The 114765-nt window shown below is 44.0% G+C and carries 112 protein-coding genes, 1 tRNA gene, 1 pseudogene and 1 riboswitch (2 of these 115 only partly in view); of the genes and pseudogenes, 61 read left to right on the forward strand and 53 right to left on the reverse strand.

Translation table 11 applies throughout. The features are described from left to right. From AC04MM_RS03130 to AC04MM_RS03165, 8 genes and pseudogenes are all read left to right on the forward strand, one after another. Positions 1 to 274: the final stretch of a hypothetical protein gene (locus tag AC04MM_RS03130; RefSeq protein ID WP_475378854.1), read on the forward strand. Its footprint begins 1499 nt before the window's first position; the window shows 274 of its 1773 coding nt (coding positions 1500-1773); its start codon lies beyond the left edge, outside the window; its stop codon occupies positions 272 to 274. Further along, positions 255 to 1943 carry a hypothetical protein gene (locus AC04MM_RS03135; RefSeq protein WP_475378855.1) on the forward strand — a complete coding sequence of 563 codons (1689 nt, stop codon included), beginning with the start codon at positions 255 to 257 and terminating at the stop codon, positions 1941 to 1943. The genes AC04MM_RS03130 and AC04MM_RS03135 overlap by 20 nt, the downstream gene beginning before the upstream one ends. After that, on the forward strand, positions 1940 to 3607 hold the full coding sequence (locus tag AC04MM_RS03140; protein ID WP_475378856.1) for a hypothetical protein: 1668 nt from the start codon (positions 1940 to 1942) through the stop codon (positions 3605 to 3607). Before AC04MM_RS03135 ends, AC04MM_RS03140 begins: the two co-directional genes overlap by 4 nt. 15 nt (positions 3608 to 3622) lie before the next feature. Then, complete coding sequence (locus tag AC04MM_RS03145) at positions 3623 to 4480, forward strand: motility protein A (RefSeq protein WP_475378857.1); 858 nt, start codon at positions 3623 to 3625, stop codon at positions 4478 to 4480. Continuing rightward, positions 4470 to 4580 (forward strand): annotated as a pseudogene (locus AC04MM_RS03150) (flagellar motor protein MotB); the annotation flags it as partial. The gene AC04MM_RS03145 and the pseudogene AC04MM_RS03150, both read left to right, overlap by 11 nt. 15 nt (positions 4581 to 4595) lie before the next feature. Then, positions 4596 to 5291 carry a hypothetical protein gene (locus AC04MM_RS03155; RefSeq protein WP_475379036.1) on the forward strand — a complete coding sequence of 232 codons (696 nt, stop codon included), beginning with the start codon at positions 4596 to 4598 and terminating at the stop codon, positions 5289 to 5291. Next, positions 5291 to 5965 carry a hypothetical protein gene (locus tag AC04MM_RS03160; protein ID WP_475378858.1) on the forward strand — a complete coding sequence of 225 codons (675 nt, stop codon included), beginning with the start codon at positions 5291 to 5293 and terminating at the stop codon, positions 5963 to 5965. The genes AC04MM_RS03155 and AC04MM_RS03160 overlap by 1 nt, the downstream gene beginning before the upstream one ends. A gap of 71 nt (positions 5966 to 6036) precedes the next feature. Beyond that, a complete protein-coding gene (locus tag AC04MM_RS03165; protein ID WP_475378859.1) occupies positions 6037 to 7386 on the forward strand; it encodes a hypothetical protein in 1350 nt (449 codons plus the stop codon). On the opposite strand, the gene AC04MM_RS03170 is transcribed toward AC04MM_RS03165, so the two are convergent. From AC04MM_RS03170 to AC04MM_RS03185, 4 genes are read right to left on the reverse strand one after another with little or no spacing between them, the layout of a single operon-like run. Next, entirely contained in the window at positions 7383 to 9623 is a 2241-nt protein-coding gene (locus AC04MM_RS03170) for a hypothetical protein (RefSeq protein WP_475378860.1), read from the reverse strand. The two genes, AC04MM_RS03165 and AC04MM_RS03170, sit on opposite strands and share 4 nt — an antisense overlap. Beyond that, positions 9604 to 13500, reverse strand: coding sequence for a hypothetical protein (locus AC04MM_RS03175; RefSeq protein ID WP_475378861.1), 3897 nt, complete (start codon positions 13498 to 13500; stop codon positions 9604 to 9606). The genes AC04MM_RS03170 and AC04MM_RS03175 overlap by 20 nt, the downstream gene beginning before the upstream one ends. Before the next feature lie 5 nt (positions 13501 to 13505). Next, a complete protein-coding gene (locus AC04MM_RS03180) occupies positions 13506 to 15632 on the reverse strand; it encodes an Lcl C-terminal domain-containing protein (protein WP_475378862.1) in 2127 nt (708 codons plus the stop codon). Beyond that, on the reverse strand, positions 15617 to 18145 hold the full coding sequence (locus AC04MM_RS03185) for a hypothetical protein (protein WP_475378863.1): 2529 nt from the start codon (positions 18143 to 18145) through the stop codon (positions 15617 to 15619). Before AC04MM_RS03185 ends, AC04MM_RS03180 begins: the two co-directional genes overlap by 16 nt. Before the next feature lie 327 nt (positions 18146 to 18472). Between AC04MM_RS03185 and AC04MM_RS03190 the strand changes: the two genes are divergently transcribed. Then, positions 18473 to 19771 carry a metallophosphoesterase family protein gene (locus AC04MM_RS03190; RefSeq protein ID WP_475378864.1) on the forward strand — a complete coding sequence of 433 codons (1299 nt, stop codon included), beginning with the start codon at positions 18473 to 18475 and terminating at the stop codon, positions 19769 to 19771. Positions 19772 to 19907: 136 nt separating this feature from the next. Further along, positions 19908 to 21212 carry a metallophosphoesterase family protein gene (locus AC04MM_RS03195; protein WP_475378865.1) on the forward strand — a complete coding sequence of 435 codons (1305 nt, stop codon included), beginning with the start codon at positions 19908 to 19910 and terminating at the stop codon, positions 21210 to 21212. A 13-nt stretch (positions 21213 to 21225) separates the two neighbouring features. Here AC04MM_RS03195 and AC04MM_RS03200 read toward each other — a convergent pair whose 3' ends face one another. The 4 genes from AC04MM_RS03200 to AC04MM_RS03215 form a co-directional block, all read right to left on the reverse strand. Next, on the reverse strand, positions 21226 to 21858 hold the full coding sequence (locus AC04MM_RS03200; RefSeq protein WP_475378866.1) for a YiiX/YebB-like N1pC/P60 family cysteine hydrolase: 633 nt from the start codon (positions 21856 to 21858) through the stop codon (positions 21226 to 21228). Between the two features lie 142 nt (positions 21859 to 22000). Beyond that, the gene (locus AC04MM_RS03205; protein ID WP_475378867.1) at positions 22001 to 22510 is read right to left on the reverse strand and encodes a hypothetical protein; all 510 of its coding nucleotides are present in this window, start codon (positions 22508 to 22510) and stop codon (positions 22001 to 22003) included. A 23-nt stretch (positions 22511 to 22533) separates the two neighbouring features. After that, positions 22534 to 23973, reverse strand: a complete 1440-nt coding sequence (locus AC04MM_RS03210; RefSeq protein WP_475378868.1) for a hypothetical protein — start codon at positions 23971 to 23973, stop codon at positions 22534 to 22536. Positions 23974 to 24192: 219 nt separating this feature from the next. Further along, complete coding sequence (locus tag AC04MM_RS03215; protein WP_475378869.1) at positions 24193 to 26370, reverse strand: monovalent cation:proton antiporter family protein; 2178 nt, start codon at positions 26368 to 26370, stop codon at positions 24193 to 24195. 190 nt (positions 26371 to 26560) lie between these two features. On the opposite strand from AC04MM_RS03215, the gene AC04MM_RS03220 reads away from it, so the two are divergent. Together AC04MM_RS03220 and AC04MM_RS03225 are read left to right on the forward strand one after the other, a co-directional pair. Next, the gene (locus AC04MM_RS03220; RefSeq protein ID WP_475378870.1) at positions 26561 to 27730 is read left to right on the forward strand and encodes a COG3014 family protein; all 1170 of its coding nucleotides are present in this window, start codon (positions 26561 to 26563) and stop codon (positions 27728 to 27730) included. Positions 27731 to 27820: 90 nt separating this feature from the next. Then, entirely contained in the window at positions 27821 to 28213 is a 393-nt protein-coding gene (locus AC04MM_RS03225) for a hypothetical protein (protein ID WP_475378871.1), read from the forward strand. Here AC04MM_RS03225 and AC04MM_RS03230 read toward each other — a convergent pair. Then, entirely contained in the window at positions 28210 to 29463 is a 1254-nt protein-coding gene (locus AC04MM_RS03230) for a hypothetical protein (protein WP_475378872.1), read from the reverse strand. The two genes, AC04MM_RS03225 and AC04MM_RS03230, sit on opposite strands and share 4 nt — an antisense overlap. Beyond that, positions 29463 to 30095 carry a chalcone isomerase family protein gene (locus AC04MM_RS03235; protein ID WP_475378873.1) on the reverse strand — a complete coding sequence of 211 codons (633 nt, stop codon included), beginning with the start codon at positions 30093 to 30095 and terminating at the stop codon, positions 29463 to 29465. The genes AC04MM_RS03230 and AC04MM_RS03235 overlap by 1 nt, the downstream gene beginning before the upstream one ends. Before the next feature lie 73 nt (positions 30096 to 30168). Here AC04MM_RS03235 and AC04MM_RS03240 point away from each other — a divergent pair, with 73 nt between their 5' ends. The 5 genes from AC04MM_RS03240 to AC04MM_RS03260 are packed head-to-tail and all read left to right on the forward strand — an operon-like array spanning position 30169 to position 33642. After that, a complete protein-coding gene (locus tag AC04MM_RS03240; protein ID WP_475378874.1) occupies positions 30169 to 30660 on the forward strand; it encodes an organic solvent tolerance protein in 492 nt (163 codons plus the stop codon). 36 nt (positions 30661 to 30696) lie between these two features. Further along, positions 30697 to 31083 carry a RidA family protein gene (locus AC04MM_RS03245; RefSeq protein ID WP_475378875.1) on the forward strand — a complete coding sequence of 129 codons (387 nt, stop codon included), beginning with the start codon at positions 30697 to 30699 and terminating at the stop codon, positions 31081 to 31083. Next, positions 31083 to 31658: a YdcF family protein gene (locus AC04MM_RS03250; protein WP_475378876.1), complete on the forward strand. Its 576-nt coding sequence runs from the start codon at positions 31083 to 31085 to the stop codon at positions 31656 to 31658. Before AC04MM_RS03245 ends, AC04MM_RS03250 begins: the two co-directional genes overlap by 1 nt. 15 nt (positions 31659 to 31673) lie before the next feature. Continuing rightward, positions 31674 to 32360: an ATP-binding cassette domain-containing protein gene (locus AC04MM_RS03255; protein ID WP_475378877.1), complete on the forward strand. Its 687-nt coding sequence runs from the start codon at positions 31674 to 31676 to the stop codon at positions 32358 to 32360. Positions 32361 to 32400: 40 nt separating this feature from the next. Further along, positions 32401 to 33642: an FtsX-like permease family protein gene (locus AC04MM_RS03260; protein ID WP_475378878.1), complete on the forward strand. Its 1242-nt coding sequence runs from the start codon at positions 32401 to 32403 to the stop codon at positions 33640 to 33642. Positions 33643 to 33658: 16 nt separating this feature from the next. Here AC04MM_RS03260 and AC04MM_RS03265 read toward each other — a convergent pair whose 3' ends face one another. The 3 genes from AC04MM_RS03265 to AC04MM_RS03275 all read right to left on the reverse strand — a co-directional run bounded on the left by AC04MM_RS03265 (position 33659) and on the right by AC04MM_RS03275 (position 35587). Beyond that, on the reverse strand, positions 33659 to 33964 hold the full coding sequence (locus tag AC04MM_RS03265; RefSeq protein WP_475378879.1) for a hypothetical protein: 306 nt from the start codon (positions 33962 to 33964) through the stop codon (positions 33659 to 33661). Positions 33965 to 34098: 134 nt separating this feature from the next. Then, entirely contained in the window at positions 34099 to 34914 is an 816-nt protein-coding gene (locus AC04MM_RS03270) for a 2,3,4,5-tetrahydropyridine-2,6-dicarboxylate N-succinyltransferase (RefSeq protein ID WP_475378880.1), read from the reverse strand. A gap of 10 nt (positions 34915 to 34924) precedes the next feature. After that, positions 34925 to 35587: a DUF2817 domain-containing protein gene (locus tag AC04MM_RS03275; protein WP_475378881.1), complete on the reverse strand. Its 663-nt coding sequence runs from the start codon at positions 35585 to 35587 to the stop codon at positions 34925 to 34927. A 29-nt stretch (positions 35588 to 35616) separates the two neighbouring features. On the opposite strand from AC04MM_RS03275, the gene lysA reads away from it, so the two are divergent. Next, the gene (lysA, locus tag AC04MM_RS03280) at positions 35617 to 36801 is read left to right on the forward strand and encodes a diaminopimelate decarboxylase (protein WP_475378882.1); all 1185 of its coding nucleotides are present in this window, start codon (positions 35617 to 35619) and stop codon (positions 36799 to 36801) included. Here the strand turns inward: lysA and AC04MM_RS03285 are convergent. The 5 genes from AC04MM_RS03285 to AC04MM_RS03305 form a co-directional block, all read right to left on the reverse strand. Further along, positions 36798 to 38519, reverse strand: a complete 1722-nt coding sequence (locus tag AC04MM_RS03285; RefSeq protein ID WP_475378883.1) for a penicillin-insensitive murein endopeptidase — start codon at positions 38517 to 38519, stop codon at positions 36798 to 36800. The two genes, lysA and AC04MM_RS03285, sit on opposite strands and share 4 nt — an antisense overlap. 154 nt (positions 38520 to 38673) lie before the next feature. Then, positions 38674 to 39378: a YiiX/YebB-like N1pC/P60 family cysteine hydrolase gene (locus AC04MM_RS03290; protein ID WP_475378884.1), complete on the reverse strand. Its 705-nt coding sequence runs from the start codon at positions 39376 to 39378 to the stop codon at positions 38674 to 38676. 84 nt (positions 39379 to 39462) lie between these two features. Continuing rightward, on the reverse strand, positions 39463 to 40272 hold the full coding sequence (gene murI, locus AC04MM_RS03295; protein ID WP_475378885.1) for a glutamate racemase: 810 nt from the start codon (positions 40270 to 40272) through the stop codon (positions 39463 to 39465). 2 nt (positions 40273 to 40274) lie between these two features. Then, positions 40275 to 41324: a guanosine monophosphate reductase gene (locus AC04MM_RS03300; RefSeq protein ID WP_475378886.1), complete on the reverse strand. Its 1050-nt coding sequence runs from the start codon at positions 41322 to 41324 to the stop codon at positions 40275 to 40277. Positions 41325 to 41344: 20 nt separating this feature from the next. Then, positions 41345 to 42070, reverse strand: coding sequence for a hypothetical protein (locus AC04MM_RS03305; RefSeq protein WP_475378887.1), 726 nt, complete (start codon positions 42068 to 42070; stop codon positions 41345 to 41347). A gap of 133 nt (positions 42071 to 42203) precedes the next feature. On the opposite strand from AC04MM_RS03305, the gene AC04MM_RS03310 reads away from it, so the two are divergent. From AC04MM_RS03310 to AC04MM_RS03320, 3 genes are all read left to right on the forward strand, one after another. Continuing rightward, positions 42204 to 42295 (forward strand) — tRNA-Leu (locus AC04MM_RS03310). A 167-nt stretch (positions 42296 to 42462) separates the two neighbouring features. Beyond that, positions 42463 to 42744 (forward strand): helix-turn-helix domain-containing protein, encoded by a 282-nt coding sequence (locus AC04MM_RS03315; protein ID WP_475378888.1) that lies wholly within the window; start codon positions 42463 to 42465, stop codon positions 42742 to 42744. Then, positions 42741 to 43469, forward strand: a complete 729-nt coding sequence (locus AC04MM_RS03320; protein WP_475378889.1) for a hypothetical protein — start codon at positions 42741 to 42743, stop codon at positions 43467 to 43469. Before AC04MM_RS03315 ends, AC04MM_RS03320 begins: the two co-directional genes overlap by 4 nt. 9 nt (positions 43470 to 43478) lie before the next feature. Here the strand turns inward: AC04MM_RS03320 and AC04MM_RS03325 are convergent, their stop codons facing one another. Together AC04MM_RS03325 and AC04MM_RS03330 are read right to left on the reverse strand one after the other, a co-directional pair. Further along, the gene (locus AC04MM_RS03325) at positions 43479 to 44414 is read right to left on the reverse strand and encodes a fatty acid desaturase family protein (RefSeq protein WP_475378890.1); all 936 of its coding nucleotides are present in this window, start codon (positions 44412 to 44414) and stop codon (positions 43479 to 43481) included. A gap of 1 nt (position 44415) precedes the next feature. After that, complete coding sequence (locus AC04MM_RS03330) at positions 44416 to 45168, reverse strand: hypothetical protein (protein ID WP_475378891.1); 753 nt, start codon at positions 45166 to 45168, stop codon at positions 44416 to 44418. Positions 45169 to 45485: 317 nt separating this feature from the next. On the opposite strand from AC04MM_RS03330, the gene AC04MM_RS03335 reads away from it, so the two are divergent. Beyond that, entirely contained in the window at positions 45486 to 46583 is a 1098-nt protein-coding gene (locus AC04MM_RS03335; protein WP_475378892.1) for a PrpF domain-containing protein, read from the forward strand. On the opposite strand, the gene AC04MM_RS03340 is transcribed toward AC04MM_RS03335, so the two are convergent. Beyond that, positions 46577 to 47290: a LamG domain-containing protein gene (locus AC04MM_RS03340; protein WP_475378893.1), complete on the reverse strand. Its 714-nt coding sequence runs from the start codon at positions 47288 to 47290 to the stop codon at positions 46577 to 46579. The genes AC04MM_RS03335 and AC04MM_RS03340 overlap by 7 nt on opposite strands. A gap of 86 nt (positions 47291 to 47376) precedes the next feature. On the opposite strand from AC04MM_RS03340, the gene AC04MM_RS03345 reads away from it, so the two are divergent. Next, positions 47377 to 47979 (forward strand): hypothetical protein, encoded by a 603-nt coding sequence (locus tag AC04MM_RS03345; protein ID WP_475378894.1) that lies wholly within the window; start codon positions 47377 to 47379, stop codon positions 47977 to 47979. A 3-nt stretch (positions 47980 to 47982) separates the two neighbouring features. Here AC04MM_RS03345 and AC04MM_RS03350 read toward each other — a convergent pair whose 3' ends face one another. Further along, positions 47983 to 49104 (reverse strand): sensor histidine kinase, encoded by a 1122-nt coding sequence (locus AC04MM_RS03350; RefSeq protein ID WP_475378895.1) that lies wholly within the window; start codon positions 49102 to 49104, stop codon positions 47983 to 47985. Positions 49105 to 49243: 139 nt separating this feature from the next. Further along, on the reverse strand, positions 49244 to 49774 hold the full coding sequence (locus tag AC04MM_RS03355; RefSeq protein WP_475378896.1) for a dihydrofolate reductase family protein: 531 nt from the start codon (positions 49772 to 49774) through the stop codon (positions 49244 to 49246). A 76-nt stretch (positions 49775 to 49850) separates the two neighbouring features. Between AC04MM_RS03355 and AC04MM_RS03360 the strand changes: the two genes are divergently transcribed. The 3 genes from AC04MM_RS03360 to AC04MM_RS03370 all read left to right on the forward strand — a co-directional run bounded on the left by AC04MM_RS03360 (position 49851) and on the right by AC04MM_RS03370 (position 53038). Next, complete coding sequence (locus AC04MM_RS03360) at positions 49851 to 51101, forward strand: NAD(P)/FAD-dependent oxidoreductase (RefSeq protein WP_475378897.1); 1251 nt, start codon at positions 49851 to 49853, stop codon at positions 51099 to 51101. Between the two features lie 8 nt (positions 51102 to 51109). Continuing rightward, complete coding sequence (locus AC04MM_RS03365; protein ID WP_475378898.1) at positions 51110 to 51643, forward strand: metal-dependent hydrolase; 534 nt, start codon at positions 51110 to 51112, stop codon at positions 51641 to 51643. 75 nt (positions 51644 to 51718) lie between these two features. After that, the gene (locus AC04MM_RS03370; RefSeq protein ID WP_475378899.1) at positions 51719 to 53038 is read left to right on the forward strand and encodes a hypothetical protein; all 1320 of its coding nucleotides are present in this window, start codon (positions 51719 to 51721) and stop codon (positions 53036 to 53038) included. Here AC04MM_RS03370 and AC04MM_RS03375 read toward each other — a convergent pair. Continuing rightward, positions 53031 to 53537, reverse strand: a complete 507-nt coding sequence (locus AC04MM_RS03375; protein WP_475378900.1) for an SAM-dependent methyltransferase — start codon at positions 53535 to 53537, stop codon at positions 53031 to 53033. The two genes, AC04MM_RS03370 and AC04MM_RS03375, sit on opposite strands and share 8 nt — an antisense overlap. Positions 53538 to 53661: 124 nt before the next feature. On the opposite strand from AC04MM_RS03375, the gene AC04MM_RS03380 reads away from it, so the two are divergent. After that, positions 53662 to 54246 (forward strand): hypothetical protein, encoded by a 585-nt coding sequence (locus AC04MM_RS03380; RefSeq protein ID WP_475378901.1) that lies wholly within the window; start codon positions 53662 to 53664, stop codon positions 54244 to 54246. A 3-nt stretch (positions 54247 to 54249) separates the two neighbouring features. Here AC04MM_RS03380 and AC04MM_RS03385 read toward each other — a convergent pair whose 3' ends face one another. The 6 genes from AC04MM_RS03385 to AC04MM_RS03410 all read right to left on the reverse strand — a co-directional run bounded on the left by AC04MM_RS03385 (position 54250) and on the right by AC04MM_RS03410 (position 60853). Next, the gene (locus AC04MM_RS03385) at positions 54250 to 54618 is read right to left on the reverse strand and encodes a hypothetical protein (RefSeq protein WP_475378902.1); all 369 of its coding nucleotides are present in this window, start codon (positions 54616 to 54618) and stop codon (positions 54250 to 54252) included. A gap of 129 nt (positions 54619 to 54747) precedes the next feature. Further along, positions 54748 to 56943: a TonB-dependent receptor family protein gene (locus tag AC04MM_RS03390; RefSeq protein ID WP_475378903.1), complete on the reverse strand. Its 2196-nt coding sequence runs from the start codon at positions 56941 to 56943 to the stop codon at positions 54748 to 54750. Beyond that, entirely contained in the window at positions 56943 to 58241 is a 1299-nt protein-coding gene (locus AC04MM_RS03395) for an imelysin family protein (RefSeq protein ID WP_475378904.1), read from the reverse strand. Before AC04MM_RS03395 ends, AC04MM_RS03390 begins: the two co-directional genes overlap by 1 nt. A 30-nt stretch (positions 58242 to 58271) precedes the next feature. Further along, entirely contained in the window at positions 58272 to 58871 is a 600-nt protein-coding gene (locus tag AC04MM_RS03400) for an energy transducer TonB (RefSeq protein WP_475378905.1), read from the reverse strand. Further along, positions 58855 to 59841, reverse strand: coding sequence for an extracellular solute-binding protein (locus AC04MM_RS03405; RefSeq protein ID WP_475378906.1), 987 nt, complete (start codon positions 59839 to 59841; stop codon positions 58855 to 58857). The genes AC04MM_RS03400 and AC04MM_RS03405 overlap by 17 nt, the downstream gene beginning before the upstream one ends. Positions 59842 to 59980: 139 nt before the next feature. Further along, entirely contained in the window at positions 59981 to 60853 is an 873-nt protein-coding gene (locus AC04MM_RS03410) for a sterol desaturase family protein (protein ID WP_475378907.1), read from the reverse strand. A 165-nt stretch (positions 60854 to 61018) separates the two neighbouring features. Here AC04MM_RS03410 and AC04MM_RS03415 point away from each other — a divergent pair, with 165 nt between their 5' ends. Genes AC04MM_RS03415 through AC04MM_RS03425 form a run of 3 tightly spaced genes read left to right on the forward strand, consistent with a single transcriptional unit; the run spans position 61019 to position 63359 of the window. Next, a complete protein-coding gene (locus AC04MM_RS03415) occupies positions 61019 to 61753 on the forward strand; it encodes a heavy-metal-associated domain-containing protein (RefSeq protein ID WP_475378908.1) in 735 nt (244 codons plus the stop codon). A gap of 19 nt (positions 61754 to 61772) precedes the next feature. Beyond that, positions 61773 to 62291 carry a hypothetical protein gene (locus tag AC04MM_RS03420; protein ID WP_475378909.1) on the forward strand — a complete coding sequence of 173 codons (519 nt, stop codon included), beginning with the start codon at positions 61773 to 61775 and terminating at the stop codon, positions 62289 to 62291. Between the two features lie 27 nt (positions 62292 to 62318). Next, the gene (locus AC04MM_RS03425) at positions 62319 to 63359 is read left to right on the forward strand and encodes a zinc-binding dehydrogenase (RefSeq protein ID WP_475378910.1); all 1041 of its coding nucleotides are present in this window, start codon (positions 62319 to 62321) and stop codon (positions 63357 to 63359) included. Here the strand turns inward: AC04MM_RS03425 and AC04MM_RS03430 are convergent, their stop codons facing one another. Then, positions 63360 to 64826: an acyl-CoA dehydrogenase family protein gene (locus AC04MM_RS03430; RefSeq protein ID WP_475378912.1), complete on the reverse strand. Its 1467-nt coding sequence runs from the start codon at positions 64824 to 64826 to the stop codon at positions 63360 to 63362. A 157-nt stretch (positions 64827 to 64983) separates the two neighbouring features. Between AC04MM_RS03430 and AC04MM_RS03435 the strand changes: the two genes are divergently transcribed. Continuing rightward, on the forward strand, positions 64984 to 65574 hold the full coding sequence (locus AC04MM_RS03435; RefSeq protein ID WP_475378913.1) for a rhomboid family intramembrane serine protease: 591 nt from the start codon (positions 64984 to 64986) through the stop codon (positions 65572 to 65574). Here the strand turns inward: AC04MM_RS03435 and AC04MM_RS03440 are convergent. Together AC04MM_RS03440 and AC04MM_RS03445 are read right to left on the reverse strand one after the other, a co-directional pair. Next, positions 65571 to 66101, reverse strand: coding sequence for a DUF4442 domain-containing protein (locus AC04MM_RS03440; RefSeq protein ID WP_475378914.1), 531 nt, complete (start codon positions 66099 to 66101; stop codon positions 65571 to 65573). The two genes, AC04MM_RS03435 and AC04MM_RS03440, sit on opposite strands and share 4 nt — an antisense overlap. 87 nt (positions 66102 to 66188) lie before the next feature. Then, positions 66189 to 66518: a hypothetical protein gene (locus tag AC04MM_RS03445; protein WP_475378915.1), complete on the reverse strand. Its 330-nt coding sequence runs from the start codon at positions 66516 to 66518 to the stop codon at positions 66189 to 66191. 231 nt (positions 66519 to 66749) lie between these two features. Here AC04MM_RS03445 and AC04MM_RS03450 point away from each other — a divergent pair, with 231 nt between their 5' ends. The 6 genes from AC04MM_RS03450 to AC04MM_RS03475 all read left to right on the forward strand — a co-directional run bounded on the left by AC04MM_RS03450 (position 66750) and on the right by AC04MM_RS03475 (position 74068). Continuing rightward, positions 66750 to 68045 (forward strand): hypothetical protein, encoded by a 1296-nt coding sequence (locus tag AC04MM_RS03450; RefSeq protein ID WP_475378916.1) that lies wholly within the window; start codon positions 66750 to 66752, stop codon positions 68043 to 68045. Positions 68046 to 68185: 140 nt separating this feature from the next. Continuing rightward, entirely contained in the window at positions 68186 to 69313 is a 1128-nt protein-coding gene (locus tag AC04MM_RS03455; RefSeq protein ID WP_475378917.1) for a GGDEF domain-containing protein, read from the forward strand. 269 nt (positions 69314 to 69582) lie between these two features. Next, on the forward strand, positions 69583 to 70590 hold the full coding sequence (locus AC04MM_RS03460) for a S8 family peptidase (RefSeq protein ID WP_475378918.1): 1008 nt from the start codon (positions 69583 to 69585) through the stop codon (positions 70588 to 70590). A gap of 34 nt (positions 70591 to 70624) precedes the next feature. Then, positions 70625 to 71731 (forward strand): tryptophan 2,3-dioxygenase family protein, encoded by a 1107-nt coding sequence (locus AC04MM_RS03465; protein ID WP_475378919.1) that lies wholly within the window; start codon positions 70625 to 70627, stop codon positions 71729 to 71731. 8 nt (positions 71732 to 71739) lie between these two features. Continuing rightward, entirely contained in the window at positions 71740 to 72900 is a 1161-nt protein-coding gene (locus AC04MM_RS03470; protein WP_475378920.1) for an aminotransferase class V-fold PLP-dependent enzyme, read from the forward strand. A gap of 31 nt (positions 72901 to 72931) precedes the next feature. Next, positions 72932 to 74068, forward strand: coding sequence for a hypothetical protein (locus AC04MM_RS03475; protein WP_475378921.1), 1137 nt, complete (start codon positions 72932 to 72934; stop codon positions 74066 to 74068). A 20-nt stretch (positions 74069 to 74088) separates the two neighbouring features. Here AC04MM_RS03475 and AC04MM_RS03480 read toward each other — a convergent pair whose 3' ends face one another. After that, positions 74089 to 74622: a hypothetical protein gene (locus AC04MM_RS03480; protein ID WP_475378922.1), complete on the reverse strand. Its 534-nt coding sequence runs from the start codon at positions 74620 to 74622 to the stop codon at positions 74089 to 74091. A gap of 92 nt (positions 74623 to 74714) precedes the next feature. On the opposite strand from AC04MM_RS03480, the gene AC04MM_RS03485 reads away from it, so the two are divergent. After that, on the forward strand, positions 74715 to 75494 hold the full coding sequence (locus AC04MM_RS03485) for an acyltransferase (RefSeq protein ID WP_475378923.1): 780 nt from the start codon (positions 74715 to 74717) through the stop codon (positions 75492 to 75494). 18 nt (positions 75495 to 75512) lie between these two features. On the opposite strand, the gene AC04MM_RS03490 is transcribed toward AC04MM_RS03485, so the two are convergent. Then, complete coding sequence (locus AC04MM_RS03490) at positions 75513 to 76979, reverse strand: hypothetical protein (protein ID WP_475378924.1); 1467 nt, start codon at positions 76977 to 76979, stop codon at positions 75513 to 75515. Between the two features lie 105 nt (positions 76980 to 77084). Between AC04MM_RS03490 and AC04MM_RS03495 the strand changes: the two genes are divergently transcribed. Continuing rightward, positions 77085 to 77528, forward strand: a complete 444-nt coding sequence (locus AC04MM_RS03495) for a DUF2147 domain-containing protein (protein WP_475378925.1) — start codon at positions 77085 to 77087, stop codon at positions 77526 to 77528. Positions 77529 to 77606: 78 nt separating this feature from the next. Beyond that, positions 77607 to 77702: riboswitch (purine riboswitch) on the forward strand. Next, positions 77693 to 78334: a hypothetical protein gene (locus AC04MM_RS03500; protein WP_475378926.1), complete on the forward strand. Its 642-nt coding sequence runs from the start codon at positions 77693 to 77695 to the stop codon at positions 78332 to 78334. It overlaps the preceding riboswitch by 10 nt. A 93-nt stretch (positions 78335 to 78427) precedes the next feature. Here the strand turns inward: AC04MM_RS03500 and AC04MM_RS03505 are convergent, their stop codons facing one another. Further along, the gene (locus AC04MM_RS03505; protein ID WP_475378927.1) at positions 78428 to 79438 is read right to left on the reverse strand and encodes an NAD(P)H-dependent flavin oxidoreductase; all 1011 of its coding nucleotides are present in this window, start codon (positions 79436 to 79438) and stop codon (positions 78428 to 78430) included. Positions 79439 to 79496: 58 nt separating this feature from the next. Between AC04MM_RS03505 and AC04MM_RS03510 the strand changes: the two genes are divergently transcribed. The 3 genes from AC04MM_RS03510 (at position 79497) to AC04MM_RS03520 (ending at position 82198) form a co-directional block, all read left to right on the forward strand. Next, on the forward strand, positions 79497 to 79979 hold the full coding sequence (locus tag AC04MM_RS03510) for a PaaI family thioesterase (RefSeq protein WP_475378928.1): 483 nt from the start codon (positions 79497 to 79499) through the stop codon (positions 79977 to 79979). Positions 79980 to 80049: 70 nt separating this feature from the next. Next, positions 80050 to 81279: a S1 RNA-binding domain-containing protein gene (locus AC04MM_RS03515; RefSeq protein WP_475378929.1), complete on the forward strand. Its 1230-nt coding sequence runs from the start codon at positions 80050 to 80052 to the stop codon at positions 81277 to 81279. Continuing rightward, positions 81263 to 82198, forward strand: coding sequence for a hypothetical protein (locus tag AC04MM_RS03520; RefSeq protein ID WP_475378930.1), 936 nt, complete (start codon positions 81263 to 81265; stop codon positions 82196 to 82198). The genes AC04MM_RS03515 and AC04MM_RS03520 overlap by 17 nt, the downstream gene beginning before the upstream one ends. Before the next feature lie 3 nt (positions 82199 to 82201). Here AC04MM_RS03520 and AC04MM_RS03525 read toward each other — a convergent pair whose 3' ends face one another. Both AC04MM_RS03525 and AC04MM_RS03530 read right to left on the reverse strand, forming a co-directional pair. Next, a complete protein-coding gene (locus AC04MM_RS03525; protein WP_475378931.1) occupies positions 82202 to 82444 on the reverse strand; it encodes a hypothetical protein in 243 nt (80 codons plus the stop codon). A gap of 213 nt (positions 82445 to 82657) precedes the next feature. Next, complete coding sequence (locus tag AC04MM_RS03530) at positions 82658 to 83974, reverse strand: trypsin-like peptidase domain-containing protein (protein WP_475378932.1); 1317 nt, start codon at positions 83972 to 83974, stop codon at positions 82658 to 82660. A 141-nt stretch (positions 83975 to 84115) separates the two neighbouring features. Between AC04MM_RS03530 and AC04MM_RS03535 the strand changes: the two genes are divergently transcribed. Further along, positions 84116 to 86047, forward strand: coding sequence for a S9 family peptidase (locus AC04MM_RS03535; protein WP_475378933.1), 1932 nt, complete (start codon positions 84116 to 84118; stop codon positions 86045 to 86047). Between the two features lie 68 nt (positions 86048 to 86115). On the opposite strand, the gene AC04MM_RS03540 is transcribed toward AC04MM_RS03535, so the two are convergent. Further along, complete coding sequence (locus AC04MM_RS03540; RefSeq protein ID WP_475378934.1) at positions 86116 to 87039, reverse strand: GmrSD restriction endonuclease domain-containing protein; 924 nt, start codon at positions 87037 to 87039, stop codon at positions 86116 to 86118. Positions 87040 to 87164: 125 nt separating this feature from the next. Here AC04MM_RS03540 and AC04MM_RS03545 point away from each other — a divergent pair, with 125 nt between their 5' ends. From AC04MM_RS03545 to AC04MM_RS03560, 4 genes are all read left to right on the forward strand, one after another. Further along, positions 87165 to 87374 (forward strand): hypothetical protein, encoded by a 210-nt coding sequence (locus tag AC04MM_RS03545; RefSeq protein WP_475378935.1) that lies wholly within the window; start codon positions 87165 to 87167, stop codon positions 87372 to 87374. 231 nt (positions 87375 to 87605) lie between these two features. Next, positions 87606 to 88244 (forward strand): TetR/AcrR family transcriptional regulator, encoded by a 639-nt coding sequence (locus tag AC04MM_RS03550; RefSeq protein WP_475378936.1) that lies wholly within the window; start codon positions 87606 to 87608, stop codon positions 88242 to 88244. Further along, positions 88241 to 89704, forward strand: a complete 1464-nt coding sequence (locus AC04MM_RS03555) for a TolC family protein (RefSeq protein WP_475378937.1) — start codon at positions 88241 to 88243, stop codon at positions 89702 to 89704. The genes AC04MM_RS03550 and AC04MM_RS03555 overlap by 4 nt, the downstream gene beginning before the upstream one ends. Positions 89705 to 89707: 3 nt before the next feature. Beyond that, complete coding sequence (locus tag AC04MM_RS03560) at positions 89708 to 92884, forward strand: efflux RND transporter permease subunit (RefSeq protein ID WP_475378938.1); 3177 nt, start codon at positions 89708 to 89710, stop codon at positions 92882 to 92884. Here the strand turns inward: AC04MM_RS03560 and AC04MM_RS03565 are convergent. After that, positions 92858 to 94243 carry a protein adenylyltransferase SelO family protein gene (locus AC04MM_RS03565; RefSeq protein ID WP_475378939.1) on the reverse strand — a complete coding sequence of 462 codons (1386 nt, stop codon included), beginning with the start codon at positions 94241 to 94243 and terminating at the stop codon, positions 92858 to 92860. The two genes, AC04MM_RS03560 and AC04MM_RS03565, sit on opposite strands and share 27 nt — an antisense overlap. Before the next feature lie 116 nt (positions 94244 to 94359). Here AC04MM_RS03565 and AC04MM_RS03570 point away from each other — a divergent pair, with 116 nt between their 5' ends. The 5 genes from AC04MM_RS03570 (at position 94360) to AC04MM_RS03590 (ending at position 97074) form a co-directional block, all read left to right on the forward strand. After that, complete coding sequence (locus AC04MM_RS03570; RefSeq protein ID WP_475378940.1) at positions 94360 to 94740, forward strand: high-potential iron-sulfur protein; 381 nt, start codon at positions 94360 to 94362, stop codon at positions 94738 to 94740. A 98-nt stretch (positions 94741 to 94838) separates the two neighbouring features. Then, complete coding sequence (locus AC04MM_RS03575) at positions 94839 to 95183, forward strand: PEGA domain-containing protein (protein ID WP_475378941.1); 345 nt, start codon at positions 94839 to 94841, stop codon at positions 95181 to 95183. Then, positions 95164 to 95547: a membrane protein insertion efficiency factor YidD gene (gene yidD / locus AC04MM_RS03580; RefSeq protein ID WP_475378942.1), complete on the forward strand. Its 384-nt coding sequence runs from the start codon at positions 95164 to 95166 to the stop codon at positions 95545 to 95547. The genes AC04MM_RS03575 and yidD overlap by 20 nt, the downstream gene beginning before the upstream one ends. Next, positions 95537 to 96253, forward strand: coding sequence for a hypothetical protein (locus AC04MM_RS03585; RefSeq protein ID WP_475378943.1), 717 nt, complete (start codon positions 95537 to 95539; stop codon positions 96251 to 96253). Before yidD ends, AC04MM_RS03585 begins: the two co-directional genes overlap by 11 nt. Continuing rightward, positions 96250 to 97074 (forward strand): hypothetical protein, encoded by an 825-nt coding sequence (locus AC04MM_RS03590; RefSeq protein WP_475378944.1) that lies wholly within the window; start codon positions 96250 to 96252, stop codon positions 97072 to 97074. The genes AC04MM_RS03585 and AC04MM_RS03590 overlap by 4 nt, the downstream gene beginning before the upstream one ends. Here the strand turns inward: AC04MM_RS03590 and AC04MM_RS03595 are convergent, their stop codons facing one another. The 3 genes from AC04MM_RS03595 to AC04MM_RS03605 are packed head-to-tail and all read right to left on the reverse strand — an operon-like array spanning position 97075 to position 99572. After that, complete coding sequence (locus AC04MM_RS03595; protein ID WP_475378945.1) at positions 97075 to 97302, reverse strand: DUF2905 domain-containing protein; 228 nt, start codon at positions 97300 to 97302, stop codon at positions 97075 to 97077. Between the two features lie 2 nt (positions 97303 to 97304). Then, positions 97305 to 97853: a hypothetical protein gene (locus tag AC04MM_RS03600; RefSeq protein ID WP_475378946.1), complete on the reverse strand. Its 549-nt coding sequence runs from the start codon at positions 97851 to 97853 to the stop codon at positions 97305 to 97307. Between the two features lie 42 nt (positions 97854 to 97895). Next, positions 97896 to 99572, reverse strand: coding sequence for an AMP-binding protein (locus tag AC04MM_RS03605; protein WP_475379033.1), 1677 nt, complete (start codon positions 99570 to 99572; stop codon positions 97896 to 97898). 136 nt (positions 99573 to 99708) lie between these two features. On the opposite strand from AC04MM_RS03605, the gene AC04MM_RS03610 reads away from it, so the two are divergent. Both AC04MM_RS03610 and AC04MM_RS03615 read left to right on the forward strand, forming a co-directional pair. Next, on the forward strand, positions 99709 to 100794 hold the full coding sequence (locus AC04MM_RS03610) for a hypothetical protein (protein ID WP_475378947.1): 1086 nt from the start codon (positions 99709 to 99711) through the stop codon (positions 100792 to 100794). Next, positions 100784 to 101251 (forward strand): peroxiredoxin, encoded by a 468-nt coding sequence (locus tag AC04MM_RS03615; RefSeq protein ID WP_475378948.1) that lies wholly within the window; start codon positions 100784 to 100786, stop codon positions 101249 to 101251. Before AC04MM_RS03610 ends, AC04MM_RS03615 begins: the two co-directional genes overlap by 11 nt. Here AC04MM_RS03615 and AC04MM_RS03620 read toward each other — a convergent pair. The 3 genes from AC04MM_RS03620 to AC04MM_RS03630 are packed head-to-tail and all read right to left on the reverse strand — an operon-like array spanning position 101223 to position 103809. Further along, complete coding sequence (locus tag AC04MM_RS03620; RefSeq protein WP_475378949.1) at positions 101223 to 102233, reverse strand: threonine aldolase family protein; 1011 nt, start codon at positions 102231 to 102233, stop codon at positions 101223 to 101225. The genes AC04MM_RS03615 and AC04MM_RS03620 overlap by 29 nt on opposite strands. A 21-nt stretch (positions 102234 to 102254) precedes the next feature. Next, entirely contained in the window at positions 102255 to 103202 is a 948-nt protein-coding gene (locus AC04MM_RS03625) for a formimidoylglutamase (protein ID WP_475378950.1), read from the reverse strand. Between the two features lie 4 nt (positions 103203 to 103206). After that, positions 103207 to 103809 (reverse strand): hypothetical protein, encoded by a 603-nt coding sequence (locus AC04MM_RS03630; protein WP_475378951.1) that lies wholly within the window; start codon positions 103807 to 103809, stop codon positions 103207 to 103209. A 141-nt stretch (positions 103810 to 103950) separates the two neighbouring features. Here AC04MM_RS03630 and AC04MM_RS03635 point away from each other — a divergent pair, with 141 nt between their 5' ends. After that, positions 103951 to 104535 (forward strand): hypothetical protein, encoded by a 585-nt coding sequence (locus tag AC04MM_RS03635; protein ID WP_475378952.1) that lies wholly within the window; start codon positions 103951 to 103953, stop codon positions 104533 to 104535. Positions 104536 to 104553: 18 nt separating this feature from the next. Then, the gene (locus AC04MM_RS03640) at positions 104554 to 104949 is read left to right on the forward strand and encodes an acyl-CoA thioesterase (protein WP_475378953.1); all 396 of its coding nucleotides are present in this window, start codon (positions 104554 to 104556) and stop codon (positions 104947 to 104949) included. A gap of 3 nt (positions 104950 to 104952) precedes the next feature. On the opposite strand, the gene queG is transcribed toward AC04MM_RS03640, so the two are convergent. Continuing rightward, positions 104953 to 106044 (reverse strand): tRNA epoxyqueuosine(34) reductase QueG, encoded by a 1092-nt coding sequence (gene queG, locus AC04MM_RS03645; protein ID WP_475378954.1) that lies wholly within the window; start codon positions 106042 to 106044, stop codon positions 104953 to 104955. 35 nt (positions 106045 to 106079) lie between these two features. Between queG and AC04MM_RS03650 the strand changes: the two genes are divergently transcribed. Further along, positions 106080 to 107321, forward strand: a complete 1242-nt coding sequence (locus tag AC04MM_RS03650) for a CCA tRNA nucleotidyltransferase (protein ID WP_475378955.1) — start codon at positions 106080 to 106082, stop codon at positions 107319 to 107321. Between the two features lies 1 nt (position 107322). Here the strand turns inward: AC04MM_RS03650 and AC04MM_RS03655 are convergent, their stop codons facing one another. Both AC04MM_RS03655 and AC04MM_RS03660 read right to left on the reverse strand, forming a co-directional pair. Further along, a complete protein-coding gene (locus AC04MM_RS03655) occupies positions 107323 to 107829 on the reverse strand; it encodes a chemotaxis protein CheX (RefSeq protein ID WP_475378956.1) in 507 nt (168 codons plus the stop codon). A 2-nt stretch (positions 107830 to 107831) separates the two neighbouring features. Beyond that, the gene (locus AC04MM_RS03660) at positions 107832 to 108248 is read right to left on the reverse strand and encodes a response regulator (RefSeq protein WP_475378957.1); all 417 of its coding nucleotides are present in this window, start codon (positions 108246 to 108248) and stop codon (positions 107832 to 107834) included. 284 nt (positions 108249 to 108532) lie between these two features. Between AC04MM_RS03660 and AC04MM_RS03665 the strand changes: the two genes are divergently transcribed. The 3 genes from AC04MM_RS03665 (at position 108533) to AC04MM_RS03675 (ending at position 111400) form a co-directional block, all read left to right on the forward strand. Further along, positions 108533 to 108895, forward strand: a complete 363-nt coding sequence (locus AC04MM_RS03665; RefSeq protein WP_475378958.1) for a helix-turn-helix domain-containing protein — start codon at positions 108533 to 108535, stop codon at positions 108893 to 108895. A 113-nt stretch (positions 108896 to 109008) separates the two neighbouring features. Further along, positions 109009 to 109479 (forward strand): acyl-CoA thioesterase, encoded by a 471-nt coding sequence (locus tag AC04MM_RS03670; RefSeq protein ID WP_475378959.1) that lies wholly within the window; start codon positions 109009 to 109011, stop codon positions 109477 to 109479. A gap of 358 nt (positions 109480 to 109837) precedes the next feature. After that, positions 109838 to 111400 carry an FG-GAP repeat domain-containing protein gene (locus tag AC04MM_RS03675; RefSeq protein ID WP_475378960.1) on the forward strand — a complete coding sequence of 521 codons (1563 nt, stop codon included), beginning with the start codon at positions 109838 to 109840 and terminating at the stop codon, positions 111398 to 111400. Between the two features lie 197 nt (positions 111401 to 111597). On the opposite strand, the gene AC04MM_RS03680 is transcribed toward AC04MM_RS03675, so the two are convergent. The 4 genes in view from AC04MM_RS03680 to AC04MM_RS03695 are tightly spaced (at most 25 nt apart) and all read right to left on the reverse strand, a layout consistent with a single transcriptional unit that may run on beyond the window. Continuing rightward, positions 111598 to 112017, reverse strand: coding sequence for a hypothetical protein (locus tag AC04MM_RS03680; RefSeq protein ID WP_475378961.1), 420 nt, complete (start codon positions 112015 to 112017; stop codon positions 111598 to 111600). Beyond that, on the reverse strand, positions 112002 to 113144 hold the full coding sequence (locus AC04MM_RS03685) for a hypothetical protein (RefSeq protein WP_475378962.1): 1143 nt from the start codon (positions 113142 to 113144) through the stop codon (positions 112002 to 112004). The genes AC04MM_RS03680 and AC04MM_RS03685 overlap by 16 nt, the downstream gene beginning before the upstream one ends. Before the next feature lie 25 nt (positions 113145 to 113169). Then, positions 113170 to 114432 carry a GTPase HflX gene (gene hflX, locus AC04MM_RS03690; RefSeq protein ID WP_475378963.1) on the reverse strand — a complete coding sequence of 421 codons (1263 nt, stop codon included), beginning with the start codon at positions 114430 to 114432 and terminating at the stop codon, positions 113170 to 113172. Continuing rightward, positions 114433 to 114765: the 3' end of an NADP-dependent malic enzyme gene (locus AC04MM_RS03695; protein ID WP_475379034.1), read on the reverse strand. Its footprint extends 1917 nt past the window's final position; the window shows 333 of its 2250 coding nt (coding positions 1918-2250); its start codon lies off the right edge, out of view; the stop codon is at positions 114433 to 114435. It abuts the gene before it with no gap.

Consider the following 114765-nt stretch of genomic DNA (forward strand, 5'->3'; position numbering starts at 1 on the left):
CGGTGTTCTCAATAAAGGTGAAGCCCTGAACTTAAAGGGGCTGCCGATTGACTTCTACCAGGTGAAATTTCGTGTCGAAGAAAAAAAACTTAAAAACTATTTTGAAAGCCAGAATCTGGTTGCGCAAGAGAGTAAAAACAGCCGTTTACCGGCCAGTCTGAATCAAACTATTGAACAAGGTGTTAACATTAAGTTAATTCCTCCGACTGATTTTAATACAGATAAGTCGGGTATTATTACGCCAAAGGTAGAAAATGTCGAAATTAAGAATTAGTCTGGCGACACTTTTTTTACTGATTGGTTTTTCGTCGGCTGCAAACGCACAGGCCAAGCAAAGATCACTGCCTGAAAAAGTTGATCCGAACATGAAACGTAAGGTGGCTTTAAACCTTAAGGCCGAACCCAACGCTAAAAAATATATCATTGAAATCCACCCGGCAACCGGTGCGGTTAAAAGCTATGAGCAAACTTCACCGCAGTGGCAGGACTATCTTGCCAAAGGCCGTTATCGCTCACGCTTTAAAGTTATTTTTGCAGATGAAACAGAATCGAACTGGAGTGAATTCAGTTCATTCGTCGTTGATGACTACAAACTGGCTTTTACCAATATCGATGACAACATTGCGGGTATCAGTAAAGACCTACAGAATAAAAACCGAGCCTTTTTGCAATGGACCGAATTATCGGATGCGGCTTCTTATGAATTATCTCTGATCCAGAAACAGCGTTATGAAATTAATCCGTTAAGTGCTACGCGCGATATTAAAAAGAGTGAAATTTTTAATGACGCTCCGGTAGTTTCAATGAAAGAGTTAAAAGCTGCCGAAGCCGAAGTTGCCGGTGTTGAGTCGGGTGCCTATACGGCAAAGATTATCGTGCGTAACGCCCAGAACCAGGTTATCGCCGTACAGAGCTTGCCTTTGGAATTATATGAGCAGGATAAGTTAAGCCCGCGGGTAATTACGCCGGCAAATACGTTTGTGCGTGAAATTTCGTGGAATCGCGTTGCGGATTTTAAAAAATTCGGTATCGTGGTTTACCAAAAAAACGCGGATCCGCTGGATATGCAGAAGTTTTCCACACAATCGTTTTTTAATACCAATTTCAGAATTCCGGCGTCTTGGGCCGGCGGTGATTACACCTTCTGCGTAAAAACCCATATTAAAGGTAAATTATACTCAAGTGACGCCTGCATTGATTTTTCGATCAAAGCCGGTGACCGTACCTTAGTGGCTGAAAACCGATACTACCGTGATATCGTAAAAGCCAAAGCGCAGCAGTATTACCATCACTTTAATCTGATTTCTTCAAATATCGAATACAAATCAGAATTTCCTTCACAGCAATCTGTGGTGGAAATCAGTGGGCCGGTGTTAAATCTTTCTTACAGCAAAAATGATCCTGGTTTTACTGAAAGTTTAAATCAGTATTATAAATTAAATGCCGGCTACTTTAAGCTTCCGGGTAAAGGCGAGTTGATCTACGACTTGCGTATTGGCCAGGAGTACTCGCATTATAATTCATACCCGACGCTTTTTAAAATAAATGCCGGGCTTGGTGTTGACCGCTTAATTCAGTCTACGACGGACCCCCAGTCGGCTACCCAGTTAAACATTTTTTCGCAGCATTTTATAAACGTCTTTGCTAACGCCAGTGTGCAGTATAATTATCTGGCGCAATATGCGGTCGATGTGCGTGTCGGCTACCTCAAGCCGGTGTATCAGTTAAGCAAAGAAAAAAATCAAGACTTAAAACAGGGACAAAGTGTTGATTATTCGATCAACGCGCTTTTTAACCGCGGAACGAACGGCGACCGTTTTGAAATCGGGTATTTATTAAGATCAAGTGAGTATGAGTTCACTGATCCATCGACAAGAAATAATAAAGTCACACAATCAGGGCACTATATTAATGTGGGCTATATTATGGAGGCCAGTTTATGACATTAAAGCTCATGTTTAAATATTTCTTTGGCTTGGTGTTGATTGTTGCTGTTTTTGCCAAACTTTCGTGGACACGCACCGAAACCATTCTTAAGGATTATATTGTTGCAAATGCTCTGCAGCAGTTACATATGTCTTCGGCGACGAAAGTAAACGAAATCGAAGCTCGCATTAAATACTACCAATTGGCCTCGGAAAAGATTTTACAGAAATTGTCAGTCAAACGCGAAAGCTTTGGTACAGAAGGTATTGAATCTGATTTAGTGGCGGTAGATCTATTTTCGATTAATGATGGTAAATACACGGTCACGGCCAATTTTACCAACAGTGACTATATCAAAAACCGCAGTCTAACCCATGACTTTATTAAAGAAACTGTCGGCGCAAACCCGTTAGAGTTTTCTCGTTTAAATTTTGAAAAGTACTTTGTGCAAAAGTTAACGGCTGCAGATAAAAAAACGCAGTTGCTGGCAATTGTGACCTCGCTACCTGAGCAAAATGCAGTGAGTGTCGTGTATGCAGATTTACAGCGGTTTCAGTCGCTATTTACGCCGGTGCCTGGGTTTAGCCAGTATATGTTTGAAGCCGTAGGCGGGGTAATGGCCCAAAGCGGTGATTCATTATCAGTAGATATTAATGAACATCCGGCTTTAGTTGAATTAAATAAAAACAATAAATCCGTGATTCAGACAAAATACCTGGACCGTGTTTCGACAAATAACTATTACGCCTCAATCGTAAAAAGTGTTGCCGGTTTTTATGTGTTAACCGAAGCGCCGGAGGGGTTTTTATGGCAATCGGTCTATCTGGCTAAATCAAGTTACGCCAAAGCGATCGGTATTTTACTTTCTTGTATGGTGGTTTTGCTCGCATTAATGGGGCTATTTGCAGTGCAAAAGATGAAGCACTTAGTAAAGCAGCTTGATGCCTATGCGCAACGCCGTGAAATTGTACCGGTGATCGTTGATACGGTTTTGCAAGATGAGTTTGACCAGTTATCACAGCACATTAATACAACGTTTGTGAATGTAGAAAAGAGTGCTAAGTACGGCGAAGTTATCCAGAAATTCGACCGCGTAAATTTAGCTGACAAGTTAAACTACAAGACTGTGAACTTAGAGCTAAGTGAGTCAGAGATCTTAGCGGTGCATTTAGAGGTGATTGGCGATAATCCGGAAGCCACGCCCGAAGATATGGTTAATGAGTACGATGCTATCCGTAAGAATGTAGAAACTTTGATTAGTAGAACTAATGGTGTTGTGCTTACCCAGTTAAACAGTTCGATGGTGTTAACATGGGGTCTTTTTGATGAGCATGAGCAAACTGACTTACGTGGTTTAAATACGCTACTTGATATTGAAGCGTATTTAAAAGAGTGTTCTGAAAAGTTTTTGTTTTTTAAATCTTACAAAATGACGGCAGCCAAAGGTAAAGCCACGGTGCATTTAAGCCCGGTGACCGGCAAGATGATGTATTTTGGTAAACCTTTTGTTGAGATCAGAAAAATGGCGTACCAGGCCGGTCGTGTTGAAAACGCGATTATGGTGACCGCTGAAACGGCACAGGCAGCCTCTCAGTATTTTAACTTTGTTACAGACAACGCGTCTGCAGATGTAGCTCGCATGACACATCGTACACGCGAAATTTTAAGTGCGGCGAGCTAAAAAAGGGGAACGGTTATGAAAATTAGATCAATATGGTTCGGTCTTATTGTTCTTGGATTTGTGATGTATGCGGGTATCTTCAGTGGATTCTCCGATCTTACAATCTTTTTCAATACACATGCCTTGGCCCTGGTATTTGGCGGTACGGTGGCGATCACGTTACTATCTTACTCGTTTAAGATGGTTTCTGAACTTATCGATTTTTTAATCTATGGTTTCTTCTTAAAGAAAAGTTCTTATGATATCGAGGTTATCTACGAATTATTAACTTCGCTTTACCAGAACAAATCACCGTTTTTCGATGCGAAGAAGCGTAAGTATAATCACAAGTTCGTTTTAGATGGTCTTTTATTGTTACGTGAAAAACACATGACAGCCGACCAGGTTTACGACGCTATGGGTATGCGCGTGCAAAACTTTAAAATCCGCTACCAGGCTTACGCAAAAGTTCTGTTGAATATTTCTAAGTATCCGCCGGCATTGGGTCTTTTAGGTGCCTCGACCGGTATGATTCAGATGATGACGAATTTAGGTTCGGGCGGTCCGGAGGCTATGGGTAAAGCCATGGCGGTTGCCTTGACGGCAACTTTCTGGGGGATCGGTTTGGCCAACTTTGTGTTCTTACCATTAGCCGATTACGCCTTCCAGTTGGCTGAAGACGATAACCACATCCGTGAAGTTATCGCTGAAGCTATCGTTAAAGAAAAAGAAGGCACTTCTTTTGAGTCGATCGTCGAAGTTATTACATTTGGCCTGGATATCCATGAGCAAGTGGCGGTCAGAAAAGCTTTAGGTCAGTTTATTGCCAAATATTCTGAACCAACCGATGCGGTTCAGGCGCCGGTCAAAGATGAGGTAGAGAGTGCGTCGTAGAAAGAAGCATAGTGATTCGCACGGAGTCCCTCACGTAGATGAGAAGTGGCTTGTCAGTTATTCTGACATGATGACCTTATTATTCGGTCTATTCGTGATGTTATATTCATTTGCTATGAAGAATAAATCTGTCGCTGAGGCGGTAGAAAAAGAGTTGAAAAAAATCTCGGAAAAAGGTTTTCAGTCAACGGCTGTTGACCAGAACACCCAGTCGCTGCAACAAGCGGTTGAATCTTCTGATGTTAACGAGCTAAAACGTATTATCGCATCACTTAATTCGGAAATGAATAAATTGCGTTCACAATTGGCACAGGCCCAGGATGAAATCAGTACCAAAGATATGGCGATGATGAAGCTTGCGCAAAGCTCGAAAGTTTCACAGGCCAAAATGCAGGAAATCACCAGAACAGTGGCATCGGTTAAGCCGGCAGCCGGTTCTGAGGCAAACAGCGTGATCGTATTTGTTAAATGGGCCAACCGCAGTCATGACGTTGATATGACAGTGACAACTCCTTCAGGGCAGGAGCTTAATTTTAAAAACCGTAAACTTGCGGAAAATGATGCAGATGAGTTTGTGAATGACTCTGACCGCGGACCGGGTGTTGAAATGTTTAAAACCACGGCGCCTAAACAAGGTGAATATACATTTAACGTCTCGTTATATAATAGCCGCGGTGATGAAACGGCAAGTGAAGTTTCGCTATATATGGTGATTAACGGTCAGGAAAAACTGATCGAAAAAATGACTTTGAAAGATGATGATGAAAATCGTCTGAAAAGTAAAAAAATTAATTTAAAGAAAATTGATTAATGAAAAAGTATCAAGCCGAAGCTTTTGTAAAAAACGGTGTCACGGTTAATGCGGTTTATGTCATTAAACCCGGTGATACCCTTTCGGCTGTTCGTAAAACCGTAAAACGACTTGGCGGCAATCCGAAAGATCTTGAAAAAATCGATCCATCAGTCGGTAGCAGATTAGTTCCAGGGCAATTTGTCTATTTTCACTCGCAGTGGCCGCGTGCCGAAGCGCAGGCCGGAAAAGTTCTTAACACCCATGAGTTAGAGCGTTGCTCTTATCAGTTGGTCAGAGTATTTAAAGATAATTATAAAGAAAAACTGGACGCGCATGTCGGGTATCCGAATGCATGGCTTGAGGTGTTGGCGCTTAATCGGTTCCAGGTATCTGATTTTGCAAACAGTCCTTCGGTACAGTTTAAAGTTTACCACGCCAAGACGACGTTTAATGAGATTGCGTCAGTTCAGGGTCAAATCCGAAAGAATAGCCTTGATAAGCACCTGGCAAAAACCAACGAGGTTGCCGTTGAAAAAGTTCTGGTTAGCGCTGACCGGGCACCAGCTTCCGCGGAGGAGCATGCTTCGCCGGGTGGTCTAGTTTATATCGGTCTTCCAATTCTCATTATTGCTTTGGTCGTCGCATACTACAGCAGCAAAAAAAAGATTGCATTAGATTCTACAGATTTATAACCTAGTAGCACATGGGGCTAGCAAGGTTTTTCACTCTTATTTTATCAACATTAGTGTCATCAGTATTTTTAATGTCGTCAGCCTTCGCCGAAGTCACAATTAAAGATGTAAAGAACAACACGTCGGCTAATCCGGTTTTGTTTTCGGTCAAAGAAGGCTTTATTAAACTTGACCAGGTTAATACCGTCTACGGTGCCGAGATTATTCTTAAAAAAGGTTTTGTATTACCTGCTAAATACAGATTCAAAGGTGCAGACAACGCTGAGACCGATTTTTCGTTCATGAATAAATATTCGCTATCGCCGTCGGTGATGGCAGAACTTGCTTCTGGTACGCAGCAGGTATCAGGCACAGCGGCAAAAGCTGAAGCTTTGGCCGTGACAGAAGAAGTCATCGAAACTTCCGCTGCTGCAGATGAAGTGCGCATCGTGACCGGTGCAAGTAAAACCTATATTCAGGATGAAGCAGGGCAGGTACTTTATGAAATTGAATGGAAACCCGCACAGGATAAAAACATCTTAATGAACCGTGGTTGTCCGCCGGAACTGTTTCGCCTGCGTGAAGTTAAAAATACGGTTGTTACTTTTCCGATGTCCATCAGCTGTAACTTTAGCGTAAGCCCGGGTTTAGTAACGATCGCCCTTCCGCAGGAAGCCCGCTGGAGCAGTGCCAATCTTGTAGAGGTGTCGGGAAAAGGCGAACGTTTCCGTACTTTTGAGATCCCGCAGGGTAACTTGGAAGGGAAAGCTTCCGGAGCATTTCGCTTCAGATACAAAGATCAGACGTTAACGTATGCGGTGTTTGTCAGAAAATTAGAAGAAAAAGCATCGACGTTATCAATTGGTTTTGATAAATCATTTTACTTCGGTATGGCTTCGTCAGTGTTAGGCAGTGATTCGGTCAGCTACTCAGGTTCAGCATTTTTTTACGAGTTTAACGGTTTAACTGATTTTATCTGGAGTTACTTTAAAATCGGTTTCGGTTTTTATAATAGTTTTTCGATGGGAGAAGATCCGGCAGCGATCAGTTCACGTGACTCGCGTATGACTGTGGGCTATTACTCGAATAACAAAACCGGTTTTAATTACGGTGTCTGGACCGGGCATCGAAATTTCGATGTAAAACAGGATCTATCGAGTACAAAATTTCAGTCATCACAATTTGCCTTTGGTGCCGATGCAATCTATATTATCAGTCCAACCAGCACAGTGATCGGAAAATTTGAAATGGCTTCGTTAGGTTCAAAAGTCGTTAAGTCGCATATGAAAATAGGTGCTTATTATAAATATAAAATGACCATTGCTAAAACCGAATACATCGTTGGTGGTCTGTTTGAAACACAGAACATGCAATTGGCAACTGCTGCCGGCGATAGCCGCAAATTTGATTTAACTAAATTTGGTCTCTTACTTGATTTCTAAGGCGCAGCCGAAAAAATTGTAATCACTTGTCCCAGTTCAACAATACGTAAATAGTTCTGATCGATCAGAAGAATCTGGTCGTTGCCGTTTATGATCGGCTTAAAATCACGTGCTCGCAACTGACAGCTTGTCGATGGGGTAAAGTTATTGCAGTAGCTGGTGCCAATAGCGCTTCCGCCGGCCATCTTTTGAAATGAGCTTACATCATATTTGTAAAGGGCACCTTTAGTTGAATCCATCATAAACAGCGTATCTTTGCCATACTGAAAGCTCAGAAAGCTATCGCGGTTTACTGAACCCATATACTCAGGGCTTGTGTTAGTGCTGACATAGAATTTAATCAGCTTGGCGCTATTACAGCTATCAACAATTCCATCGACGAAAGTTGTTGCGCAGAATCGGCCGGTGATGTTGGCGATATTGTTGCGTACCGGATCGTAGCTGACCGCCAGTCGTGAATAAGGCACCAGGGCATCGGTTGATCCCTGAGCTGTCGAACCACTTATGAAAATCGTCGATACCGAACGTTTACTCACATCAGAGCTATGTTTGTAAACTCTCAGTTTAAAGCGGTTGGCGACCGGCGTAGTGCTGACCGGTAAGGTCGGGTCATCTGACGAGAATACAACCCATTGATTCGGTAAAACCACAAATACACCGTATGCATCAATGTTGGCACTGTCGTTAATTTTTAATTCTTTCGGATCATCCAGGATATCTGTTGTCTCACTGGTGCCGCCGCCGGCTACGTGAGTTAATGCCGGGCTTGGTTCACTCGGGTCATAGTAAGAAATTTTGCCGTCATCTAAAAACCAGTGCACACCTTTGGAGTCAATGGCATGACGTTTTACATGGTTAAACGTGGCAACACCTAAAGCGCCTTCGGCGAATAAACCGGTGTTCGGGATAAAAGATGATTTAATGGTGTTTCCCGGTGATTGATCTAAAATTTTGGTATCAAAACGTGAAATACCTTCTTCCGATTTTACGAAAATTTCACCGTTCGGGCTTAAGTTCACACTGTCATGCGCCGGAACCGAAGTAGTAAAACTTGCTGAAGATTCCAGATAGTATTTTACACCCGGGACAGTCGCACTTGGCATAGTTAAAAATTCGCCACTTGTGCCGTGATGATATAATCCGGCCGAAGTCGCAGCCAGAGTTGCATAGTCATTTACATAACGGGTTGTGCCGCTGGTTGCGATGGATAAACTGTCGCGTGCCACGGTACCTAAGCCGCTATTTGAAAGTGTTGAGATATTGCCGGCAGAATCTTTTGTCCAGAAATAGGCGTTCATGGTAAACGGTAAAAATCCTAAGAAATAATTAAAAGCAAAATTTGCCGGGGTTAAGCTTGGTACCGCGATACCCATGCTGGTTAACGGCGACCAGCAGGCATCGTGAACATCCGGAGGGGTGGTGTCACCCATTTTTAAACAGATATCTGCAACTGGTGTGACTAAATCGTAAACGCCAGTCACTTGTAAGTTTGAAACACCGCCGACAACGCAGTTTCCGCCGATGCAGGCAAGACCGCTGTTCACTAACAGCGGAGCTTCTGAGTCGATCTGGAATTCCTGACTTTCTGCCGAGCTAGATAGGTTTGATTCGCCCACACTGGTAATGCGGATTTTAAAACGGTTATCAGCCTGTTCAAAAGAGTTATCGACTTTACGGCAGCGCACATCGACCAGATTCGGAGTGCTCCACGAAACGATGGTGTCTTCGCCGGCACCAACTGAAACCACGCCATCTTGAATCGTCACCGCAGAAGGCGTATTTGATGCACTACCGGTTAAGATGGTAAATTCAGGGGTTGCTGTCGGTGTCGGGCAGGCCACAACATATTCGATTTTACTGACTGCACCAACGCGTGAGGTAACACGAAAAATAAGATCCTGGCTGATACCTCCGCGTAAGTAACTTGAATTAACATTTAAAATTTCAATCTGCGGTGCTGCCGGAGGTAAACTGTTACCACTGCCATCACCGACGTTTGAACCATCGCCGGAACCATCATTGGGCACAGAGCCCGCGTTACCAGGATCGGTCTGGTCACCGGGATTGGTTGTCGGCGGAGCTTCAATCGGATCACCGCCGGAGGTTAAACCCTTTGAAGCCTCAAGACTTGAAATATCTTCCATCGAACCTTGGCACGAACTCAGGGTTAAACCTAATACTAAACCGCAGAGCAGTTTGGCTATGTGACGGGTGATTTTATAGATCAAGTGATACACTGTATTCTCCCATCATGTACTGGCCATTAAATGCAGTTGGAAAGTAAAGTTTGATAATGCCGTTAGGTTCATCGATGATTTTTTCCATCGTTCGGCCAAAACAGGTTACTCCGGTCGGAAGTGGTAAAAGAAGATCAGAGGTAAATGATGGTGTGACGACACGGCGGAAAAGTCTGCCGGATGTGTTACAGATATAGAAGACATCTGTTCCTTCTTGAACCGCGTGATTAAATGAGGAGATATTGCCATTATTGCCGTTACTTGGGCTATTGGTGATCACAGTGACATTATAATACTTATCGGCTTCGGTAATTTCTTCGTTGCTGTTTGATTTAAACGAAATTGCACCGATTCTGTTTGTTCCGTATCCTGACACAAAGATTGTGTCAGTGTATTCATTGTAAATAATCCTTTGCGTATTATAAATGATCGGCATGTTATTCGTATTGGCGATCGATACCGGCGAGTAGGTATCTGGATATTTAATAGAACTCCAACCGCTGCTGACAAGATCGTTATTACCCATTAAGTGAGTCTGCAAGCCTGAATCAGCATTAACCAACTTTAAATAATTCTGTTGCCAGATGTTGCTAAAAGCACGGCTGTACTGCGTGATAATCTGCGCCGGTCGAATGGCCGGATTTCCGTTCACCGTTATACTTTTTTCTGGAATATAACCAAGTACGTAGTTGCCGCCGTTGTTGTCACCACGGCACTGGGTATTCATTTTGCCGTCACAAGAACCTGTACCTTTGGTGTTTACATAAGGTGTTGCGCTATTACCGCCACCTAAAATCCGTAACCAGCGATTAGCATCGTTTGCATGGCCGTTACGTAATAGTTTGATCACCGAGCGGTTGGTTTCCGGAGTAAAATCAAAAACGTCGCCATTGTTAGGGTCAACTGTCAGTGGCGGGTGGATATAGTGGGCATTATTCCAAGCACCCATTTGCCCATCGGCTAAATTAGTAGAAACAAAATAGCCGGGTTTGCCGGTTGCGGCCTTCCACGCCAGGCCCCAGTTTGTTGTTTCATTGCCGGCAATACGCTGGATTTTTTTATCCAGTGAAAATTCGCGCAGAATCTGTTGATCATGTTCACGAATAACAAATTTGGTTTCCGAGGTGTTTGAATCATACCACCGACCGAAATTTTCAAAGCGGCCAAGTGTTGAAAGCGTGGCTTCAAAGCCGTCGCGATCCGCAGGTTTTCGGCCAAACAGGGTCACCACACGGCCATCGGCACCGATCATGCGAATCTGTTGACCGTCGATAAAAAACACGGTGTTATCCTGGGTCACCCAGGCATCACGGATATAAACCGGGCAGGCGTTGGCGAGTGTGCCATCGACACAGTAGCCGTTGTATGTTGTGCCTAGGATCTTTTCGAACTTACCGGTTGAGGTATTTAATTTAGTTAAATTTGATTCGTAGGTATTGGTGTTGTATAAGTACAGTTCTCCGCGGCGTGAGGTTAAGTACTTCACCATATGTGTATCCTGCCAGCCTTTAGCGATGCCGCTTGGTGTTTTATACGATTGGGCAAATGAATAGTAGTGGGTACCGGTTCCGTTTGATTGACCGGTTTTCGGGTTGTGATTTGATGTGTAGTACTCACACTGTCCAGAGCTCGATGGCGGGCAGAATTGCCAGAACATCGTTAACGTCGTCGGGTTGCCAGTCAGCGGGTTAAAAGTTATACCACCCATAGAAGATTGGTATAACTCTGAAATCGGTTTGAACGGTTCACCTAATACACCATAGCCGGTTAATTTTAACGGTAAGATTTTGCCAGGTTTGGTCGGATCGGCATCCGGGCGATAAACACGGAAATCCAAAGCACGCCAACCATCACCGCTGGTTGGCGTATGTGTTGAAATACGCGACGGATGGCCGTTAATTGAAAAATAAATATCGCCATTTGGCATTGGGGTAAAATGGCGGTACATACGCGCGTAATCATCTGGTGGAGACGGAAAACTAAATTCGTTACCGTAGATCCACGCATTTTGCCAGTACTGCTTTGGCACCTTTGCCTGAAAAGCGGTGTTTTTATAGTTATTATCAAAATAACAGTTTGATGTCGGCGACTGTAAACAACCAACAATTGTTTTAACTTCGCGCACACCGGTTAAGTTACCTTGAGCATCGCGCTCATCAGTCACTTGACGAATGCGGTTATTTTCTAAAATCAATAAACGACCTTTATAGTCGAGCGAAATTTTTAGAATATTAGACGTCGTTGCTTCAGTGCGTCCGGCAAGCAGTGCAGGGGTCTCGACAGCAAAACCATCGATAGAACTAGTTGATTTTTTGATATACAAACGGGATTTGCCATCAAACTGTGAGATTTCTAGAATACCCGCGGTTCGATCGAGCACAAAAATACGTCCATCTTCGTGCACAACTAATTTTCCGCCTGAGCGTAAGTAGTCTGTGTCGATATCAAATTTGGTATTTAATGCCGATGCACCGATTAAAGAATCTGATAATCCGGCTGCAAAACGTAAACCCTGCACTTTGCCGTCAATACTTGTTGAGATACTTTGATTAAGCGGGTTGGTACTGATGGAATAGATAAAACCGGCTGAATCACGCACGTGGATACGGATATACAGCGGTAAATTGTGTAAGCTTGCCGGCACAGCCCAGGCATAACAAGAATCAATCGAAGCGGGGTCTTGTGAGGCTACAGTGCTACAGCCAACATTGACATTGGCAGATAAATCACCGTCGGCAATAGTCGTGCCGCTCACGTCAATGAGGTTCTGAAACGTCACCGCATCCGTTGAGTATTCGATTCGATAAGGTTCGGCCAGATCCAGCGTCGTATTTTGATCGATGGTGTAACTCCATTTAAGAAACAGAGTTGGATTACTGCCGTTGATCACAGTTTTTGCTAAAGCCGGGTTATCAGCTACCGCATCATCATTGGCTGCCAGGTTTTTAATAAAGACTATGCTGCGCCCCGGAGCGTACGAAATCGTACGGCGGTCGATCGTCTCATCGCCGACATCATTAGTTAAGCGCGACATATTTCCGGCTCTGTCTTTAACCCAGAAGTAGAAAGTAAAAGATCCACCGATCCAGCCAAGCACGCGCTTGAGGTTACGTACCTGTAAGTTTACACTTTCGGTCAAACCAAGCGATGAAATATTAATCCAGCACGAATGATCGATTGTTGGCACCGCGGCTGAGTCTTTTAAACAAAAGCTCTGAATCGGCGATAGATTGTCATCGGCATTAAAGTCGATATTAACACCCGGGGATTTTAAATTTAACGGTGAGTCGGCAGCACCGTTGAAAATCAACGAGCCAGCTTGAATCGTTGGCGCCGTACTATCCATGATAAAGCTGCTCGAAGTTGCATAAAATTCTTCAAGCTTTGCATTGCGGGTGATAAGGCGTAAGCGGAAATCACGGCCTTCATCGGTTAACGAAATCGGAATTGACCAACTGAAACTTTGGATTTGGTCGTTGTAACCACCTAAGTTAGTTGCACCCGGGATCTGCACCCAGGTTGTGCCAGAAGTGTATTCAAGACGGGTGATATAAAAACCCGGGTCCGGATTAGAAGCGGTGCCAGTCGGTAGATTGGCACAGGCGGCATCGGCCGGGTTGTTGGGATCACAGGTTTTGATAATCCATTTAATATTAAAAGTTCTGTTGTTACGTAGATACGGAAAACCATCTGATTGCATGCCGGCAATCGTGTTTTCGACAAACTGAATTCCCGGCGGGATATACTCATCCATATCGATACCGCCGGCACCTTTTGATGACAGCTGGCTGGAAAGAGTTTCTTCTTCCAGGATTGAACCGGTACAGCCGGCGAGAGAAAACATTAACAAGAGTAGATAAATCTTAAAGTTTTTCATGATGATTACCTACCGATGCAGCGTACGGCTGCCGGATTGTTACGTTGTTTATATTGGCGGGCACCGGTTTTACCACTGAAGGTCCAGGCATTTTTGCGATTGGATGCTGACGTGGTCGCAGTCCATTCTTCGTCAGTGTTCGTGCCGATATCTGGTAGCACAAAACGTAAACCATGGTGGTTTGCTAAAATGTAGTCATACATTGAAGGCACACGCCAGTACACACGACCCGCAGATCCGCTTAAAGTAGGAAGAAGAGCGGCTTTACCAGGAGTTGTTGCTGTATTGTATGTAGTGGCAAATAAATTTGGATCACCATTTTCAGGTATGTCGATATAACAGGTCGAAACCGGAGTCGTCTGATCCTGGTACGTGGCATTGTCGCAGTAGTTAGACGGGTCGTCTTCGGCTGAAGTCATCTGGTCATAAACCATATCTACGCCATCAGAAACTTTTCGGCCATTGCTGCCAGTGGCTTTACACCAGTTTTGGCTGGTAGAGACTAATGAACTCCACAGTAAACCAGTGCCCGTATCACGCCATACTTCGTGATTTGCTCCAGAGTAATTTCTGCGCGTCACTAATTCCCAGTCAGTTTGACCGGCATTACCACGTACAGTCCCTTTCCAGGTGGCATTCGAACCAAACACCGACACGCAGTTGGCGACGCGAGCTGCGATGGTGCCGATAGTGCCGCATTGGGTGTTGTTCCAGGTGGCGCGGTTTACCCCGACCACATCAGCTTCAGAGTCTGAGGCGATTTTTGGAACCGGATGATAGTCAGTCGGGTAGATCTGACTTGAATTCTGATTTGGATTTGCTTCAAGGCGATTTGATTCGCCGGTTAAATTTTGTTTATAGGCAATACGGTTAACAGTCGTGCTGCTTGAAGGAGCGCGGTGCGCACCAGAGCCGTAGACGATTTCAGGGGCTTCGTAGGTTCCGCGGATACCAAAGATCACTAAGCCTTTTTGGAAATTATTCGGGTCTAAATCCGGCTCAAGACCTGATTTTAAATCAGTTGTCGTAAAACAAAGGCCGACTTTTCCCTGACCGCAGTCAGCGTTTCTGCCGCCGCGAGGTGTTCTGTAGACAAAACGTCCGACCGTTGAAGAGACAAGGCCGTTATTATATTGAATCGTATTTGGATCACCTTTGGTTTTACAAGAGAATGCATTTAATGCTGTACCAGAAGCTCCGGCAGATCCGTCCGGTGATTTTTCTGAACAGGTGGTGTCGTTTTCAACATAAGCATCGGCATCGTCGATCCAGCACGGTTCGTTATTTGTGCCATAGATACAGTTTTTACCACGGCCACCGAAAGCCCCGCTGACTTGCTTATTTACGCCGTTAATATTGCGGGTCACTGTAACCGGGTAAAAATAACCGATATTGCCATCACTGTAATCCGGAGTAGTACAAGAGGTCGTTTGTAAACCAACGCCCGGTCCTGTGAACGGGCAAGTATTGGCAGTCGCCGTATTGCGGATAACAAAGTTAGGATTACCACTGGTTTTTAAAGCGTTATTGTCGATACTGAATCCATCTGGCGTGACCGTATCTGCAGTGTTAATCCAGCACGCGCCTTTAGGTGTTTGCATATCGTATTTATTGACCAGTTTGTAAGATGTGGCATCGACCTGAACAAATGAACACTCATCACTGCGGCCGCCCCAGAACTCATTGTAAATATAATAATTGCCGGCCGGAGCGTAACACATATTCGTGTTGTGGGCCGTTGTTTGCGATACAGCGCCGGTCAGATCACAGGCCGGATAAACCGAGTTATCAAGAGTACCGGTAATGCCGAAGATCTTTTTGTCTTTAACGATATTTTCAGGGCGTAGGCCAGAGCTTGTCCAGTTGATCTGATTGCCATCATGCCAGCCGGGAGCTAACTGAATGCTCGAGGCATTGTCGTTGGTTGTGTAGTGCTGTAAGTAGTCGTTGCTGCGGGGCCCGTACTGAACCTCGTAAACGTAGGCTGTATTTAAAACGCCGCATTTTTGCGTGATGATAGTTTCAAGGTCACACAGAAATAAACCTGTCGTATCGATAACAGAATCCTGGGATTGTGCTTTAAAGCCCAGTGTGAGTAAGAAAATGAATAAAGTTATTAGCGGCCGATACATCTTACCCCCGCTAAGTCTGAACGGTTAATAATCCGGTTTGCGCCATCCATAGAGTTGATGCCCCACGCTTCGCTGCGATTAGCTGATGTAACAGTTGCTGTCCATTCAACCAGAGGAATTGTACGTTGTGTTCCCATATCGGGTAGAACAAAACGGATACCGTTGTATTCGGCCACTTCGTAGTCGTAAAGAGTTGGCATACGCCAGTGAATTTTTGGGGAAGACGTTAGATTAAGTGAAGCTTTACCATCAATTGTGATATCAGGGTCAGTATTTGTAAATCCCAGATCCTCAAGGCAGGCACTAACAACCGGAGTACCGCTGTCTTGATTTTGGTTACTTGCATTATCACAAATATCTGCGGGGTCATTTTCTTTGTATCTATTATGAACAGAAGCATTGGCACTGTTGCTGCTGCCTGATGCTTTACACCAGTTGATGGCTTCGCTGACCAGTGAACTCCACAACATCATGGTGCGGTCATCACGCCAGACTTCGATCATGTGACCAGTCGACGCATTTAGCTTACGCGCCACCAGGGTCCAGCGGCCTTGGCCGGCATTGCCGTTAGTTACACCATCCCACGAAGACAGGGCACCAAACTTAGCGCCGCAATCAGAAATCTTTTTATCTAAGGTATTTAGTGAAACGTCGATACCGCACTGAGTTTGTCCCCATGTTGAACGATCAGGTGTAACAACTACATTTTGTTCAGCGACTGAACCATCGTCATCTTTAACAATAGATGTGATTTCGCGGTACGGCTTTAATGGCTCGTAGTAGTTGCTTATTGCCGTTGGCAATAAGACTTCTGATGAGCCAGCGTAGTTATTATTTTCTTCGTTTAAAGTTAACTGCGGAACTGATTTATCACGGTGCATGCCTGAAGCCCATACCCCGATACCGCCAAATGACCCGGTAATACCAAACAGATTTACACCGGCTTTAACAGCGGTTGTATTTAATAAATCAGAAAGCGGGATCGATCCCGATTTTTTGGCTCCGGCAGGAATAATTAACGCTTTGGTTCTTGGATTGGTTAAAGCTAAGCTCGGATTTAAATACCAGATACCGGCACGAGGATTTTCAACATACTTACAGTCATTGTACGCTGCGGTACAATTATTTTTACAGGCGGTATTAGATCCGCAGGCGGTATTACACGTGTTACGTGTAGTCGTGCAGGCGTTATCGACACATTTTCCGTAGCCAACAGGTGTTACACCGGAAACTGTCTGGCGCTCGTAACAAGAATAGTAGCAAGAAGAGTAGTTACCAAAACACGCATTTGCGTCGGCACCAGGCTGGGCGTTACAGGTGTCCTTTTGCGTAGTGCAGGTCGCCTGACAGGTATTTAGTGTATTGCGGCACGAGGTGTTTTCGCTGGTGGTAAAAATATAAGAAATACCAGTCGAAACTTCGCCGCCGGTGTAATAACACTGGCCTAAATTAGTTCCGTTACAAACACGGAAGCGGCCATCATAGGCGGTGTTGTATACATAACGACTGTTACCGGCAGTTAAACATTGCTTCGTGTTTTTACTTAACGGTTGATCTAAACCGCCATACCAGTTTGAAGGTAAGTTGTCATTTTGATCTTCTAAGCAAAGCGGTGTGGTTGATTCATCGCCTAAGTTGACTGTACGTGATTGGTGAGGCGGAATATCCAGCCAGCACGGCGGATTTGGAACCGGTCCGCACACTGTCATACGTCCGCCGTAAGGATCCGGATAGAAAAATTGATTCTGTGAAACCTGACAGAAGTTACGGACAATGCCACCAATGGTCGGTGCCTTTAGTTTTCCGTAAGTTAAACTTGCTGTGTTCGTATCCCAGAAAGTGCCGTTGTTGTTATTATAGGTACAGGCTAATGGAACCGAGTTCGCGTTAGCTAAGTAGAGATCCTGGCCGGCGCTTTTTACGAAGCAACTTTGGTTATTAGCGGTACCGTTCATAAAACAACCGCGGTCGCGTCCATTATATGCTGTCGGGTAAATAAAGTTATTCTCAGGGGCGACACACTCGTTGCCATTGGCAGGCAGAGAGATGCCGGGTACATCGGCCGTCGGTGAGGCCGTATTAGTTGTTGAACAGTAAACTTTTTGAGTACTGATGAATGTTCCGTTTAAACCGAAGATCGAAGTTCCTGATGCGATATTTGCGGCGAGATAATCAGGATTATAGGTCCCACCTTGCTGGCTTAATGATCTATCTAACGTCATCACTGCAAAGCCTGTAGACCAGGCAAGCGGCAAGCTAGATACAACTGACACCGAAGAATTACCTTCTTCGTCGTAAACTAATGTTGTCGATGCGGTAATGGTTTGCGAAGAAATAGTTGCCGAGCGGCCAGAATATGCCATCGATGAAATATGATACTCTTCATAACCATCCGGAAGTTCACAGGGCGGGTTAGTGATTTCTCCGTCGGTGATTTCACATTGCGGAACATTAGACACTGATAACATTGAAACCAGATTTGTCTTTAAATCACAGCTAAACAAAAACAGCATAGGCAACGCGCCTAGATGTTTTATAAATGGTTTTAAAAATAGAAATGTCCTGCAAAGAGGTGCCAACATGTATTTCACGGCTAAGATATCGACAATATTCGCTGTTTACTTAAGCGAATGCGCATCGTTTTGAGACACAAATTTCTGTTAAAATTAATTTCTCGTTTGCATGGGTTTTGCGTCTGCAAACATTCAATACCTTATGTCCAGCTTTAGGCCGGTCGTCCAGCAAAGGTCCAGAATCACAAACGTCCAGTCGAATTGTGAAAATAGCCCGCCGAATGGTTAGTAGACAATACCAACCATTAACAAATAAGCCGAGGCTTTATGTCGCAAACACGCCGAGATTTTTTAAAACATTCTGGAATTTTATCTGCGGGATTAATCACTTTTAAACCATTTACTGGAGGATCAAGCGTGTGGGCCGCAGAAACGCGGGCTGGCTTGTATCCGATTCATCAGGGTTTAACTTTTGAAGATATGTCTTATTTATCTGTGTTACGTCCAAAAAATGCAGAGCTCAGTTTTGAAGTAGTTGACGGCAAAAATGTCAAACAGACCCTGTTAGCGGTTAAAGCCGTGGGCATGAAGGGCTCAAATCTGCAGCTCGACCGCTTTAAAGCGAGCGGCTTACAGTTGGGTCAGACTTATAAGTTTCGTGTGCTGGATGCCAAGGGTAAAATCGTTGATGAACGACTGTTTAAAACCCTGGACACCAATAAGAAAAATCCAAGAGTTGCGGTTGCCAGCTGTATGAATGATTTTTTTAAATCAGCGTGCTCACAGATGTGGGGTTCGTTGGCCAATCAGTCGCCGGATGTGGTGTTTTTAGTCGGGGATACTTGTTATGCTGATAATGACAGTGACGGGACACCGCTTGGATTCTGGAACCGTTACTGTGAAACCCGCACAAAAATCGGTTTTTTCCGTCATAAGAATCTGACGCCGGTTCTGGCGGTGTGGGATGACCACGATTTCGGTGGCAATAACGCCGACAGTTCGTTCGGGGCAAAGCACTACACCTTAGAATTATTCTCAAATTTCTGGTTGTATCCAAGCGAAGGTAAGTACAAACGTGGTGTCGGTGTTTCGCAGGTCTTAAATATTTTCGGATACAAATTCTGTTTAATGGATGGCCGTTTTTACAGAACCGAAACCACCCAGTGGGGCGAAGCCCAGAAAGACCAGTTGTTCTCTGAGTTGACCTCGGATAATACGCCGGCCTTTTTGATGAACGGCAGCCAGTTTTTCGGTGGCTATCTAAAAAAAGATGCTTACGAATACAAACAGGCCAAGGATTTATCTTTAATCTGCCAGCAGCTATCGCGTATCAATGCGCCGGTGTGCTTTGTTTCAGGTGATGTGCATTTTTCTGAAGTAATGCAGATTGAAGCGAAAGTTTTAGGTTATAAAACGTTCGAAGTGACATCGAGCGCGATGCACAGTTTTACTTACCTGGGTAACCACCGCAGAAAGAAAAATCCACGCCGAATTGATGCCACCAGCAAACATAATTTTACAATCTTGCAGCTGGATAACACGTCGGCGAAATTCAAATTTACCTCGACAGCATTTGATGAAGACGGGGATAAGCATATCCACCAGGCTTTAGAAATCAGTCGTTAGACAACTATATACATTTGTTGTTTGCGTAAAGTCTCTTCGCTAAACAAGCACCGCTGTTGGTACGGTAATCGCAAGGCTATTAATCGTTAGGTCGATTTTGCATTAACACGGAATAGTTTAGCAGGAGGGACCCGCGATGTCGCAAACACGCAGAGATTTTCTAAGGCACTCCAGCCTGATTTCAGCCGCTTTATTAACTTATGAACCACTTACCGGAAGCTCGCTCGGGTGGGCCGCGGACAGCCGTGATGCGGCTTATGGGCTCTACCCCATTCATCAGGGTTTAACCTTTGAAGATAGGGCATATATCAGCGTCTTACGGCCAAAGACCGCAGAAATTTCTTTCGAAGTCGTCGATAGCAACAATGAAAAACAATCTTTATTAGCTGTTAGATCCGTTGGCATGAGCGGCTCAGATCTGCAGCTGGATCGTTTTAAATCCACCGGCTTAAAATTAGGAATTTATAAATTCCGGGTGCTGGATGCCAAAGGCAAAATCGTGGATGAACGCATTTTTAAAACGCTGGATACGAATAAAAAATTTCCTAAGATTGCCGTTGCCAGTTGTATGAATGATTCCTACAAATCAGCCTGCACAGAAATGTGGGCGGCTTTAGCAAAACAGTCTCCGGATTTGGTTCTTCTCATCGGCGATACCTGCTATTCAGATAATGGCAATAACGGTACGCCGCTCGGCTACTGGAAACGCTACACCGAGACGCGTTCAAAGCTTGGGATCTTTCGCCACAAAAATCTTGTGCCGGTGATGGCTGTTTGGGATGACCATGATTACGGCCGTAACGGCGGTGACAGTTCATTTGCGCAAAAACAATTTATGTTGGGGTTATTCTCAAGCTTCTGGATCTACCCTGATGAAGATAACTACAAAGCCGGAGTCGGGGTGTCGCAAGTGCTGACTGTCTTTGGTTACCGATTCTGTCTGATGGATGGGCGTTATTACCGGGATGCAAACACACCCTGGGGCGAAAGGCAGAAAGAGCAATTGTTTTCTGTTTTAAGCTCTGATAACACGCCAACTTTTTTGATGAGTGGCAGCCAGTTCTTTGGCGGCTATTTGAAAAAAGATGCCTATGAATACAAACATCCAAAAGATTTAGCATTAGTTTGCCAGCAGTTAGCAAGGATAAATGCGCCGGTGTGCTTTGTATCAGGCGATGTGCACTTTTCAGAGATTATGCAGATCGAGGAAAAGATTCTGGGCTATAAAACGTTTGAAATTACCTCGAGTGCAATGCACAGCTTTACTTTCTTTGCCAATCACTTACGCAAAAAAAACCCACGGCGCATTGATGCCAAGAGCCGGCATAATTTCACAATCTTACAGCTGGATAATTCAGCTTCGAAGTTTAAGTTTAATTCGACGTCGTATGATAAAGACGGGGATAAAATGATAGGTAAAGGCCTAGAGATTGTTCGCTAGGCCTTAGGGTGTATTATCTGCGGGATTTAACGTATTGTTTTACCAGAGTAAAATCAGTTTCACGCATTTGCGAAACCGGTGTGATGATCGGCTCGTTCACATCTAACTCGCGGCCGGTATCAGTTAAGCGTTTTTTGATTAAGGCTTTTACGTACGGTCCGTCTAAGCGCAGGTCTTTATACTTTTGCACCACACCGACTTCGTGGCCGGTCACTTCAAGCATGGCGCGGTAAACTAATTCAGAACAGTAAGTTCTCTCGGTTGACCACTCAAAATAGATGTCGTAAGGCTTGTTCTGTTTTTTGATGGCCTTGTACAAAGCGGCTGTCATCGTAGCCGGCTTAAAATGTTTAAAACGAAAAATTCTATACTCTCTATTTTTACCGCGGTTGATAAAATCCTGTAACGGCGTTGCGACAACCGGGCCGATCGCTTCGGCCACATACCATTTACCTTTATCAGCCACCACGATACCGACGTGAGTCCACTCAGATCCGGCAGCTTCAGTGATCGCTTTTGCCTGCGATGACTGGCTTTTGTGAAAGATAATATCGCCGACCTGTAGATTCTGAGCTGCGGCTTTAGTTGAAATTGTTAGTGCAAATAAAATGGCTACAAAGCTGATTGTTTGTTTGATATTTTTCATACCGAAGCTATCGGCAGAAATAATTACTGTAGTTAACAGTGATGTTTTGATTCAGGTCTTTGGGTTGATCCAGAAATAAAAAGGGCCCGGACTTTGATAAAGTGTCCGGGCCCTGAAGAGAGAGTTCTTGGGTTTTGGTTTATTATTTAACGCCTTTAGCTTTCACATCGAAAGATAAAAGTGAAGCAGCATAGCCGGTAGAGCCATCAGCTTTCTTTTCGATCCGGCAAGTAACGTCGATTGAAACGCGACCTTTATTGCCGATCTGAGTCCCTTTAGCATCCTGAACTGCATAGACCACATCAAAGTTAGCCGGAGCAGTTACGCCCACCTTGCCGGCAGCCACTGCAGCCGTTGCTTTCGCAATTGATTTTTTGTGCATCAATAAGCTTGAGCGCGGGTATGAACCTAATACTTTTGCCTTAATACCTGAATCTTTTTGTTCTGTTGTGATGTTTAAACTTTCTTCTAATACAGTTACTTTTTTGTCTTCAAAAAGTACGTTGTCAGCCGTAGCACTGATGGCTCTTTGTAATTCCTTTGTCGAACAGTCTTTAGTGACTACGCGTTGTAGTCTTGAGATCTCTGATTCAGCGAAAGCTGAAGTTACTGTTAACAAAGTCACTAGTGATAATAAGATTTGTTTTTTCATAAAATTCTCTTCTTTCGCCTTAATTATTTAGATTGTAATTCTTTAAGTTTAGCTTTAGGTACGTATTTTAAAGTAACTACGTAATCAAATGCTTTTTGCATTACCTGTTGGCCGTTTAAGTAGCTAGGCATTATTGCGTGAACAACATAACCCGTTGGTGAGTAGTTACGTAATGAAGCCTGGTTTAACTGACCACGGGCGCCGTCGATCTGTGTGTAGTTTTGCGTTAAAGTTAATTTGAAGTAACCGTTTGTTTGCTGGATTAGTGGAGCCATTGCCGCTGCTACACCTTTGTGACCAGAAGATAAACCTTTTGCTTCACGCTCAACACCTGGAAGTGCGAAGTCGATTAACTGCATGCTTAAGGCCGAGTTAGCGCCAGTTTGTTGGATTAACATCGGGATACCATCTGTCATACCGTATAATGATTGATCTGAAGCTGATCCGCCGCTGAATGAAGAACCAAACATAACCATTGGTTTGAAAGCTTCAGTGATACAAGACGGAACATCGTTTTTCGCAAAGTCTTTAACATTGTCTGGGTTACAATTTTTTAACGATAACATAACCCATGCCCACTCAGAGCAGAACATCTGTAAGTGTGATGAACCTTTCATTTTTTGGTCTAATAATAAACGGGCAGCATCACCGACATAAGTTAAATCAGTTTTTGATCCGTTATCACGGTAAGTCGGGCTGTTGTAATCAGAGTTGAAAGATAAAGATGACGGGTACATTGTTTTAGCGCGAGCTTTAGCCAATGCTTTTTCAAACCACTTTTGTAAGTTTGATCTTTGCTCTGCCGTTAAACGTGGGCGAAGGATGTGGGCCATCATATTGTTGTTATCAGCTACGAAGTGCGGAGAATCCATCACTGACTTCGCAAAACCCAGGGCTTTACCACCTAACATGTCTGCATCCATCGGCATGTCGATGTTGTAAACCACTTTTTTACCGTTTTCAGTAACGACAACCGCAACCGATACGTGCGTTGTTAATAACTGTAGGGCTAAGTATTGTAGTGAGTTGGCAAACTTAGGGCGAACTGAAGCGATAATATCACCGGTTTTGATCAAGCCGCTTTCAGCCATAGATTGAGCTGCTTTTAAGCGAGACTCTTCCGGTACTAAAGCCATACGCAGACCTAAAGAAGATCCGTTGGCTGATTGCGCGTTAATTGATACGTAGTCAGTTACAACGACTGAATCGGTATCATCTGAACGAGGCACAAAGGTCACATCATTTAATGTCAACATTTGTTTAGCTGGGAAAGTTTCATAGAACGCCACCGAGGGGTTGATTGTCGCTGACTGGGTGTATTTACCAAGTACCGCTTCGATACCGGCAGCGATCTGGTTGTTGAACGCATTCTTACCTAATTTGTTTACGATAGGGCCAGCATATGTTGTGCTCGCAACAAGAGCTGTACTTAAAAATACGCTTAAGGCTTTTTTCATGTTCATATCTTCTCTCCACTTTTTAAATTGAAAACCATTTTTAAAAAATCTAACGAGAAGCTAGGGTTCAAGAAAAGTGCCCGAAAAGGCCAGCTATAAACCTGATAAAATTGATTTAATGCTCTAAAAAATTGGTGAAGACAATTATTGCGGGCTCTGCTGTCTAACTCATCGTCAGACACAATAGAACACAGTTACGGGCATTTCTTCCCAGAATGAGACTGTTTACGAACGTAATTTATTGATTTTATCGTAGTCGCCGACGATCCATAACACGTCATCTACCAGAATCTGCATCGAAGAATCTGGGCTGATAATCCGTTCGCCATGGCGTTCGATTCCGACGATTAAGCCCGAGGTTTTTTCGCGGATTGTGCTTTCGCGGATGGTTTTATTGGCGAAAGGTGAACTTTCTGTCACCCGCAGTGACCTTAGCCTATAGGATTCAGCGGTGCTTTCGCCGTCTTTATAAACCGAAGCTTCAAGCTCAATTCCGAGTTTGTTAACCTGTTCATCAGTGCCGATCAGGTATAATTTATCAAAAGGCATTAAAATCAGACCGCGATCCGGAGCCAGGTGCTTACTTTCACCACGCTCGACTAATGCCACAGTCACGTTATAGGTTTCTTTGATTTTAGATTCAAGCAGCGTAAGGCCGACATACTTCGAATTCGCATTAACCGTAAAGGTGGCAAGACTTGCATCCCAGGGCGCAAGTTTTGGTTTTCGGGTCGGGCTTTCATAGACCAGATTGTTCATAAATTTGGATTCGATCTTCTGGTAGAAACCCTGCGATAAGCCTCCGAAAAACACCAACAGGGTTAAAACAGTAAACGACACCAGGCCTTGCCATGAGTTAAGCGACATAAAGCTGCTCACCGCATACAGGGCAAATAAAAAGCCCAGGATATTTCTGCCGATGAAAACACCGATATCCAGACTGTGTAAACGTAAAAGCTCGGCATCGGTTAAAAAATTAGATGGTTGGCTAAAGCACATCGCCCAGTAAAACGGAACCGAAGCAAAGCACACGGCTGCAAACGGGAGATACTCGCCGAATTTTGGTTTTAAGGCGACACCGATAGAGACAATGGCAAACACCAGTACACCGTTAATCAAAGTTTTCCAGCCGTAGGCCCGCCATAAGATTTTAATTAAGCCGGCTTCGGATTGCTCCGCTAAAAAAGCAGTTTGGTATTTTTCTATACGGGCGAAAAATCTATCTGGTAATTTTTCGCGAAGCTTCGCCTGTAGCCAGTCAGAGTTGCGGATTAAATAAGGGGTGGCAAACGTTGTAATCGCCGAAACTGAAACCGCAATCGGGTAGAGAAAATCACTGGTTACTTTTAACGTAAGGCCAAGGGTTGCGATGATAAACGAAAACTCTCCGATTTGCGCAAGGCTCATCCCGGCCTGAACCGAATGGCGAAAGCTTACCCCTGAAAGAAGGGCGCCGGCAGACGTACTCACGATTTTGCCGGCAATGGTAATCAAGGTGATTAATACGATTTGCCAAGAATATTCTTTTAAAATAGCCGGATCGATCATCATGCCGACCGATACGAAAAACACCGCGGCAAATAAATCTTTAATCGGGTGGATCAGTTTTTCGATGCGCGGCCCTTCGTTTGTTTCAGCAAGCAGCGAACCCATCACGAAAGCACCTAAGGCCGGAGAAAAACCGGCGTAAGAGGCGATACTCACCATGGCTAAACACAGCCCTAAAGAAACAATCAGCATCGTTTCGTTATTTAAATATTTTTTAATTCGGCGTATCAGGGTCGGTAACATGTAGATGCCGACAATAAACCAGAAAATTAAGAAAAAGCCCAAACGGACACCGGAGAAAATCAGCTCCTGACCCGATAGTTCACGTGAAATCGCAACTGTTGAGAGTAAAACTAATAACAAGATCGCAACGATATCTTCAACGATGAGTACGCCGAAGACCAGCGAGACAAACTTCTGGCCCTTAAAACCAAGTTCGTCGAAGGCGCGGATAATAATGGCGGTAGATGAGATGGAAAGAATACCACCTAAATACAGGCTATCGATCGGCGACCAGCCCATAATCTGACCGAAGACAAATCCGGCCACCAACATAAAGATCACTTCAAATAAGGCGGTGATCGTTGCGGCTCGCCCGGTCTGGGCGAGCTTTTTAAAGCTGAACTCTAAACCTAAACCAAAGAGTAAGACGATAATCCCTATTTCGGCCCAGATTTTAATTGAAGCTAAGTCTTTAACATTAGGTAAAAAAGGCACATGTGAACTCACCAGAAAGCCGGCGATTAAGTATCCTAAAACAACTGGCTGATTAAGTTTTTTGAAGATCAAGGTCACTGCCGCTGCGGTGATCAAAATAAAGCCAAGATCCTGGATAAGCTCTGGAAGATGCATCATAGTCTGAACATGCTATCTTTCGCTATTGCGCCTTATCAAGCATTAAATCGTGGTGTTATCATAAAAAAATCCGCATAATTTAAAGCTGATGCAAACCAGAACAAAACTTCAGTTTATAGTAATTTTATTTATTCTTGCCACGGCCGGTTGTGCTTCATTTTTGTCCCAGTCGGAGGAGACAAAAAGTCTGTTGCGCCAAGGGCAAATCGCACAGGCATTAAAAGAGCTTAAAGAAAAATCTGATGCCGAAGGCAAAGATCAACTGATGTATACACTTGATTACGCCATGGCTTTGCAGATTACCGGCGATTACCGCGCTTCAAGCCAGGCTTTTATCAAGGCCGACCGCCTACTTGAAGAAAAAGACTATCATTCGGTAAGTCAGGTTATCGGGTCAACCTTGGGTGCCGAAGAGATGATCCAGTACAAAGGTGAATCTTACGAAAAATTTCTATTAAACAGCATGAATGCCATCAACTATCTGATGTTAGGTGATTTTGATGCGGCCTTGGTTGAGTGTCGGCGGATCAACAGTAAAATTTCATCATTTAAAATGGAAGGCCGCGAAGCCTATGAGCTATCGCCGTTTGCCAGTTATCTGTCGGCGATTATCTGGGAGTCGCAGAAAAAGTATGATGATGCCAACATCGAATACGAAGCTGCCTATAAGCTGGATCCAACGATTGCGGGCATTGGCGGGGATTTGATCCGTTCAGCAAAACTTGCCGGCCGCGATCAGGCCCTGGAGAAATGGAAAAAACAATTTAAAGATGACCGTGCTGCCATAGATGAAGAAACGAACGGGCGTAAAAACGGCGAAGTTGTCGTGATTTTTCAGCAGGGGTTCGGGGCAAAGAAAATCCCGCGTCCGGATGAGCCACGCTTTCCGACCTTGCAGAGCGAATTTTTAAAAACTGCGGTGGCCCAGGTTGAGCTTACGCCAATTGAGTCGTCGACCGGAAAAGTCTATAGCCTGATGAAAAAAACCAAAACCGTTTACGATATCGATCGCATGGCGATGATTACGTTAAATAAAGATTATAATTCGCTGGTTGCCCGCCGTATCGGTGGTGTTGCGGCCAAAGCAGTGATGTCAGACCAAATCCGGCAAAAAAACGAAATGCTGGGCAGTATCGCGTGGATTGCCATGAATATTGCCGATCGCGCGGATCTGCGCCAATGGTCAACGCTACCGGCAAAAGTGCAGATGGCGCGGGTTTTTCTAAAGCCGGGTAAATATGACCTAAAAATCCGCGGTCTGGACAGTTATGATGCGCCGACTGCAGACGAATTGCCTGCACAAGTCATCGAAGTTAAAGCCGGTAAAAAAGTTTTTGTTAATTTCAGATCTTTACGTTAGCCTTTAAGTCCTATGCATATTTTCTTATTATTAAGTTTGGTTTTTTTCAGTTCTAATTTGCAGGCCCGAACCGAGGGGCGGTTTTTGGGCATGCAATATATGATTAACATCATATCGGCCGGTGTTGACGGAACCTTTGAACACACGCCGGCCAGAATTTATGAGCAGATGAACGTGCCAGAGCAACAAAGTATGCTTGGTCCTGGTAAAGCTTTAGAGCTTTCAAAAAAAGAAATGACTTTTATCTGTAACAAAAAAGCCGAAAACAACTATCACTGCTCTATTATGATTTTTAAATCGGCTGCCGGAAGTTTTGATTTACAATCGGCGCAGATCAAATACACCGGCGAGCAGGCCAAAGCCTTGGTGGCGCAGTTTTTCCCAAATAAAGACGGGTCGGATATAAATATTACCGACGATTCCGGCAAGTTTAATCTGATTGTTAAACCTGATTTGTTTCAGTTAACTTTTTCAAATCATTAAAAAGCTTTAAACAGGGGAAAGCCTATCGATAGGCCCCACATCTCGATTTCGGCAATATCCGAACCCCAGGTAATATAATTTAACTCGTAAAACACGGCACTGCCAAAACGCAGCCAGATATTTCGATATAACTCCTGGGTGGTTGAAACAAACATACCATAGCTGATGTAGCGGTTTTGTAAACCGAACGGGTGGTTGTAAGTTAATTCAAATCCCTGCGGGTAAATCACTTCAAACTCTGTCGGAAAACCGAGATCATAGCGGTAATGCAGTCCCTGAAAACCTAACAGGGCACCTAAGATCACTTTACCGTCAAACACCTGCGCCAGATCGTAAGAAAAATACAGGCCAGAGTTATTAAAAAGTGACTTGTTATCATAAACCAAAGCGTCAAACGCTTTAAATGATGAGGTTTCGGTTAACTCAAGTTTTGCATACAGCATATACGAAGGCTGTGTGGTCGGGCCTTTTTTGCTAAGGTTGAAATTATTGGTCACTGAGTAAGGACCAAGGCCACCGGCTACTTTTAAGCGGTGTAAACGCTCTGGAAGTTTGGCACTGACTTTAAGATTAATGCGTTCTTTGCTGGATTTGTTGATCAGTACGGTTTCAACAGCAGAGTTATCGTTTAAATTAAATAAAAAAGGCGGTTGGTCGCCCGAAGGCGTTGTGACATTCGGCGAAGAAAAAGCAACTTCTAAGCGCGGCGTTTCGCTGCCGAAAGAACCGATGCGGTGAAGTTTGCAGCCGGTCGATGAGTATTGCTGATCTAATCCTTCAATCGTGACCTGATAAGGAAGACAGGTGTAGTCGGTCCATTGTTTTAAGGCCGAATGGGCCACTGACTTGGCACTGATAGTAACGGTATCTAAGACTTTATCACCCTGATAGATGGTGATCGTTTCCGGGTTAAACAGGTTTACATAAAACTGGGTCGAAAGCTTTGTTTCGTTGCCGGAAGGAAAGACGACCTGCTGGTTAATTTTAAAATACACGGGCTGGTATTTTTTCGGAACACTGATATTCAGCAAAACCCGTGGTGTGAGTAAATTGTTCTCCGGACGCAGCCACTGAATCGTGTCCCCCATAAAGCGGGCTTCGATATCAGCGTGTGATTTTTCGATGGTAAAATCACGCAAATCCAAATCAACCGAAGCTTCTCCGATTGAAAACTGGCCAATAGAAAAAGCCTGTGCCAATGCACAGGCTGAGTATAACGAAAATAAAGCAAAGAAAAAATAATTTCGCACTATTTAAGTAATTCTTTTTTAAGATCGGCTAATTTGTCATCGACCGGTTTGCCAAACCAGATGCTAAACATTTGTTCAGGTAATTTGGCAGATCCTGTAACCGTGATAATCTCGCCGTTTGGTTTTTGTAAGTATAAAGACCCTTTATCGCCAGCGGTGCTGCCAACAATCGAAAAAATTTCGCCCTGTTTGAACTCGCTCATCGATGAGATGTGGCTTAGAACGGTTTTCATATCACCCGAATCAACAGCTACGTCGTTGGCTTTTAAAGCGTCAACAAATGAGTCTGAGATTTTTTTAGCCGGCAAATCGCGTAACATGGTTAAACGCAATTGCACCGGTCCTGCAGCTTTAAGAGAAGTGAGCACTTCGGCATCGGTTTTAACTAACGCTTCAGGTTTGGCAGCTAATAATTCAGCGTAGTAAACTTTTACCGGAACTAAAGCGAAGACCTTTTTCTTTCTGATGCCTTGAGATACAGGTTTTAAAGAACTTGTCGTGTTATCGGCTTTAAGTTCTGCGCCGCTGGCTAAAGCGTAGGTTTCAAATTTTTTATCGCCAACTGTCGTCGTTAATGTTTGAGCTTGTGCTGAGATAGCAATAACGGTGGCTAGCGCCATTAGTAGTTTCATAGTTTTATTCTCCTAAGAAAATATGCTGACAAGACGTGGGTGGAGTGTCAACCTATGAGGGATGGAGGCAATTATGAAGTTTTTAAGAATTACCCTTGCTCTGGCTATTATGTCGTTATTTTCATCACTTGTTTCGGCCAAAGAAATGCCACAGCGCTTAGGTGTGGGTGTTAAAAATAATACCTCTGAGTCGTTGCCGTCTTTAGCGGCTATTTACCATATCAATGGCTTGACTGCAGTGACCGGCGGCGTGGGGGTCGATACTAAAAAAGACTACTCTAAATTTCAGATTAATGCGGGTATTCGTCATGTGATCTTTCATGAAAGCCAATTGCATTATTACGCTGGTGGTCAGCTGGGTTTGGTGACCTTCGAAGAGCCGGTCAATGGGAAAGAAAACGGCTTTGAAGCCAACTTTTTAATGGGTGTGGAGTTTTTCTTAACCGGATTAGAAAATGTTGGTTTTTCTTTCGAGGGCGGATTAGGATTGTCATCTGTTAAAGATACTCGTATTCGCACAATTGCGGATGATCCGTTCCGTGCGGGTATGATTTTTTATTTCTAGGAGAGAGTCGCGACTAAGGCGCGCAGAAGGACAACAATGGCAAAGACTATTTTACACACAGATAACGCCCCTAAAGCAGTAGGTCCTTATTCACAGGCTGTGCAAATGGGAGATTTTTTATTTTGCTCTGGTCAGATCTCGATCAACCCGCAAACTCAAGAAGTTTTTACTGGTGATATCAAACAGCAGACCGAAATGGTGTTAAATAATATCGAAGCTGTTTTGGCTCAGGCGGATATGAAGTTTTCGCACGTTATTAAAACGACGATTTTTTTAACCAGCATGAGTGATTTTGCCACTGTTAATGAGATCTACGCGACACGCTTTTCGTCAAACCCGCCGGCGCGTTCGACAGTGGCCGTGGCCGGTCTTCCTAAGGGCGTTAATGTTGAAATCGAAGTGATTGCTCACAAACAAGCTTAATGTCATTAAGACCGAAATCGCTGATCTTTTATTTTTTCATTCTTCTTGGTGTGGGTATTTTATTCTTCCACGCCAAGAAAATTAAAGATGAGTCCATCAATGTCTGGTCGCAGGTTCCGGATGCCGACTGTGCCGTGGTATTAACCGGGGCGCCGGGAAGAATCCGTGAAGGCTTTGAGCTGCTTCAGCAAAAAAAAGTTAAAAAGCTGATCGTGTCGGGGGTTTTTAAAGAAGCCACTTACACCGAAGTTTTTCCGTACTGGCCATATTATAACGAAATCAATCCTGATGATGTGATCTTAGAAAAACGCTCGCAAACCACGTTTGGTAATGCTCATCAATCCATTGTTTTGGTAGAATCTCTTAAATGCCAGGATGTTTTGTTGGTGACTTCGCAGCTGCATATGTCGCGGGCCTATGCCGTATTTCGCGATGTTTTTCCCAATACCATCGATATAAAGAAGCTGACCTTGCCCAATGCCAGATCTGAACAGTCGGTTTTTGCTTTTGCCCTGGAGCTGGTGAAGTCTTTATTCTATACAGTCTTTGGTCTAGTTAACTTTGTCGGCCTATAAGCCGATATAAGTTCGATGGCAAATTTATTCGATATCGATCAAGTCTACTTAGAAAACGTCACCTTAGTTCAACCGGGATTAGACCCTGTATTGCAGAGTGTAGACTTTGATCTTCCAACAGATCAGACGGTGATCATCGAGTCATCAAATCCGAATTCGGCGTTACAGTTTTTACAATTTTTATCAGGCGCGCGCCCATGCACATCGGGTCGTATTTTATGGAACGGTCAGGATATTTTTTCTGGCGAGCACGAGGTCGATCCGCGTGCAATGATGGGTTGCTACTTTGAAGGCAGCCGCCATCAGCTCAATATTTCGGTAAAAGCGTTTTTTGAACAGTTTACGACACCGGAAGAACTTAAAGTTATTTGTGAACAGTTAGATCTAACACCTTATTTAAATAATGAGTTAGGTAAATTGAGTTACGGCGTGCAAAAACTGGTGTTTATGAGCCAGGCCGTAGCTAAGAACCCGCAAATGCTGTTACTTGAAGATCCGGCATCTGGTCTCACCGAAGCGCAGTGGTTAAACTTTTTAGATCTAATCCAGTACAAACAGCGTCAAGGCCATTTACGTCATATCTTTATGACCAACCATCACCCAACGGCGATGAACCACATTGGCCATAATAAACTCTTCTTAGAAGAGGGGATTATCTACTTTGATGAAACAGCTCCTTCAAAAAAGGTTGCGCATTTCTAGAGCTTTACAGCCCTAAAGGTCAATGATCTAATAAGCCTGCATGTTGCGGGATTCGTTAAGCTATTTCTTTTTAACCAAATTGATTATTTCTAATCGGTCGGCTTCATTGATTCGCCGGATTTCGCTGCTGTCGTTTATTGCGATAACTTTGTCGGTGGCGATTTTCTTTTTGGTGCTGTTTGTGATGAATGGCATGAATGCCAATATTAAAACCCGTATCTTGGCGCTTGATCCGCATTTAACAGTGCTGCAAAAAGAAAAACCTTTGGCCGAGATCGTTGCCACGGATGATATGTCGGTGGTGCCGTTTGAAAGTTATGATCTGATGCTTAGAACCGTTGACGGGCAGTTTCGCGGGACCAGTGCGATAGGTTACGAGCAAAGCGGGATTAGTTTCTGGTTTAAGCAGCTTAGAGATTTAAAGATGGCGCAGGTGAAAAATTCGCAGCTGTCATTTTATGACCCCACCATTGATATGGAATTAGAATTACAGCCAAACGAAATCGCCGTCGGAATTGATCTGGCCAGATCGCTGGGCTTACTCGAAGGTGATGTGGTGACTTTAATTCCGGCAGAGAGTTTATTGTTAAGTTCAATGGAAGCCCCGGTTTTTGAAAAAGCCACGATCCGAAGAATTGTGACCACTGATCTGTACGATCTGGATTCGAAGTTGCTGTTTTTCAATAAAGAGCACTCGATTAAATCCTTACGTTCAAGCCCGTCTAAAGTGAGCGGTTATCATCTGTGGCTAAAAGATATTAATCAAATGGAGCCGACCCGCAGGCAGCTAGAAGCGCAAGGCTACGAGCACGTTGAATCGTGGCAGCAGAAAAATTCGGATTTATTTTTTGCCCTGTTTATGGAAAAAACCATGATCGGCGTGTTTTTAGGTCTGGCCGGTTTAATCGCCTCGTCATCGATTCTTACGGTGTTGGCGCTGATTATGTCACAGAAAAAACTAGATATCGCGATCATTAAAACCTTAGGTTATTCGTCTAAAAAAACCTTGGCGCTATTTTTGATGATGGGTTTGTGGATTTCATTGTCAGGATTATTTTTGGGAACCCTGATCGGTGTGGCCGCCGGGTATTACCTGCAGTTTTACCCATTAAATATTTTACCGTCGGTGTATTACGACTCATCGATCCCGGCACTGGTAAATCCGGTGTTCACGTTCTGGGTCGTGCTTGCGGTAACTCTGCTTGCGGTGGTGGGCTGCTACATTCCGGCCCGAGCATCTTTAAAGATCGAGCCGGCAATTCTACTTAAATCAAAACACTAAGAATAAAGAATCATTTTTAATTTATGAGATTTACTTTTTCGGGGATTGTCGCCTTAACCCCTGAATCGAACGTCGTCTGTGTGCGGCGAACTTCAGTGACAATTCGCTGTGCCTGAATGCGGGTTAGATTTAAAGATTTAATACAGAATGGGCGCAATGAGCGAAAGCCATAGCGCAAATACAATCGCTTGTGGTCAATTTCAGTCAGAAGCGTAATCAACTCTTTTTCTTTGGTAATTAATTCGTCAGACTTTTCTACGGCCGCATTGAGTGTGTCGCGTACATATTTTGAGTGAATTAGATGTAGTTTGTGACGGGTCATGGGAATTTAACTTGGCAAAGCTTCTGCCAAGTTAGTCTTGATTTTGTGAAGATGGTTATGTTTAGGAAGCATAGTAATCATCCGGTTTCCGGATTTACGCATACAGACGACGTTCGATTCGGGGAAGTAGGCGGCTAAACGCTCACGTTGAAATCGCGAAGGGCGTCGTTTAGCGATGTTTTTTTATTCGTCGATTCTTTTCTTTGGCCGATGATTAAAGCCGCCGGTACGCCGAATGTTCCTGCCGGGTATTCTTTGGTTTGCATGCCGGGGATAACCACCGAATTTGCCGGTACACGGCCGGTGTAAACCACATCTTTTTGGGTGACGTCGATAATTTTAGTCGACGAAGTGATGGTTACGCCGGCGCCTAACACCACACCTGGTTCAAGATGCACTCCTTCAACCACGATACAGCGGCTTCCGATAAAACAATCATCTTCTACAATCACCGGCTGGGCCTGGGCCGGCTCTAGCACGCCACCTAAACCAACGCCGCCAGATAAGTGTACGTTTTTACCGACCTGTGCACATGAACCCACTGTGGCCCAGGTGTCAACCATTGTGCCGCTACCAACATAAGCACCGATATTTACATACGATGGCATTAAGATTGCGCCGGCTTCAACAAACGAACCAAAACGCGCAATCGCCTGCGGTACGACGCGAACACCGTTGGCTTCGGTGAATTTTTTAACCGGGATTTTGTCGAAGTACGATAAGTCACCAGAGTTGATAACTTTATTCGTGGTGATGCGGAAGTATAATAAAATAGATTTTTTAACCCATTCATTGGTGATCCACTTTCCTTCAACTTTTTCAGAGACGCGGATTTTGCCTGCATCTAAGTCGTTCATTGCGCTCAAGATTAAATCTTTGTCGCTTTGGGTGATTTGGTAGTCTTTGTTGTCAGCTAATGTCTGGTGTAATTTTAAAATTTCGTTTTTCATATTTTTCTACCTATCTTTTTGCAGTAACTTTTAAACCTTCAATAATTGCCGGAACATGGATATCAATGATGGGTTTAAAAGAAATATCGCGTTCGATTTCGTAAGTTAAAGTCGGGATGTTTCTTTCTAATCCGGCCCAGGTGCCTAAAGAACCCGGAGTCGGGTAGCCGATATCGGGATCGATAATATAGCCGGTGATCTTAGAAATCGTATCAGCCTCAGGGAGCACTCCATTGACATTTAGCATCGGCTTCCAAGAGTGCAGCGAGAAAATAACTGTAGGCTTAAAGTCTTCGATAAATTTGGCTAAGGCTTGGTTTTCGGCCTCAGACATTGCCGAAGGCCCGGGAAAATAACGCTCGCTGGCTGCAACCGGCGACCAGTCTTTGGTGTTCATGTTGCGGTTTAAATCCACTTTATTGGAATTGCCGCGGGTTTTAAGTAACACACCTTCAGGATTCATCTCCGGCACGATGACGACCTCTAGGTCTAAATCAAAATTTTTTCTGAAAACATCTAATAGGCCGCGGGCCGCAACCACGCCTTCGGGTTCATCACCATGAACGCCGCCGATGACCAGGGCGCGGTTTTTGGCTTTGCCGGCCGGGGCCTGAAAGTGGTAGCCGTGCAGGGGAAGACCTAATTTTGTATAACCTAAATTAATCATTTTCATTCTTAAGATCATTAGCTAAGATATCTTAAATGTCACGAGATCTGTTCACTTATCAGAATAACGATTTATATTTTGCAGACGCTAAATTAAGCGCCGTTGCTGCGGTTAAAAACTACCAGGAGCCGGTTTTGGTGTATAAAAAATCGCTGATTGCAGAACGTATAGCCTGGGTTAAATCCTGGACTAAGCTTAAGCAATTGCATTTTGCGATGAAGTCGAACTACCACCCTGAAGTGTTAAAGCTATTTCGTGAGGCTGGCTGTGGTTTGGATGTGGTCAGCCTTGGTGAACTTAAACACGGTCTGGATAACGGTTTTAGCCCGCAGGATTTTATTTTTTCAGGCGTAGCCAAAACAATTCCTGAAATTGAATTTGCCATTGATGCACAGATCTACCAGATCAATGTAGAATCTCCCGCTGAACTTCGCCGGATCAGCGATATCGCCACCCGTAAGAACAAAAAGGTGAGTGTAGGTTTACGGGTAAACCCACTGATTGAAACACCGACCCATCCTTATATCTCAACAGCGCTTAAAGATTCTAAATTCGGTATTGATCTCAACGATGTTCCGGAGTGTTTAGAAGTATTTAAAAAAAATCCGCTGGTTGAATTTAAATGTTTATCCTTTCATATCGGTTCGCAGATCCTGGATCCATCTGTATTTAAAGAATCTGTCGAAAAAATGAAAGTGTATTTCAGTGAATTAAAGTCGCAGTTTCCGGGGCTAACCCGCTTTGATGTGGGCGGCGGTTTAGGGATAGATTATAAATCGCATGACTTAATCGCAGACTTTGACCGTTGGAATACTTTAAAAGTGGCCTACGAAGATTCATTAAAAAATTTTGATGCAGATATTTTATCAGAACTGGGCCGTTTTGTTGTGGCCAGATCGGCTGTGTTTATCTGCCAGGTTCAATACATCAAAAATAAAAATATGCTGGTGTTGGATCTAGGTATGAACAACAATATGCGTCCGTCGCTGTATCAGGCGCATCATCATTTCTATAATTTAAAGAAACACTCTGATAATCAGGTCAATTACTCACTGGTCGGTCCGATCTGTGAATCATCGGATGTGTTTCACCGTAATTTTCCGCTGTTTGAAACCAAAGAAATGGATTTACTGGTCATGGCCGACTGCGGAGCCTATGTCCGTAGTATGGCTAGTCAGTACAATTTAAAAAATATCGCTCCAGAAGTATTTATCGATTAACCGCAGCTGCTCATTTTTTTGTAAATTCTGTGACGGCAGTCCGGTTGGTTCGGCGTGCAACGCAGACGTAAGTGGAAGTGGTTGCCGTGTCCGTCAACGTGCTGCATGTTTTCGAATAACTTTCTGTAAGCGGCTTTTTCTGGGCCATTAAATTTACCGGAATTCTTAGCTTCGCGGCACAGGCTGTTGATAATCGACTGATCGACGAACAATCGATCAACCGGTGAAACCTGCTGGGTCATTAAAAATTTAAAGATTTCCAAAGTTTTTGCCACTGAAAAATCCGATTTTCTCAGCGACCCGCCAGAGGCCACGACCGGAAACTGGACTTTGCCTTGAACGGTAAAATAGCCGATATCTACATCCATTCCGTTTTGGTGAGATTTAGACGGTGGCAGTCTTCCACCCATTTTGGCAGAGATACGGCTGATAAAAAGTTTATTTCTCTCCATTGACGAAATCTTTTTACCGATGGCTTCTAACACATCCATCATCTCCTGGGTGCCGTAGTAGTTTTTTGCCGACGGATTGGCAATGACCACTTTATCGGTTAAGCCGTAACTTTCGATATGGGTTTTTAACCACGAAGCATTACGCAATCGGCCCTGATCCGGGCTGCCAATGGCCTGATTCTTTAATTTCATACGGCCAGAAGTATCGATCTTAACCGGAACTTCAGTTTGTTCTTCTTTTTTTGGATTATCCGGACGCGGTTTCGGACGCGTTGACGGGGCCTGGTCATCTTCTTTTTTATCTTCATCGTCTTCTGCTTCTTCACGCTCTTTTGCTGATAGGAATAGCTTCGCCAGTTCTACTAAGGCTGCTTTTCCTTCATAGCGGCCGGCAATAGACTCTTCATCACCTTCTTCGGCTTCGGCTAAAGCTTCCGGGTCAGCTTCTTCTTTAGATTCGTCAATCACGATAGCGGTTTTTGAAACCTCCGCAGTTTTTTCAACCACTTCGATCGCTGGCTGTTGCGGCTTTTCTTTACTTTCCGGCGTTACTTTGACCTGGTTTTCTGTTTCAGGTTCAACCAGCTCAGCTTCGATCTTTGGCTTAGCTTGCTTTTCTGGTTGCTTTTGACCACCAACTATTTTCGGTTTTTCAAATGACGTCGATTCTAACTGTTCTGTGTAGTAGTTGTTTTTATGTTTTAAGAATAAATCGATAATGGCGCGGCCGCAGTCAAAACGCTCGTCGACTTCGCTCTTTAAGCAGGTAACAACGGCGCGAACCTGAACAGCGTCTTTATCTGAGTTGTCTTCAGTCGGGTGTAAATTGATCATGCCGGTGCTGGCTTTGTATTTACCTTTGATTTTAAATTCCTGTTTGGCACGGATCGTTTTTTTATCGGCGTTATAGATTTCGGCGATACCCGATACTTCTAATTCTTTTTTGCTGCGGTTATAAACTGATTTGACGTTTTTAAGTTTGGTAAAACCCACATACATTAAATCTTCGCCGTTTTTGATGGCTGTCGTCGGAGCTTCATACTGAGAGGCTTTGTCGATATCTTCGAGAAGTTTTTGCAGGCTATCGTCTGTTGACACAATTTCTTGTTCTAGAATCGGAGGCAAATCAGCATCGTTTTCGGTAATGCCGGGATTGTTCTGGATAAAGGTGTTTTTCGCCCGCTGTGGAGTCGGCGCACAGGCAGAAATAGCCAAGGTAAGAGATAAAATCAGGCTCGAAAATTTAAGGTTCTTAATAGTTTTCATAAACGTACTGGTTTCCTCAATTACCAAGGAAAATACAGCAGGCCCCAAGCCAGGCCTTAAGCGTTTATAAACAATTAGAGGGTGTAAAGGGTGTCTACAAGCTCGCCAGTTGCCGGAAACTGTTTCAAAACGAGAGCAGGTTTTTTAAAGGTGGTTAGTCTTGGACAGATTCGCGGATCAGTGTCATCTGTGGGTCTAACAGCTGTGAGGCCGGCGTGACAATCGGCTCTTCCGGGTCAAGTGTTCGGCCTTTATCAGTTAAGCGGCGTTTGATCAGCGCCTGAACCTGCGGGCCATTTAATTTTAAATCCTTATACTGCTGTAATTTTCCCAGTTCATGACCGGTTACTTCCAGCATGACTTTGTAGACTAATTCCGAGCAGTAGGTGCTTTCATCTGAAATCTCGAAGTAAATGTCATAGGCTTTATTTTGTTTTTTGATGGCCGCAAGTAAAGCGTCTTCCATCGTCGCGGGATCGAAATGCTTAAAGCGCAAAATTTTGTAGTCCCGGTTGTGGCCACGTTTGATGAAGTCTTCTAGCTTTGTCGCAACCACTGGGCCGATGGCTTCAGCCACGTGCCATTTATTATTCTTCAGAATTAAAATTCCGACATGGGTCCACTCAGACTGAGAGGCCTCTTTGATGGCTTTTGACTGGCGGGATTTGCTTTTATGAAAAATAATATCGCCGACTTTTAAACTTTTATCTTCGTCTTGAGCTGCATCGTTTGGATCGCTGTGCGGGGGCACGGTAATTTTAGGTGTGGGGGTTGATTCACGTGTGCCGGGGGCACAGGCAACCAAAGCCAGTAAAACGGCAGCAATTAAAATAGAAAACAAGGCGATTGGCTTTTGCATGCAAAGGCCAAAAGCAGCATATCTTACGCCAAGGCGGTTGACGCATTAACTTGGTTTTAAGTTGTTTAACTGTAAAAAGGTTCGTCAGATGACAGAAACTGTTTCGAAAACAATTTCTTGATCCGTGAAATCGCCGACCAGGGTAAGTGCCAGTTTTTCAAACTGGGCACCGGCATCGGTTAAGCAGATCAGCAATCTATCGCCGGATTTATCGCTTTTTTCGACACGGTTTTTTGCGATATCCCGGTGCAAGAGTTTAGCGATGGCTTCACCAGAATCAACCAGGTTTACGTGATTACCGAATACTTTTTGAATCGCGGTTTTTAGTAACGGGTAGTGGGTGCAGCCCAAAACCACCGTATCGACGTCTTGCCCCTTTAAGCCTTGCAAATATCTAAACGCGATTAAGTTCGTGATCGGATCATCATGCCAGCCTTCTTCAGCAAGCGGCACAAACAGCGGACAAGCCGTGCTAAAAACTTCGATCTCCGGTTTGTGGGCGTGAATTTTTTTAGTGTAAGTTGCAGCCTTTACGGTTGCACGGGTTGCAATAACTGCAACACGGTTGTTCTCGGTCATGCGGGCGGCTAATTCCGATCCGGGGTCAATGACGTTGTAAACCGGTAATCCTTCATATTCGGTTTCAAAAACCTGGGTCGAAGCCGTATTGCAGGCGACAACGATGGCTTTAACACCGCGCCCTTTTAGAAAATTCATATTTTGTTCTGTGTATTTTCGAACCGTATCGGCCGATTTGCTGCCGTAAGGAAGCCGGGCCGTATCACCTAGATAAATGAAATTTTCATCGGGAAAGTTTTTAAGTAATTCGCGTAAGACCGTTAGGCCTCCGATACCTGAATCAAAAACTCCGATAGGGCGAGAATCAAAAGACATTATTAGTTTTTCACTCCGTGCGCCCGTGATTCGGCAATACCGTTTGAAGACATTTCCATAAAGTGGGTTTTATCACGCATCTCTGCGATTGTTTGTGCATTCATGTACGTCATACCAGATCGGATACCGCCGCACAGTTCGTGCAGTACATCTTCAACGTGGCCTTTCACGTTGACATAAGTTGATTCACCCTCTGGCGCCATGCCTTTGGGCATATCACCACGCCAAGAAACCTGCGCTTTTTTCGAAGCCATACCACGGTATTGTTTTTTACCGTTGACGATATCGCCCGGGGTTTCGATGGTTCCGGCTAACATTGAGCCTAACATAATTGTGCTGGCTCCGGCGCCGAAGGCTTTAACCATATCACCAGAAGTTCTGATACCGCCATCAGCAATGACCGGAACATCATAGTTTTCAGCCGCTTCAGCACACAGGGCGATTGCGGTTAATTGCGGAACCCCACAGCCTGTGATGATACGGGTCGTACACATTGAGCCCGGGCCGATCCCCACTTTGATCGCATCTGCGCCGGCTTCGATAAGATCAATGGCTGCATCCGGAGTGGCTAAGTTACCAGCGATGACCTCTAAGCCGGGAAACGTGTCTTTTAACCATTTCAGGGTATCCATCATGGCCACCGAGTGGCCGTGGGCGATGTCGATAGTCATTAGGTTGACGCCAGCTTTTACAATGGCCTGGGCACGCTCTTTAAAATCAGCGTTTACACCGATAGACGCAGAAATAATACTTGCTCCTGCTGCTTTGACTTCTTCAATCATCGCTACTTGTTTATCGGTATCCATGAAGCGGTGTAAAATACCAAGGCCTCCGAATTTGTGCATAGCGATGGCCATGCGGGCTTCGGTGACCATGTCCATATTGGCAGAAATAATCGGGGTTTCTAAAAACTTAGTTTTAGTTAAACGAGATCTTAACGACGGATCTTTTCGCGATTTCATCTCAGATTTTTTCGGCATAATTAAAACGTCATCAAACGTTAAGCCGTGGTCACGGTTTTTGATATCTTTCCAGTTAAACATTAAACCCATATGCCTATTCCTCCGCGTGCCTATGGCACGGCCTCTTTTGCATCATCGTCTTTAATAAATTTTAAGATTAATTTTAAAATATAGTAGTGAAAAACAATTACGATCACCGCATCAATTGCGGTTAGCAGCGAGGCTGAAATAAAATTTTCGCGAAATACGCGATATTGATCCATGCCCAGCGACAAAGTCATCGGTAAAACAAAAGTAAACATGGTCATGTAGACCAAAAGCCAAAACCAGCATTTTTTAGCAATCTGTTGCGCCAGTTTCAGGGCATCGACTTCACCGTTTTGATAGCGCTTGGAAAACAGCACAACAAACGGGGTTGGCACATATAAGAAAAATTTAACAATGCCGGGGATGATCAGTAAAAAGGTCCACAAAAAAGTTTTTCCCCATGAGCGCAGGGTTTCTAAAAATGTTAACTCGAAGTGTTCACCGATAAAGTCGGCAAAGCTCTTAGGAATAAACTGGCTGAAGTTCTGATCCTGGATCGAGCGGGCCAAGGCAAAGCTTGCGATCAGGGTAATCAGCAGCGGAAAGAAAAATGATGAAAAAATAGAAAGTGAGCCGTACAGCCAGATAGTCTGTGATAAGCCGTGCGGTGAGCGTAAAATCGCCTCAATTTTGGTGTTTATAAACTGATCGATGCTACCTGAGATCAATAACGCTAAAAAAATTGGCAAAAATGCAACTTTGAGCGCCTTAAAGATGTTGAATGTTCTTAAATTTTGTTCACTAGACACAACATGATTTATCATTGGCTTAGATACGAGATGAGTCAACGAAAAGTCTGGCGAAATATTTTATGAAAAGGCGTGACAAAGTGTTCGGAAGTCCTTAGATTCAAATCTCACTTTTTAATGGTGTATGATCAGTGCCTCGGTGGTGAAACTGGTAGACACACAGGACTTAAAATCCTGAGCTTCGTTAACACGGGCGTGCCGGTTCAAGTCCGGCCCGAGGCACCATTTAAACTTGATTCTTAAATCCCAAGCCTAAAAACTTGGGATTTTTTTTTGCCTGAAGACAGTGTTAATTACAAAGTTAAGGCTCAGATCCATTTAAACCGGATCACTTACCTTGTAAAGAATTCAGCCTCTTTACGTAAATAAAAAATTATTGTATCACTTGTCTCATGCAGGACTTTTTTGAACTTGGACAATATCTTAAAGAAAAACGCGTAAGTGCAGGTTTCACTCAGGCTGAACTAGCTAGTAAACTTGGCGACGTACACACTCAATTCGTATCTAACTGGGAGCGTGGTATGTGTGCTCCGCCAAATCACTGCTTTCAAATGTTAATCACGGTTTTAGATTTAAACCGCGATAAACTAGTTAAAGTGATGCTTGCAGATTCTAAGAAAATTATATCTGAAAAGGTCTATGCAAAGTCTAAAACCCAAAAGAGGTCTGTATGAGTTTAAACGCTGCACTTGATGTTAGTATTTCGGCTGTTGAAGCAGCTATCGTTACAGATTTAGAAATTTTAGCTAAAATTATCCGTAACGACGGATACAAGTGCCGCGCTCATTCTCCGAAAGCTTTAGTAAAGTTAAGTTCTTTGCCTATTGAACAAAAGCATTTGTTAGCGAAACAGATAAAAAACATTTTATATATTGTTTCATACACATCAGACGTTGAACCGCCAGCGGGAGATTACCCTGAACGTCGTTATGTTGAAGAAGCGTTGAAAATGTATGGGTTAGAGCTTGAAGATGACTTTTGGAAAAAGTTGGAGAAAGACGATGTAATCGAAGTTTACAGCGTCGAAAATATTCAACTGTTCAGAACATTTAACTTCTTTAAAATTTCGTCTTATTCATTGCTAGATCTTTTAACGAATGAGTGGTTTCACCTTTGGGAAAGGCCATCTTTTGTGCTTGATGGATTAATTCAAGCGGCAACTGAAATCGTTGAAGGCCGAATGAAAAAGACAACGCAAATGCCGGTGGCTCGTCATATTGTTAAAGAAATCTATAATGATGATTCAATTAATTTTTCTTGCTCTTCAGTTCTTGTAGAGCCGGGCATGATTTGTCCGCTTTACGCGCAAGGTACTAAAAAAGTAAAAGGATTCATCTTCTCATTGCGTGGCCAGGTTATTGGTTACGATAATGACTCTAACAAAATCGCAGTAATCTAAGTTAAGCTCTTAAGCCGCAGTTTTTTTGCGGCTTGGAACGGGAACGATAACTTCTGAAAAAGGGCGTTGTCGTTGGCTTTTCATCCACTCAGAATTAATCATATTGATGTTCGGGCTTTCCTGTAGCAAGAGTTTGTGAGCCGTATCTAATTGATGCCAGGGTAGATCTGGAAACAAATGGTGCTCCGTGTGGTAGTTCATGTTCAGGACTATGTACTTTTCAACAACGGAAGGCATGTACCAAGAGCGAGTGATATATGGTTGTTCCCATGGGGGCGGGTGATGGTGGGTATCGTCGTCTGAATAAAGGCCCACGTGCTGAGGAACAATAATTTCTTCATACATGCGAAGATAAAAAGCAACACCAATTAGGCAAATCGCTGAATTAATCAAACCGAGAGTGAGTCCTAAGCTTGTGTAAAGCATTAAAGGAACTAGAAGGCTACATACGCTTTCTGCAGAGCGGATACTTTTAAAGCCTAAAATCCAAAAACTAAAATGTTGAAGAGCCGCTAAAAAAGGAACGCCTTTTTTCCAAGTGGACTCAAGTAAATACTTTTTTAGCCGAGAGCTTTGTTGAAAATATTTTAAAATAGAAAACGTTGGATCTTGCTTAAGATTTCCTGTCCAGTAGTGATGTTTTAAGTGAGCGGTTTTCCAGGCGGTAAACGGGGTTAAACAGAAGGCGCCAGCTATGACACCGATGGCCTGATTGATTTTACCGTTTGAGTGACTTAAATTATGAACAGCCTCATGCAAAATTGAAAATTGCCGGAACATAAAAGACGGAATTAGAAAAATGTTAAATAGAGCAAAAGACGTTTGAAAAAGTCCTGCTATTGTAACGAGAAAAAGCAAATCAAAAACGATCTGATTCTGAAAAAACTTTACCTGAAAATCAAAATTAAGCTTTTGTCTTAATGACTTATAGACAAACTTGTTCATATTAACCTGTCATTTTATTTGCTTTTTCGTTTTGTAACGTGTGCGGTAAGGTATCTTTAAGCTGATCAACAGATTCAAAATTACTTTCGCCGACAACAATTTTATTCAGCCATAATTCATCTAGAAGCGGGCGATTCAGCTGAGCACGTTTTTGCGCAACCTGGTCTTTGCAAAAGGCAACGAGATCAATTTGAATTCCGCAACCCCAAGCTACATCTTGGGCTATCGGAATAGCACCCCAGTTATAAGAGGTTCCATGCACATTGCGATCTCTTCGAGGAGTTGCAATAGTTGCATCGGCCTTAGACTGTAATGTGATTTCTGCAACGATTCCAACCATTAGATCTTTTAAAGAAACACCTAAGTTTTTATTGCGAAAAGTAGGAAGAACTCCTAAATTTCCAGTAATTAAAAAATGATTACCGATTTTTGTGAGTGCTTTTCTGTGGATCTCACTCCACTGAGTAAAGAATGAGTCGTCTTGAGATGATAGTAATGACATATCGATATGGCGAAATAAAATAAATGCAACGCATTCGCCCTCGTAGAAAAAGGCTGCCGCATAGTCTTGGCGGGTAAAAGCATCTGACTTTAGATCATCGGATCTTTTTTTGTAATGAGCAGCTGTATAGGTTTCTTCCCACACTAAATTCCAACACTTGTAAATTTTATTATACAAATCTTTATATTTTTTGTCAGGCTGGCGTACAGGACAAAGCACAAGTTGCAAATTAACGTTGTGATTGTTCTGCATTTCTCACTCCCTGTGTAGTGTCTAAATTACTGCTGTTGTCGAGTAAAGGAAAGATTATTTACTTTTTGTGTGAAAATGAAACGAATCAACCTGAGAAGAATTGATTTTTTAATTTTATCTTAACCACATATTTTGCATTCAATGCCCATTTCGGTACTCGAGTTTCTTAAATGGGTCTTTGACTTCTCGATTGTTAATTTTTTGACGCGCTCCATCGCGCAAGCACTATTTAAAATTTGAATATTAAATCCCAAGCCTAAAAATTTGGGATTATTTTTTTTTTGGCCAGAATCTGTTTCCTTCGTTACTATTTTGTTATGACAATCACTTCAATTCCCGCAACGTTCATGCGGGGCGGAACCAGCAAAGCCCTGATGATTAAAGCCGAACATTTACCGGCCGATCAAAGCCAGTGGACCGATTTACTTTGTAAAGCCATGGGAAGCCCTGATGAGTTTGGCAGGCAGTTAAACGGTATGGGCGGGGGACTTTCGTCAGAGTCAAAGGTTTGTGTCATTGCAAAATCACAAAGGCCAGATGCCGATATTGATTTTACTTTTGTGCAGGTGATGGTGTATGAGTGTGCGCTGGATATGACCGGCAACTGCGGCAATATGCTATCGGCGGTTGGCCCGTTTGCCGTTGATGAAGGCTTAGTGACTGCGCAGGGAAATGAAGCCTTGGTCAGAATTTTTAACACCAACACCAAAAAAATCATGCACGCGCGTTTTCCGGTTAAAGACGGGCGCAGTGTATATGAAGGTGAACTGCAGATTCCGGGAGTGTCTGGATGTGGTGCGCCGATTCGTCTGGATTTTATTGATCCCGCGGGGGCAACAACCGGAAAATTCTTGCCGACTGGTCATGTGACTGAGACTTTGACGTTGGCTGATGGAAGCACCATCGAGGCTTCGCTTTTTGATGTAGCCAATGCCTGCGTGATCATTCGCGCAGTTGACCTAGGGCTAAGCGGTTATGAGCTGCCGGAAGAATTAGAATCTAAAAAAGACGTGATGGCAAAGCTTGCAGAAATTCGCATTGCAGGTTCGCTGGCTATGGGAATAAGTCAGACTCGTGAAGAGGCCATAGCCAGAGGCCAGGTTCCGTTTATTGCTTTTCTTTCAAAAGCTAAAACACCGGATATGGATTTTAATGCGCGGGTGATCTCGGCGGGGCAGCCGCATAAGGCCCTGCCATTAACAATTACGTTGTGTTTAGCGGTGGCAGCAAAAATCAAAGGCTCAATCGCGAATGCGATGCTGACTGCACACGATCAAGAGCAAATTCGCATCGGTATGCCCTCAGGAGTTCTTACCGCCGGTGCGGTGATTAAAGAAAACAAACCACTATCGGGGGCTTTTTTTAGAACCGCGCGCAAACTCTTTAAGGGCGAAGTGATGGTTTATTCTCAATAGGCGCGGCCGTTACCGCTGTTGTACATGTGTGAGATCTGTGAATCACTTAAAGCACTGTTCCAGATGCCGACTTCATCGATTAAGCCGGTAAAAAATTGTGAGACCGTCTGTGGTTGGCGCCCGATTTTACAGTTGGTTAACGTGGTGTTAATTGAAACATTACCTTGAGTCGCATCTAAGACGCCGTTGATATACAGTTTTACACGCTGATTAGTTAAAGTGATAGCGACAAATGTCCACACACTGCTGGAGATGGTATTGGTGCTTGTGACATCATTGTTGTAGCCGTGAAACTGTAATTTATTGGCGTTAGTGATCATCATCTCCGACAGCAGTCCGGCTGAATCCGTACCCCAGCCGACAATGGTCATGTTCTGGCCACTCACCGAAGGGTTGATCCATGCGGTAAAGGTGCGATCGCTGCTGCCGGTAGGAAGACCGGTCGGCGTCGGGTCGCAGTCGACAAAACTAGAGCCGTTAAGCTGAATTGCAAAACTTAGTTTGCCGACAGCATAAGTTGTGGTGCCTGAGACTGTGCCGTTGTTGGCACTTGTGCCGCTGTCTGTTACGTTGTTGTCTAATTTCCAGTAGCTTACGGCATCAGGAATCGTCGTATCAAAAGTTTCGGTAGAGCTTGCGCCACAGCCAGTTTGTGTCAGAGCAATTACTGCTAATAACAGAATGTGCAAAGAGTATTTTTTTTGCATGGTTTTAGTGTAGCGTGCAAATAGGCCAAGGCAACAAATAGTTTCTGTATTAGACATCTTTTAAAACGCCAGCTAGTATGCCTTCCATGAAGATCGTTTTGTCAATTATCGCTGCCGCAGTACTGCTAAGCTCTGCCGTGATGTTTTACCTGGTTAAGCAGGGGGCTGCATTACGCCCTGCCGGCGTGATTAAGCCAGCTGAGATCGGCAACAACCCGGATTTAATCGGGCAGTCAATAGCATTGCGTCTGTTTCCGGATTTTCAGACCGCTACGAATGTGGTTTGGTATATGGATTTAGATGAAGAACCCTATGCCAGTGTTGCAGCTACCACGTTGGCAAATTATCAGACCCAGTTTAAGCCATCATTTTATGATCTGCGTAAAGGTCCGATCGGAGAGTGCCGAGATCGCTGCTGGTACGTGCAAAGTACATATTCTGGATTACCCGAATCACTGTTGGCAAAAATCGAAAACGAACCGACGGTTGAAATTTACGTGCAGTACTTCTCGCGCGGTGAAAATGTTCCCGAAGAATGTGATAACACCAAAACATTAATGATCAACTGCGTGCGCCCGGTCAGTGTGCGTGAAGTGAGAAAAAAAATAAAAACTCCGGCCCCACATTTTTTTATGCGCCGGTATTTAGATTCAAAATTTTATCTGTTTATCGAAATTGCAGAACAGTAAGACTTATGAACGCGCATCAAGTGGCAAGCGGATGGTAAAGGTCGTTCCATGCACCTGGCTGCTGGCAAGGGCCACTGAGCCCTTATGGGCGCAGGCTAAACCCTGTACCAGTGAAAGACCGATGCCCCAGCCTTTTTGTTTGCTGGCTTTGGCAAATTCAGTGCGCTGAAACGGGTGAAATAAACGCTGCTGATCTTCCATAGAAATCGGATTGCCGAAATTGTGCACGCTGATTTCAACAGTGGTATTGTTACTTTTAACGCCGACCGTAATTTGTGAATCTTCCGCGCCGTATTTAACGGCGTTACTGGCTAAGTTTTCAATCATTCGGTGCACGGCCATCTTATCCCAAAAACCTTCAACAGCACCGTGCGAGTTTTGTATTTTAAATCGTTTCCCGTGCAGATCTTCCAGGTCTTTGATGGCGAAAGTGATAATTTCATCGAGTTTACAAGGCTCGATAAAAATCGGCAGCCCCTCGTTGGCTTTAAGTCGGCTGGCATCTAACAGATCGCGGATCATACGGTCGGCGCGGTCAACATTGCTTAATATGCGGCCTAAGTTTTTTTCAAACACATTTTGATTATCTCGGTGCATGGTTAACATCTGCGCACTAAGTTTCATAACCGCAAGCGGAGTGCGCAAGTCGTGGGTAAGTGCAGAAACAAAACGCTCGCGTAATTCTTTTTCGGCCTCAAGTTCGCGTAAACTTTTTTCCATCCTTTTGCGCGCCAAAACCTTTTCGGTCACTTCTTTCGGTGTGGCCAAAATGCGATACTCCTGGCCATTACCGTAGTCGATCCGCGAAAACGTGGTATCAAAGTAGCGTTCTTCAGTTTTACCGGTCGTGTGATTTTTAAGATTCACAAGACCTTCGTGTGAAACAAAATGTTCACCGCTTTCAAACACTCTTTTTAAAATGGAAGGAAACGGCGTATGCACCAGTTCTGGAACAGCTTCCAACAAGGGTTTTCCTAAAAGCAACCGGCCGGGATAGATCGACTGATAGGTTTCATTGAGCATTTCATAAACCATATCGGGGCCCTTGAAGATGACAAACGGTGCCTCTGAGCCGTAAAATACGGCTTCGAAATTTTTCTGCTCGGTGCTCTGAGTTTTGCTCATGGCTTATTAGTACAAATTATTGCACGTAAGTCACAAAAAAATATCTTGTGATGGCTAAAGTCAATAAGCTGGTGTTTAGGCCTCAACAGCAAAAACCTTAAGCAGACTTCCCAGTTTGGCTAAAACGAAACAGGATGTGTTATCTCACTTGATAGATCACTTCAACACAGGTTTCCCCGCGCGGAATGATGTTTTTAATTTTGAAAGCTGTGTCGGTCTTTCTGTTAAAAAGTTTTTTACCTTCATTTAAAAATACCGCCACGGTTTGGATGTGCATTTCATCTAACAGGCCGTGGTCATGAAACTGGCCGACTAAATCACCACCGCCGGTAAGCCAGATATTTTTATCTCCTGCAAGCTTTTGTAATTGTTTATGCTTTTCACGCACATCGCCCTGAACAAATCGAATATCGGCGCCGTTGATAACCGGAAACTGGCGGTGTGTAAAAACCAGGGTAGGAACCTGATATGGCCATGGGTCGTTTTTGATGTGGTCTAAAATCCACTGGTAAGTGCTGGCTCCCATGGCGATCGCTCCTATGGTTTCTAAAAAATCGCCTATAAAGCTGGTGTCAGCCGGCCCATTTTTAAAGAGCCATTCGAGTGAGTCGTTGTTATCGGCAATGTAGCCATCAATAGTGGCTGCCGTAAAATAGATAGTTTTTGGCATCGCTCTATTGTGAAACCAAAGAAATAACTGCGTCAAGACCTAGACGTAGTTCGGCAAATCATGAAGACTTATAGGGATGAAAAAAAGTGTGACGGTTATTGGTGGTGGAATTATTGGATTATCCTGCGCAGTAAAGCTTGCAGAACGCGGTGCAGATGTTGTTGTCATCGAAAAAGAACAGATTGGGTTTGGTTGTTCTTACGGTAATGCCGGATGGATGACGCCTTGTTTTGCGATGCCTCTTCCGATGCCGGGCATGTTGTTAAAATCGATGAAGTGGATGCTAAACCCGTCGGGCCCGCTTTATATCAAACCTGCTCCGAGTGTGCTGCTCTCTCAGTGGCTGACCAGATTTTTATTATCAATGAAAGAAGAAAAAGCGCAGACGGCAATCGAAGCGCTGGTTAAACTTTCACTTAAAAGCTTACACGACTATAGACAATTAGCCATTGAGTATCCGGAAATTGATTTTCAACAAAAAGGTCTGTTGATGGTTTCTGCGACTAAAGATGGCGTAAAAGCTGCAACTAATGAAATGAAGCTGGTTGAGCAGTACGGGATTCCGGGAAAATATTTAAGCGGCGAAGAGATCAAAGCGTTCGAGCCCGCTTTGCGCGGAAATTTATTAGGCGGTGTTTACTTTTCGCAGGAAGCGCATGCCGAACCGTTGAAGGTCGTGCAGGCGTTAGCTAAAAAAGCACAGAAGCTGGGTGTAAGAATTCTAGAAAACACTGAATTTCAAAAGGCCAATATCACTTCCGATGGGGTAAAGAAAAAAATAAAATCGATTTCTACGGCACAAGGAGAAATGGTTTCAGATATATTTGTTCTGGCGGCCGGCAGCTGGTCACAGAGTTTAGCCAGCAATTTAGATTTAAATGTGCCAATCTTAGGTGGAAAAGGCTATGCCTTGATCGTAGATAAATTGGCCGAGCAACCGCAGGTACCGATTATGATCGTAGATCGCAAGATTGCGATCACACCACGTGCAGAATCCCTGCGCATTGCCGGTACTTTAGAACTGGTAAATCAGGATTTTTCTATCACTGAACGGCGGGTAAAAGCGATCTTTGACGGCGCAAAAGAATTTTTACATATCCCTAAAGACATCAAGGTGCACGAGACCTGGCGCGGTCTGCGCCCGTGCACACCGGATGGGGTGCCGTTAATCGGCTGGGCAAAAAATTATAACAATTTAATGATGGCTAACGGTCATCAGATGTTAGGTTTGCAATCCGGATTGGGCACAGGCCAGCTGGTCAGTGACTTGATTGTAAGCGGTAGCTCTGAATTAAACCGCGCGGTATACGATCCTGCCAGATTTTAGGGGATTAAATGGCCACGGTCTTTTCACATGCCTTAGTTGGAGCTACCATTGTCGCGGTATTCCCGAAAAAATATCGCAGTCAAAAAGTTTACGCTTTGGCCGCCCTGGCTGCGGTGGTGCCGGATTTTGATTACGCCGGATATGTTGCGCGTATTCCCTATGAAAGCCTGTGGGGGCACCGCGGGATGACCCATTCGTTTATCTTTGCCCTGGGCGTGGCGCTTTTTTTTGCATTTCTTCCGCGCTTACAGAATATAAAAACTTACCTTGGATTTGTGTTGTTGTTTTTTCTGGCGACGGTGTCACACACCTTACTTGATGCGTGCACCAATGGGGGGTTAGGTGTGGCCTTTTATTCGCCCTACAATACGGCCCGCTATTTTTTTCCGTGGCGGCCGATTCTGGTTTCGCCGATGGGACTGGGCTTTTTTTCTGAACGCGGCTTAATGGTGCTGATCAGCGAGTTGTACTGGGTTGTGCTACCGTGCCTGATGATTTTTCTGGGGCGCGCTGTCTTGTCTCAGTTTAAGACAAAACATTAAAAAATTATCAAATTCTTAAGCTGTCGCTGTGGATTTATTTTATTTTGCCGTTTCTATTTCCGACATAAGTCTTGTATGAAAAAAGAGATTTTTCTATTTTTATTGTTTGTTCCGCATTTGCTTTTTGCTAATTCAGAGTTAGATTGCAGTCCGCTGAATGATTTAAGCGAAAATCTTCAGGATGTGCAGGATGTCAACTGCGAGCAGATCAACAAAGACGGCATGTGCAAAGAAGCTGCGCCCGTAGATGAAAATGCTCTTCGTAATAAGATCACCAATCTGTTAAAAATTTCAGAGGATCCGGCCCGTATCGAACGATTACAAAAAAACTGGGCTGCAGAAACCAAACAGAACCCGTGGATCGTTAAAATGTACGCCGTTCGGTCACAGTACGAGATCCAGGAGAAGTTAACACCAGAGCCGATCATCAGTTGGTTTGCCAACACTACGTTTGCTCCGGATGCTAAATCACAGGAAGAGTATAAAAAATCTTTTATTGATAAGTATGTCGCCTTCGCAAAAAAAATGGACTGTGCGCCGACTTTTCGAGCCAGCCCGAACTATATTGAAAATCATCCGACGGTAAAGGGCTTTGACGCCAAAAACATGGGCCGTTATGAAAAAGAGGCGCGCCTGCGCCAGTTGCGCGATGAGATCAAAGATGCAAAAAATATTAAAGCCGCTGAAGATCACATCAAAGAGCTTAACGCAAAATCAAAGGATTCATTTTTTATCTGTAACAATAAGCCTGACTTAGATCAAAACGGTAATCCGCCGGCGCGCTACATTTCCGCGCAGAAATATCCACCATGTGCCGGAAACTTTAAAAAGAATTTTGAAAACAATAAGTATGATGTGTCCCAGCCTGAGCTTGAAAAATTGTTAAAAACACCAGAAGCAGAAGAATTGTCAGCCTGTATTAAAGACCGTTTAGCTAAGGGTGCAAAGCTTCACCATGTTTCGATCAATTCGTCGGCATCATCATTAAATAATACCGGGGATGCCGAAAAAAGATTCTGTAGAAAAGGATTCTTAGGTCTATCCGAAGCGCGTGCGCAGACCGCTAAGGATAAAATCTTACCAGGTTTATTTACAAAAGCCGGCCAGGGCAATATGAATATGAGTTCGGTAAAAGTTGAAGTTAATGCCGGAGGCGCTAACGGCGATGGCACCTCTGGTCCGTGTGTTTACGAAATGAAAAACGGAAGAGAAGTTTTAAAACCATATTATAATACGGACGCCGGCCGGGCCGAGCTTGATGAAAACCGCTATGTTAAAGTTCAGGTGACATTTGACGAGCAGGTTCAGTCAGTAAGTAGCAATGTTCCGAATTACCGTCCGGTGTATCGCTGTAAAAAAATCGAATTTAAGTGCGATGCCTCTGGCGCTAACTAATCTCGCGGTCAAAGACAAAGACCTTGCGTAAACGGTTTTTTTCCATAACAGAATAGATTTCCTGGTTTTGCCGGTACGAAAAGTCCGGCAATTTTTTTATTTCTTCGCTGCTGACCACATCGTTTTGCGGACAAAGAATAAGACGATCGGCCTTGAGCCGCTTTTGCGCGTGTAATGACTGTAAAATCTGAAAGATCGTATAACTGCCAACCCCGGCAATCACCAGATTACCGGTCAATTCACTGGTTAAATGCTCTGCGCTTAATGATGTAAACGTCATACACGTTTTATTATCCGGGTTTCTAATTTCTTTTTCAAAACGGCTCTTCAGGCGGTCGATAATTTCCGGTACCTGGTCTACAAAGTTCACCGCAGGAAAAAGCTTTGATTGGTAGGCGTGTAAGCCGAGATAGCCATGATCACAGCAGACATCCCACACCGGAACCTGCGGGCGCAACTGATCAAAAATAAGTTTAAGGCGGGGTGATAACGGGCTCACCGGGTTATTATGCCAAAAAGACCCACGCTTCGTGAAATTATTTCGTGTGAATTTAGACAGGGCAAAGGCAGAAGTTGCCCAGATTAAAATTCTGGCATACGACCTAAGCTTTGCGGGGGTTTTTATGAAGTTATTTGCATTCATCACTGTTGCCGTGGTTTCGCTTTCTTCACTGGCAGGCTATCAGGAAGATTTTGAGGCTTTAAAAAATACCGGCCGCGATTTCGAGCCCACCGGTGCGATCTGTGAAGAGGTTGCCAGATTGCGATTTGCCGAAAAATACCCCCAGCCAGAATATACGGTAGTTGTCGGGATCCAATACCGTGACGGTAAAACCGGCAACACTTTAGGTGAACTTGATTTAGTGGTTTTTGATAATGCAAGCCAAGTGGCAAAACTTATCGCCGAAGTAAAATGCTATACCACGCCGAAGAGCGGAATGAAAAAAGCCAAAGACCAACGTCAACGGTTTTTAAAGTACGTACAATCTTCTAAGGCATTAAGTTTTGTGTGGCTTTGGGACCCATCGGTTAAGATGACGAAAACCCAGTTTAATAAAACGAATAATTTTTTATTCATCGGTCAGAATGGCACGCAAAAGCACGGTTATAATGTTGAATTACCTTATAACCTTAAAGAGCTGATGCAGATGCGTGATGAGATTATGGCGTGTCAGGCGGCGAACCAGTGCAAGCCGGTCCGCCATTAGTACTTAGCCTTCGCCGGTTCTTTTTAAATAGTTAGATTCGCAACCGCCGTAGCCGGCTCCTGTTGTCGCTGTGTTGTCTTTAACATCATACGGGTAAACAATATCACTCATGCCATCAGAGCCCTGGTTGTTTAACTTTAGGGTCTGGATCACTTTTCCGTCTTTAACAAGTTCAAACACACCGGCTTCTCTGATTTGAAACGAAACTTTTTTGATCACGTCGGTTTTACCTGTGACGTCTTTATAAGTAAGTGAAGATTGTGACATGCTGTAGGTCGAGCTTACGAACGGCTCTGTAAAAACACATTTGATGATATCGGCTGAGGCTGTGATCGGTGCTGCGATAGCTAATGCTAATAATAATTGTTTCATAATAAATATTCTCCTTCAGGTTTGGGTTAGGGTGCGAAGAATATATCTCAATTTAGTTTAAGAAAAAGCTGTCGTGATTTTGTACAGTAAGAGCTTCACGAAAGCGGCGTCAAAGCCGCTTTATCGGCATTAGAAGTCGTAGGTTAGGCCAACGGCTGCGGTAAAGGGCTTGCCTGGTCGGTAGCCAAACGGTTTAAGCGAGGCTGCATAGGTTTTGTTAAGCAGGTTATCTAACTTCAAACGAAGAGTTAAATTTTGTTTAACCTGGTACTGGGCCGTATAGTCAATCAGCCCGTAACCGGGAACTGCAATACGTCCGGCGGCAACGGATTGATCATACATCTTTCCTAAGTGGTTGATGATCAAACTCTGTTTGAATCGGCCAGTTTCAAGACCGATGATTGCTGTCATCTGCGTCTGGGGAATATACGGTAGCGGATCGCCGGAATTTACCTGTCCTGTGCCCCATTCAGCATTTGACGAAATAAAGCTATCGGCAAAATGGCCGTCGATCAGCGTGTAGTTTAACTGCAGCGGAATCCAGAATTTCTGCCATTGTAATCCTTTAGATAAGCGGGCTTCAATGCCCTGGATCAGGGCACGGCCGCCGTCATACTGCTGATCCAGTTGTAAGGCAGAACAACCGGTCGATGCCGTACAGGTTCCGGTGATATTGTCGTAGTCGTTATGAAAGTATAATACTTCAATCTGCTCATGGTGCGGTTTAGACTGCCACGCCAGTGAAATTTCTTTGTTCATACTTTCTTCGCGTGACTCTTTACCTAATGAATCAAGTCCTGAAAGAGTGGCCGCCTGATTGACCGCCAAGCGAGAGCTTAAGGCTTCATTAAACTGGTACGCCAGACCAATACCCGGGATAAAAACCGAGTCGCTGCGCTTTTTAGAGCGGTTATTCAGGGTATCATCAAAATTAAATGTTACCGATTCATAACGAAACTGCGGAAGTAGCGTAAACTTTCCAAATTGGGTTTCGTCCTGGCCACTGAACGCCAGTGCCGTCGCACTTTCTTCATTGCGCGCCGTTATTACGCGCGCATCATGCGTGCGCACCATTTCGCCGCCGGTCATTGCGTAGTAGTCAGCATCGTGTTTGCGAAGGATCTGATCGCGGTGAATGAGGGCTTTTAAAACAGTTTTTGACGGCAAGTTTTGCGACCAGAGATTGTTAATTTCTAACTGGCTCTGCAGGCCCTGACTGAAATACTCGCGGTCATTATTGGCCATCAGTAAATCAGCATTGGCCCCTAAATTGGCCGAATCTTCACTGCCATTAAGTACTTCATAGAAAGACTGGTTAGTGCCGGTTGGGTCTTTTAAAATATTACGGATAATGCGGGTGCTGTCGCGAAAGCCATCTAAGCGGTACCACGTACGCTTAAATGTATGATGGTAGAGAGTTGTTTTGATGTGCGACTGGCTGCCGGTCTCAGTTAAATGCTCTAACTGAAATTTTTTATGGGTCCACTTCATCTCATCAAGTTCTGATGAGTTATAACGACGGTAGGGTTTGTTTTCAAAATCGGTTTCGCTTAAGCCTAAGTAAGTTTCATTCGAATTTTCATGACCGTAACCGAATCGTAACTCAATGAGATGTGCATGTCCTGAAATTTCTAAAGCCCGCTGGATTTTCAGTAAAACGTGGTTTTGTAAAAAGCCGGTGTCACCGCCGTTATCAAGTTCTTTAAAGCCCTTAGACTTATTGTGGCCGTAGATTAAAACGACTCCGTATTCAGAAAGTTTTTTGTTTAAACCTAATTTCACAATGCCGGTATTAAAGCTGCCATAGCTTAGGTCAGCGGTTGTTCTGTCCTGGGCAATATAGTCAGGAGTTTTATAATTAACAGCTCCGCCGATTGAGTTCGGTCCAAATGGCAGTGCGCTAAACCCTTTAAAAACCTCCAGCGATTCGGTGGTTAACATCGATGGTGTGTAGTACGCAGCCGGGGCGGCATACGGAGCCGGGCCGATCAGCACGCCGTCTTCTAAAATCACCACTTTCTTACTGCGGTCGGGATTAGTGCCGCGCAGACCGATATTGGGTCGAAGTCCGACGCCGTCTTCTTCGCGGATATAAACACCCGGTGATTCCCTTAAAGCCCGCGCCACATCCGTCGTGGCAATATTTTTTAACCGGGTTTTAGAAATCTTTTTCGCAGAAAAGCCGTTGTTAAAATCATCAACCAGCACGTCACTGATTTCAAGAGTGGATAATTCGGTGGCTTCAGCTTCCTGTTGAGCTTCTTGCGAAAATAAAGGCCCGCTGAACAGCAGTCCTGACAGCAAATATAATACAAGTCTTTTCATTAGTCGTTATCACCTTGATAGATCGGTGGGGCGTTTAATGAAAGTGCTACCAATACTTCAGTTTTCATTGTCGTGGTAATGGCGCGGATATCTTCATATAAACTGCAAAGCTCAACAATGCGGTTATCGCTGGAAGATAGAAGACATTGTTCAGGTTCAATTTGTGCGGCTAATGTGGCTAAATCACCCTGTGCTTTAACTATTTTTAAACTGCTTTCAGCACGCTCAATAAAACGAGCGATCTTTTCGGCGATTTCGGGATGGTTGCCCTGTTTTAAATAGTCATCAATGCCAAAAGCATTAACTGAGTTTGGGCTGCCGCCGAAGAATCCAAGTTTAAAAGCTTCTAAGCGCGCTTCGATCGCCGTAAACGCACTTTTTGAAAAGCTGTGTTCACTGCGCTCAGGGCATTTTCCGGTTGTGCATTCTTTTTTGTTTTTTCCGGTCGGAATACCAAGGCGGATATCTTTAACTGCTTCTAAAGAAAATAACGCATTGGTGATTTCATTAATCGCAGCTTTATGACTTGGATATTTTGAGCCATCTACCAGAGTTTTTGAAAAATTGCCATTTTGGCGGTCCCATTTTGTCTTTAACTTGTCTGCCAATGCTGTTAACTCGGTAGCTAAAACTACGGCTACTTCACAGCGGCTCTTGGCTTTGGCTTCGGTAGGCAAAGCTAACCAGTCTGTCAGCATCGGGTGGGCTTTTAAATTACATTTTACAGCGTCAGTGCCGGCAAATAGCAGATACTCAAGAGCATCTAAACCCTTAGAGTTGTAGGGAAGTGTTTCGTGAATCTGGCCATTAAAGGCGATATCGTATGCAGCTTTGTCGGCACGGCATAAGTTTGTGACCGGCCAGCTGTAAAGCTTAGCTCTGACATCGAGGTTGGTGACTGGATCTACTTCAGTCATTGGCCCGATCGCTAAAGCATCTACTTTGTGAAAACTGGTCACAACGCTTTCCCATTGCTTTACCAATTCAGGGTTGATCGCAGCATTTGTTTTGCAGGCCTGTTGTAAACGCAATAAAAATATCTGCATCTCCTGGAAAAACTTTTCGTTAGCCGGTGCGACAACATTTAAGCCGGTATTTAATAATAACTTCTCTTCGCTGAACTGGCCTAGGGTTGGCTCTTCGAACGAATCCGGAAACGGATTGATTTCAGGCTTATCGCCCTGCCCAGACGGACCGTTTGCGGCCTGTACGGTTTTGGATTTTTTATTATTAAAAAAATCACTGCAGGCAGTAAAAGTAAAGATCAAGCTTGCAAGTACAACAATAGATTTTTTCATCGGTATTACAGTCTCCTTAAGGTGTCAGCACTACAGTTTAAACTCAACAGGTAAAACAAACTTCCAGGTGGTGCGCTGTATTTCATCCGGAAAAGGTTTAAACGTTTTAGTTTCAATTAACAGGTTTTGCACCGACTCATTTAAGCTTGCATGGGCTGCCGGTGCTAAAATTTCGCTATGGATAATTTCGCCACGGCGGTTAATTTCAAATTTGATGGTCACGCGGCCAGTGTGACCCATTTTTTTAGCCATGACGGGATATTTTTTTCTTTTTTCAAGATCGTATTTAAGTTCGGCAATGTAGATTTCTTCGCTAGTTTTTGCCAGGCGTCCGATTTGTCCGCCCTCGGTCGAATTTTTCACCGGCTGAGCCGTGTTAGCTTGCGTTTTTTCAGAAACACCATCCGCCGTTTTTTCTGTTAACGGCCGGGTAGTTTTAACTTTGGCTTCCGTTGTTTTAGGCAACGCAAAGTTTTTTACCGATTGGTGTAGAACAATATTTACCATGTCGTTCAACTTGGGATCAGCAGATTTTAGTTTGCCTGAGTTAAAAAACAAAAGAGACGCACAAATCATGTGCGCCACCAGTGAAGTTAGAATAAATGGATTGAATTTACTTGTACTCGACATCTTTGATGATTTGTAAAGCGGTTGGCGTACTTTTACCCAGAGTTTCCCAGGAAGCTTGTTCGGTTTTGAATAAGCCCCAGTCTTTTATTAAAGATGAAGGGATTAAGTTAGCCTTTGCGGGATAGTCAAAGTGGTGAGCTGTCCATTGCAGCTGATTTTTATCCGCTAACATAAATTCCATGAATTTTTCAGCTGCGGCCTGGTTTTTAGAATTTTTGAAGATACCAATCCCGGCACCGTTGGTGTGTGTACCAGTTGTACCTTGGTTTACGAAGGCCATTTTTACTACGATTGCGGGGTTAGCAGCGGTCTGTTGCGCTAAGTAGTAGTGGTTTACGATACCGACATCACAAACACCAGAAGCGATAGCGTTAATAACTGCATTGTCGTTTGCTAATGGATCAACGGCTAAATTAGCGATTAATGATTTTAAAAAATCAGTCGTTTTTTCTGAACCTAGGTTATGAACTAAGCCAGACACTAAGGCGTGGTTATATGGGTGTGAGCCAGAACGAACGCAAATACGGCCGGCCCAGATATCCTGGCTTAAGTCAGTGTAGTCTTTAATATCAGCAGGGTTAACCGTTGTTGAATTGTAGATTACCGAACGGGCGCGGAAAGAAAGTGCGGTCCAGAGATTTTTGCTGTTGCGCATTTGTTCAGGAACAGAAGAAGTAACTGCAGTTGAAGTGAAAGGCTTGAAGTAACCTTGGTCAGCCAGTTCGTTTAAGTAGATAAAGTCTTTAACAAAGATTAAATCGGCCGGCGAAGCATCACCTTCAGCATCGATTTTTGCCTTGATGGTCGGGTAGGCTAACTCTACGAAAGTTATTTTTTCGCCGGTTAAAGCCGTAAATTCGTTGGCGAGCGGTTGTAAGTTTGCAACAACGCGGTCAGTGTAGATGGTTAAATCAGCGAAAGCTGGTTGTGAGCAGATAAGTGCAGCAGCTATTAGTAATGCCTTTTTCATATTCGACTCTCCTTATTAGAGTGATTGTTTTTTAATTGGACGCTCTTCTCATAAGGGGTATTGGGTAAAAACCAAACTATTTAGTGCAGTCTTTAGCTTGTTGAAATTAAGCTGATAGTAAGTTGAAAACGTATTGAGATTATTCTAAACCGAAGCGTATTTTTTTTACATTTTTCGCCGACACGTAGGTGCCAAACAGTTGGTCCCACACTGAAAGTGACACCCCGAAGTTGCGGTCGAAATGTTTAGGGTCTGTCGAGTGGTGTATCTGGTGCTGTTTGGGTGAAATGAAAATACGCTCGAGCAGACCAAACGAAAATCCGATATGGCTGTGGCGCAGATTGCTGCCCAGCAGATTAAACGCAAAGCCAAAAAAGTTAACACCTAAAATCGTCGTCATGGTTAACTGCGACTGAAATAGAAAAACAAAAAGTCCGGTCGCAAGACCCAAACTAAGGCTATTGCGTACAGTGGCTATGGCCGACTCAACCGGGTGAGTGCGGTACAGTGTCACCGGCGTAAGTGTGGTGGCCGAATGGTGGGTGCGGTGAAATTTCCACAGCCAGGAAATGCGGTGCATGCCGTAGTGATGGATAAAACGGATAAAATCATCGCACACAAAAAAGGCCAGCGTGAATAAAAACAAACTGAAATTGCTGGGCGGCAGGGTTTCAGGCTCTGGACGGATCTTTTGCAAAGTGTGAATCAAAAACATTGAGATGTTAAAGGTCACATCCAGAAACGGGATGAAAATAAAAATTTTCAGCACAGAGTTCAGGGCATAGATCTGGTAATCAAAACGGCTCGATTTATTCCACCAGTAGTTTTTATTGAAAAATATTCTTTTTAGATAACGCCAACGGATCACCTGCTGCCAGTTTTTTTTCTTAACTGCGACCGTCCAGAAGACTATAAATGCAACGCAAAACACCAGATTAAGGTGAAAAAGGCGTGAGGTCGGGTCATCTATCGGCACTAAAAAGCGATCGACCCATTGCTGCAGTTGCGGCATGAGGTTTGGCATGGCTTAAAGTGTATAAAGTTGGGGCAGGCAGAGTACAAGAAATTTTGTGAGGTTTTCAATTGTCTTTCAATACGTTCACTGTCACCTTGAAACGAGTGGCTGTTTAGACGGATTTTTTGTCACAAAATAAATTTAGTTTCCTAGTAAGAGTGTATGATGATGCAGACTTTTAAAATTAATGGCATGACCTGTGAATCCTGTGTATCTAAAGTGACACAGAAAATTTCCGAGCTCCACGGTGTGGCTAAAGTCCACGTCGACTTGGCCACAAAAAAGGCTGAGATCGACTCGGTTGAGCCGGTTTCACTTTTACAGCTGCGAATGGCGCTTGAGGATTTGCCAAAGTATTCTGCCGACTACGATGATGATCACAGTGGCGCAGACGTGAGTGCGATCAATGGTAAAGAATCAGCTTTTAAGACATACAAACCATTAATTGTTCTGTTCTCTTTTATTGTGGCGGTCAGTGTGGCCTGGCAATATAGCCAAGGGCATTTTTCAGCGATGGTGTTTATGCGCCAGTTGATGGCAGGCTTTTTTATCGGCCTGTCGTTTTTTAAATTTTTAGATTTACAGGCATTTAGTACGGCTTTTGCAAAGTATGATCCTTTGGCTAAAACCATCCGTGGTTACGGCAGACTTTATCCGTTTATTGAGTTGGCTTTGGGGTTGTTATTTGTCGCCGGAGTCGGGTTAAAAGCCGCCAATATTTTAACTGTTTTGGTCTTAAGTGTGACGACGGTTGGGGTTGTGCAAAAGATCACTTCGAAGAATCAGATTCAATGCGCCTGTCTCGGGGCCGGTTTTAATTTACCATTGTCTTGGGTGACAGTCGCTGAGAACCTAGCTATGGTCTTAATGGCGCTTTACAGCTTGTCTATTGGATAAAACCTCATACAATTTTGGTATGTCGTTTAAATACTTATTATCAACTTTACTTGTTTTATTACCGATGAAAACCTTCGCCGCCGGTTACACCACACTTGGCTTTATGTACATCAGCGAAGACCGCGGAGTCGATGGGGGCACCAGCAGTATCACCCGGACATTGATTGATTTTGGCGCCGGTAAAATCTGGGGTAACGGTTTTGCCTTAGGCTTTAAATACGGTTCAGAGCAAAATGAATATCCCGGTGGAAGTATGAATCGCACGGGGCTTGGCCCGTCTATCGGCTACCTGCATAAGAAAAATCAGGGTTTTTATATTATGGGCACCTACTTTATTAACCCAGCGCTTTCTGGCGGGTATAAAGGAAACGGCACGCAAGTGGATATCGGATATCGTTTTGCCCTAGATAAAGTTTCAATCGGGCCGCAGCTTAGTCAAAAAAACTTCACTTTTGACGAAATCGACGGTAGTCCGATTTCTCCAGCTTATGTAGATAACCGCGTTGATCCATATTTTACCGTGTGGATTGATTTTTAATATTTTAGCAAACGAGGATTCGGCAGAATGAAAAAAATAGTTATCCCGAGTCCCGGAGGCTATGACAAATTGCAGATCCAAGAATTTGCAGATCTAGAATCCGATAGGGATTCGGTGGTGGTCAGTGTAAAAGCCATCGGCGTAAATTATGCCGACTGTCTGGTGCGCTTTGGTGTGTACGAATCGGCAAAAAAATATGTCGGCTGGCCGATCACGCCGGGCTTTGAATTTTCAGGACAAGTAAAATCAATTGGCGATAGAGTTTCCCGTTTCAAAGTCGGCGATCAGGTCGTGGGTATTACATTGTTTAACGCTTATGCCACTGAAGTTAAAGTTAAAGAGGCAAATTTGTTTCATTTGCCGAATGGATTTTCATTAACAGAAGCGGCAGGTTTTCCGACGGTGTTTTTTACCGCCTACCATGCCCTTTTTCAGCTGGTAAAAATTTACCCGAAGTCACATTTACTGGTGCACTCAGCCGCCGGCGGTGTTGGTTCAGCTCTGGTGCAACTGGCAAAGGCGTTTAACTTTACCGTAACCGGGGTGGTAGGTTCTTCCCATAAGGTGGGTGATGTGAAAGCATTGGGGGCTGATTACGTCATCGATAAATCCACCCAAAATCTGTGGCATGAAGCCCAAAAGATTGCACCCGGGGGGTATGATGTCATCTTTGATGCCAATGGGTATACGACTTTAAGTGACGGGTACAAACATTTACGTCCGGTGGGAAAGCTGATCTCTTACGGGGCGCACTCGTTGCTTCCGCGCGGAGGTGGCTCTGGCCGGGTTAATTATTTTAAAGCACTGGTTGGCTTAATTAAAACCCCCAGGTTTAATCCGCTGCAATTAATTACCGACAATAAATCTGTGGTCGGTTTTAATTTATCATTTTTATTTGCCAGACAGGATTTGGCAAACGAAGCCATGACCGATCTTATGCGCTTAGCTGTCGAGAAAAAAATCAAACCATTAAAGACTACGACTTTTAAGTTTGCGGACGTGGGTTTGGCTCACCAGGCTTTAGAGTCAGGCAAAACAGTCGGTAAAATTGTCTTGCTGGTGGATTAGCTAAAGCACTTCGGCAACTGTGTCCGCAACCAAAAATACCAACTCACGCGCATTCGCTGGGTCTTTCCATTTTGGATCCATCAGCTGGCCAACTTTTGTTGAGCCTTTTTTCATTAAAAATTCGCCCAAAGCGGCAACGCCATCTTCTTTTTCGCACACGCGCATAAAGTCCATGGCCAAAACATTAGTTGTGCCTTCCCAGATTGAAAACACCTGGGCATCACGTAACAGTCGTGGAAGTCCGGTGTCTTCAATGTAGCCCGCGCCGCCGAAAGCTTCGAGAGCCTCACTTGCAATCAAGATCGATTTTTTAGCGGTATATAGTTTTATAATCGGTGTCAGGGCCCGTAATAATTTTTTCTCAAGGTCGGTGGCAACACCACATTCTTCTTTACCTAAAAGACCAACGACAAAAAACGTTAAATCAAAACACTTTTTAAATTCATCTTCAAGATGTTGTAAAGTCTTGCGGTGCAGTGGATGATTAATAATGGCATCACCAAAGGCCACACGTCGTTTGGCGTAATCCCAGGCTAAATCTAAAGCGCGGCGTGAATGTCCGAGGGCACAGATCGAATTGTAAACACGCGTGATATTTAACACGCTGGCGATTTTTTTTACGCCATCACCTTCACCGGCAATCAAACGCGCCGGCGTGTTATGTAAAGTCAGCTCGGCTGTAGGCAGTGCTTTGGTTCCTAATTTATCTTTAAGGCGGTGCACTTCAATGTTGTTGAGCTGGTTATTTTGATCCCGCAGTTCAAGATAAAAAAGCGATAACCCTTTATTGCCGTGAGTTGCGCCGTCTGGTCGCGCCAGTGTCAGTGTCATCTGAGATGTTGTGGCCGAGGTAAACCATTTAGTGCCTGAGAGAGTGTAGTTTTTGGCATCGATCTTTTTAGCGGTCGTGCTGGTCATACTAACATCCGAGCCGCCGGTCCGTTCGGTCATCCATTGGCCAGAGGTCCAAAAAGTTTTTGGGTCACGCGAGGTTAAATTTTTAAAAGCTTTTTCTTTTAAATCAGTATCACCGTAAAGTTCGAGGGCCCGGGCAGCGCCATCGGTCATAGCCAGCGGACACGAGTAAAAAGCACTCGACGGTGAGTAAAGATATAATAGCGCCATCTGGTAGTAACGTGAAAACTCTTTTTGTTTGCGTTCGTAGGCTGTTGCCACAATACCTTCGGTGGCTGCAGCTTTTTCCAGGTTCTTCCAGCCTTCAGAGGTTTCTATGTTATCAATGCGCTTACCCCAGGGAGAAAACGGGACATGTTTTGGCGGGTGCGCTTCAGCCTCTTGAGCCCAGCTTAACCACTGGCCTGCAGCTAACTGACCGACATGAGTCAGGTGTTCAAAAATAGCTTTGTGATATTCTTTGGGAACATTTTTTTCTAAGAAAGGTTTTAAGTAGTTATCCGAAGTAAAGGTATTTACAAGCTCTGGTCCGTGTTGGTAAAAATCTCTCATAAATATAGGGGGCCCGTTAATCGCATTTAAGTCAAGTCTTATGGGTCTGCACCTTGCCAAGAGTGAAAGACGCCCCATTGTTATTATCATGGAAGCAGACCAGCCCCGGCTTATTAAAAATTGGTTCACCGCAAAAATAAAAGCCCGTAGCTTTACTGTGACTTCTTTTTTAGTTCTTCTGATTTTTGGTTTAAGTTTCTATGATTGGCTTTCGCTGAACAGTTTATCGGTCAGCTATGAGCAGGTGTTTTTGCAACATCAATACTGGAGATTGTGGAGTGCGATGTTTTCGCACGCTGACATGGGGCATTTGTTAGGTAATGCTTTATTATTTGTACCATTTGCGGTCCTGCTGTCCGGATACTTTAATCTTACGTTGTTTCCATTGTGGGGATTTTTGCTGGGTGGAGTAATTAATGCCTTAACGCTTACAACCATGTCGCCACAAACAGCTCTGCTCGGTATTTCCGGGGTTGTGAACTGGATGGGAGCTGTGTGGCTTACGTTATTCTTTTTTGTTGACCGTAGAACGAACTGGCGCAGACGTTTTGCCGTAGCTCTATTTTCAAGTTTGGTGCTGTTTGCACCGCAGGAGTTTAAGCCTGAAGTCAGCTATGCCGCCCACCTGATCGGCTTCGGATTTGGGATTATTACCGGACTGGTCTATTTTTTTCTGCATCAGAAAGAATTCTTGGCCGCTGAAGTTTATGAGTTACCCCTTGCAACTGAACCTGAAGGCACCTACTAAGATTTAGAGCTGTTAAGTTTACGCTTTTCCAGTTTTTCTTTATAGAATGTTTTATCGGCGATATAAATTGAGCGTTCTAGTTCTGAGTAGATGATGCCGTCTTTATCCACCCAGTGCACGATGGCTACATGTGTGGTTTCACCATTGGCTTTAACGTCAGCTTTAACTTTAGTTAAAATTTCCGGCGTGATTTTGAAAATAGCGTACAGCGGTTTTTTGCCCGGGCGTTTAAATTTGATCGAAGCTGATTTGTCCCAGACGACAAAATCTTTTCCCAGCATGTGCATGAACATCAGCATATAAAAAGGGTCGGTGGCTGAGAACTGGCTGCCGCCGAAAATGGTGCGCACGTAGTTCATGGTCCACAAGTTTAATTTAAGTCGTAAATGCACTTCGCTCCAGTCACCTGACCAGAACAGAATTTTGGCGCCTGTACCAAAGAACATCGGATACCAGTTCATGCCGATACGAAAGCCTTTGGTTTTCAGTGATTCTTTTTTTTCGGTTTTAAGTAGTGTGAGCGCCATAGATATAGTGTAAGCGCAAACGAGATAAAGTCGAGAAGATTCAGATTAGTAACTCTAGAGTAGAGTTGCTAATCTATTTAAACAAAATTAATTTGCAAAGGGCATTTCAAAGCTGATGATCTGGCAGCTGCCAAGCTCAGTCGTAACACGGTAGGCAGAATAAGTTAACTCACCGGCAGTAAAGATGACATCATAAACTTCGTAACCACCTTCTTCAACATGCGCCAGATCAACGATTTCAACTTTATGGTCTGTTGGTTGTAGTTTGGTGTTTAACTGAAATAACATCGCAGCAGCCTGTACTGCTTGTTCTGCGCAAATCACCTGAATCTGTTTTGCCGGTTGTGCGGGTTGCTCTTCAGCAAAGGCGAAAGTCGTTGCGAATAAAGCGCTGACGATGACTAAAATTTGTTTCATGGAAATTCCCCTTCGAATAGATTGGTTTTTTTTTATTTTGTACCGTGAAGGTCTGAAATACTCCAGCGGCAACTGCCGGATATATAAAAATTAGTTAATTATTTCGCTGCTGTATGGGCTTTTGACGGCGGCGGCACTTTTTGTGCTTTTGCGCACCTGTTGCAGCTCTATAAGCAATAGGTTGCTTTATAGCTGTTAAAAAGCGGTCCAAACCCTGCAGTTCATCAGAGGGTGAAATTTTATAAAGCGACTGTGGCTTTTTTACTGGTTTATGTGCAGGTGGTATCGCTCTTAGCGGCACCGCAGGCTTTGCCGTATTTACGCAGCCTTAAACGCCAGGTTTCTTCAGCAGCAGCAGAAGATCTAGATAGCAAATCCCGTGATTCTAAATCCCTGATCATGAATATGGATGGCCCGCAGGGGGCGACGCAGTTTTCTTACACCGAAATCCCGCTCGAACATCCATCGCAGCTTTCTGAATTCTTAGACCGAGAAGAAACCCGCAAAACCGATATTTTACTTTCGACCGATACTCCTGAGATTTATCAGGCCGTGGCGGAAACAGTAGCCAAAAACCAGAAACACTCTGATCGTATGTTCCGCTTTATGCCGATTGGCAAGCTTGCGTCGGTTAAAGAAAGCCTGTCTTCAGGCTGGGCTACATACAGCAAAAATGTAAAAGACACTTTTAGATACGATAAATTAGGTTTATCAATTGTAGTGATCACGACTTCGTTTGATTCTTTTATCTGGATTCACTCGGCATCGATGGATGTTTATCAAAAATCTGCGATGGTGATGATGAATGTGGTATTTGCCGCTGCCTTTGCGCTCGATCGTGATCTGTGGTCAAGAATGACAGTGCCGCTGCGTCACCGGATTATGAAAACCCTAGATAAAATTTCAGGAAAAATGACCGGCAACACCGATGCCGAAGCGGTGTACGCCCGTAAAGTAATCGCGTCGCAGTTTTTGGCGAACCTGTCATACAGTGTGGGCTTTCAGTTATTACGCGCTTCGATCATGTCGTATCATGATCTGGCCACAACCGTAATGACTTCGAATTTTTGGCTGATGTCGCTTAAGGTAGCTGCGATTACCACCATGGCAAGTTTTGCCTGGGGCGAACTGATGGCGGCAGCCAATGCCGAAAAGCACCCGGTGGCAAAAAATGCATTAAAACGATTATCTGATGTGCGCAACATCGTGATGAGTCAGCTGGCCAGCATGGGTATGGTGTTGCAGCCGGGGACTTATGGTTACACGCCGATCATCGCCATCGTGACCAGTGGTACGATTGGGCTTATTGCCTTGATGAAATCAAATAAAGTGATTCAGTGGCTGGAAAATAGCAAGGTAGCCAATATCCTATTTAGAAACCAACGCCAATTAGAAAATCTGGTTAATGATGCCGCATCAGTGGTTCAGGATAAGCTTGAACCAAAAGCACGAGCGAGCCAGCTAGCCTCAGAGCGCGCCGAGCCGCGCGGCGCTACGGTAGGAATGTGTCAGGCATTGTTTAACTAGTAGCTTCTTTGTCACACTTATCACCTGTCCTGTATCACAATGAAACAGCGAAAATTTTAAATAATCATAAAACCCGAATGTCAAAAAGCCGAAAAGAAAGATGTATTGGTCGCCCTTTAGGGCGCTTTGTGGAGGCTCCTTTGAAACAATGGGTTGTTAAATTATTGCAGCAATTGGATATCTCATTTGCCGATTCGGATTCGATCAGCGTTGATTCTGCGCCGATTAAAAAAATGCCGGTGATCAGCGAAGAAAAAGCAACACTGCTTTATATCATGGATGTGTATAACAAACATCTCTTCGATATGGAAAAACACTCGGTCAGAAAAGTGCGTGAAAAATTGGATTTGATGGCTAAAGGGCTGGTTGATCCGGATCCTAAAAACGTTGAAAAGTGTCTGTCAGAAATCCGCCTGTTTTTTTCGAGCTACCGTGTTGATGAGTCAACCTACATTCAAAATACCTTTGATGACTTTAAACGTATCGTCTGGGACTTAGCTGACCAGCTATCTGAAGATATCCGCGAGGATTCGGCCAAAGACGAACAGCTATCAACGCATCTGCAGGATCTAAAAGAAGCGGTCGAAGCGAACTCGCTTGAAACCCTACGTAAAAAATCGCGTCAGTTTATTAACCTGTATGTCGAGCACCAGCATGCTAAAAATGAAACCCGTAAAAAACGTCTAACTTCGGTGAAGAAAAATTTAGACACGGTCAAAAAACAGCTGCTCGAAGCCAACTCGTCATTAAATCTAGATCACTTAACCGGTGCTCATAACCGCAAAAGCTTTGATGAAACCGTTAAAAAGTATGTGCATTTAAACAATATGAACCCGATGCAGGTGAGTCTGATCATTATGGATATCGATTTTTTCAAAAAGATCAATGATACCTATGGCCACGATATCGGTGATTTCGTGTTAAAAGAGTGTGTACGTATCTTAAAATCAGTTTTTCATAAAGATGCCGAGATGGTGGCCCGTATCGGTGGAGAAGAGTTCGTGGTGATTCTGCCAAACCATGCCATTGAACATGCTCTGGTGCGCGCCGAAGAAGTGCAGAAACGAATCCGTTCGGAAGTTTTTGTGCATGGTGAGTCGGTCGTGCGTTTTACGGTGTCGATGGGTATTGCCCAGTTATTAGAAACTGAAAATGCTTCAGACTGGGTAAAACGGGCGGATACGGCTTTATATAAGTCGAAAAACTCAGGCCGCAACCAGTACACAGTGGCTCCGTCATCAGTGCCAAAGCCAGCTCGCGTAGCTTAAGATTAAGTGTTACATTACTAACAGCAAAGCCAGCAGATCCTGCTGGCTTTTTTTATTGCAGATAAAAGCTGTGGTCATAGAGCCACAGTGTAAGATTCCTAACAGTACGATTTCTAACACTGTCTAGAGATTTATATACAGGTTACACCTTAGACAGTTTTCCCCTCTCATATACGCTATAGCCGCGCTGGTATCGCGATTGCTTTGATACTTTGTGTGACGTAACTGTCAAAGCAATAACAAACAAAACTAAATGTTCGGAGGGGAAAATGAACACATCATTCATTAAGGGCGAAGCTTTATCTAAAACATTAACCGCGATGGTTGTAGCGCCGAAAACGCTGTCGAAATCGCTCTTTGTCAGTGCGGGATTTTTAATGGTCTGTTTACTGTCTAACAGTGCCAAAGCGGTCAAAGACGATGTTGTCGTCGCAGTCATTGATACCGGTGTAGATATTGAACATAAAGATTTAAAAAATTCGATCTGGATTAATGCCGGCGAAACGGGGAAAGACAAAATAGGACGTGATAAGGCCTCTAACGGTGTTGACGATGATAATAACGGGTACGTTGACGATATCAATGGATGGAATTTTGTCGATAACAATAATAAAGTGATCGACAACGATGGCCATGGAACACACGTGGCCGGCATTATCCAGAAAGAGTTTAAACACAAAAAACCAGGACGCGGTGACTTGAGTTTAATGGTGCTTAAGTACTTTAACCCCCAAGCCTCTGCCAAGGTCAATGTGATCAATACAATTAAAGCCATTCACTATGCTTCACGGATGAAAGCGCAGGTCATTAACTATTCTGCGGGAGGGGCTGAGCCCGTCCTGACAGAGCTGCAGGCGATCGAGAAGGCGCGTAAACTTGGAATTCTCATGGTCGTTGCAGCAGGGAATGAGCAAGAGGACACGGATGTCATTCGTTACTACCCCGCAAGCTACCGGCTTGATAATATGATCTCAGTGGCCGCCATTGAAAAAGGTGGCGGCCTGACCGACTTTAGTAATTACGGAAAAAACACCGTCGATCTTGCGGCGCCGGGTAAACTGATTTATTCGACACTTCCCAATAATAAGTACGGTTTTTTAAGTGGCACATCGCAGGCAACGGCTTTTGTGACCGGGCACTTGGCTGCCGTCATCGCGGATAAAAAAACAGCAGATTATAAAGGTGCCATTGACCAGTTATTTAAAGAAGCGGTTTTTAACCCAGCGCTTAAAGGACGCACCAAGTTTCAGATGGCCTTATTAGGCGAAATACCCTAAGCTTTTTATGACTTAACCATAAGGATTTTTTTAAATGCACAAGAATCAAGGCCCAGTGTACTACAACGATTATTTAATGCTTGAAAAGTTTCTTTCCTGCCAAGAGCCCTTAAGCAGAAAATTTGCCACGCAAAGTGATCCAGAAGCTCATGATGAAACCTTATTTATTGTGGTCCATCAAGCCTACGAATTGTGGTTTAAACAGATCCTTCATGATTTAGATGCGGTGTTGGCCACATTCAAAAAACCGGTGGTTGAAGACAGAGATTTCAGTTCTATTATCCAGCGTTTGGACCGTATCCGTAAAATCCAGGCGGGGTTTCAGAATAATTTTGAAGTTTTAGAAACAATGACCCCGATGGATTTTTTAGAATTCAGAAGTCTGCTGTCGCCGGCTTCGGGTTTTCAGAGCACCCAGTTTCGCGAAATTGAAATTAAATTGGGATTAAACACAGTTGACCGCGAAGGCATTGACCGCGAATTTTTCCTGGGACGTTTAAACGAAAAAGACCGCGCCCGTTTATCAAGCCTTGAGGCTGTGCCGTCAATGTTGCGCCTTTTAGAGACGTGGTTAGAGCGCACGCCGTTTACGAATAAAGAAAATTTCAATTTCTGGGATGAATACCAAAAGACAATTAATACGATTTTGGCTGACGATAAGGCCACAATCGAGGCCAATGCCGCCCACTTATCAGATAAAGATAAGGCGATGCAGTTAGAAAACCTAAGGCTTACGAAAGAGTCCTTTGATAATTTATTTAACGAAGAGGCGCATAAAAAGATCGTTGAGACCGGCCAGCGTAAGCTGTCACAGAAGGCAATTTTAAATGCGTTATTTATTATGCTTTACCGAGACGAGCCGATGTTATCGATGCCATTTCAGATGATGACTATTTTGATGGATATCGATGAAAATTTTACGACCTGGCGCTATCGTCACGCGCTGTTAGCCCAGCGCATGTTGGGTACAAAAATCGGAACCGGTGGTTCATCAGGGCATACGTATTTAAAAAAAGCCGCTGATAACAACCGTGTGTTTGTGGATTTGTTTAATCTATCAACGTATTTAATCCCGCGCTCACGCTTACCAAAAATTCCGGCAGAGATTAAAAAACAACTGAACTTTTGGGATGCGCCTTAGGCTTACGAATGTATAAAAAGTTTTACCAGCATTTTTTAAACGCCAATCCCGGGATACAGCACTATGCCAGCCACTCCCATCACTACTGGCCCGATGTGACCCGTGAGGCTCATCTAGAGTACTGGAATGACTCGGCCAAATTTGTCGATGATAAGTGGAATTACATTTTCGCCAGCAAGATTCCAAGTGCTCAGAAGCTGATCGCTGATGTGCTGAATTTGTCGTATCCGGAGCAGGTCGTGTTTGCCCCGAACACCCACGAGTTTGTCGGAAGACTTTTGAGTTGTTTTAAGCCCGGTAAAAAAATCAGAATCCTGACCACAGATTCAGAGTTTTACAGTTTCGACCGCCAGATTAACCGACTTATCGAAGAGCAGCTGGTTGAGGTGGTCAAAGTACCTACGCAACCTTTTGCGATTTTTGAAAACCGCTTTAAAGAACATCTTAAGGCCCAGGACTGGGATCTGGTGTTTTTCAGTCAGGTGTTTTTTAACTCTGGTTTTGCGGTTAAGGATCTGGTCGGCATAGTCAGCCAGGTGACAAACCCGGAGACGATCATCGCTGTTGATGGTTATCATGCCTTTATGGCTTTGCCGACGGATTTGCAGGCCCTAGAGGAAAGAATATTCTATATTGCTGGATCATATAAGTACGCCCAGGGCGGTGAAGGGGCGTGTTTTATGGTGGTGCCGAAAGGCACGCAGCTAATGCCGGTAAATACCGGTTGGTTTGCCGGCTTTTCTGGTCTGGCTAACCAAGGTGGACAGGTTGTCTATTCCGAAGATGGTTACCGTTTTGCCGGAAGCACCATGGATTTTTCGGCGCTTTACCGGCTAGAGGCTGCGCTAAAACTGTTTGCTTCTCACAATATCTCAGTTGAGAAGATACATCAGCATGTGCAAGCCCTGCAGAAAGTGTTTATCGATGATATCACTAAATGGGCCCACCCTAAGTACAGTAAATGGCTAAATGAAAAAAATCTTTTAAAACATGATCTGGATCATCATGGCCACTTTCTCACCTTTGATATGATTTCAGCTGAGACGACAAAAATGCTGCACGATGCGTTTTATCAGGCAGGAATTCGAACTGACTATCGTGGCAGCCGTTGGCGTTTTGGCTTTGGTTTATACCAGGATAACCATATCAATTTAAAGGAGCTTAAATGAAAGTGTTAACCCAGAAAAAGTCAGGAAAGTTATGAACATCCGTTTAATGTCTCTCTGTTGTGTATTTTTGTTATCGGCTGTAGCTTCGGCGCAAAAAGAGCCGGTGCTAGCCTCATCAGGAACTGTAACGACAAAAGCACTGATGCAGCAGTTTTTAAGTGAATTAATGTCTTTGCGAAAATACATGGTTTCAGAAAAACGGTTTTCTGACCCTAAAAATACGGTTGAGATTTCACAACGCTTAAAAGAAATGTCGCGTTTATCGGTCGCGGCCGGGCATGATCCATTGCTGAATATAGAAAATTTTAAAATGTCGCGTGAAGTGCTGACCAGTCATATGGCTGAAACCGAGCGAGTTTATAAAACGGGAAATAAAGATTTTGCCCGTTGGATGTTAAACTCGACAGTCTATGTGTGCATGAGCTGTCACACGCAATTGCCGGCGATGGATAAAGCGTTGTTGCAATTTAAAGAAGATGGATCGTTTTATTCTGAATTTGAGCAGGCCGAATTTTTATTTGCGGCACGAAGTTTTCAGGACGCCCTAAGGCTTTATGACTTTGCCATTGAAAAAGGCAGTGATGAAAATTTTGAAGTCGAGCGCGCCCTGGAAAGAGTGGTTGTATATTATAGCCGCATCAAGCGTGATCCAAAGGCAGCGGTAAAAAAGTTAGAAAAATACCGGTTAATTAAAAAATTACCACAAACTCTACGTACGCAGATCAGCGATTGGATTACCCAGTTTAAGATGTTTGAAAAAATGAACTTTAAAAATGTGCCGGCTTGGTCAGCTGAGGAAGTTTTGCAACTTGCGCAAAAGCATCTGCAAGTTAAAGATCAGCCCTATAATTTGGTGACCTATGCGTGGGTGTCTGGGGTGTTATATGAGTATCTGCAGGGTCACGCAGATTCTTCGGCGGCTCCTGAAATTCTGTATTGGCTAGCCATCAGTGATAATCAGATGTCGAACAACGTGTTTTTCTCGTTGGCGCATATGTTCTTGCGAGAGTGTATCGTCAAATATCCAAACACTGTCAGTGCGCAAAAGTGCTATAAAGAATATGAAGAAGAAATAACTTTAAGCTATTCCGGCACCCGCGGCACGGATATCCCACCGGATGTGCGGGCTGATTTAAAAGTCTTAAAGAAAAAGGCCTTCGGTAAATAGCTAACAGGCCTGTTGCGAAATTAATTCGGATCCGACCACAGGGAGCGATCTTTCATCAGTTTTCGATCGCTCACATTGGCAGGGATGGCTTTTGCTGAATAGGCCATCGTTTGGTAAGAACCGTCACGCACTTTTACGGCTTTAACGTCGACATCGACAAGCGCATTGTATTTTTTTTCAACGGCGATAAAGGCCAATTTCATGGTAACATCTTGTTCGTCTACGCCTTCAACCGAAATCGGTTTTTCCAGGCGTTTTACAAAACGCGTTTCTTTACCCTGGCTTTTGTCAAAAACCAGAATCTCCTGCGCCTGTGAAAGAGTGGCTTCATAATTTGTTAAGGCCGTGGCTACATGTTGATCAAAACAAACGCTGCAATATGTGCTGTGGTTTAACTCTTGCGGGCGGGATTGCATAAACTGAAATGCGGTTTCCGGCAAAAACTGCACGCAGGATTTGCACAGAGAATCACTGCAAATTCCGCATTGGTAAGGAGTCTTTTTATGTTGGCAGATCGCGCAGCCGCAACCAGAATTTGTTTGTGAGTTTTCCATGGGTGAAGAAGTACCATAAAAGGTGGCAGATCTTTAAGAGAAATCCCATTTTTTGTGTTTACTTATAGGGGGCTTAAGCTGATCATTGTTATATGAGCAAACAAGAGGCCCACACTGATATAAATTCTACACGTTCTCTTAAAAAAGGCCCGATGGCCATGCTTGAAAACCTGATCCGTAAGTTTTCAACCGTGGCCTTTATTCTGTTTTTACTGCCGTTGGTTTTACTCTATGTGGTGATTCTTGGGTTTGCGATTACGCCGGCGATTTACTTCTTTCAGCAGGTGAATGTCTGGGTTGAAGGGTATTCGTTATTTGTAAAATCACTGTGTTACGGCATGTGTGCCGGTGCAGGGTTTATTTCATTCATCTTATGTCTGATTTTTATTGTTCCGCTTTTTAATGCGCCACTGATCCCATTTGTGCGCCCTTACCGCGGTGCCTGGTATTCGCTTGAATCGATCCCGTGGTATTACCATAATGCCCTAACGTACTTAGTACGTTATACGATCCTGGAGTTTCTGACTCCATCGCCATTAAATATTTTATTTTTTAAAATGATGGGGATGAAAATCGGTAAAAACGTGGTGATCAATACTTCTAATATTTCAGACCCGTGCCTGATCAGGCTTGATGATTACGTTACGATCGGTGGTTCGGCTTTTATGATGGCCCATTACGGGATGAAGGGTTATCTGGTGATTGATAAATTGCATCTTAAAAAAGGTGCCATGGTAGGTCTTGGCGCCAAGCTTTTAGGCGGGGTGACCATCGAAGAACGGGCAACGGTGCTTCCGAACTCGGCGGTATTGCCGAAAACCATCGTTGCAGCCGGCGAAAAATACGGTGTGCAGTCGCAAGTTCACGGTTAATTGCCGCGTTATCTTAAGCTATTCTTTTTGATTTGAAATAATGTAGTTATGCAGTAACCACAGACGAATCTGTTTTAACAGGTGATCGGTCATACCAAAAAAGACGAATTGGTGTAAAAACCCTGCGGCTTCATCTTTACCGCCACCGCTGGGGGCTTTTTCGGTGTAATGGCAGAATGCGGGTAACTCAACGTTCTGGGTTTCATCATCACTTAAAAACACAAACTCACGAAATTCTTTAAAGTGCAGTTCGCGGCTGTACACCAGATTCACATACAGTTCAGAAATTTCAGAGATCTTAACTTTGTTTGCGACCTTCATGGTTTCTTTGGTGGTCACATTGATCAGGTGATTCGGGTCTTTTTCTGATAAGCCGCTCACATGAATCTTTAATTTTTTATAGAAGTAGGAACGATCCAGCGGTTTGATAAACACATCGCGGTACTCGTGGGCCAGTTGTTTTAAATCATCTTCTTTTGGCGCTGTACCGGTGTAGAGCAGGTGAACACATTCTTTTTTAAAGTAGCCAGAAAAATTCTCAAATTTGATCTCGGTCGTATTGATGGTGATGTCGTGGTCAAATGTCGGCGCACCGGTCGCTTTTTTGCTCGGGTCAAGTTTTACGATCTCGCAGGTCAGGTTTTTATAGCGGCTCTGGATTTCTGTGATCAGGTTTTTGTTATCTTCGTTATCCATGCCGATCAGCGCAAGTTTAAGCGGTAAGGTCTGTTTGGGCGGGTTAAAGTTCCACAGCGCACTTGAGACCTGATCAGCTTTGTGGGCTGCGATATATTTACGTAGTACGTTGAGTAGCGGCTGTTCGGCAGCAAAGAACTGAAATTTATTAATAAAAAATCCGGGTTTTTGCGGGTGCGGAACGCTGATCATACATTGGGCCCACACGCTTTGCTTTTTGCCGTGTAAAAACAGGGCCGAAAAATATTTAGAAGCGCTGCCGGCTTCGATCTGCGAATCGCTCAATGTCACAAAGCCCAGTTCGGATATCGTCTGAATCTCTACTTCTTTAAGCAGGGCGATAAAGGCTGTGGCACTTTGTGATTTCATTTCAAGAGGTTGCGCTTTTTTCTTAATTTTTATAGCTAAGTTTAAACTCTCTTTTAAAATCAGGGCATCGAACGGCTTAAAAATGAAATTGTAAATATCAAGCGGGCGGATAAACTTTGCAGCGGTGTGGTTATTCTCGTAGCCGGTCAGTACCACGTAGAATTCTTTGCTGTTCTGGGCTTTTAGTTTGGAGATTTTATCGGGCCAGATGCTAAACGCATAAAGCGCATAATCAAGGACCATAAGATCAAAGGTCCAAAATGAGGCGATCTCTTCTGGCGGTAATGAATTGGCGTGTTTTTCGAAATCTGTGATATCACTGAATTTTTCAATCTGTGCCTGGACGTCGATCGCACGCAGCGAATCCACGATTTGTTCAATAGCCTTTTCTTCACGATCAATAATGAGATAACGGCCCATGCTTAAATTATATCGTGTTTTAAGAGGGTTGACCATCAGGGCTTCTCTGGTAACAATCTAAAGGTCTAGTTATTTCATAACATTTTTAACACAAAAGGGTGTCTCATGATGAAACAGAATTTAGCGGCTTTCTTATTTACTTCGTTTTTTGTTTGTACGGTGGCTTTTGCCAACTCACCGGTGGGTTTTTGGAAAACCATCGACGATGCCACCAATGAACCGCGCGCGATTGTTGAGATCAAAGAAGTCGATGGTAAGTTATTCGGTAACATCGTTAAGACTTTTCCTAAAGAAGGCGACAAAACTGAATGCACTGAATGTTCAGGTGATAAAAAGAATAAGCCGATCATCGGTTTAGAAATTATCTGGAATCTTAAAAAAGACGGCGACGAGTGGAGCGGTGGTCATATCCTGGATCCAAAGAATGGTAAAACTTACAAAGCTAAAATCGCCCTGCAAGAGAATGGCGAAAAGCTAAAAGTCAGAGGCTTTATTGGCTTTAGCTTATTGGGCCGTACGCAAACATGGCTTAAATCTTCAGCACCGTAATTTTCTGAGTTTGGGGCTTTAGACGCTATTTGTTACAACTGAATTTTAACAGTTGCCAGAGTCAGGGGTAATTTGATTATCTCTAACCACAACGAACCACGTATAAGTTGGGGATTGGCCCAACGTTTCTACAAAGCACCGTAATGCTTAACTATGGAGGATAAATGAACTGTTCTAACGGACTAAACACTAAGGTACTTTTAAACCTTATCGCCGCGCTTACATTAACTGTAACAGCTTCATTCGCATCGGCCCAATCAGACTGCAACGATGCATTTATCGAAAAGAAAAAACCTGTACAACAAGAACCAGCCCGCAAAAAACCTTCAAAACCAAACTTTGAAGAACCGACTTCAGCTCCTACGCAACCACTACATCCAAACGAAAAATACCCAATCGGTCCAGATCCAGAAATGACCCCGGGTAAATTATGTGAACACGGTAAAAAACGCTACGCCCAAGGTATCACTTACTGTGAACGTAATGTTTCTGGTGGCGAAAAAAATGCAATTATCGCTGAATATGACTCTGAGTTAGGTTTTAAAATCCGCACGATGAACCGCGGTGATTTTAAGATCGATCATTTTATCCCATTAAGCATCGGTGGATCTAACGATCACGAAAACTTATGGCCACAGCACAAGTCGGTTTACGCTTACACTGATCGTTTAGAGTTACTATTATTCCAGGCGATGGAAGCAGATACGATCAAGCAAATGGATGCAGTTCGCATCATTAAAGAGTGCAAATTAGATTTATCTAAATGCGCTGACTTAGAAGTCGAAGTCGAAGCACTTTTACACTAATTTTAAATTTTAAAGATTTTCTCTCGAGGGGTAGATGGCGTTAACTGTAATGGTAACGCCATTTTTATTTTGTGGTCGCACTGTCAGCTTAAATTATTGAACTTTTGGTAAGTTCTTTAATGTGTCGTCGTACTCTTGCACCAGTTTTCTGATGATCTCTTCGCACGGAAGAATTTCTTCAACTAAGCCCACGCTTTGGCCGGCACTCCATACGGTTTTCCAGCTTGGGCCGGTGGCCGCTTCTTCCAATTTTTTTGAACCTAAATAGTGAATTAAGGGAACGACGTATTTTTTTAAGGTCTTTTGGTCTTTGGCCAATTTTAAATACCACGGAAGATCTAAGCCCATGCGTTCAACATACGGGGTTTTAATTACCGCAGCCGGCGTTCCTGAAATTCTGGTCGTCATAACGATATCTTCCGGCGAGGATTTAATGATGGCATCTTTGTAGGCCTGTTCAACTTTGGCTTCAGTACTTGCGATAAAACGGGTGCCGATACTTACCCCGGCAGCGCCTACGGCCAACATTGAGGCCATGGTTGCGCCGTTGGCGATACCGCCGGCTGCAATCACCGGAATTTCTAATTCTTGCTTCAGCCAGTTTACCAATACGATCGGTGATAATGGGCCCGCATGTCCGCCGGCACCGGCACCGACGGCGATCACGCCATCAGCCCCCAGATCCTGAACTTTTTTGGCGTGCTCAAGATTAATCACATCACAAACGACTTTGGCGCCGTTTTTATGAGCCTCGCTGATTACTTCTTTCGGTGAACCAAGTGAAGTGATAAATAAATTTACTCCGGCATCCAGCGCATGTTTTAGATCTTCTTTGGCGCGCGTATTTGATTTGTTGACGATAATATTTAAACCGATCGGTTTTTTCGTGCGCCTTTTCATTTCTTTTAACGCTTCAATGTATTTTTCAATCGGGCGGTAGTTGAGTGCGGGAAAAGTGCCGATCGCTCCGGCTTCGCTGGCCGCCACAACCATCTCAACATTTGAGACTAAGAACATCGGGGCCTGAATAATCGGGTAGCGGATACCTAACATTTCTGTCAGAGGGGTTTCGATTCTTGTAAGTGCGCTTGTTTGTGTTGTCATATTTAAAGTTTGTCTTATTTATGCAATTGAAGCTAGAATTTTAATTGCCGGAGGCGCTATGGGTAAATTTAAAGAAAATCTGTTTTTAACACTGTATGCATGGACAAAAATTCCTTTAATTGGCTTTGTCGGCCCCAAAGTGCTTGAGGCCGATGACCAGCGAACAGTGTTAAAGGTGCCGCTTAATTTCAGAACCAAGAACCATTTAGGGGCAATGTATTTCGGAGCTTTAGCCATTGGGGCTGAATTATGTATCGCCATGCTGGCCGTTAAAAAAATCCAGGAATCGGGTGAGCGTATTGATTTTTTGTTTAAAGACTTTAAGGCCAATTTCTTAAAACGCGCCGAAGGGGATGTGCATTTTATCTGCGAACAGGCCGCGGTGGTGGTCGAGCAGATTAATACGGCTAAAACCTCTGAAGAGCGCATTAACCGCACGATGACCGCCTATGCGATCGTCCCATCGGTGAGTGAGACCGAAAGAGTGGCAGAATTTGAATTGACGCTATCAGTTAAGCGCCGAGTTAAGAAAAAATCTTAGCCCCAAAAGCTGCAACTTCAGCTAGAGTAAATCCTCTCTATATTCTGTAATATCAGGTTAAGGATTTGCTATGTCTAAAAAAGATGTTTTCGGTGATGAAGTTTCAACTAACAACAAATCGCAGGACTTTGCTTCAATGTTTGAAGAAAGCCTTGGCGGTGTAGGTAAAAAAATGTCTGTAGGTTTTGGCTATACGGCTGAAATCTTATCAATTAACAAAGAAGAGGCATTTGTCACAACACCTTCGCACCAGGATGCGATGATCTTACGTACAGATCTTTTAGACGAAAACAAAGAGTTAAAATATAAAGTCGGCGATAAGTTAGACGTTGTCGTCGTGGCTAACCGTGGCGGTGAAATCCGTGTTTCACGTGCAGGCATGAAAAAATCAAATCCTGATATGGATTCTTTAGAAGATGCACACGATATGGAGCTTCCGGTTGAAGGCCGCGTGTTAGAAGTTTGTAACGGCGGTTTCCGGGTATCAATTCACAACAAGACGGCGTTCTGTCCGTTAAGCCAGATGGATTACAAGGTGACAGACCAACAGGCGTATATTAACAAAAAATTCGATTTTTTAATTACCCAGTTTGACCCTAAAGGCCGCAACTTAGTGGTTTCGCGCCGTAAACTTTTAGACTTGCAAAAAGCCGAGAACGAAGGTCAATTTTTATCAAACACTAAAGCCGGTGATATCTTAAACGGTACTGTTAAACGTTTTGAAAAATTCGGTGCGTTTATTGATTTAGGTGGCGGCGTTGAAGGTCTTTGTCATATCTCTGAAATCGGCTGGTCGCGTATCCAAGATCCTTCAGAGGTTTTATCATTAAACCAAACTGTTCAGGTTAAAGTTTTAAAAGTTGAAGAAGTCGATGGCCGTGTGAAAATCTCTTTATCGGTTAAACAGGCCGGTGGCGAGGGTGATCCATGGAACATGGTTCCCGAAAAATACAAAGTAGGCACAGTTCACACCGGTATCGTTGAGAAAAAAGAGCAGTACGGTTTATTCGTACAGATCGCTCCGGGTATTACGGGTTTACTTCCGCGTGCTAAGTGGCGCGATTCTACAGAGGCTGCAGCTTTTGAGAATAAGAAAAAAGGTGACACCTTCCCGGTTCAGATCGATGAAGTGTTATTTGAACAAAAAAGAATTTCGTTAGGGATCCCGGGTTTACAGGAAGATCATTCATGGCGTGATCATTCATCGGCGACCAATCAAAAAGGGACACCTGGTGGATTTACTACGAACAAGTTTGGTAACTTAGCTTCATTACTGCAGCAAAATGGAAAAAAGAAGTAAGACAAATTTAATTCTTAAAGTCTTGTTAATAGGTGCGGCGGTTGTGGTTTTTTCGATCGCCGGCTTTATTGCGTTTATACTTTATCACTTACCATCAGGTAATCAGCTTTCAGCAGCGATATTAAAACCGGGACAGCGGGCCAATATAGCTGCGGTGAATGACAGCATGACAGTCTCTTCAGCCACTGCTGAGCCTCCTCCCGTGACCGGCCCTCAGCCACCAGCGGTCGCGACATCACAGGCCCCGGCTTCGCCTACGACAACGGTGCAGACGTTAAACTCGCGCGCCGGTCTTGATGATTTAGTTAATCCTAGTAAACCGTTAAGTAATTTCTGTAGTTCTTTAAAGAATGCCAAAACGGGTAAGATGAACACCCAGGAAGTAAACCGGGCGTTTCAGTTATCTCTGGATGAAGCCACTGCTGACCCGCGGGCGCAGGCTTTAAAGCCGGTGTTTCGCTATATTCTGCGCCTTCCGGCATTTCAGGATTTGATTGCCACCGTTAATGCGGCTTCAACTAAACAAGAAGTCGAAAGCCTGATGGAGAAGGCGGCATTCTACAGTAAAGTTGTCGCTGCCGCGGCGGCGATGCGCGCGCATAAAGAAGATTTTGAAGCTATTTCTGACCGCAGTTATTTATTCTACAAATTAAACGAAGTTGTGGCACAGAGGCCTGAGGCGTTAGCGGATGAGCGTTTAAAAAAGTTTTGTGATGATACAGAAAGCGCATTTAATAACAATGTGCCGGTGCAGTTTGATCAGGAAAAGAAAAACTTTGAGCGTTTGCTTTCAGAACTAAATGTTGAACCAAGCAGTATCGGCTATAACCCGGATTACAAGACCAACTTCGATATCCAGTTGGGCGAAAAAAACCTGACCTTAAAAGGCGGCTGGCTCGAAGAAAGTTTTGCTAAATAATTTTTACTGACGCCGCACTTCAGTTACAATTCTCTGCGCTTGTGTACGCGAGAATTCTAATCCGAAATTACAAAAGCCCATCAACGAATTAAATCCATAGCGAACATATAAGCGCTTTTGATCTATATTTTTAAGTAAAACGATCAGCTCCTGTTCGTGATTATGAATTTGATCAGATTTTTCCACAGCTGCATTTAATGTATCGCGTACAAATTTCGAATCTTCATTGAATAAAGTGTTTCTCATACTTTTGACCTAAGAAAAATTAGTTTGCAAGGGGGTGTCCACTTAGGGATTTATTAAATAGCACACAGTTGTGAAAGTGGTTCGGTTTGCGGATGTGAATATAAATTTTTGGATCTAAGCACACAATACCGGAAGTTGACTGTCGGCACACTATGCCAACGGTAAACTTCCGGTATTAAGGCTCAGAGAACTTTCTTATTGATGTCTTTATATCTATTGAAATTTAATCGACCATGATTTGACAGAGCCGACATCGTATTTAGCTAAATCCTGTACGATGAGCTTGTAAGTTCCGGCACTTGCAACGCTTCCTAAGGCTGCCGTTACATCATAAGTTTTTACGATGTTATCGGTGCTGCCACCGGAGCGGGAGTGAAGGGTTACAGATTTGCCGTCTGAGGCTACAACTTTAACGACTAAATCGCCAATATAAGTGTGCGCCACATTTACACTGATTAACACCTTACGGCCTTTAGGTGCTGAGGTTACCTGTAACGAAGAACTTGCACCGGTTGTATTGTTGTCGGGAACACTGACAGCTTGTGACGATGAAAACGTTTCACTCGATGCAACCGGAGGTGTTCCAGAGGTCGGCGGAGTTACCGGCGGTTGTGGGGTAGAGTCTTGTGGTAAGTACTGGCGTAAAGCCGAAATACGGGTTACATCCTCACCACGGCAAGAGTCATCACTGCAAACTTTCGAAACGTTACATCCTCCCTGGTACACGAAATCCTGTTCACCGCGCACTAAGATCCCTTCGATCTCTAAGGTCTGGGCGTTAAATACTGCAGAGCCAGAGTTTCCGCCGTAGGTATCAAGGTTTGTTACATAATACTTGCTGTTGGCCGTTGAGCGAACTTTACCACCAGTGGTAATTTTGGTCGGTAAACCAACGGGGTGTCCGATAACTAACAGCGGATCATTTACCGAGGCTTCACCGCTGCGGCGCACTTTTAGCGGTCTATGATTGGTGACGACGCGATCAAGTTTAATTACGGCGTAGTCTAAACCTGAATTTTCTAACACCCGGTGAACGATCTCGCGGCAACGGTAAACTTCGGATGAATTCACCTGGGTAGGTAATACACCAGCTGATTTAACGGCAAAACCAAAGACAAAACTTGTGTTTACGCAGTCTGATTGACTGGTAATACAGTGGCCGGCGGTAATTACGGTATCAGGTCCGACAAGGGCACCCGAACAGAATGCAGAGGTATTTTGTTCACGAAATTTTTCACTGGTACATAGAGAATAACTTTGCGCAAAATTCTCACCGGCGATCAGGGTTGTGGCCCCTTGCTGGGTTAACTCAGCGTTTTTAATTAAGGCTACCGTCGAATCAGCCAAAACTTTTAACGCTTCTGAAGCCTGGTAAACGTCAACGCGGCCATCTTGACCGTAGATTACGTTTTCTGTCAGCTCAGTTTTTTGGTTTTCCTGACCCGAAGTCGTCAGGGCTTCTTTTGCACAGCCTGCAGCTACCAGAGTAGTACAGAGCAGAGTTCCTAAAAAAATCCTTTTTTTATTCATTTTAAACCCCTCCACTGGGTCTAGACCATCCTTAGACCGGAAGCGGGGCGGAAAAGGTTAAACAAACTAAAAAAAATTCATGACTTTGGAACACTTAGTTTTAAGCTTATTAGGCAAGCAATATATATAGAGGAAGAATTTATGAAATGGATGTCTTTTGCAGTTACGGTACTTTTAAGCGTAAATGTTATGGCCCAGTATACGGGGCACGGCTCTGACTCGGTCAGCAGCGAAACTCTTAAAAAGTATGCCGCACCGGCATTAAACCCGGTGATGACCAATAAACTTAAAAAAATGCTGGATGTGACCTCTCCCGGAATGGGGATGTTATCGCCGGATAAAAAGACCTTGTACTTTACCTGGCGTGTAACCGGTATCAGTCATGTGTGGAAGATTGATGGTCCACAGAAGTTTCCGGTGCAGTTAACTTCGGGTTCTGATGCCGTCAGTATCAGCGATGTAGCGCCAAACGGTAAGTTTTTGATTATCGCCAAAGATTCTAACGGCGAAGAAAATCCGGGCATCTATAAATTAGATTTAAGCTCGGGCCAGATCACCGAATTATACCGTAAATCTAAAGTGCAGTCGCGTTTTAGTTTTATCACCGATGATTCAAAAACTATTTATTTTACCGCTAACGACACTAAGGCTGATTCGTACAATATCTACAAAATGGATTTGGCGACCTTAGAGAAAACCCTGATCTACGAAGGCAGTGGTTACTGGGGTATTGCCGATCAGCGCGATAACGGAAAAGACTTATTATTCTTTAAAGCGACCGGTTCAAAAACCTCAGAATATTACACTTTCGATCAGGCAACGAAAAAGTTAGAGCCGGTGATCGGGGTAGAAGAAAAAGGCGAGTTTGATGTGTCGTTTAGTGCAAAAAAAGGGGAGTACCTAGTTCTGACGCCAAAAGAAGAATTTAAGAGATTGTATTTATTCAATCCGGCAAAATCGAAAGATCTAAAACCGTTAACCGACGGTAATTTAAAATACGATGTATCTAATTTTACGATTAACGAAAAGAGAACCCGTATTATTTATAACGTCAATCGTGAAGGCTACACCGAACTTTATGCTATGGATGCAAGAACCTTTAAACCGATCACTTTACCTAAATTTAAAGGCGCTGATCACGTGTTTTCGGGTATTACCACCCGTGATGGTTCAACCACCATGTTAGGTGTGATTACCGCGCAATCGCCGCGTGTAAGTTATAGCTACGACTGGGGCACAAAAAAGATGACCCAATGGGTTTTACCATCAGCACCGGAAGTTGACCTCAAGTCATTCGTGGTTTCTGAACTGATGAATTATGAAACCCGTGACGGCGTTAAGATCCCGATGTTCGTGCGCTTTCCGAAAGGCTGCAAAGAAAAAACCTGTCCGGTCATTGTCGATTTTCACGGTGGCCCTGAAGGGCAGTCGCAACCTGGTTTCAGTCCGGTAGCGCAGGCCTTTGTTGATGAAGGATTTATCTTCGTTGAGCCGAACGTGCGCGGCAGTGACGGTTACGGTAAAACGTGGATTGATATGGATAACGGGCCAAAGCGTGAAGCTGTGATTACTGATATCGAAGATGCAGCCATCTGGATCAAGAAAAACTGGGCCCGTAACGGCGTTACACCAAAGATCGGCGTGATGGGCGGAAGTTACGGCGGTTATTCGACTCTTTTAGCGATGACTCGTTTTGCGGGCGCCTATAATGCCGGTGTCGCTATTGTCGGCATGAGTAATTTAATTACCTTTTTAAACAACACGGCCCCGTACCGCCGTATCTTGCGTATCACTGAGTACGGTGATCCGGAAAAAGATAAAGAGGCCTTAATTAAACTTTCACCAAGTACTTACGTTGATAAAGTCCGTGATCCGTTGATGATTATACAGGGGGCGAATGATCCGCGTGTACCGGTCGGTGAAGCGATCCAGATTCATGAAACGCTACAAAAGAAAAAAATCGCCTCACAGTTGATCGTGTTTGCTGATGAAGGCCACGGCTCAAGCAAAAAAGAGAACCAGGTTTTAGAAATCGGTCACACGATTGAGTTCTTTAAAAAGAATCTGAAGTAATTAGAGCCGGTTAACAAAAACAAAAAAGCCGTAGGTGGTACTTACGGCTTTTTTTATTGTTAAAGCAATTACTTTTGCTGATCGTAGATACGGCAAAGCTCAGCGTTGGCTTTAAAAAAGGCCTGTTGTTCTTCCAGTTCTTTTTTTGTAACCGTAAACTGTGATTCGTCACAGTTGTTCTGGGCCACCAGTTTTTTGATCTCTTTCATCTCTTCCGGTACTAAACTTAATCCCCAGAACGATTTGATTTTTAACCAGTCTTTTAAATATTCACAGTGAATCGCGGTGTTTGACGGCATGTAATCTTCCGGTGTTTTGGCGCTTTTTTCATTGTTCTCTTCGCCGCTGACTGCAACTAGATGGTTGCGGTAGCCCAGGTAGTTTCCGTAGAGACAACGCTCCTTAAAGGTCCACTTGTGTCCGCCAGAGACGTACGCCTCGCGCAGTGGCACCATATGATCGACCTGGATTTCGGCCTGCGCATCGGTCATGGTTTTTCCGGAGTAGGGATCAATCCATGTTCCATGGGCGATCGAACACTTGTTACTGTCTTTAAGCTGGATGGTGCCGATATTTTCACGGGCTAAGACTTTATTGCGGGTGTTAAAGCAGTCGCCAGATTTTTTGTTCTTAACCCAGCCCCCGAAGTGGTGTTCACGGTCATAGGCTTCGACAGTTACTTCCGGGGTTTCGCGAAATTCAAAATCAAGCAGCGACATGGCTTCATTGTTAGAGGCTACTAAGTTGTTAAGTGCAAACATATCAAGGCTTGATACGATTGAGATAATTTTATCGGCCATTTTGTGAAGTTTAACGTAGTACACTTTGTTGCGCGGCGTGTACGGCTCGAATTCTTTTTGCGGAAGGGCCGTCGGTGCCGGTCCGATCAATAAGTCGGTCTGTCCCAGCAATCCCGGTGTGGTTTCAACCTGCGCAAAGGTAAAATGACTGACCAGTGCGATGGTTAAAACTATTGTGATAGGCTTTTTCATAGATCCCCCCAGCCTTTGTTCCAGTTGTGTTTCCCTGAAAACTAGTGAAAAATATCAAATGTCAGAAGAAAATTCTAATTTATCAGGATTTTCTTAGGACGATTAAACCTAACCGTGGAGTATTCATGAAAAAAATCCTAGCAACGTCAATTTTATTTACACTTTTTGTCACTGCATCTGGTTGCGGTCATATGTCAGGCCACAAACACGATCATGGCTCATGCACTGCTTGTGCGTGTGAAAAATCGGGTTCTAAATGTGCTAGCGAAGGCCACGCTAAAAAAGAAGAGAAAAAAGCTGCCCCATGCTCAGATTGCGCAACTAAAGGTTCGTAATTTTTTTAACGACCTGGTTCGAATAGCTTACTAAAACCTTAAACCCTAAGAGCGAGACGTTTTTAGGGTTTTTTTATTGCGATCAGCTAGAGTAAATACTCTACGGGTTATGGTGTTGAGACATAAAAACACCAGTAATTATATGCATTTACAACAAAATCAAACGATTGATTAAATTTTTACTGCTTTTTAACCGATCCTACGATAGCTTAATTACATATCGAGGATTTTATGTCGGTAAAGCCAAACTCAAAACATGATGCGAAGAAATGTATCTTGGAAACTGCGGCTAAGTTATTTTCCAAACTAGGTGTAGACAGAACATCGACTCGCGATATTTCCAAAGAATCAAATGCGAACATTTCATTAATCTCCTATCACTTTGGCGGCAAAGAAGGTTTATACCGTGAAGTGATCCGTGAATTTGCGTTAAAAGTGCTTGAAAAAGTTCAGCCGCAAATTTCTGAATTCCGCAGCCAGCCGATGACCAAAGAATTATTCCGTAAGGAAGTCGAGCTTATGGTAGGACACATGATCGAGATGCGTAATTCGCATCCAGAAATTTCAACCATCTTAGCGCGTGAAAAAATCGAAGGCATGCCGTTATGTAAAGAAGTGCATGAGGAGATTTTTTATCCGTTGATTCAAAATTTCTTTGAAATGTTTCGTGCAGCGCAGGCCAAGGGAATAATCCGCCCGCAATTGCATCCGGCAGTTTTCTTCGTGATGCTGTCAGAAGGCGTATTTGGTTTTTTTGAAATTATGGCCTGTGAAACCAAGGTCAATCAGGATTGCGAAGCCTTTATTAAGGATCATGAATTATTAAAACAACAAGTCGTTGAAATCTTTTTGAACGGAGTACTGGCATGAGAGTCTCAACAGTCAAACAACAGTGTAAATTTTTAGCCATCGTATTAACGGCCACTTTAGCGCTCTTCATCCAGGACGCGCAGGCGATTTCAATCGATGACTACATCACTTTAGCCAAAGATAAAAATCCGCTGCTCAGGTCTTACCAGTACAGTCTGGAAGCAGCCGATGCCAAAAAAGATGCCGCGGAGTTAGATTTAGCGCCGATTGTGACCGGCAGCTGGGTCAAATCAAATGATAAATCCCGTCCCAGCCAATTGGGTAGTGACCGCGATGCGGAGTTATTCTCATTAGCTGTGGCGAAAAAGTTTTTTTCCGGCACGTTAGTAAAACTTGATGCCCAGACCGGTGAGTTTGTAAATCCAGGGGCGATGGCTCCGGGGTTTGATCAGTACAGCACAGGATCAGTTGGAATCACCATTCAGCAATCACTATGGAAAGATTTTTTCGGCTACGGCACCAGAAAAAAAATCTCGCGTCAGGAAAAACTGGCCGAAATTGAAAAGTTAGTTTCAGAATTGCAGGGCCGTGGTGCTTTATATGATGTTGAAGCCAACTACTGGGATTATGCACTTGCGCAGGAAGATTTAAAGCTTAAAAAAGCCAACTTTGAACGCGCCCAAAGAATCGAGAAATGGACAGCTAACCGCGTCTCTAACGGGATTGCTGACCGTGCCGACCTTATGAATGCAAAAGCCTTAATGGCATTACGTGAGGCGCAGTATATCCAGGCGGAAGAAGAGTTAAAATCACAAGAAGTTAAACTTCGTGATAATCTGCAGCTGGCTGATTCTGAAAAAACCCCCATCGTTACGGCTGAGCTAGGGACGGCTCGCCCTTACTTAATCAATTTGATAAAAATGAAAAGTGTCGAAAAAATCGAAGCCCGTATCGCAAGCCTTGAAGCCGAAGCTAAGGGCTTAGTGGCTGATGAAACGGTAGATAACTTACGTCCTGATTTGTCGCTGTTCGGAAATTATACGACGACATCTTACGATCGTGACCATTCGCAGGCGGTGAGTGATATGACTAAAGATGATTACCCAAAAAATTCGGTTGGTGTAAACTTCACTTGGGTGTTTGAAGGCAGTGCCAAAGCCGGAACCCGCGAAGCGGCAAAAAAAGATGCTTTAGCTTCAAAACTTAAAGCTGAGAAAAAACGCTCTGAAGGCCAGGATGCCTGGTCGGAACTGGTGCGCAAATACGATGTCTTGAAAAAATCAGTGGAGACTTTAGAGAAAGTGGCGCAGTACCAGCGTGAACGGGCCAAAGCCGAACAGGATAAGCTTTCTAAGGGGCGTTCTGTAACGGCGACGGTTGTAACCGCTGAGACTGACGCGGCTGAAGCCGAAGTAAATCTTTTAAGATCACGCGCAAGCTTACGTAAGCTTGAGGCTTCGAGTTTATTTTTTATCGATTCCGCTGCTGGCGGATATTCAACAGCTGACGGTGTGGAGTAATTTATGAGTTTAGCAGAACTATCAATTAAAAGACCGATTTTTATCACGTGCTTAGTTGTACTTATGCTCGTGGTGGGTTTTGTCTCTTACAAAAAAATGCCGGTCGATCAGTTTCCGGATGTAACCTTTCCGATCGTGTCAGTTCAGGTTGTCTATCCCGGAGCTTCGCCGGTAGATATTGAACGTCAGATCACAAAACCGATCGAAGATGAAGTGTCTTCGCTTCCAGGTTTGGATACGGTGACGGCGACGAATTATGATTCGATGGCTATTATCCTGATTAAATTTAATTTAGGCACGGATATCAAAGATTCCGAGCAGCAGGTCAGAAACCGTATTGCCAATATCCGCAGTAAATTACCTGATGACTCAGAAGAGCCAATTATCCGCCGTTTTGACCCGGCCGATCAGCCGATCATTAGTATTGCTCTAAATTCAGAAATGGATCCGGCAGTACTTTATGATGTGGCCAACGAACAGGTTAAACCTTTATTTGAACGTTTACCTGATGTGGGATTGGTAAGTATCGTCGGCGGACAGAAAAAAGAAGTTCAGGTTCTGGTTGATAAAGATAAACTACAGGATCGCCAGCTTTCGATGGTGCAGATCGCAAAACGTATCGAAGAAACTTCGAAAGATATTCCAATCGGTAAATATGAAACGGCCAAGAGCGAAACCATCTACCGTACCGTGGGTGAATTTGCAAACTTAGAGCAGTTAAAAGATGTATCGATTAATTTTTTGGGTTCAGACCGACCGGTTAAACTTTCGGAAGTTGCTGAAGTGAAGGAAACACTCGCTAAAGCTTCACGTTTTTCGTCGATTGACGGTAAAAATGCATTATTTTTAATGGTTTATAAACAATCAGGTGCCAATACGGTTGAAGTTGCTGACCGGGTACAGGCGCAGATCTTGGTTGCAAATCAGTTTTTAAAAGACAAAGGTATTAAGGCTGAAGCGACCATGGTGCGTGATGGCTCTGTGCCGATCCGCTTAAATGTGGCCGATGTTAAAGAATCTATTTTTATCGGTATTATTCTTTGTATCGTGGTGGTGTTTTTCTTCTTAGGATCGGCAAAATCAACGTTTATCACAGGGCTTGCATTACCGAACTCGCTCTTGGGTGGCTTTATTTTAATGCTCGTGGCTGGTTTTTCGTTAAATATCATGACGTTAATCGCCTTATCCTTGGCGGTCGGGCTTCTGATCGATGATGCCATCGTTGTGCGTGAGAATATTTTCCGTCACTTAGAAATGGGTAAGGACCCGAAAACGGCAGCGATTGAAGGAACCAAAGAAGTGGCGATGGCCGTTATTGCGACCACTTTGGTTGTTATCGCAGTCTTCGGGCCGATTGCTTTTGTTCCGGGTATGATCGGTCAGTTCTTTAAACAATTCGGTTTAACCGTCGTATTTACGATGATTATTTCGATCTGGGATGCGTTCACCGTGGCGCCGATGTTATCAGCTTACATGGTGACCAAACACGATCACGAAAAAGGTGATGGTTTTGTTGCAAGAATGCTTAAAGCGTTCGACCGTTTTCAAACCAAACTTGAAGACATTTATGAAGATTCTCTTCGTTGGACGTTACAGCATAAAAAAACGATTTTAACCAGTGCGGTTTTATTCTTCTTTGTATCAACTATCGGTGGCGGTATCATGGTTAAGAAAACTTTCTTACCAGCGGCAGATACCGGTGAGTTTACCGTGTCGTTGGAATTGCCGGTGGGCACTTCACTTGAAGGAACTTTAAATCTTGCAAGAAAAGTTGAAGCCGATATTAAAGCTTTATCAGAAGTACGACTGGTGGCCTTAACGGTAGGTTCGGTGGCGCAAGAAGCCAACAAGGCGGATCTTTATGTCAGCCTGGTGCCGGCTAAACAGCGTAAAGGCTTAACAACGATTGATGTAAAAGAAAAAGCCAGAGCGACACTTGCACAGTACAAAGAGCAGGCGAATATCGCTGTCGGTGATTACGATATCAGTGGCGGTGGTCAGAAACCGTTAAACCTATTTTTATCCGGTGAAAACTTAGATGATTTAGCAAAGTATGCCGAAGCTCTGCAGGCGCGCATTGCAAAAATTCCAGGTCTTGTGGATGTGGATACAAACTTCCGCTCGGGTAAACCAGAGTATCAGGTGGTTTTTGACCGTGACCGCTCTGAGGCTTTAGGTATTTCGACTGTGATAGCCGGTGCTGAACTCCGTTACCGCACTGAAGGGGCATTGCCTGCGGTGTACCGTCAAAACGGGATTGAATATGATATCCGTTTAAAATTTCCGGATTCAGAAATGGATCTGAAAAAAGAGTTCGCGACAACATTTGTTCCGAATTCAAACTTTAATATGATTCCGCTTAGCCGCGTGGCCAAAGGCGAAGAAGCCTTAGGTTACTCACAGATTAACCGTCAGAACAAAGGCCGTTACATCGCTTTAACGGCGAATTTAGGTCCGGATGGTCAGTTAGGTACAGCCACGGCCGAGATTCAAAAAATGATGGCAACTGATCTTAAACCACCGGTTGGCGTTGATTACCGATTTGAAGGTATGGCGAAGGATTTCCAGGACTTAATGGCCAATATGTTATTGGCGATGGGTTTCGGGGTGTTGTTAATTTACTTGGTGTTAGCTTCGTTATATGAAAGTTTCATTACACCGTTTACGATCTTGCTTGCATTACCACTGGGTATCTCGGGGGCGTTCGTCGGTCTTGTGGCTTTTGGCTTATCAATTGATATCTTTTCGATGATCGGCTTGATCCTCCTCATGGGTGTCGTTGCGAAAAACTCGATCTTACTTGTGGATTACACGAACCAGTTAATGGAACAAGGTATGGAGATGAATAATGCACTTATTAAAGCCTGCCGTACGCGTCTTCGTCCGATCTTAATGACATCTCTAGCCTTAATCGCGGGTATGTTACCGATCGCGATTGGTGTGACCGAGTTAGGTACGCAACGTCGTTCGATGGGTGTGGCGATTATCTGCGGTGTTATCAGCTCGACCGTATTAACCTTGATCGTGGTTCCTGCGGCTTTTGGCTATATCGAAAGATTCCGTCACTGGTCACTGCGTCTTGTTAAAAGAGTGACTGGCACCGGGGGTGAAGACCATCCGGTAGCTGCGACGGTACATCATGAGAACAAATCTTCAGAGCTTGTAGAGGCCACGAAGTAATCTTAAGGACTGGATTTTGTTGTTAAACAAAGTCCAGTCATCGTGTTCGGCGATCGGCTTCCAGATCGCTTCGATTTCATCAATTAATAACGTTTCAGGATTTTCCCGCTGAAAATAAGGGTGCAGGTTTTTTTCTGGCTCTGCCACGGTGGCAGCCGCGATCAATTTTTTTAACTCTTGCGCCGATTTCATATTGGCGATGCTGGCCGGTAAGTTTTTATCCAAGCGGGCAGAGTGAAACGCAAAAAAAGCTTCCTCGTATTTAATCGCTTTATCCATGACCGTCTGAAAAAACAACGAAATCGCTTCGGTCGTTTCGTGGTCGTCTTTAAAGCGGATATTTAATTTATGCTGAAATGCCAGGTAAAGATAATCATTAAATTGCTCTTCAAAACCTTCCAGCATCAACTGCACCGGGATATCCGGGTAAGCTAATGACACTGAGTGTGCAAGCTGCGCCAGATTCCATAAAAAATTATTCGGCTGTTCAGAAAAACAGTACAAACCCTGCTGGTCAAAGTAGGCGGCAGTAAATCCAGGATCGTAATCCGGTAAAAAGCGGTACGGGCCGTAGTCGAACAATTCTCCCGAGACATTAATGTTATCTGAATTTAAAACCCCGTGAACAAAACCAGCCATCATAATTTGTGCGCTCAAGTGGGCCAGACGCTCACTTACGCACTGTAAAAAGCGGGTCGCGACATCAAGCTCATTGTTCCAGTCTAAATTTTTACTCTCAATCTGGTAATAGTATTTCAAAACATATTTGGTGAGTTTTTTTATTTCTTCGGTCTGTTTAAAATACGCCAGGCGCTGAAAGCTGCCGATGCGGATGTGGCCTAAGCTAAAACGCGTGAGCACCGCTGATCTGGTCGGGCTTGGTTCATCACCGCGAACTAAACTTTCTCCTGTTTCAAAGATGCAGGCGGTCTTGCTGGTGTTAACCCCGTAGGATTCTAAAGTTTCGGTCGCCAGCGCTTCCCGCACGGCGCCCTTTAGCGTAAGTCTGCCGTCGCCGCCGCGTGAATACGGTGTTTGCCCCGAACCCTTTGTGCCCAGGTCGTACCATTGATTATTCATGAATACCTGAGCATACAAAAATCCGCGGCCATCGCCTAAGTCAGGATTGTAGTGGTGAAACTGGTGGCCGTGATAACGAAGAGCCAGCGGCTCAGCAAGATTGTTGCTCAGTGGCTGAAAGTGCCACAGGTGATCGGTGGTAAAATCAGGAATTGTTTGTAAATGTAAATTTGTATTGAAATAGCGTAGTTTTTTCTCAGGAAATGCTGCGGCTTTTACAGCATCATAGTGTTGCGGCCCAAGTTCTAAAATTGGCGGAGAGTGAGTTATATTTGTCATGGCCAGTTGTTTACTCTCCCTTTGGTGAAGTGCCCGAAAAATGATATTGAAAACTAATTGAAAAAGTTTATATCATTTAGTTATCAACCCAAATTACTCGAAACAAAGAGGATATTATGAATAGAAGAGCATTTTTTCAATCAGTAGGCGCATTTATCGGAGCTGCTGCATTATTACCGGCGATCGCTCGTGCCGAAGGCCGCCGTGGCGGAAGCGCCGCTAAAGGCAGTGGTCCACAGTTGGTCAACCCAGCGGATAGCACAGCCAAGTCTGTGAATTACGTTGAAATCAATACGGCGATCAAAGATAAAAACCTAATGGCCGCCCGTTCGGGTGTTGAGTTTAAAAATCAAAAATGTAACAACTGTGCCTTCTACGATGCTACGAAAGAAATCACAGCCAACGGCAAAAAAGCCGGTCCTTGCCAGATGCCATTTGCCAGCGGCAAAGTGGTAACTGCTGAAGGATGGTGCAGTTCTTGGGCGAAAAAAGCGTAAAAAAATATCGCTAGCTTTACCTAAAAAAGTCTTATTAAATAAATGAGTGTTTTAAAAACACTCATTTTTTTTTGCTTCTTACGAAGGGGAATTCAACTATGAAACAAGCAATCGCAATCATCTTGAGTGCAGCATTATTTGCCTCTTGCTCATCAACAACTATGATCAGAACAACTGATCCACAGGCTAAAATTTATATCGATGGCGAGTTTAAAGGTACAGGTACCGCAACTCACACAGATACAAAAATCGTAGGTTCAACAAATTCTGTACGTATTGAAAAGCCAGGGTGTGAGCCGGCTTACTACACTTTCTCTCGCAGTGAAGAATTTGATGCAGGAGCCTGTGCCGGCGGTGTATTTGTGTTAGTGCCGTTCTTATGGATCCAAAAATATAAACCAGAGCGTACTTACGAGTACAACTGTGTTTCTACGAAAAAATAATTTAGTTATTTTGTCTTTCGCATTAGCTGGCTGTTTAAATCTACCGCCAGCTAATGTCAGTTCTATTGATTCAACTTATAAATTTCAAAAACTAAGCCGCGTTAAAAATGAATCCGAAAGTGCCTCGGTCAGTGTTTACCAAGAGGTATTACGCCCAAGCTTATCTTCGCGCTGCGATTATTACCCCAGCGACAGTGTTTATTCCCAATCCTTAGCTAAACGCTGCGGAGCGGTTACTTCGTTGTTTAAAACTTTTGACCGTTTTCTGCGGGAGCCTGACGCTGGAAATTTAGGTCTGCCTATGGTAATTACAAATCATGGTGTCAGTTTCGTCGATCTGCCAAATGAAGACTGTGAACTGTAAAGTCGTGTTAGCACTCTTTTTCAGTTTCTTTTCGCTGGTCGTTACGGCCCAGCCAAAGTCAGCCTTTTGTAAGGCCTCTACACAGGCTTTAGCGAGCGGCCGAGATTTATTTGAACGCCGTCAGTTTTTGTTAAGTGTGCAGGAGTACTCGCTGGCACAAAAATTTGACTGTGCTGAAACACTTGATCAGGCGATGTGGGGGCACCTGCTTGCCGTGACCGAGCTTGGTGAACGCGATGAGATGTTTCATCTCTCGCATAAACTATATCCGGCAAAATTTTCTCTGGGCTTTCAGCAAAAGCTTAAACTCTATCAAAGTTATTATTTTTCAAAAAACGACGGCACCGTTGAAAGCCAGCGGGTAGAGGCTTTTCACAAATGGAAAGACTCGTTGCCAGAAAAAAAATCGCCGTTGCTTGCTGGAACTATGAGTGCGCTGCTGCCGGGTTCCGGTCAGGCCTATACGGGCTCGTGGCAGTCAGGGGCGATGGCGTTTTTACTAAACGCTTTATTTTTGTCGTCGACCATAGAGCTGGCGGATAAAGACCTGCACGCAACTTCATTAGTCAGCGGGGTGGTGTTTTCAATCACCTACATCGGCAATATTCTTAATGCCGCTGAGAATGCGCGGATTTATAATCAGAACTATTACCAAAGCGAAATCGAAGCCGAGAAGGCCAAACGCTTTCCGGAGTTTACGTTATGAATAAACTGGTGCTGGTCCTTTTATCCTTTGTTTTCGTGGCCTGTTCAAAGGTCGGCGTAGGATACAGTGTCGGAACCAGCCAGATTCAGAGCCGCGTTGATGATGCCTTTGATTTTACATGGACTAAAGAAAAAGATGTCGATCGGTTTTTAGCGAGCCAGTTTGAAAAAAACAAAAAACCGGTGTTTAAGAAGTTAAAAGACTTAATCGCCCGGCTTGATTCACTTTCGCAAAAAGAAAACCTAAGCCAGGAAGAGAAAGATCTTTTGCACCAGTATCTGCTGGATTACCAGAAAGAGTCGATCGCGCTGTTTAAACCAAGTTTTGACAAAGTCATGCAAGAGATCGGCGATCAGGAGCTTAAAAACTTCAAAGAGTATTCGGCAGAAAAGCTCAGCGAAGTAAAAGAAGAGGCTCTGGATAAAAAAGCATTTAAAAAAAGAAAAACCGCGAATCTAAAAAGAGTCGCCAAATTTTTACTGGGAGACCTGACTAAACCACAGGAAGAACGTATTACCAAATTCGTGGATAATCATATTGGCTTTTACGTTGAACAGATTGAGATGCGTAAAATCTTTAACGAGGAACTGATTAAACTGTACCCGAAAAAAGATAAGATGTCTGAGTTAAGTGTGGCTTACTATAGCGGGGATCAGAGTATCCGTACCGCCGGCTACAATAAGGCGCGTGCGACCTTTGAAGTAGATTTGAAAGGATTGATTTTCGGCCTTTGGGATCAAAAATCGCCTGAGCAGAAAGATTTTTTTCAAAAACGCCTTAAAGATATCAGCCTTGAAGTTGATAAAATTTTAATTGAATAGCTATTTCGATCTGAATAGCCAAGCCACAAGACTTAAGATCACACTGATTAAGATGCCGGTGGTAACCGGAAAATAGAACTTCATGTTTTCTTTTTCAATCAGTATATCGCCAGGCAGTCGCCCCAGTTTGAGGTGCTCAAAAACGCCAAACTGCCATAACAGGCCGATCACTATTAAAATAGTGCCGGCGCCGATCAGCAGTTTGGGAATAGGATCTAGAGTAAACAAAATTAGAAACGGGTTCTGAAAACAAAGCTTGTGTAAGCGTCATTTTTAGAGACATCGTCGTCAAACCAGTTCCACACCTCTAAGTGCTCAAGGCCGATTTCTTTGCCAGAATTTAAACGGTGAGTAACGCCCCAACGTAGTGACGGGCCGATAATAGTTTTATTGTCTTTGCCGCCTGAGTCGTTCGGTACATCGTTAACCATAGATACGTTCACACCCGGGCGAAGATCGATAATCCAGCTTGCTTGGTCGTACACATGTAAGTGCACATGCGCACCGAAAGTCATGACCTGATAAACTTTAGTTACGTTGTTGTCTTCTTTTTCTGTTTGTAAAAAGAAAGACCCGCCAAGATCGCCATTATCCGTGCCTGAATCCATTGATACACCGACATTCAGTGCACCTTGGTTCATACCGATATTTGCACCGAACACTTTTGTGTTCGAGCTGTACGAGGTCGAAGCCGGCGCAGGGCTTGACTGTTTGGTTTTTTGTTGGGCAAAGGCTGCTGAAGTTACAAATAAAGCAGCGATTAGAACTAAATTTTTCATTGAATTATTCTCCTTATTGGCCACGGCTGTGGCCATTAAAAATTACTTAGCTTTTGCTAATTCTTCGTCACGTAACGAACGACGTAGTACTTTGCCTACGTTTGTTTTCGGGAGTTCTTTTCTGAACTCAACAAACTTAGGGATTTTGTAATTCGTCATTGATTGTTTAGCATGCTGGATAATTTCTTGCTCAGTTAAAGATTCGTCTTTTTTAACGACGAAAACTTTGACCACTTCGCCAGAATGGGTATCCGGTACACCGATCGCCGCCACTTCTAATACTTTAGGGTGTTTGGCGATAACATCTTCAACTTCGTTAGGGTAAACATTAAAACCTGAAACTAAGATCATATCTTTTTTTCGGTCTACAATCTTAAAGAAACCTTCAGAATCCATGATGGCGACATCACCGGTGTGTAACCAGCCATCTTTAATGACTTTAGCCGTTTCGTCAGGACGGTTGTAATAACCCTGCATAACCTGCGGACCTTTAACACATAACTCGCCCGGTTCTCCGGTGAAGGTGACATCTTTACCATTGTCATCAACTAAACGGATGTCAGTGTTTGGCACCGGAAGACCGATCGTTCCGACTTTGTCCGTGCCATCAATCGGGTTTACGCAGGCAACCGGCGATGTTTCGGTTAATCCGTAACCTTCAATCACATCTGTACCAGTTGCTTGTTTCCAGCGCTCTTTAACCGCTGTTTGTAAAGCCATGGCGCCGGCCACAGAAATTTTTAAGTGTGAAAAATCCACGGTTTTAATATCAGGGTGAACCGCTAGGGCATTAAACAGGGTGTTTACGCCACTCATTAATGTGAACTTTTCTTTTTTCATGGTTTTGATAAATGCCGGAATATCACGCGGGTTTGTGATTAAAATATTCGTAGCACCGTAGCGCATGAACGCCAGACAGTTAACCGTTAAAGAAAAAATGTGGTACATCGGAAGCGGCGTTAAACAAATCTCTTCACCTTCGATTAATTTCGGACGCATCCACGCACAGATCTGTAACATGTTAGCAATAATATTTTCGTGAGTTAAAATCGCCCCTTTAGAAACACCAGTTGTACCGCCGGTGTATTGTAAGAAAGCAATATCTTTGGTGATGACCGGTGGCTGGATATAAGTTTTCGTCGAACCAGCATCTAAGGCATCATTAAAAGTCGTGTGCTTAAAGTTATACGCCGGAACCATTTTTTTAACGTGTTTTAGAACAAAGTTGATTAAATGTTTTTTCGGAAATCCTAAAAGATCACCGACTTCAGTCACAATCACGTTTTTAATCGGCGTCTGTCCCTGGATTTGTTCATACAAGTGGGCAAACTGCGCTAAGATCACAAGGGTTGTGGCGCCTGAATCGTTAAATTGGTGCTTCATCTCCGGAGCTGTGTAAAGCGGATTTGTGTTAACGACGATAAGCCCTGCGCGCATGGCGCCGAATAGAGCAACCGGAAACTGTAAAACGTTTGGCATCTGTAAGGCAATTTTATCGCCTTTTTTTAAGCCCAGGTCGTTTTGTAAGTAAGAGGCAAATTGTCCTGATAAAACATCAAGATCATGGTAAGTCAGGCTGGTTCCGAAGTTTTTAAACGCGATTTTGTTGCGAAATTTTCGTACTGATTCGTCAAAGACTTCCAGAATATTCGAATACTCGTCAGTCTCAATAACGTGTGGTACAACTTTTGGATACTTTTTAAGCCAAATTTTTTCCATCATACATCCCTTATTTGTCGTTAACATGTTGCTCTTTGAGTCGTAGTGCAATTGCACTCTTGGTTCATAGTGCAATTGCTCAATTATCTTCAACTAAAACTTGTAAAATGAAAACAAGAAACCGCATAATAAAGCTATGAAACTGATTTTCATAACGACATGTATCACACTGACTTTTTTGTTCGGCTGCACAAAAAAACAACTGCCGGCCAAAGAAGAACACTCAGCGCCGCAGTCAGAAAGTGATGTTGCGCGGCCGGTGAACGCCGTTATTTCTGGAGGGGATAAAACCACCCCTGAAAGCGAAAAAGCTTTTACCAGAATGCTTGGTTCAAATCTTAGGTTTATCGGAAGCCTTGAAAAAGAAGTGTTAAATTTACTGCTGCCTAGCAGTAGCCCCGAAGTTAATCAGTTTGAGGTGCTGGCCTACGGCTTTGATAAGTTTAACGGGGCTAAAACCGGCTTCCTCAACGGTTTTGGCTGCCAGAAGATTGCTGTGCGTGGCGCAGCAAAGAAGTTTGAAGTTTTCAGCGAATGCACTAAGCCGGCAAAAAAACTGGCAGAAATCAGTGAAGATCTGGGACGTACCACCAGTTACACCGTCGTGTTTTTAACCTCTAACTGGAAAGTGATCTTAGGTAACGCCGCGGGAATCAATCCTGAGCGTGTCTGTCATTTTACATTAAGAGACAATAAGGTGCAGACCATGGATTGCCAAGAAACGGTGTTTGGTCCACGGGTTTCGGGACTTGATATTAATCTGCACGAATTAAAAATCCGTAAATACAGCTTTAACCGCAACCAGGCTGAGGAGCTGGTGATCGAAGGCGGGCAGTTTCGCGATATGATCGAGATTAAAAAAATCAATCTGACGGTTCCGATCAGCGGTAAAATATCGATCATCGAAAAAGAACTTAAAGTAAAAGATGATTTTGCAGATATGCAGAATAAACTACTGGGCTTAGAAGAAGTTAAGCCGGTACCACAGGAAATCAAACAGGACAAAACCAATGAAGAAAAAAGTGGGAAAGAAGAAGCCATCACGCCGCACACCGCAGAGCCAGAGTACATCAACGAAGCGCAAGCAAGCTCAGGCACCGCGCAAAGCGAAGAACAAAACAGCCAGCCGCCCGCGCAGGAAAGCTACGGCGAACAAGCGCCCGAGCAGCACGAAAACCAGTCCGTCCCGCCGCAGCCTCCCGAGCAGCACTATGGACGATAAACTTGTTGGCCAGCCGTTGCCGGATTTAACGGTTGAGTCTTCATCGGGAACGCCGGTGAACCTGAAAAGTCTCAAAGGGCATAAGACGGTGTTATATTTTTACCCGAAAGACAATACACCGGGGTGCACGATCCAGGGAAACGAGTTCAATGCCTATCTGCCAGAGTTTAAAAAATTAAATACCGTTATCTACGGCATTTCGCGCGATAATTTAAAGTCGCACGAAAAGTTTATCAATAAATGTAATTTTAAATTTACACTCTTGGCCGATACCGAAGAGCGTTTATGTAAGTTCTTTGACGTGATTAAAGAAAAAAACATGTACGGAAAAATGGTTTTAGGTGTTGAGCGATCAACCTTTATCGTTGATGAAAACGGAAAAATTGTAAGCAGCCAACGTAAAGTTAAAGCCGAAGGGAACGCAGCTCTTACTTTAGCGAAGCTAAAAGCTCTGTAAAACCATCGATCTCTGATTTTTGGGTGTCCCAGCTGGTCATCAGACGGCACTCAAAAGTTTTTTCATCCCAGACGTAGAAAAAATACTTCGCTTTAAGGGGTTTGATCAACGGCTGCGGGATCTGGGCAAAGACCGCATTACTTTCAACCGGATAGCTGATGTGCGCATAGCCGGTTAATTTTTCGCGTAAGTACTGCGCCATCGAACACGAGTGTTCGGCAATTTTTAAGTACAGATTATCATTTAAAAACGCCAAAAACTGCGCCGCTATAAAACGTGTTTTTGACGGCAGCTGCGCTGCCTGTTTGCGGATATATTTAAAGCCTTTGGCGATCGCCGGATTTAAAATAACCACGGCTTCGCCGAACATCAGTCCGTTTTTTGTACCGCCAAATGACAGGACATCGACGCCGAGATCACTGGTCAGCGCACGCATAGGGCATTTTAACTGATAAACTGCATTCACAAAACGCGCCCCATCCATGTGCACTAAAAGGTTTTTGCTTTTTGCCCAGGTGGTTAAAGCTTTAATTTCATCGGGCGAATAAAGAGTGCCGACTTCGGTGGGTTGGGTAAGGCTGATCATTTTTGGCTGGGTGTAGTGCTGGTCTCCTAAGCGGATGTAGTGTTTTTCCAGTTCTGCAATCGTGAGTTTACCGTTATGGGATGTTACCGGGATAAGTTTGCCTGCGAAAAATTCAGGGGCCGCGCATTCGTCCTGATTCATGTGACTCATGTCGGTCACAAAACATGATTCATAACTTTTCATCATCGCTTTTAGAGATAAAACATTTGCGGCGGTGCCGTTAAATACAAAAAAAGTTTCAGCAGTGTTTCCAAAGTGGGATCTAAAAACGTTCTGACACTGTTCGGTCAGTGCATCAGTGCCATAGCTTGGGGCGTGGCCGGTATTTGCGCTGCTTAACGCCTGAAGAATTACAGGATGTACACCTGAATGATTATCGCTGCCAAAACCGCGCATAGAGTGTGTCCTTTGTATGCCTTACGAATTGTAAATAAAATGATGCAGAAGCAGGGCTGCCGTTTTTGAGGTCTGGAAATCACGGTCCAGCGGTGGCGATACTTCGTACACCCCAAAACCACGTACGCTGCACTTTGTGTATAACTGGCCTAAAAAACGTAAACAGTCATCGATCTTTAAACCTGTTGCCCAGGCCTGGCTACAGCCGCCGGCCTCACTTGCTGTTAGCGCATCAATATCAAAACTGACAAACACCGGTTGATCCGGTTCAACATCTTTCAGGGCTGTTTGTGTCCACACCGCGCCCCAGCCGCTATTTTGCAGAGTTTCAAGGTCGACGATCTGAATATCGCGTTCTTTCGCCCAGCGGATATGATGGGGAGAGTTGCATTGATTCTGAATACCGATCTCGATGAGTTGGAAACGATTTTGGTGTTCTTCGTATAAACGGTAAAACGGAGTCCCGCTGTTTGGGCCGTTTTTAGGCGGACGCACGTCCATATGAGCATCAAAATTAATGATGATCGGTTTTTTCTTATGCGCGCTCTGGTAGCGGTCAACAAAGGCTGCGCTGTCGGCAAAGCCATAGTCGTGGCCTCCGCCCAGACAGATCACCTTAGATTCTTGCATCAGGCATTTAAGCAGGTGTTTGCGGGCCATATCATGGCGAACAGCAATGTCACCGGTTGTCAGAGCAAGATCACCGTAGTCGTGAATACTGTTTCTGAAGACGGTCTTCTTGTAGGAAGGAGTCATTTTATAAAGAAACTGGCGGATCAGGCGCGGGGCTTCGGCTGCGCCGGTACGACCGCCGTTGAGTTTAATGCCGTCATCATCGGGGTATCCGAAAATAACAAAGTCATTGGCTTTAAGAGTGGCGGTATTAAAAGGACGGGCTAAGTCGCCAAGGCGAATATCTTCAGGGTCGTTTTTGCTAAAAAACAGGTCTTGTGAAATGGGTAGAAACAAAAGCTTATCTCCTAAGAACAATTGTTCCTAGGGTAGCGTCAGTCCGGGCATCAAACAACAGTATTTCTACGTGGCCATCGGTTATGATATTTAACTCGCCGACAAATTCACTGTTGCTGTTTGAGATTAATAAGTTCCATGCGCCGACATCTGGATTGATAAAGTAGTTGTACTTACCAAAGGTGTCTGGATTCGTGCCGCGAACGCATAAGCCGGATTCGGTCGGGGCAAAAACATACAAACGGGTAAAGGTTGTAAATTCGTAGCACATGTTTGAATCGCTGCGCCACATACCCAAAAGAATGTCTAAACCGACGTAATCGACCGAAGTGACGTAAATCAGGCTTGGTGCAATGCTGCTGAAATTAGCCGAAACCGAGGCAAAGTCGCCGTTTTTAAGGCGTTTAATCTGCTGTTCTGAGACCGAACTGGTGAAATCTAAAGTGTAAGCAATCTGGTTTTTGGTAACGAGTAAGTAGGTGCTGTCGATGATTTTAATGCGGCCCTTAATCGTTTCAGAGGCGTGCGCTGAAATCGAAAAAGCGAAGCAAAACACCAGGTTTATCAGCAGAACTACAAGTTTAAATGCAGGTTTGATTCTTCGCATACATGTCAAAAAACACGACCAGATTTTGAAGTCATTAAAAAACAGTTCAGGTAAATCTAGCGCCTAGCGTCACAATTGCGTTATTGATCATTTTTTATAAATTTTTCACAATAAAAACAAGGATTAGTTCACGTGAAAAATATGAAATCTCAACTCGCCAAAATTCTGCTGTGTCTGCTGCTACTCTATCCGATAGCTGGCTTTGCACAATCGCGCGGCGGTGGCAGTTCGCGTGGTTCGGTTTATGTCGCCGGAAAATCAGGTGTGCTGTTGGATTTTGGCCTGCATTACGGGCAGTCTGAAGCCACCGGTAACCCCAGCACCCAAGACTTTAAAAATAACACCTCAGTCTATGACATCAAGCTTGGCTATGTGGGCGACGAAAACTTTTACTTAGGTGCTTTGTATTCGGTTAAAAACCACTCTACAGCGGCTGGTACAACCAACGGTAAGACCGGCGGTATCGGTGTCGGTTATTTTTTTCGCAATAATTTTAATTTTCGTGCTTTTTACCGTCATGGTGAAGCTTTCGGCGAATACCATAAGGGCTCAGGTTTTCAGGCCGACCTGGAATACAAGGTAAGCTTTGCTTCAAATTTTTATATCGGCGCGCTGGTCTCACACCGTCAGGTAACATTTAAAGAAAACGACACGATTTTAAATTACGAAGATTTCACACTAAAAGAAACCTATCCAGCGATCAGCCTCGGGTTTTTGATTAACTAATTAAGTAAGAAGGTTATTATGTTTTTTCATGAAACGGTGGTGCAGGAGACGCATCTCGATGTTTTTGGTCATATGAACAACGCCCGCTATCTGGAGTTATTCGAAGAAGCGCGCTGGGATATTATCACCACCAACGGTTTTGGCCTGGCTAAGATCAAAGAAACCGGACAGGGGCCGGTAATTCTTGAAGTGAATTTAAAATTTATCAAAGAACTCTATGCGCGCACCAAGATCAAAATTTCGGTCGAATGTACAGAGTATAGCGGCAAGGTCGGTAAACTTAAACAACAGATGCTTAACGAAAAAAATGAAGTCTGTGCCGAGTTGATTGTGGTCTTTGGATTATTTGATCTAAAAGCGAGAAAACTGATTCCGGCAACGGATGACTGGAAAAAAGCAATTGGTATTTCATAGGTATTAGTTCAGTTGAGCTAATACCCAATGCGCAAGTTCGGCTAACTTTGGATCTTCGGTGTATCTGGCGACGTTGGGTCTAAGTGATGTCATGCGGCGGTTGGCGATCACCACCATAGCATTGCGTTTTAGGCCAAAACCGCCCGAGCGCAACATCGGGGTGCCGTAGAACATCTTCTGGATTTTTTTATTCGAAGAATCCAGAATCGTGCGAAAAAAATCTTCTAATTCAGTCTCTTGCTGCTGTGAAAGTGGTGTTACAAGGTCTTTAGATTTTTTCTGATCACCCTCGGGCAATAGATTTAAACGTTTCTGATTCCACGGACAGACCGTCTGGCACATATCGCAGCCAAAAAACCAGTCGCCGATTTTTGGGCGTAATTCAACCGGTGCGGTTGATTTTGATTCGATGGTTAAATACGAAATACACTTGCTGGCGTTAAGCTGTTTGTCTCCAGATAAGGCTCCGGTTGGGCAAATGTCGATGCATTTACTGCAGTTTTTGCACAGCTCTTCGTGCAAGGGGATTTTTTCGTTTACCTCAAGTGAAGTTAAAATTTCGGCCAGAAAAAACAAACTGCCTTTTTGCGAGTGGATAATGCAGGTGTTTTTACCGAACCAGCCAAGGCCCGCCTGATAGGCGAGATCGCGCTCCAGCACCGGGCCCGAATCCACATACTGAAGAAAGTGCTGATCCGGATATTGTTTCTGTAGGTAGCTAATGGCAGCAGTCAGTTTTTCTTTGAGCCAAAAGTGATAATCATCGTTCTGGGCGTACAGGGCCGTGCGAGCCGGAATTTTTAAATCGTAAGGGCGGATTACCGGAAAATAATGAAAACCAACAGTAATGGCCGAGCGTAAACTTGCATGAAGTTTCAGTGGATCTTCTTTGGTGGGTAGGTGAGTCTCCAGATAATTCATGTCGCCGTGCTGGCCGCTCATGATCCAGTTCTTGTAAAACTCAATGGTCATTGGCTTTGTCAATGCTGTCGCACTGATTAAATCAAAGTTCTGCTGGGATTTAATTAACGCAAGATGCGCTTTCAGCGGTGTATCCGCCATTAAATCCAAGGGATCTTTGAATAAATTTTTCATTGAGTGTGGCTCTGAAACCATGAATGATAGTGTATATGAGTCACTCTGTTTATGAAATTGATTTTACGGCGGCCTTGAATTTACTCGAGCCAGTAAGTTTTATTTACAAAGTGGCCCAGCGTTTAAGCGAAAAAAAGCGCGCCTGCTGGGTGGCCGGCGGTGCCGTCAGGGATTTATGGCTTGGCCGCACACCGAAAGATATTGATCTGGTCACGGATGCCCTGGATGAAGAAATCCTGGAGCTTTTTCCTAAAGCCGTTCTGGTAGGGCAAAAATTCGGCGTGTATAAACTTCCGTTTTCGCACGAAGGTCGCAACATAATAATTGATTTAACGGTGTTTCGCGATGAAGACGACTACGTCGATGGCCGCAGACCGCAGACTATCAAACGGGCAACGCCGCTTGAAGATGCCAAACGCCGCGATTTTACCATTAACGCCTTATTCTATGATTTAGAAAACCATGAAGTTATTGATTACGTCGGCGGAGTAGATGATTTGCAAAGTAAAACCTTGGCTTGTGTCGGTGATGCTGAGCGCCGGTTAAACGAGGATCATTTGCGCTTGCTGCGCTTGGCGCGCTTTAAAGCGCAGCTGGGTTTTACTGTGCTGGATAAAGATTTAACGGCAGCGCTAAACCTATCAGACTTAATCCGCACCGTCAGTGGTGAGCGGATCTATGAAGAAGTTTTAAAAGTCGTGCAATCGCACAGTGAATCGCTGTTCTGGTCGCAGGAGCTTACCCAAAAACTGTGGAGGGCGCTCGGGGCAGAGCTATGCACGCAGCACCTGCCAAAGCTTGCGTTGGTTAAACACACTGGATTGGCTGCTAATCTGCAGCTGGTGCTTAATGTGGTTTTGCTTTGGAATTTTGCACCAGAAGCGGCCGAGTTTTTAAAAGCACGGTTAAAATGCGCCAAAGAAGAAGTGCTGTTTGCGAAAAAAACGATTGAATACCGGCAGCTTCTTACCCCGCAAATAACCGCCCTCGAGTGGGCCCTGCGGGTTGATACTGAGCGGGAGCGTGAGCCGGCTCTGGGGATTTTAGAGTTTTTTTCTGCGATCGGGGATCTGGAACAGCCGGTCCTTACTGATATTAAGCAGTATTTATCTTTTCATGCAAAGCCGCTTATAACCGGCTCTGACCTGGTCGGGCGGTGTGAGCCGGCCAAAACCCAGGGGTTACTGCGGGAGGTTCGCCGCCTGCAGTTTGAAAAAAAAATCAGGACCCGTGATGAGGCCCTGACTTATTTGCGTTCGCAAAGTTTAATTTCTTAGATTATTCAAAGACGATAAATTCAAAGTGACAGATGCTGCCGTTGACCGTAAATGGAATCACCAGGCTTTGACCGTTTGGATTTACCGTGGCCGGCAAATTCTTGGAAAAACAGGCTTCAGGGCGGCCCATGCCGAACTGAAAACCGGTGTTTGAGGCTTTGGTTTTAATTAGACCGTAGATCATGTTACTGATTTCGCCTACGCCATCTAAGATGTCCTGTGATTCCGGATCGACCTTGTCGCCTAACATGCCTTCAAGAATTTCGATGACCGGTTTGGGATCGAAGTGAAAGCGCACCTGCAAAGGTTTATCGTTTTGTTTGATATTTAAAATCACTGAAATTGGGGTCGGTACCGTCCAGGTGCTTGCGAAAAAGTGCGGCTTAAACTCAGTTTGAAATGAGCCCAGCTGGCTAAGAGTACCCTGGATACCGGCGCAGATATTTTCTACGACCAGCTTTTCAAAGATCGGATGTTTTAATGTCGAAATTTTTATTGCGGTAGACACGTTTATGCTGCCTTCGCGCCGTGATGCTTGGTGTATACGCGGGTTAACTTTTCTTTTAATGTGGCAGCATTAAACGGTTTAACCACGTATTCTGAAACACCGGCTTTGGCTGCTTCAATGATCTGTTCTTTTTCACTTTCAGCTGTAACCAGCATAAAAGGCGTTTCTTTTAACTTAGGATCGGCTTTGCAAGCTTTGAGTAATTCTAAACCGGTCATGTTCGGCATATTCCAGTCAGACACGATACACTGAAATGGAGTACCGCCATTGGCAGCATCTTGAATTAACTGGAAAGCGGCTTTGCCGTCTTCTGCTTCTTGGATATCGCTGTATCCTAGTTCGGTAAGTACTTTTTTAACGACTTTGCGCATGGTTGCAAAGTCATCGACGACTAAAAATTTGGTATTTGGATTAAACATGGCTTGGACTCCTCAGGCCTACCTATCGGTTAAATGAAGTGATTTCTTATGTTAAAAATCACATATTTTGGCGATTTTTCAGGGTTTTGACGGGGGGCGGTCTAGTTTTTAAAAAAATAAAAGACATAGGTATTGCGTTCTTCCAAAAGTCTGTCAGACTTAAATTCAGGTTGTTGTTGTTCAATCTGAAACAAAGTCGAGATAAGGAAATCAAGACTAGTCTCAGAGTGACGCAAAAAAAGTAGCTATAGTAAACAAAAAACAATTAAGCAGGAGGAGCAAGGATGCTCAGAGATATCTTAATTCAAAAGGGTCTTTCAAATCGTGAAGCGGAAGTTGCAGAACTAGTTTCTAAAGGGCTTTCTAACAAGGAAGTTGCCAATCAACTTTTCGTAACTGAAAAAACAGTTAAATTTCACTTAACAAACATCTACAAAAAAATGAATGTTAAATCACGCGCACAACTTATCGTATGGTGCTTACCTCACCTTGGATTTGTTGAGTCAGAAGCACGTGTTGAAGCGACTCAACCTGCTGGAGCCACTGCATTCAATACGCAAGCTACGACATCGATCCCTGCTGGTAACACGACTATCACGTTACCTGGTGGCGGTATCGGCCGTAACAACGGCGACTTAGGCGTTTAGTCCTAGGTAGAATTAGTTATAAATCGCAAAAGCGGGTTGCAGAAATGTAACCCGCTTTTTTTTTGCCCGAAAATTACGGCAATGGTATTTTATGGATAGGGAGAATCTTCATCATGCTAGAGTCTAAATCGGTTTCTCGTTCTCAGGTTGTTATGACCCAGTTGGTTTTACCTTCTCATACCAATGCTATTGATACTATTTTTGGAGGCACAATCATGTCGTGGATCGATATTTGTGCCGCCATCGCAGCTCAGCGTCACTCTGGGCGTGAAGTGGTCACAGCTTCCATTGATCGTTTAGATTTCGTAGCTCCGGTCAGAAAAGGCTGGGTGGTAAATCTTAAAGCCTCGGTTAATTTTGTTTCAACGTCTTCTATGGAAGTCGGTGTTCGGGTTGATGCTGAAAACCCTAAAACCGGCGAAATCTTTCACACGGCTTCTTCTTATTTAACATTTGTGGCCTTAGGATCAGATGGCCGTAAAACCAAAGTTCCGGGTCTTATCTTGGAAACGGATGTTGAAAAGCGCCGTTTTGAAGCGGCTAAAAAACGCCGTGAAGACCGCATGAAGCAACGTGAGGCTTAGTCTCATACCGAGACATGGCGTAAAAGCTGACATGTACAGAGTTTGATGATCTTTCATTGAAGGTTTAATGAAACCGCGAAGTTAGCGTTTTTATTCTTTAAAAACCGCACATAAGATATTCGCTGTTATTTCTTTTAAATGATCTAGGTTGCTTAAACCTCTTGGCTACGCATTTGCTTTAACAAAATGCGGGTGGGGGAATGAAACTATGTATTTAAAACCGAAACAATCAGCAAAACAAGAACAGGTCTTTTTATTCGTCTTAATCGTATTGCCGACATTGATGCTTTGTTTGTCTTAGTCAGATTTTTTTCGCGCAATTTCTTTATCGTTATTTCGTAAACATTCGAGGAAAATTATGAAAATTGATTGTACGTTGGCAAAACGTAAATATGCACTATTGCTTGCAGCTACAGTTGTTCCGGGGTTGTTGTTCTCATTTCAAAATTGCTCTTCACCGAAAATGGCTTTTCAGGTTGATCCGGCCTCACTGGCTGTGGCTCCGCAATGCCGTGACATGACGGCTTTTGAAATTGTTCCGAAGCTTAAATATGAATGGGATCATGCTGCAAGTCCTCAGCCGCTTTATAGTCAGGTAATGTCGACGCCAATGGTGGGTGATTTGGAAGGTGATGGTATTCCAGAAATCGTTTTCACTACCTTTAAGGGTGGGGCCTGGTCGTCGTCAGGTTATATTCGCGTGATTAGTGGCGTCGATGGCCGCGAGAAATGGTCAGCAACAAAACCTGAACTTATGGCCTACGGAACAATCGCTCCGTTACTTATTGATATTGAAGGTGACGGTAAGGTTGAGATTATTTATCTCAATAGAGCTGCTTCGGGTACTAATGTGATTGCACTTAATTATGATGGTACACAGCGCTGGATTTTAAACAAAAGTTCTGCTTCTCAGATGTGTGATGATTCGTTATCAGCTGCAGATCTTGATAGCGATGGTATCGCTGATATCGTAGCTCCGGGGTTTGTCGTTTCTGAAAAAAACAAAATGCCTTATATCAAAAACACTCTGGAGATTCTTGGTTGTTACAATATGGCTGTGAATTTAGAAAAGCCCGTAGGCTCAAAAGCAAAAATGAATATCGTTAATGCTGCCGGTATTATGGATGCCCAAGGAAAAATCCTCTCTAGATTTAGCAAAACGGGTTTTCCGGCAGTGGCTGATATTTATCCAGAGCATGCGGGATCTGAAATTGTTTTAACGGGTGGAGCTTCGTTTCAGATTTACTCAGCAAAAGGTGTAAAGATTGTGGATAACGTTTTAAATGAACACACGGAAAATAGCTGTGCAACCGGATCTGTTGGTGGTGGTCAGGCTAGCATCGGTGATTTTGATGGTGATGAAACTTCACTTGAAATCGCGGTGGCAACGGGGCGATCGCTCACGATTTATGATGTGTCAGGTAAAAAAATTGCCGGAAGTTTAACGCGTGATTGTTCGTCACGTAGAACGGGCGTGGCTTCGTTTGATTTTAACGGCGATAAAAAGCCTGAAATTATTTATGCCGACGAGCAATACCTGAGAATTTACGAATTAGACGGGTCGTTAAACTTACGTACAATCTGGGAAACAAAAAATCCAAGTGGTACTTTAAGTGAATACCCCGTTGTGGCTGATGCCGATGCTGATGGTTATGCGGATCTTATCGTGGCACAAAATTCATACTCTTACGATTTGACACCAGAAAGTCCGTTTTATCAGATGAATGGCGTCAGAGTATTCGGACCAACAGTAGAAGGTTCATGGATGCCGACACGTGCGGTTTGGAATCAGCACAATTATTTTATTACCAATGTAACTGATGATTTAAGACCGACAACGACAACTTACTCAATGGGACAGTTGCCGAAGTCGTTTAAGAGAAATACTTTTCAGGATGTTCCTGAGCTTAAGTGCCAATAGGGGGGATTATGACAGTAGATTTTTTCAAAAAACTGAACATTTTTTTGTGTCTAGTTTTAGTTGTGTTGTTGGTTTTAGTTTATCAAAACCGGGCGCCAAATCAGTTGGGATTAGATTCAGCGCCTAAGGTTGGTCAGACTAAAACTTATTAGTATCTACAACATACTCTGGAGGAGCTTCTAGATATTAAAATCTTCCTATTTACAAAGCTTATCAATTTGTGTTTTTAATTTATCGTAAGTCTTGGCGTCGGATTGGTTATTTAATTCATTAATAAAATTTGCATTCGAACAACTTTCTTTAGAAGCGTTGCCTTCAGCAATAATTTTCAAAGGTTCAAGCATCTCGATATCTAAGGCCATCTGGTTACCTTCAGCGGTGAGTTTTTTTCCTTCTTTTTTATCAAAGGCTTGATATTTTTTCTGAAGGCCTGCTTCGATATTTTTAAATTCTTTTAAGAATTTGGCTTTATCACCAGACATCGTGACGGCATCTTCATAAGACTTCTGAAATTCTTCGTAATCTTTTCTTAACTCAGGCGAAAGCGAGGTCGGTGTTGAAGCGAAAGCTGTGGCCGCAAAAAAGAGTGTATAAATTAATCCTAATTGTTTACGCATGCGCGGGCTCCGTCTCTGTTGTAAGCTGTTCGTTGTTCAGCCGACATATCTTTAAGTAACTGTTTTTGTCTTTTGGCCATTTTACCGAGATAACTGGTTAAATTGCTACCTCTGGTGCCAGACATCGGTTTTTGAATCTGTGCGATAAACTGGGTCGGGCTTAGTTTCGATAGACGGCGTACGGCAGCGCGGGCCGCAGCACGTCCGCCGGGACCGTAGCCATTAAGCAGCGCCAGCTCCTGGGCGCGGGCTAACGCTGGGTTGCCACTGTGCTTTTCGTTGTAATTGGCCATCATGGGCTCAATGTCTTTGTCCCACGCGTTTGACATGCCCACTAAAGTGTAGAGCACGTTACGCTCCATGCCTTCGCCGTATTCAACAAACTTACAGCGGTTTTTATTTAAGCGCACTGGCTGTTTAACGTCTTTGCTTGCGATTTTCTGCGCGATGGCGCAATCCGGGTCAGAGGTGTCGGCGACTTTTTTTAAAATATTAAAGCCACGGTGTTTTTGGTTGATATCATCTACGAAAATTCCCGTTAACTGGCCGATGCCGACACCACCGTTGTAGGCGTAATGCGGTTTAAAACCAGATTCTAACGAATACATTTCAAATAATCCCGAAGGCGTCAAAGGCAGGTTCGTTAATTTTTTAACACACTTGTAAAAATCAGTGATCACCGCGTTTTGATAGCGCATCAAGTTTGCATCAAAACAGAAGTTATGTTTTGCCGATAGCTGGCCTTGCGGACACTTAAGCTCGGTTGTCGGGGCATCGACTTTGCCCGAGGCCGAAAGACAATCCGTACGTAAAAGCAATCGGGCGTCGGGCGCAATGTGGCGCAAAAGATCGGCGGTGGATTTATTCTGCAAGCTCAAAGGGCCTGCGCCGGGGCCTTGTTGGCACGAAATACAGCCGGTTAACGGTGGTTCAATCGGCGCGTGTTCTAAGTTGTATTTATGGGTAAGAGCACTTGAAATCGGGCTATTGCTTTTGGCATTGGCTAACTGGTTGATGAGATGGTTGTTGCCAGAGGATCCCGAAAGACACTGTCCGGCGGCCATAACCGATAACGGTATTTGTGCAAGTAAAACAGCGCCTACTAAAAAGGTATTCAAATTTATCATTCTTTAATTGTAGCAGTTAATCCGTTTATTTTACGAGAAAATCACGCCACTTGTTGATTAAGGTCGGGGTCATTAAAGCATAGCAAACAGTGCCTTCTGTGGCTGGTTCTTTACGGGTAATTTTGGCTTCACGACTAAGGTCGTAGATTTTAAATTCTTGCGTGTGGGCAAAGTATAATTCAACCTCGGTCTGCATCTCGTTGATTGAATCGGCCATCACTTTTTTTAACTGCTCAAAACCCTGTCCGGTTAAGGCGCTGATGAAGACGCGCGGAAACTGTTTGACGCGAAACTGGCGATCAATGGGAGCAACATCGACTTTGTTGAAAATATGAATAATTTTTTTGTCTTCCCATTTAAATTCTTTAATTAAACTATCCACAACTTCAATCTGGCGCTCCATATTCGGTGACGACAGATCTATTACGTGCAGTAAAATATCGGCTTCGGCTGATTCTTCAAGCGTGGCTTTGAAGGCTTCAATTAACTGGGTCGGAAGTTTTCTGATAAATCCCACGGTGTCGGTCACAACCGCCGGTGGGCCTTCGTCTAAAAATACTTTTCTGGTGGTCGGATCAAGTGTGGCAAATAACATGTTCTTTGCCATCACCTGCGAACCGGTCAGGCGGTTTAACAGTGAGCTTTTACCCGAGTTGGTGTAACCGATCAGCGCAAAACTTGGAACTTCGTTTCTTCGGCGTGATTGTCTGTGCTGGGCGCGGTGCTGTGAAACTTCTTCCAGCTTCTTTTTAATTAGCGCGATCTTTTCTTTGGCACGGCGGCGGTCATTCTCTAAGGCTGTTTCACCGGGACCACGGGTGCCGATACCGCCACCCAGACGTGATAACGAATCATTCCAGGCGCCGATCATGCGAGGCATTTGGTCTAACAGCTGTGCGAGTTCAACCTGGAGTTTGCCTTCGTAAGTGCGGGCCCGCTGGGCGAAAATATCTAAAATTAATTGCGTACGGTCGATAATGCGTACGCCGATTTCGGTTTGTAAGTTACGTGACTGGATGCCCGATAGCTGATGATCGATCACCACGACCTGGGCTCCTGATTCCTGCACCATTTCTTTGATGTCCGTGACTTTTCCCGAGCCGATCAGGGTGCTCGGGTTCCACTGTGGCAATACCTGCACGGTAGAGCCGATGACTTCGCCGCCGGCTGCAGAGACTAACTCTTCAAGTTCGCAAAGATTCTCTTTGATTTCGCTTAAGGGCTCGGTTTTAAGGCCGACACCCACCACAATAACTTTATCTTTGTCCTTGATGCGAAGTTCGTTCACTTAGTGTTTGACCTGTCTGCGATCTTTGATGATCTGCGCCTCTAAAGCTGTTAATACCACCGAAGTAAAAATTGTATCTTCAGTTGTCGTCCGTTGTAAAACGTTAGCTGCACGACGCACACCCATCAGAAATGGTCCAATAACTTCAACTTTACCTAATTGCTGTAACAATTTGTAAGAAATGTTTGCTGATTCCAGATTCGGAAAAATCAAGACGTTGGCTTCGCCGCCTAATTGCGAGAACGGGAAGATGCGGTTCTGGATTTCTGAATTAACAGCTGTATCGGCCTGCATGTCACCTTCAACCAGTAAATCCGGGCGTAATTTGCGCAC

This window comes from Bdellovibrio sp. SBM16 (assembly GCF_056175625.1).

Bases quoted from the DNA above. Each gene is read 5' to 3' on its own strand.
- AC04MM_RS03135 (WP_475378855.1), top strand. From the start codon at position 255: ATGTCGAAATTAAGAATTAGTCTGGCGACACTTTTTTTACTGATTGGT.
- AC04MM_RS03140 (WP_475378856.1), top strand. From the start codon at position 1,940: ATGACATTAAAGCTCATGTTTAAATATTTCTTTGGCTTGGTGTTGATT.
- AC04MM_RS03145 (WP_475378857.1), top strand. From the start codon at position 3,623: ATGAAAATTAGATCAATATGGTTCGGTCTTATTGTTCTTGGATTTGTG.
- AC04MM_RS03155 (WP_475379036.1), top strand. From the start codon at position 4,596: ATGAAGAATAAATCTGTCGCTGAGGCGGTAGAAAAAGAGTTGAAAAAA.
- AC04MM_RS03160 (WP_475378858.1), top strand. From the start codon at position 5,291: ATGAAAAAGTATCAAGCCGAAGCTTTTGTAAAAAACGGTGTCACGGTT.
- AC04MM_RS03165 (WP_475378859.1), top strand. From the start codon at position 6,037: ATGTCGTCAGCCTTCGCCGAAGTCACAATTAAAGATGTAAAGAACAAC.
- AC04MM_RS03175 (WP_475378861.1), bottom strand. From the start codon at position 13,500: ATGAAAAACTTTAAGATTTATCTACTCTTGTTAATGTTTTCTCTCGCC.
- AC04MM_RS03180 (WP_475378862.1), bottom strand. From the start codon at position 15,632: ATGTATCGGCCGCTAATAACTTTATTCATTTTCTTACTCACACTGGGC.
- AC04MM_RS03185 (WP_475378863.1), bottom strand. From the start codon at position 18,145: ATGCTGTTTTTGTTTAGCTGTGATTTAAAGACAAATCTGGTTTCAATG.
- AC04MM_RS03190 (WP_475378864.1), top strand. From the start codon at position 18,473: ATGTCGCAAACACGCCGAGATTTTTTAAAACATTCTGGAATTTTATCT.
- AC04MM_RS03195 (WP_475378865.1), top strand. From the start codon at position 19,908: ATGTCGCAAACACGCAGAGATTTTCTAAGGCACTCCAGCCTGATTTCA.
- AC04MM_RS03200 (WP_475378866.1), bottom strand. From the start codon at position 21,858: ATGAAAAATATCAAACAAACAATCAGCTTTGTAGCCATTTTATTTGCA.
- AC04MM_RS03205 (WP_475378867.1), bottom strand. From the start codon at position 22,510: ATGAAAAAACAAATCTTATTATCACTAGTGACTTTGTTAACAGTAACT.
- AC04MM_RS03210 (WP_475378868.1), bottom strand. From the start codon at position 23,973: ATGAACATGAAAAAAGCCTTAAGCGTATTTTTAAGTACAGCTCTTGTT.
- AC04MM_RS03215 (WP_475378869.1), bottom strand. From the start codon at position 26,370: ATGATGCATCTTCCAGAGCTTATCCAGGATCTTGGCTTTATTTTGATC.
- AC04MM_RS03225 (WP_475378871.1), top strand. From the start codon at position 27,821: ATGCAATATATGATTAACATCATATCGGCCGGTGTTGACGGAACCTTT.
- AC04MM_RS03235 (WP_475378873.1), bottom strand. From the start codon at position 30,095: ATGAAACTACTAATGGCGCTAGCCACCGTTATTGCTATCTCAGCACAA.
- AC04MM_RS03240 (WP_475378874.1), top strand. From the start codon at position 30,169: ATGAAGTTTTTAAGAATTACCCTTGCTCTGGCTATTATGTCGTTATTT.
- AC04MM_RS03245 (WP_475378875.1), top strand. From the start codon at position 30,697: ATGGCAAAGACTATTTTACACACAGATAACGCCCCTAAAGCAGTAGGT.
- AC04MM_RS03250 (WP_475378876.1), top strand. From the start codon at position 31,083: ATGTCATTAAGACCGAAATCGCTGATCTTTTATTTTTTCATTCTTCTT.
- AC04MM_RS03255 (WP_475378877.1), top strand. From the start codon at position 31,674: ATGGCAAATTTATTCGATATCGATCAAGTCTACTTAGAAAACGTCACC.
- AC04MM_RS03260 (WP_475378878.1), top strand. From the start codon at position 32,401: ATGTTGCGGGATTCGTTAAGCTATTTCTTTTTAACCAAATTGATTATT.
- AC04MM_RS03265 (WP_475378879.1), bottom strand. From the start codon at position 33,964: ATGACCCGTCACAAACTACATCTAATTCACTCAAAATATGTACGCGAC.
- AC04MM_RS03270 (WP_475378880.1), bottom strand. From the start codon at position 34,914: ATGAAAAACGAAATTTTAAAATTACACCAGACATTAGCTGACAACAAA.
- AC04MM_RS03275 (WP_475378881.1), bottom strand. From the start codon at position 35,587: ATGAAAATGATTAATTTAGGTTATACAAAATTAGGTCTTCCCCTGCAC.
- lysA (WP_475378882.1), top strand. From the start codon at position 35,617: ATGTCACGAGATCTGTTCACTTATCAGAATAACGATTTATATTTTGCA.
- AC04MM_RS03285 (WP_475378883.1), bottom strand. From the start codon at position 38,519: ATGAAAACTATTAAGAACCTTAAATTTTCGAGCCTGATTTTATCTCTT.
- AC04MM_RS03290 (WP_475378884.1), bottom strand. From the start codon at position 39,378: ATGCAAAAGCCAATCGCCTTGTTTTCTATTTTAATTGCTGCCGTTTTA.
- murI (WP_475378885.1), bottom strand. From the start codon at position 40,272: ATGTCTTTTGATTCTCGCCCTATCGGAGTTTTTGATTCAGGTATCGGA.
- AC04MM_RS03300 (WP_475378886.1), bottom strand. From the start codon at position 41,324: ATGGGTTTAATGTTTAACTGGAAAGATATCAAAAACCGTGACCACGGC.
- AC04MM_RS03315 (WP_475378888.1), top strand. From the start codon at position 42,463: ATGCAGGACTTTTTTGAACTTGGACAATATCTTAAAGAAAAACGCGTA.
- AC04MM_RS03320 (WP_475378889.1), top strand. From the start codon at position 42,741: ATGAGTTTAAACGCTGCACTTGATGTTAGTATTTCGGCTGTTGAAGCA.
- AC04MM_RS03325 (WP_475378890.1), bottom strand. From the start codon at position 44,414: ATGAACAAGTTTGTCTATAAGTCATTAAGACAAAAGCTTAATTTTGAT.
- AC04MM_RS03330 (WP_475378891.1), bottom strand. From the start codon at position 45,168: ATGCAGAACAATCACAACGTTAATTTGCAACTTGTGCTTTGTCCTGTA.
- AC04MM_RS03335 (WP_475378892.1), top strand. From the start codon at position 45,486: ATGACAATCACTTCAATTCCCGCAACGTTCATGCGGGGCGGAACCAGC.
- AC04MM_RS03340 (WP_475378893.1), bottom strand. From the start codon at position 47,290: ATGCAAAAAAAATACTCTTTGCACATTCTGTTATTAGCAGTAATTGCT.
- AC04MM_RS03345 (WP_475378894.1), top strand. From the start codon at position 47,377: ATGAAGATCGTTTTGTCAATTATCGCTGCCGCAGTACTGCTAAGCTCT.
- AC04MM_RS03350 (WP_475378895.1), bottom strand. From the start codon at position 49,104: ATGAGCAAAACTCAGAGCACCGAGCAGAAAAATTTCGAAGCCGTATTT.
- AC04MM_RS03355 (WP_475378896.1), bottom strand. From the start codon at position 49,774: ATGCCAAAAACTATCTATTTTACGGCAGCCACTATTGATGGCTACATT.
- AC04MM_RS03360 (WP_475378897.1), top strand. From the start codon at position 49,851: ATGAAAAAAAGTGTGACGGTTATTGGTGGTGGAATTATTGGATTATCC.
- AC04MM_RS03365 (WP_475378898.1), top strand. From the start codon at position 51,110: ATGGCCACGGTCTTTTCACATGCCTTAGTTGGAGCTACCATTGTCGCG.
- AC04MM_RS03370 (WP_475378899.1), top strand. From the start codon at position 51,719: ATGAAAAAAGAGATTTTTCTATTTTTATTGTTTGTTCCGCATTTGCTT.
- AC04MM_RS03380 (WP_475378901.1), top strand. From the start codon at position 53,662: ATGAAGTTATTTGCATTCATCACTGTTGCCGTGGTTTCGCTTTCTTCA.
- AC04MM_RS03385 (WP_475378902.1), bottom strand. From the start codon at position 54,618: ATGAAACAATTATTATTAGCATTAGCTATCGCAGCACCGATCACAGCC.
- AC04MM_RS03390 (WP_475378903.1), bottom strand. From the start codon at position 56,943: ATGAAAAGACTTGTATTATATTTGCTGTCAGGACTGCTGTTCAGCGGG.
- AC04MM_RS03395 (WP_475378904.1), bottom strand. From the start codon at position 58,241: ATGAAAAAATCTATTGTTGTACTTGCAAGCTTGATCTTTACTTTTACT.
- AC04MM_RS03400 (WP_475378905.1), bottom strand. From the start codon at position 58,871: ATGTCGAGTACAAGTAAATTCAATCCATTTATTCTAACTTCACTGGTG.
- AC04MM_RS03405 (WP_475378906.1), bottom strand. From the start codon at position 59,841: ATGAAAAAGGCATTACTAATAGCTGCTGCACTTATCTGCTCACAACCA.
- AC04MM_RS03410 (WP_475378907.1), bottom strand. From the start codon at position 60,853: ATGCCGCAACTGCAGCAATGGGTCGATCGCTTTTTAGTGCCGATAGAT.
- AC04MM_RS03415 (WP_475378908.1), top strand. From the start codon at position 61,019: ATGATGATGCAGACTTTTAAAATTAATGGCATGACCTGTGAATCCTGT.
- AC04MM_RS03420 (WP_475378909.1), top strand. From the start codon at position 61,773: ATGTCGTTTAAATACTTATTATCAACTTTACTTGTTTTATTACCGATG.
- AC04MM_RS03425 (WP_475378910.1), top strand. From the start codon at position 62,319: ATGAAAAAAATAGTTATCCCGAGTCCCGGAGGCTATGACAAATTGCAG.
- AC04MM_RS03430 (WP_475378912.1), bottom strand. From the start codon at position 64,826: ATGAGAGATTTTTACCAACACGGACCAGAGCTTGTAAATACCTTTACT.
- AC04MM_RS03440 (WP_475378914.1), bottom strand. From the start codon at position 66,101: ATGGCGCTCACACTACTTAAAACCGAAAAAAAAGAATCACTGAAAACC.
- AC04MM_RS03445 (WP_475378915.1), bottom strand. From the start codon at position 66,518: ATGAAACAAATTTTAGTCATCGTCAGCGCTTTATTCGCAACGACTTTC.
- AC04MM_RS03460 (WP_475378918.1), top strand. From the start codon at position 69,583: ATGAACACATCATTCATTAAGGGCGAAGCTTTATCTAAAACATTAACC.
- AC04MM_RS03465 (WP_475378919.1), top strand. From the start codon at position 70,625: ATGCACAAGAATCAAGGCCCAGTGTACTACAACGATTATTTAATGCTT.
- AC04MM_RS03470 (WP_475378920.1), top strand. From the start codon at position 71,740: ATGTATAAAAAGTTTTACCAGCATTTTTTAAACGCCAATCCCGGGATA.
- AC04MM_RS03475 (WP_475378921.1), top strand. From the start codon at position 72,932: ATGAACATCCGTTTAATGTCTCTCTGTTGTGTATTTTTGTTATCGGCT.
- AC04MM_RS03480 (WP_475378922.1), bottom strand. From the start codon at position 74,622: ATGGAAAACTCACAAACAAATTCTGGTTGCGGCTGCGCGATCTGCCAA.
- AC04MM_RS03485 (WP_475378923.1), top strand. From the start codon at position 74,715: ATGAGCAAACAAGAGGCCCACACTGATATAAATTCTACACGTTCTCTT.
- AC04MM_RS03490 (WP_475378924.1), bottom strand. From the start codon at position 76,979: ATGGGCCGTTATCTCATTATTGATCGTGAAGAAAAGGCTATTGAACAA.
- AC04MM_RS03495 (WP_475378925.1), top strand. From the start codon at position 77,085: ATGATGAAACAGAATTTAGCGGCTTTCTTATTTACTTCGTTTTTTGTT.
- AC04MM_RS03500 (WP_475378926.1), top strand. From the start codon at position 77,693: ATGAACTGTTCTAACGGACTAAACACTAAGGTACTTTTAAACCTTATC.
- AC04MM_RS03505 (WP_475378927.1), bottom strand. From the start codon at position 79,438: ATGACAACACAAACAAGCGCACTTACAAGAATCGAAACCCCTCTGACA.
- AC04MM_RS03510 (WP_475378928.1), top strand. From the start codon at position 79,497: ATGGGTAAATTTAAAGAAAATCTGTTTTTAACACTGTATGCATGGACA.
- AC04MM_RS03515 (WP_475378929.1), top strand. From the start codon at position 80,050: ATGTCTAAAAAAGATGTTTTCGGTGATGAAGTTTCAACTAACAACAAA.
- AC04MM_RS03520 (WP_475378930.1), top strand. From the start codon at position 81,263: ATGGAAAAAAGAAGTAAGACAAATTTAATTCTTAAAGTCTTGTTAATA.
- AC04MM_RS03525 (WP_475378931.1), bottom strand. From the start codon at position 82,444: ATGAGAAACACTTTATTCAATGAAGATTCGAAATTTGTACGCGATACA.
- AC04MM_RS03530 (WP_475378932.1), bottom strand. From the start codon at position 83,974: ATGAATAAAAAAAGGATTTTTTTAGGAACTCTGCTCTGTACTACTCTG.
- AC04MM_RS03535 (WP_475378933.1), top strand. From the start codon at position 84,116: ATGAAATGGATGTCTTTTGCAGTTACGGTACTTTTAAGCGTAAATGTT.
- AC04MM_RS03540 (WP_475378934.1), bottom strand. From the start codon at position 87,039: ATGAAAAAGCCTATCACAATAGTTTTAACCATCGCACTGGTCAGTCAT.
- AC04MM_RS03545 (WP_475378935.1), top strand. From the start codon at position 87,165: ATGAAAAAAATCCTAGCAACGTCAATTTTATTTACACTTTTTGTCACT.
- AC04MM_RS03550 (WP_475378936.1), top strand. From the start codon at position 87,606: ATGTCGGTAAAGCCAAACTCAAAACATGATGCGAAGAAATGTATCTTG.
- AC04MM_RS03555 (WP_475378937.1), top strand. From the start codon at position 88,241: ATGAGAGTCTCAACAGTCAAACAACAGTGTAAATTTTTAGCCATCGTA.
- AC04MM_RS03560 (WP_475378938.1), top strand. From the start codon at position 89,708: ATGAGTTTAGCAGAACTATCAATTAAAAGACCGATTTTTATCACGTGC.
- AC04MM_RS03565 (WP_475378939.1), bottom strand. From the start codon at position 94,243: ATGACAAATATAACTCACTCTCCGCCAATTTTAGAACTTGGGCCGCAA.
- AC04MM_RS03570 (WP_475378940.1), top strand. From the start codon at position 94,360: ATGAATAGAAGAGCATTTTTTCAATCAGTAGGCGCATTTATCGGAGCT.
- AC04MM_RS03575 (WP_475378941.1), top strand. From the start codon at position 94,839: ATGAAACAAGCAATCGCAATCATCTTGAGTGCAGCATTATTTGCCTCT.
- AC04MM_RS03590 (WP_475378944.1), top strand. From the start codon at position 96,250: ATGAATAAACTGGTGCTGGTCCTTTTATCCTTTGTTTTCGTGGCCTGT.
- AC04MM_RS03600 (WP_475378946.1), bottom strand. From the start codon at position 97,853: ATGAAAAATTTAGTTCTAATCGCTGCTTTATTTGTAACTTCAGCAGCC.
- AC04MM_RS03605 (WP_475379033.1), bottom strand. From the start codon at position 99,572: ATGGAAAAAATTTGGCTTAAAAAGTATCCAAAAGTTGTACCACACGTT.
- AC04MM_RS03610 (WP_475378947.1), top strand. From the start codon at position 99,709: ATGAAACTGATTTTCATAACGACATGTATCACACTGACTTTTTTGTTC.
- AC04MM_RS03615 (WP_475378948.1), top strand. From the start codon at position 100,784: ATGGACGATAAACTTGTTGGCCAGCCGTTGCCGGATTTAACGGTTGAG.
- AC04MM_RS03620 (WP_475378949.1), bottom strand. From the start codon at position 102,233: ATGCGCGGTTTTGGCAGCGATAATCATTCAGGTGTACATCCTGTAATT.
- AC04MM_RS03630 (WP_475378951.1), bottom strand. From the start codon at position 103,809: ATGCGAAGAATCAAACCTGCATTTAAACTTGTAGTTCTGCTGATAAAC.
- AC04MM_RS03635 (WP_475378952.1), top strand. From the start codon at position 103,951: ATGAAATCTCAACTCGCCAAAATTCTGCTGTGTCTGCTGCTACTCTAT.
- AC04MM_RS03640 (WP_475378953.1), top strand. From the start codon at position 104,554: ATGTTTTTTCATGAAACGGTGGTGCAGGAGACGCATCTCGATGTTTTT.
- queG (WP_475378954.1), bottom strand. From the start codon at position 106,044: ATGAAAAATTTATTCAAAGATCCCTTGGATTTAATGGCGGATACACCG.
- AC04MM_RS03650 (WP_475378955.1), top strand. From the start codon at position 106,080: ATGAGTCACTCTGTTTATGAAATTGATTTTACGGCGGCCTTGAATTTA.
- AC04MM_RS03660 (WP_475378957.1), bottom strand. From the start codon at position 108,248: ATGTTTAATCCAAATACCAAATTTTTAGTCGTCGATGACTTTGCAACC.
- AC04MM_RS03665 (WP_475378958.1), top strand. From the start codon at position 108,533: ATGCTCAGAGATATCTTAATTCAAAAGGGTCTTTCAAATCGTGAAGCG.
- AC04MM_RS03670 (WP_475378959.1), top strand. From the start codon at position 109,009: ATGCTAGAGTCTAAATCGGTTTCTCGTTCTCAGGTTGTTATGACCCAG.
- AC04MM_RS03675 (WP_475378960.1), top strand. From the start codon at position 109,838: ATGAAAATTGATTGTACGTTGGCAAAACGTAAATATGCACTATTGCTT.
- AC04MM_RS03680 (WP_475378961.1), bottom strand. From the start codon at position 112,017: ATGCGTAAACAATTAGGATTAATTTATACACTCTTTTTTGCGGCCACA.
- AC04MM_RS03685 (WP_475378962.1), bottom strand. From the start codon at position 113,144: ATGATAAATTTGAATACCTTTTTAGTAGGCGCTGTTTTACTTGCACAA.